Below are 81,097 nucleotides of genomic sequence, written 5' to 3' on the forward strand. Positions count from 1 at the left end.
ACTGAGCGATTCTCATGGGGACACGAGCAATTTCACGCCTCAGCTGAGCGATTCTCATGGGGACACGAGCAATTTCACACCTCAACTGAGCAATTCTCATGGGGACACGAGCAAATTCCACACCTCAACTGAGCGATTCTCATGGGGACACGAGCAATTTCCACACCTCAACTGAGCGATTCTCATGGGGACACGAGCAATTTCACGCCTCAGCTGAGCGATTCTCATGGGGACACGAGCAATTTCACGCCTCGCCTGAGCAATTTTTCGTGAGGCTTGAGCATTCTTACCCCTCTTCTAAGCAGTTATCAGGGTTACCCAAGTAACTTTATCCTTCGTTAAGCTAGTATTTTGGAAGGCTCAAGCTTTTACTGTAATCTATTCCTATTAAGTGGCTTCAATCACCCATTTATCATAAAAGAATATAATATTGCCCTTATTTTGAAATATCAACGTTTAATTTTTGGAATTTTCTATTTTATTGAAATCCTTTGTATTATAATTACATTAAGGATTAGTAATGCTTTGTATAAGTAGACAGGAACGGAGGTTGCGCCTATGATGAAGTCAGTCCGGAACAAACTTGTCACATTAGCCATTATCGTCATATTGATTCCTACAACTTTAGTTGGTATGGTAAATTACTTTGTGGCAAAAAGTGAAATTGATGAGGTAGGTAGACAAAGTCTAAAGAATGGGACATTGGGGATACTCGAATTAATAGCTCAATTAGATGAGCAAGTTCAACAAGGAAAGCTAACATTAGAGGAAGCTCAGGAGCATGCTAGGACACAAATAGTTGGCACGAAAACAGAAGATAATAAAAGATCTATTGATAACCCTATAAAATATGGTGAAAATTTCTATTTTTATGCATTCAAAGCTGATGGGACAGTAGAAAGCCACCCATCCCTTGAAGGACAAAATATCTCAGATTTACAAACAACAGATGGTCGTTATTTTGTACGTGAAATGATTGATGAGGCTAAGGCAGGTGGAGGGTATGTCCGTTACGACTGGGCATTGCCATCAAATCCTGAAGTAGTTGCTCCTAAAATTACTTATGTAGCCACGGACAAGCATTGGGGATGGATTATTGCTGCAGGTACTTATGAAATGGATTTTAATGCAGGTACTAAAAATGTCCTTTACTACACAGTTGTTATGACTATCCTTGCAACAATCATTGGCGTTGCCCTATATTGGTTCTTCTCTGGTAGGATGACTTCATACATACGCCGAATTATGGTGATGACATCTGATATTGCTAAAGGGAAACTAACAGGCGAGGATATTCCTATAACTACGAAAGATGAATTAGGGATACTCGCTAGTAATGTAAATAATATGAAATATAGCTTAAATGAAATGGTGAATAACACGAAAGATAGCGCAGGCAAAATGAGGATTTCCTCGGAAATGCTTAGCGCCATTACAGAAGAAACAACTGCTTCTGCAGATGAAATCCATCAGGCTATTACTGAAATATCTAATGGAGCTGTTATTCAGGCGGAAGAAGCTGAAATGGCCATTAGCAAGGTTGAAAAATTGTCTTCCCTTATTTCCAATGCAACTGAAAAATATGCTGAAATTACTGAGGATATGAATAATATAAATAACTCACAGGAAAATGGTAGACAAAAGGTCGAAGTATTACAGCAAAATTCGCATGAATTTACACAAGTCATTGAAGAACTGCGATCAAATTTCTCGAGCTTAACAGGACAAATGGAGGAAATTCATCATGTTGTACAAACGATTACCTCCATCTCTGAACAGACAAATCTTTTAGCCTTAAATGCGAGTATAGAAGCAGCACGAGCAGGTGAACATGGAAAAGGTTTTGCAGTTGTAGCAGAAGAAGTTCGCAATTTATCTGAGGATACAAATGAGGCTACTAATCGTGTTAGGAATTTATTAAAACGTATCGAAATCGATACTGCTAGTTCAGACTCTAAGATGATGCACACACTTCAGCTTTCACAGGGACAGGCCACATCAATAAGTGAGGTGAAAAATGCATTTACATTGTTAGCTGATTCCATCCATGGCATAACAGCACATCTTGTGTCCCTTGATCAGGGTATGAGTGAAATGGCTGAAAATCGTTTAATTGTCATTAATGCGATTAATGAGATAGCAAGTGTGGCCACTGAATCCGCAGCGGCTACTGAGCAAATCAATGCCTCCATTGATGAACAGAAATCAGCGGTCACTTCTATTATGCATTCCTCAGTCGAACTCCACACAGAAGCAGAACGTATGCACGAATTAGTAGATCGTTTTACATGATATTAAAATCCCCTACAGTCTAAGCTATAGGGGATTTTATCATTACATTTTTATATTTAGAGAATTACAGTTTATTAATTACACCATGTAAAGTTTCTTTTAATTCTGCATCATGGTCAGAAAGTTCTACAAGGTTTCCTAAACGTTCACGCAATACAGGGCGTTCAATTACTAGCTTTTCATCAAGTACTTGTACTAGTAACTCAATAATAAGACGATCGCGAACATTTAATGCTTCTTCTAAACGTTCTGGTGTAATTTTTGCATTTGAATTTGCAGCTTTTGCCATTTTTAAAACCCCTTTTATAATTTATATTCATGCACATCTATTTTAGCATACCGCTAAATTAATTTGAAAACATTCTTTTAAGTATATATACCAAAACTTTACAAAACTGAATACAGATATTTACGTTAAAATGTTATATTTAAATCATAATTGCCAGATGATAGACCATATGATTATGTTATATCGTCTCTTATAATGATTGGAGGAATTAGATGGATCAAAACAACTCAACCTATCAACAACTAATTAAGGCTGTTCCAAAGTCTTTACAGCTGTTTCTTAATGTTTGCCTCGTACTTCTTGCGCTCATTTTAGCATTCCTGCTTTTTAAAGAATTAGTCGAATTTCTTAAAATTATCATTTTCTCTAATGATAAAGGCGACTATAAGCTTTTCCTCGCAAATATTCTTCTATTCTTTTTATATTTTGAATTCATCACAATGATTGTTAAATATTTTAAAGAGGACTATCATTTTCCCCTACGCTACTTTATATATATTGGTATTACAGCCATGATTCGATTAATTATCGTTGAGCATGATCACCCCATCAATACCTTAATTTATTCACTTATTATTTTAATATTAATTATAAGCTATTTTATTATTAACATTACACCACTGGAACGACCTGTACGTTCTCCACTCTTTATGAAAAAGGAAAGGTAGTTCGCATAGGGATGCCAATCTATGGCTTCCCTAAAATGCTGTCATACACATTGGTTTATCATAGACATAGAAGAGTTGATGTAATTTCTGAAGATATTGTTCATTACTAATCTTTACCTTACTAAGCATAAATAGTTCTTGTACTGTAACAACCCCCATAGCTAGAGAGGAAAGCTCTCCAATATCTATTATCATTTCCACGTCATAGTTATGATTATCTTCTATTGTAATATTACCATCAATTACTTTCATAACGATTTGCTGATTATTTTCTGGGAGTAAAGAATCCTCTACAGTAAGCTTAAATGTTAAAGTTTGATGATTGAAATTATGTGTTTTTAACTCCTCGAAAAAGCTTCTAACATTGATAATTCGATACATCAGGCCAACTCCTGAAACATTGCTTGCATGATAGACACTTGGGATTAAATGATTCGTTCCATTTCTTACATCTCCTAAAAAGAAATGAACATTTTCTTCTTGGGTATTCCATTCAATACGAGCAACCTGATCGGCTTGGCTATTTAAAAACGTGCTAAGCTCTAATAATGCCTCAGGTGTTTCATAAATCCATTCTTTAATAACTAGATTGTTAAGTAAGAAATTAGTATCGCTTTGTTTAGTAAAGGAAAATACCAAATAACCTTGAATGGTATCTCCTTTTTCAACAGCAATCACATAATTTTGTGGATTTTTAAATATTGATGAGAGCTCTGATTCTGTTTTCAAAAACATACCATGCCTTTTCACTGTAACTCTTTTATAGCAATCTGCTAATTTATGCTGATCCTGCACCGTTAAATATTTAAGATGCTTTTTTGTTGGACCTTTCGGAAAGCTGGAAGGTTCTACTAAATATTGATGTACTTTAGGTCCATAGCCAAAGCCCATTTTTTTATAAAAATCGGGTCTAAAAGGATATAATGCTACAAAGTGTACTTGTTTTTCCAAAAACATTTTAAAAAAGTGATCTATTAATTCCTTGGCTATCTTCTCTTTTTTACGAAGTAAATCGACCGAAACTAGACCAACCCCTCCAACTGGAATCATTTTAGAGAAGAAGTTCATTTCAAAATCATGAAGTCTCATACCACCAACTAGTTTGTTTTCTTCCCATAATCCATAATAGTGAATAGCTGCATCATTGTTTTGATTGTGCATAAAAAGTGCCTTTAACTGCTCTTTTGTTGGTTGTGAGCCATCCAGACTACCCGGATAAGCACCAATCACAATGTCGACAAAATGTAAAAATTCTTCTTCATTCCGTAATTTATCTACCTCTCGCATATTCATCCTCCTGTTCATTTATAATTACACTCTAAAAAATATTGCTCATAATCATATTTTTCACATTAATTTTAACTTCCGATAATAACATATATTACCACGAGTTAAAATAATACTGTATGATGACAGTAAGATAATTAAAGCTGGACATCTAGCCAGGATCATTATTCTTGAAGTCAACTATACATCCTGATAATTCACCTTCCCGAAAAAGTATTTATGCCCTGTTGGAGTAACAATAAATAATTTATTGAAGGGAGACACTAAGAATGAATTTAATTGATGCCTATATTCATGAAGTTACCAAAAGGATAAGCAAAATGAAACGAGATGATGTTCGTCTGAAGCTAAAATCCACCATTGAAGAAATGTTACCTGAAGATTATTCCGAAGCAGATGTAAAAGAAGCACTTATAAAGTTAGGAAATCCTATAGACGTTGCAGCTGGTTACAGGGATTCACCACGCTTTTTAATAGGCCCGCAAATATTTGACACGTATATTCAGACAATAAAATTAATCATCCCTTGGGCCGTACTTATTACTGTAATCGTTCATGTGGTTGAAAATATTGTACTCTACAATGGGGAAGATGCCCTTTTATCTATGGTGATTAATGCTATTTCTATCACTATTGCTAATGTAATTACAGTGATATTACACGTACTGTTTTGGATTACGGTTTCTTTTATTATAATTGAACGCTCAGGTAGTGATATTCCAATACCTTTTATAAAAAAACAAAAGCCTTGGACCCCAGATGATTTATCAAACACTAAAGTTATTCCAAAAGATAAAACTATTTCACTTCCTGATATTATTTTTAGCCTAATAGGTATTATTGTTTTTTCATTTGTCTATTTTAATGCAAATCACCTTTTAGGAATCTACTCTTCGCATGATAGAGGTGGATTGAAATTTGTTATGCCTATATTCAACCAAAATGTATTACTGTCTTTTGCACCTATCGTTTTGATATCTATAGCTTTGAGTATAGCTTTAGCATTATTTAAATTAAAAGCGGGTCAATGGACTTTTCTAATTGCTGTCCTAAATGCCGTCCTTCAATGTATAGGAACCATTGTCTTTATTCTTATGGTTAATCGACCAGATTTCATACACAGTGCAGCTATACCTTATATTGCTGCAATTACAGAAACGACCTCTGCTAAGGTTTTGTTTGCTATAGACCGCATATTACTAGTAACCATTGCTATTGCCATCATAGCCAATGCATATGATATTTATAGTGGCTTTAAAAAGGCAAGAATTCAACAGGATTAAACCGGCTTCTGGCTGCTACCCAAACAAGCATATAAGCATATACCTATTTACTTTTGAGAGCGGGCTTTTTTAAGTACGCTCTTTTCATTTTTACCTTAAATGCCCTCATAAACATTCAAGACTTAATACCTAGTAAAATACTCCTTCAAAACACTAAAATACCATTATTCTCTAATGTTTTGTATAATAATGTAGTTGAGAGTTTTTAAATACACATACATTAATCTTCCGCAACAGTATATTCAGAATAAGGGGAAATAGTTATGACCATTCTTCTTGTAGATGATAATCAAGTAAATCTATTTGTAATTGAAAAAATATTAAAAAATGCAGGTTATGATAACTGTGTTTCTTTAGCATCTGCTTATGAGCTTTTTGACTATTTACAACTTGATGTCAAAAATCCAACAGGAAATTCTGTAGATTTAATTTTGTTAGATATTATGATGCCTGAGATAGATGGTATTGAAGCCTGTAAACGTATTAAGCAAAGCGAGAGATTCAAAGACATTCAAATTATCTTTGTCACCGCTCTAGAAGATAAAAACAAACTTGCTGAAGCCTTAGATATCGGCGGGGTAGATTATATTACAAAGCCGATAAATAAAATAGAGCTTCTTGCTAGAATTCGTGTTGCCCTACGATTGAAGGCTGAATTAGATTGGCATACACAGCAGGAAAAGAAAATACAATACGAACTAGATTTGGCAACGCATGTCCAAAGAAATCTTCTGAGCCCGCCATTAAATAAGAATAATATTCAAATAGTAGTATCCTACCTACCCTCCTCTAATTTAGCAGGGGATATGTATTATTGGCACAAAATAAATGATCATCGCTATGCTGTCATTTTACTAGATATGATGGGGCACGGGATTTCAGCAGCACTTGTCTGCATGTTTATCTCTTCTGTTCTTCGAGAAGCTGTCAAACAATTGATAGAGCCTGAATTAGTCATAAAAGAATTAAACCGCTATATGACACTTTTAAGAAATGGTAATGAGGACAACCTATATTACTTTACAGCGATTTATTTAGTAATTGATACAGAACAAAAAACAGTCGAATATGTAAATGCTGGCCATCCTTCTGGCTACGCCCTTATAGATGAAAAGACGCTTGTTCCTTTAAATCAAGGAAGCTGTGCAGTTGGCTTTTTTGATGAAATTGAAGTAAAGACGCAACGAATACAATATGAGCAGGATATACAAATTATTCTCTTTACTGATGGTGTATTAGAGGCGATGGGACCTTGCGAAATAGAGTCCGATAAACATTTGCAAACGTTAACATCTACGAAATGGGACTATACACAATGTCTGATTGATCATTTATTGTCTAAAGAGAAACAAGACAATCAGCCTGATGATATGTGTGTATTAATGATTCAAGCACATGCATAAAAATATAATCCACCCATCTTCCTTCTTACCAAGAAAGATGGGCGGATTTTTTAGTTGATCTTTTGATATATTCTTTCATTGCCTATAATTTCTTTATATTTTTCCATAATATCATCGAAGCGCAGTGTTTCCTTATCACCTAAACATAAAAAACCTTTTTCACTAAGACTTTCATAAAACAAATGATGAACCTTGCTTTGTAGCATCTGTGAAAAATAGATTAAAACATTTCTGCACAAAATAATATGGAATTCATTAAACGATTGATCCGTTACTAAATTATGCTGTGCAAAAATAATATTTTTTAAAAGTGAAGGATGGAAATACGCGTACTGATAATCTGTTTTATAGTATTCAGAAAATGCAGCATTACCACCAGCAAGCAAATAGTTTTTAGTATATGCTTGCATTTTGTGTATGGGGAAAGCCCCTTTTTTTGCTTTTTCTAATACTTGTTCATTTATATCTGTTGCGTAAATAACGGCTTTATCAATGAGTTGCTCTTCCTTTAGTAAAATTGCCATGGAGTATACTTCCTCACCCGTTGCACATCCTGCATGCCATATTCGTATTTCAGGATAGTCACGTAAATACGGAATAACCTCCTGACGAAAGGCTTTAAAGAAACTTGGGTTACGGAACATCTCAGTGACATTGATGGAAAAATCATTTAATAGCTGCTCTAAAAACTGTTGATCGTGTATAACTTTTTCAAGCACTCTAGAAATTGTTGGGATATTATTGATTCTCATTCTATTAAAGATTCTACGTGTTATAGAAGAACGATTATATTGTCGGAAATCAAAGCCTGATAAACGATAAACTGCCTCCAATAATAAATCTATTTCTAAACTTGTATGCTTATTTACTTGTAGCTTTTGCTCCAAGGGTTGAAATTGATCCATGCTTATGAGCTCCCTTTTGAAACTAACCATACTCTTAATACGGATACAAGCTGATCTAAATTAAGTGGCTTACTTATATAATCTGAAGCTCCTACCTCTAATGATTTATCACGATCATTTTTCATGGCCTTCGCCGTTAAAGCAATAATCGGTAAATCCTTCAGCTTCATCTGTTGTCTAATAATAGACATCGTTTCGTAGCCATCCATATTTGGCATCATAATATCCATAAGAATAAGATCTACTTCCTGAGTAGCTTGCATGGTATCTAAGCACTCTATCCCATCTTTGGCAACTAAGATATTCATGCCTCTTTTTTCAAGCGCTGTTTTTAATGCATAGATATTACGGTAATCATCATCCACAATTAAAACAGTTTTCCCTTGAAATACCTCTACCTCTGCGATTTCTGTGGCTTCAGGTAACTCATTTGCAGCCTCATGTACCTCTGTTGCAGCTCCTACCTCATGAATAGCCAATTCAAGGCATTGCTCCTCCTGGATTCCATTAGGCAGGCTTGGAATTATCAGTGTGAAGCTACTACCATGCCCCTCTTCACTTTGTAAAGAAACCCAGCCGCCAAGTAGTTTGGCAAATTCTTTACAAATTGATAGACCAAGACCTGTACCGCCATATTTCCGTACAGTTGCCCCATCTGCCTGCTGGAACGACTCAAATATTAGTTGATGCTTGTCCTTTGGAATACCTATACCAGTATCTGAAACTGTAATCTCTAACCAATCAGCACTAACATTCTGCATATTATTTGTCAACTGCTCCTCTGTTAACTGTTGGATATCCAGTGTTACGGAACCTCGCTCAGTAAATTTGAAAGCATTGGATAATAAATTTTTTAGGATTTGCTGAAATCTCTTTTCATCGGTATAGAAAACATCTACTACATTTTCTGCTTTTGAAATATGGAACTGTAAATGCTTTTTCATTGCCACAGGTGCAAATGTCTGCTCGATTTGTACCGGAATCTCACTCATATTTACTTCGTCAAACATTATGTCCAGCTTTCCTGCCTCTACTTTTGATAAATCTAAAATATCATTTATGAGCACAAGTAAATCCTCACCGGAGGAATGGATAACCTTCGCAAACTCAGCTTCCTCTTCCGTTAAGTTATTTTGGCTATTTTCTGCCAGCATTTCAGATAATATTAAGATACTATTTAGTGGTGTTCGCAATTCATGTGACATATTGGCTAAGAACTCTGATTTATAATTGGAATTGAGTAACAGCTGTTCCGCACTTTTCTCTAACTCCTTTTTCGCTTTTGATAGCTCTCTCGATTTGGACTCTGCCTCCTTTGTTCTTTCTTCCAACTGTTCATTAATCATCGTCAGCTCTTCTGTTTGCATTTGTAATTCTTCAGATTGTGTCTGTAGCTCTTCTGATTGTACTTGTAATTCCTCTGTCATCGCTCTGGATTCATTTAGCAAGCGTACAATTTCCATACGTCCTACGACACTATTTACTGTTAAGCCAAACGTTTCGGCCACTTGTTTGACTAATTCCAGTTGAAGCTTACTGAAGTCTGTCATAGTGGCAAGTTCCACCACTGCTATTACATCCTCCTCAAATATAATGGGTATTAGAAGAATACTTTTAGGTGGTACTTCTCCTAAGCCTGTACCGATTAAACGAAATTCATCTGGAATATCCTTGTAGATTAAAATCCTTTTTTCCAAGGCACATTGCCCAATTAAGCCCTGCCCAAGTTTAAAGCTATCCTTTCCTACACTAGTGCTTGTATCAGCAAAGGCTGCTTTTTTTACAAATTGACTATCATCTTCTGTAGTTTCACGAACATAAAATGCGCCAAGGGAAGATTGTGTCTTTTGTGCCATTTCAGACAGAAAGGTTTCAGCTAATTTTGTTATGACAGAGATGCCTTGATATTTGGTTACAATGTCTGCAATATTTGACTGTAGCCATTCTCTTTTTTCAATCGAATCTAATAGCTCATTTGTGGCATCAGCAAGGGTATTTATTTCATCATTTGTTTTCACATAAATTCTGCCCTTTTGATTGCTTTTAGAAGCTGCAATTTCTTTAATCGTTTCAGTAACCTCTGTTATTGTTTTCACAATTGAGCGAGAAATTCCACTAGCGATTACAATAGCGATCCCAGAAACAAGTACCAATAGCCCAAATAAAGCACTCGTTATATTGCTATTTCGCTTGTCTAACTGATTTGCCTTAGTTTGAGTAAACGCATTTTCAGCTAATCTAAAAGCAGCAAATTGCTTACGCATAGTTTCCATATCTTTACGACCAACATCGACCTTGAAAAATTCCTTTAATGCAGCAGTGTTATTTTCCTTTTTCATCAACAGTGTTGGATTACCAGTCGTTGCAATCCAATGCTCTATCGTTACTTCTATTTCCTTAAGCTTCTCTTGTTGCTTTGGTTTATTATCTAAGAGCTGATGGAGATCATTAAAATCAATTTTCCAGTTCTCAGCAGCACTATTATAAGGCTCTAAGTAGCTCTCATCCCCAGTAATGATAAATCCCCGTTGACTTGATTCCATATCCAAAATGTATTTTTCTATTCGATTGGTTAGCTCCTGAACTTGAGAATCGTATTTTATAATAAAATTTCTTTCTTTTTGTAAAGCAGTAATTTGATTATTTAAGATGATTACTGATGCAAGTAAACAAAGTATGATAACGATATAACCTAATGTAATTTTAGTTCGTATACCTAGCTTTAATTTATTGAGCATTTGTTTTCCTACCTTTACCTGTCATATTAATCTATTAACAGTATAATTGTATTATTAAAAATAACAAAGATTCCCCTCTTTTTTGCTCCTTCTTCATATAATGTTATCATGTTGGACAAAAGGGGTTTGTAGTATATGGGAAATTCTTTATCATAAAAATGATGTGAATTTTGCTTTGCACTATTAATAAATCGTGTCGTCCTTCATATACATTCTATATTAAAGTATTTTGAACGAAGGAGAGAATCTATGTGGACATTTTCGTAAAACCTGGTGATTCACTTTGGCGTTATAGCGAAGTGTTTAAAATCCCCCTCCAATTAATTATAGATTCGAATCGAAATATAAACCCTCAATTTTTAAGGGTTGGACAGCGCATTCGAATTCCGGGTTATATTACTACCGACTATCAAATAAGGCAGGGAGATTCTTTTTGGCAAATTGCCCAAAACAGAAATATTCCTCTAGCAGCCCTTTTACTTGCTAATCCTGATCTTAACCCAAATGCCCTTCAAATAGGCCAAACCATTCGTATTCCTCAACAAATTACTTGGAGGATAGTCAATGGACAGCCAAGTTACACCTATAGCATCATGATGAATGATTTAAATAAGCTCCTTGATGCCTATCCATTTCTACAAAGCTCAGCAATCGGCTATTCTGTGCTAGGACATGAAATTCCAGAGATTCTAATTGGTAAAGGAATAAAGCGAATTCATTATAACGGCTCCTTCCATGCAAATGAATGGATTACAACTCCCATTATTTTAACATTTCTAAATGATTACCTACTTGCGCTCACCAATCAATATACTATTCGAGGGATCTCCACATTCCCACTTTACCAGCAAACATCCCTTTCCATAGTTCCGATGGTCAATCCTGATGGCGTCAACTTAGTCATACAGGGACCACCAGAAGACGAAGCACTAAGAAATCAATTAATCAATTGGAACAATGGGAGCAACAATTTCTCTGATTGGAAAGCCAATATACATGGCATTGATTTAAATGACCAGTTCCCTGCAAAATGGGAGCTAGAAAGTGCTCGTAATCCCAAAACGCCTGGACCAAGGGATTATGGTGGGGAACGGCCATTGTCAGAGCCAGAGGCCGTTGCTATGGCTGATTTAACAAGGAAACGAGATTTTGCAAGAGTTCTTGCGTTTCATACACAGGGAAGAGTAATTTATTGGGGCTTTGAAAACTTGGAGCCACCAGAGTCTAAAATACTGGTTAACGAATTTAGTCGGGTTAGTGGCTATGAGCCGATCAATTCAGCTGGAAGCTATGCAGGCTATAAGGATTGGTTTATTCAGGATTGGCGCAGACCTGGGTTTACTGTTGAGTTGGGGAGCGGTACTAACCCTCTACCAATTAGCCAATTTGACGACATTTATGAAGAAGCATTAGGAATTTTTCTTGCTGCACTGTATATGTAAAGCTTTGAATTATGGCAAATTCCCTGCAATTTTGCCATAATTCAAAGCGGTACCTTCTACAATTATGGACTTCATTGAACATGCTAATTATAGAGAAGTGGATGGCAGCTCATATGTAGGACCAAGTTAAATGATCAATACTAGCCACCTTTAGCGAGGTTTATTCGATATATTAGAGGAATCTGGTACGATTATTAAATCAAGTGGGCTCAGTAGTTGGAAGCGATCCACATGGACTATAGTGAATAAAATCAGTGCTTTCTCGGTATGTACCTCTTAATTAAGATTTTAGAGGGAATTATAGTAAGCAATCATTTTTAAAAAATTTCGTACCAAAAAAGGCTGCATGAGAACACAACATTATCTACCGCAAGACGAATTATAAGTTTAAAAAGATCGCTTCCTACATATTTTTCATATGGGAGAAACGATCTTATGTTATTTTCATCCAACGTTCATCCGTATCTACTTAACCATTTTTACATTACAAAAAAGGTTGTAGAAAGTCATTTAAAGCTTTTTAACATGTATAAAAGAAGAAACTCTGGATGTTTCATTTTTTATAAAACATCCATTATTCTAGGTTCCTCTCATTAATTTAATGATGTGATTTTGGTTAAAATTCTGATGCTTTTGGATATGTGCTACGTTTACCTGTTATATACAGATACTGTTGATAAGCAACTTTGGCGACACTAGCATCTGACCAATCGTTGTAGAAAAAGGCAAATCCTCCAGATTTATACTCTTCTCTTACAGTTTGATTGTTTGGACCCAAAATATTGACATATAAAGAATAAGATTTTGTTACTGTAGGGAATCCCTCGTGTTGAACATAAAAGCCCCTACCAATATCCACTTGTTCAGCCTTTACAAATATAGTTAAGTCTGTCCCTAAATATCCTTGAACTAATGCAATACCAACACCACCTAGAGCGGCTAGAACAGATCCATATGTAAACCCTTTCCAAAAAGCAAGAACTGCTGCAGTTACCACTGCAAATGCAGTACCTTTAGTAAATTCCATTTTCTTTACAGTTTTTGTATCACTCCAAACTACCCCACGCATTGTATCAATAGTTTTACCACTGACAATGTTAGTACTATTTTTATACCAAGTTCCATATACCCCTGTTGCTTGTTGAATGTCTCCATAGTAATTTCTTGATGAATTACTATTTAGAGGCATTATTGAATTTCCCTCTATACTATAATTAAGATTATTAAAATTTATTTCTTCTCCTTCAATTGGTTCTTCTTTAATGCTATATTTTTCAACATGCTTAGTATCTTCTTCTGTTAATTCAGATATAAAATCTTCGGCATTGTAGATAGTTTTATTTCCGTCCTCGTCTAAAATAGTAAAGCTCTTATTTATATAATCAATTTCCGCAATGTCTGTCATTCCTTCTGCATTAATTTCCACTGAAAGAGAAGATTTAGTTTCTGATAAAAGCTTAACACTAACAGGTTCATTGTCTATAACTAGATTAATTGTATTTTGAGAACTTTCAAAATTTGTTGCCGCGTTAGCTGGCCCAATAGAACTTAGAATAGTAAAGCTTAACAATAGGCTAGATAAAAAAAGACTCGTTTTTTTCATCATTTTCTCCACCCCTTTTTTAAAATTTACTTCCAACAATAATCCAAACGTCTGCTTGTACTTTATTCAAATGTATTTCACCCCCTTTATTTACTTATTATAGGAGGTTTTATTAGTTTCATAACGAATTATTACATATCGAATATTTTATTATTATAGGGGGTTACTTTGATATGATGATAAATACAGGCAAATTATTTAAGACCATTAGGAAAAATCGAGCACTTACACAAGTAGAAGTGGCTAGAAATTTAATCTCTCAAAGTACTTATTCTAAATTTGAAAGTGGAAGCCAAGATGTAAGTAGTGAAATTTTTTTAGAGTTACTAAACCGATTGAATATTTCAGTTGATGAGTTCCAATATATTTCAAACAATTATAATTATGGAGTTAAAAATAACCTGATAAAAGATTTTTTTACGCTAAATTACAATAATATTAGAAAAATAAAAATATTAGAGAAGAAAATTAACAGTTTTTTAGAAAATCAATACGACATTGAATTAGATGATATCAAACGCATTTGTAAAGCATTCATTCAAATGAATGATAATAATTTAGAAACTGCTCAACAAATTGTCGAACCTATATGGCAACGTATTTCACTGTACGAACAATGGTATGTAAATGACCTAAAAATTATTAATTCTATTCTTTTTTTGTTCCCTATAGATAGTGTAGAAGATTTTACCAAAAACGTATTATCAAGATTAAGTGAATATAATCATTATCCAGAAGCAAAAGAATTAGAATCTGCGTTTACAGTGAATCTTTCATTGTTACTAATAAAAGGAGGGAAGTTTTCAGAAGCATTAGAAATTATAGAACATAGTCTTCTAGTTGAGAAAAAAAGACTGCATTACACTATATTAGCACTCTATTATACTAGAAAAGCAATTTGTAAATATTCCTTAGAAATGGATAAACCATCATTTTATTTGGAAAAAGCAGCTAACCTAGTATCAATTTATGATGATTTAGAATATTGGGATTGCATTTATAAAGAATACATGTACTACACGTCATAATCTTAATTATAAATAATAACCTATAGAGATGATCGATTTTTACGCTTTAAATTTTATAATCATCTCTCAAGCTATGGGAGGAATAAGGTAAAGGAACAAAAATTTTATTATTTGAAATTGAGGGGGAGAAATTAATTTATGACGAAGCGTTACCTATATTTAATGAGTGGAATACAAACTTTTTTAGGTATCTATTTATTTGTTTTAAGTATGAAGTATGCATTTGTTGAAAGTGTAATGTCACAATGTTTCTTTGTAATTATCGTGGGTTTGTTTATGATTTTTTCTATATCCCGACAAGGGAATGAAAGTAATCTTTTAATAAAAAAAAGTAATCTTTTATTATTTGGTTATCCTATCATTCTAGTTATCAGCAGTATATTAATTTTTACGTCTATTCCTGCTTATACTTATCAAGAAGCAACTCAAATTATAGAGAATCAAACAGGTAATAAAACAAACAAACCCAAAGATTATAAAGCTTCAAATGGACTTTATTATATATATACGAATGAAGGCACATATATATTTAATCCTTGGGATGGCAATTTCGCACTTTTAGATTGAGATGTTACTCAAAAGTTTTGGCATTCCTCAAAATCCCTTTAAAACTAATACGGTGATAGATTATGATATATTCAGTTTTGGAATTTACCACTATTTAAGAGATATAAAAATTTGTTTAAATACTTTCTTCTATGATATATCCCCTATCTCCTACTTTAACTTTACTTCTGCCTTATCTTCTCATGGGTAGACAGGTTTTATCCATTAAATAATATTTGCCATTAATAGATTTTGATAGGCGATTTTAGTAACTTTTTTATAATACACAGAATCCTAGTATTAGTGACCCCCCTCCTGTTTTTTAACATTCAATATTTAAATCGAAGCCTGATACATGCCTAACTGGACCATATCTCAAATCCACTTTAGGTGATTTTTCGAATAAAGTCTCAACTATGTGTGGCTTTTCATCATCACAAATAACATTGTCATAAGTTAATATCTATAAAGCGTTCTAGGTAGCATTTCAACAAATTCTTGAGTATTTTATTGGGGCTTTGAAAACTTGGAGCCACCAGAGTTTAAAATACTGGTTAACGAGTTTAGTCGGGTTAGTGGCTATGAACCGATCAATTCAGCTGGAAGCTATGCAGGCTATAAGGATTGGTTTATTCAGGATTGGTGCAGACCTGTCTTTACTGTTGAGCTGAGAAGCGGTACTAATCCTCTACCAATCAGCCAATTTGACGACATTTATGAAGAAGCATTAGGAATTTTTCTTGCTGTACTGTATATGTAAAGCTGGGAATTAATTAAAGAGAATGAAGAAAAACATCACTAATTATAAATTCATAATTAACAATCCCCACATTAAGGGGATTTTTTTATACTCAAAAATTACTTTGACAGGTAGAGTAATATTTGCTAATATTACTCTGACAGATAGAGCAATATATTGAAGTAGGTGACGTATGGTTCGAAGTGATATCATCCGCGGACACTTGGATTCCATTATTTTAAGGCTCATTTTAGAGAAAGATCGTTATGGCTATGAAATTTCTCAGGAAATAAGTCTCCGCACAAATAATCGTTTTCAAATTAAAGAAGCAACTTTATACGCCGTTTTTCAACGTCTTGAGAAAAAGGAAATTATTGAAGCCTACTTTGGAGATGTCTCCCACGGTGGCAAACGAAAATATTACCGAATTACCCCATTAGGAAAAGCTTATTTAAATGAGCTAGTGAAAGAATGGTCGGAAGTAAAGGAAATTATCGACTTATTTATGGAGGACTTAGAATGAAAAAAATTAAAAATCATATTGATGAGCTTTTTAAGGACTTTCCTCGTACCCATGAAACGGAAATGGTCAAACAGGAAATCATTCAAAATCTTGAAGAAAAAGTATTCTACTTAATGGATCAAGGCAAAGAGGAAGAGGATGCCATTAACAAAGCCATCGTGGAATTCGGGGATATTGAGGATTTAAAACAAGAATTAGATGTGAAGGAGCCCGAAAAGAGAAACATGTCAAGATTAAATTTGGAATTTTCTCTATGGGGTAGCGGCTTAATTATTGCATTTTTTATCTTTATGAACATTTACTATACACCCCATACTATCTGGGCGATTTATCCTATTTTCGCTATTTTATGGTGGCCACTCGCAATGTACTTTGTTTGGTCACGTAAGAAATGGAGTGAATAAAACATGAAAAATTTAATTAATTTTTCCATTGCAGGTAGTTTAATGACCATGATATTTTTAGGAATCGTCAATTATACAACATCACCACAGACAGCATGGTTTATTTATCCATGTTTATTACTTTTGCTATGGCCTATTACTTTATTTTTTATGCTAAAAAAAATGTATAAACCATATTCACTTATTTGCAGTGCTATGATAATTGCATTTCTTATCATTGAAAATTATTTATATTCACCTGAGCATTTTTGGTTTATCTATGCGGTTTATCCAATCATCTGGTGGCCAATTCTTATGTACTTGGATGAAAAAGCAAAAACATTAAAAATTGCACTAATAGGCTGTGCAACTACCATCATTTACTATTCCTTATTAAATATTATTTTATCTCACCTATATCCTTGGGCGATCTATCCAGCATTTTTAGTCATGTGGTGGCCCTTAGCTTTATACCATGTTCAAAGAAAAACATTTGTAGCATTCTCTGTTACCGCTACAGTACTTATCAGCATCTTTTTCATTACAGTAAATGTCGTCTCCTCACCAGGAGTAATATGGGCAATCTACCCAATTTTCGTAGTCTTGTGGTGGCCTCTAAGCATGTACTTTTATGTTTATAAAAGAAGAATGTACAATTCAACAACCCTTCCTAAAAGAATCTAAACAGAGATGAAAGAATAATTTATTGGAGCGTGAAGATTTATTGATAATCCTGATGGCGATAGTATAGGTAATGTTATTCAGTATAATCATGGACTATATACATCCCTAAAGACTTTATTACAGGTGGTAGTAAATAATCTACTTCTGACTATATTGGAGGAATGGATGCACAATACATTTATAAAATAAAATATTAAAAAATAAGAGTACGTTTTGAATTAGTTATTTTCAAACAGTACTCTTTAAATTTGTCCTCTGCTTGCTACTATTTTAACCTTTTCTGCTTACCCATACCCTTCATGATCTTTACGTCTTATAAACGATATTCTCCTACACCAAAAGTCACTTTATAAATATATTCACAATTAATTAGTAATCATTATTTTTATAAGTAAATAAAGGATATTATAGGAAATCGTCTAATATTAATTAAAATTACTTCCTTTAAAACTCAATAGATAACCAAAAAAATTTTGCTGCAAATATTTAACTTAGGATCATTAATAAATAGAATCTATAAAAAATATTTCGTAAGTCGGAGGAAACGTTGAAAAAATTAGAACAGAAAGTACTTCGTTATATAATTTTTATTTTTGCAATGATTTATTTTAATTTTAGTTATTTTTTAGAGAATGAACTGAATATAGACAGAAAATTTAATAGAATGCCTAATTTTAAAGAGGCATTACCTACAGCTTCTTTGTACCTTGTAATAGCACTTTTAATGACTTTATATGCCCGTAAGTTACGTATCTTGGAATCTAAAGTTATTTACCTTATGATCCTTTGTTTCATAATTATTTTCTTTTTAATATATGGTTACTTTGAATATAAAGTAACTTACAAAGCATTAGGTAGTTGGTACTTTCATATGATTATTTGTATTCTCTTCTTCATCTGTAATTTCGTTTACATTTTTTTAGAAACTTTTTTTACAAAACAACAAATAAAAGATTAAAGCTTAAGTAAACACTTCAGAAGATATGTAGCACATATTATATACTTGCTATATAATTTAGCTATTAAATATTTTAACAGGCTGTGATACTATGTCAGAAAAAGACCAATTACCTTATGTAGAAGTCATTATGCGAGAAATGCTGGAAATACAGCAAAAATCGAAAATGTTTGTCAACCTCCTATCTGAAGGGGAATCATTATCTCAAAATCAACTAATTCTTTTACTCCAGTTAAAAATAAATGAGGGTATGAAAGCAACCGAAATTGCTGATTTCTTTAGTGTGACTCCTGGTGCAGTTACATCAATGTGCGATAAGCTAGAAAAATTAGAATTAGTACAGCGCATTAGAGAAAATGGAGACCGACGTGTTGTAAAAATAGTTTTAACATTTAATGGTGAAACCAAGGTTCAAAATTTATTTTTGAAGTTCTCCCAAGAAAAACTTACGGATATGGCTAAGGTTTTGAGTGAAGTTAATCAACTAATGAAAAAAATTTTTTAGGATTTCATAAAATGAAGTCCTTTTTTTATTGCCCAGAAAATATCTAAGGTAATTCATGAATTTCTCATTATCTCATTGGTTCATTATTCACTTGCACAACGTATTTATATCATATAAACTACTAAAAATTATTGTTATTTATATCTTTCTTAATATAAATACCATTAGAAATATTCTGATTTAATTTAAGATAAATATTATAATGGAATGTAAGAGGTGAGTTCAATGCGTTTAGAAGTGAATCAAAAATTAGATTTAAAACTAGCTATGACAAAACAATTGAGACAAGCAATAGAGCTTTTACAAATGCCTTCAGATGAGCTCGAAACATTTCTTATAGAACAATCACTTTCAAATCCCTTAATTGAAGTGAAAGATGGCTTTCACTTTAAGGAAGGTTATCATACAAACAAATATATGAATCTACCCGAAAACAATGCGGAGTACAGGATATCAAATGTAGATCACCTTTTAAGTGAAATTCGTTTAACTTATCATTCATCTGAAGATTATCAGCTTCTTCAACAACTTATTCTGAATTTAAATGAATTTGGTTATTTACCAAATGCGACTCAGTTATTTTCGCAGTCACAATATAATCACGCTCTACAGCTTCTGAAAAATTTAGATTATGTAGGCGTGGGAGCTACAAATTTAAAGCATTGTTTACTGTTACAACTAGAAGCTTTCTATCCTGATGAATTATTTGCGAAAGAAATTATCCAACATCACTTAGAAAAATTAGCGGATCGTAAATGGAATGATATAAAAAAATGTTTACAGATAGATGAAGAAGAACTGAAATATACTATAAATATTATAAAATCATTAAACCCAAAGCCTTTTAAACCCGATTATTCTAGTATGTCTGAAGTTATTCGTCCAGATATAATAATTGACATTAAAGATGATTTCATTACTTACGCTTTAAGTAACTGGTTCTCTCCTTCTATTACTATGACAAAAATAGAGTCGATGTACTTATCCGCAGAAGAACAAAAACAAATGAATAAGTGGGAGAAGGATTACAACTGGTTATCTCAATCTCTTGTACAACGAAGAGAGACAATGATTGCTATAATGGAGTATCTAATACGAGAACAATTGGAAGCCCTAAAAAAAGGACTACACTTTATAAAACCAATGACTCTTAAGGATATATCCGTAGCTATTGATCGTCATGAATCTACTGTTAGTAGAGCAACGATGAACAAATATATTCAGGCACCTTGGGGAACTTTCTTAATGAAGAATTTATTTTCATCTAAGGTAACGACTTATTCTGGGGAAGATATCTCTAAGGAAAAAATAAAAACACAAATTCTTGAACTTGTGAAAAATGAAAATAAGAAAAAGCCATTATCCGACAACAAAATACTGGAACTCGTTTGCAGTCAAGAAGAAGTTGAGTTATCTAGAAGAACTATCGCTAAATACCGAGATGAATTAAATATCCCCTCATCCTCTAAACGAAAAGAATTATAGAACACAATGAAAGGTGAAGAGAACCGCTAAGCTCTTCTTCACCTTTTGATATATTTAAAGGGGGATTTTTTTAATGATAGTCATTATTTTTTCGTTAAATTTTCCATCTGCTTGTAATTTACATCTTTCTGAAACCACATTTTTATTGCCTTGTGATTTTGCATAACTAGCATGGTCATACCATTTTGTATACGGGCACCTAAATTTTTAGCTTGCTTAAGAAATGCTGTATATTGAGGATTATAAATGACATCCGAAACAATCGCATTTTCTTTTAGCTGTACAATATTTAGAGGCATGGCATCCGTATGTGGCCACATACCTATAGGGGTAGTTTGAACGATAACGTCATATTTAAGTGTTTGCTGTTCAGCTTCTTCATAAGATAAGACCCTAACATTCGGCCTATCTATCGTATTCTTTACCTTATCTACAGTTCGGTTTGTTATATCAATTTCAACATCTTCAAATTGCAGGAGCTCAAAGTAGATGGATTTAGCTACTCCTCCAAATCCTATCAAAAGAATTTTCATTCCATTCAAATTTGATAGGCTAAACTCTTGTAAAAGTCCTGCTAACCACGCTTGACCATCAAAATTATATCCAATAAGCTTTCCATTCACTGCTTGAATAATATTAACAACACCTGTATTTTTAGCAGTAATATCTAATTCATCTATATACGGCAGTACTTTCTCCTTATAGGGAATTGTAACAATTAATCCACCTTCATGACTGGATTTTAAATGCATCATAAAATTTTTTAATTCATCATCCTCCACTTCAAATTTTTGAAACGAGGCTTGAATATTATTCTCTTTATAGGTTTCATTTTGCAATAAAGGCGAAAGCGAGTGCTCTAAGGGGTTTCCCAAAATACCATAGACTTGAATAAGTATCACCCTCTCTATTGTTATTGATTCCAAATAACTAGCTTTAACTCTGTCATTTCTTCTATAGCATATTTTACACCCTCGCGACAGTTACCACTTTCTTTCACACCTCCATACGGCATATGGTCTACTCTAAATGTTGGAATATCATTAATAACTACTCCACCTACTTCTAATAGATGCATGGCTTTTGAAGCGTTTTTAATATCATTTGTAAATATACCAGCTTGTAATCCAAACCTAGAATCATTTATTGCATCAATAGCTTCTTGAACAGCACTAATTTTATTTACTGTCACGATTGGCGCAAAGACCTCTTGGCATGATACTTTTGATGTCGAAGGTACTTCAGCTAAAATAGTAGGCTTTAAAATATTTGCTTCTACTTGGCCCCCACTAATTAATTTTGCTCCGTCTGCTATTGCCTCATCAATCCAGCTTAGGGCTCGATGATTGTCCTCTAAACTAATTAGCGTCGAAATATCTGTTGTTATATTCAGCGGATCGCCCAATATCAATTTCTCAGCTTTTTCTTTAAACTTTTGCAAAAATTCTTCTGCTACACTTTCATGCACATAAATTCGTTGTAATGAAATGCAAATTTGTCCTTGATTTGAAAATGCCCCAACCACACATTTATCAGTTATTACATCAATATCCGTAAGTTGATCGATGATTAATCCTGCATTCGATCCTAGTTCTAGGGAGACTTTCTTCAGTCCAGCACGTTGTTTTATACCTAATCCAACACCTGGACTTCCCGTAAACGTAACCATCTTTACTTTTTCACTTTCTACCAATACATCTCCAACTGTTCTTCCACTTCCAGTTATCAAATTAAATGCGCCTTTAGGTAAATCTGTTTGACTTAATAATTCCGCTAAAAATATGGATGATAACGGTGTTTGGGAAGCTGGTTTTAGAACAACTGTATTACCTGCTGCAATTGCTGGACCTAATTTATGTGCGACTAAATTCATCGGGAAATTAAAAGGCGTAATAGCTGCCACCACTCCTAATGGTTCACGAATTGTTAATCCGATTTTATTCACGCCATTTTTGGCAGCATCGATTGGTAGAACTTCACCGTAAATTCGTTTTGCCTCTTCTGCCGCGAATTTATAGGTTTCTATTGTTCGTTCTACTTCGCCTATTGCAAATTTCAAAGGCTTCGCAGATTCTAATGAAATAATCTCTGCAGCTTTTTCTTTATTAGCAATTAACAGATTTACCAACTGTTCTAATATATTTGAGCGCTCATACGCTGTTAGATTTCTCATTACTTTAAATGCTTCCTGCGCTGCATCGATTGCCTCTTCCACCTGCTCAGTTGAAGCCTGGGCGATATTTGCAATCGTTTGTTGTGAATAAGGTGACTTTAATTCGCTATATATTTCACTTTCTCTCCATTGTCCATCAATATATAAATTTTTTCTCATCGTGATAAAACACCTCCATCGACTGGGATTAAAATACCTGTAACATAATCAGATGCTTTGGTAGCCAAAAACATTGCCGTCCCTACAATATCTTGAGGATCACCCCATTTTTTAGATGGAATCCGATCCTCAAATTCTTTTTTACGTACTGGATCCTGTAAAATATCGGAATTCATATCTGTTAAAATATACCCTGGGGCAATGGCATTTACTTGAATCCCATATTGAGCCCATTCATTAGATAATGATTTTGTTAATTGTAGTACTGCTCCCTTACTTGCTGAATAAGGTGAAGAATTGTACGCCCCAACAATGGATACGATGGAGCTTAGATTAATTATTTTACCTTGTCCAAATTTCTTCATTTCGACTGCAGCTAATCGACTTAATTCAAATAAAGATAGGACATTTAAGTTAAATATTTTTTGCCATGTATCTAATGGTACATCCACCGCTGGACTACGTTTAATAATGCCCGCGCAGTTGATAAGAACATCTACTTTTCCATCTAATAGCTCTAAAGCTTGTTTAAAATATAGTTTTATTTTCTCGACTTCCATTAAGTCACACTTAATATAGCCAACATTTAAAGAGTTCAGTGACGCTACTTTATCAGAAATATCTAGAACGACAATTTCAGCTCCAGCCTGCTTAAAGGCCTGAACAAATTCGTAGCCAATTCCTTGAGCACCACCGGTTACAATTATTTTTTTTCCTTTTAGATTAAAAAGTTCAGTGATGTCTGTCATGTTAATGAACCCCTTTACCAATACTTAAATTAGCTACTTCCATAAATATTTCAGACAATGATGGGTGTGGTTGAATCATCTCAGCCATTTCATACACGGTACCTTCCAGACTCATATATGCCGACCCTTGTCCAATTAATTCTGTTACATATGGACCTACCATACACATACCATAAATTTCACCATATTTAGAATCTGTAAATACTTTGACAAAGCCATCTTTTTTTCCTAATGTCTGAGCTTTTCCATTTCCAAAAAGATTATATTTAGTAACTGTGTAATCAACACCCTTACTTTTCAAGTCATTTTCTGATTGGCCAATACTTGCAATTTGTAAATTTGTATAAATGCACCTTGGCACAATAGAATAATCCATTTTCTTTTGATTGCCTAAAATATTCTCAATAACAGTTAACCCTTCTGCACTTGCAACGTGAGCAAGCTGGTATCCACCTATTACATCTCCGACAGCATAAATACTTGAAATATTTGTTTGTAAATAGTCATTAACTTTAATAAATGCTCCATTATATGCTAGATCTATGTGCTTGGTCGCAGAATCGTTAGGTGTCCGCCCTACTGCGATAAGTAGCTCTTCTGAAGAAATGACATCTTTCTCGCCCGATTTCTTCTCAACCACTAGCATCTTACATCCATTTTCTTCATTTACACTTGTCACAAGGTGGTTTGTTAAAATATTAATTCCTTTGTCGTGAAGCTTTTTGTGTAAAGCTTTTGAGGCTTCCTCATCCTCCATAGCAATAATTCTGTTGCTATATTCAATAATAGTCACTTTCGATCCTAAACTGCTAAATACATCTGCTAGCTCTACGCCTATTACCCCACCACCAACAATCGTCATAGATTTCGGTAATGTTTTAAGATCAAAAATTGTATCTGTTGTATGATATTGCACATTCTCTAAGCCTTCTACTTTCGGAATAAGTGGACGGCTTCCTGTTGCAATAATAATATTTTTTGTTGAAAGAGTAGTCTTTTCATTATTTGAAATGACTTCAACCTCTTGAGAATTTTTTATTAATCCTAATCCATTAAATACTTCTATTTTTCTAGCCTTTAATAAAGATTGGATACCCATTCTTAAATTATTAAGGACAGAATTTTTGTAGGAAACCATACCCTCCATCGAAAATTCTACGCCTTTTACTAAAATCCCACGTTGCTTTCCTTGCTCAATTTCTTCTAGTATTTCTGCATTTTTTAGATAGGTTTTTGATGGGATACAGCCTTGATTCAGGCAAGTTCCACCAAGCTGCCCAGCCTCTATAAGCGCAACCCTTAGTCCCTCACTAGCCCCCCTCAATGCAGCAACATATCCCCCGGGACCTCCACCAATTATGATTACATCAAATGTTGTCATATCCTCACCTCAACTTAAACAAGCATTCTAAATGGATTTTCTAGATTTTCTTTCAAGTCCGTCATAAACTGAGCAGCCGGCGCTCCGTCAATTACCCGATGATCAAACGATAGTGATAATTGCATCATTGAATTTATAACTACCTCATCATTTTTTACAATTGGCTTTTCTACAATTCTTCCTACACCTAAAATTGCTGACTGTGGCTGATTAATAATTGGTGTAAATGAATCAACAGCATACATACCTAGATTACTAATCGTAAAAGTACCATTTTCAAAATACTCTGGACTTAATTTTCCATTCTTTATGTTTGCAACTATTTCCTTACTTCTTTTTACAATCTCCGCTAAGCCTATTTGATCTGTATTTTCAATTACCGGTACTACTAAACCTTCATCTAGGGAAACAGCAAATCCAATATTGACCTCTTCATAAAAATAAATTTCGTTATTCTGTAATGAAATATTTAATGCTTTGTTTTTAGATAATGTATGTGCAACTGCTTTAACAATTAAATCGTTATAGGATAATCGATATCCTGTTTCTTTCTCAATGACAGGTAGTAATTGTTTACGCAGAATTACACATTCCGTCATATTGATCTCTGTTGTCAATGTTACATGTGGTGCAGTGTAATAGCTTTCGCTCATTCGCTCTGCAATGACTTTTCTCATGCCTTTTAACGGTACTTTTTTCAGCTGTGAAGATTCTCTCTCTTGTGTTGATGTTGTCTTAGTAACAGCAGACAAGACATCCTTTTTCGTTATTTTACCGTGCTGTCCTGAGCCAATTAAATCTTTATCATCTATCTTTAGCTCCTGAACCATCTTTTGTGCCAATGGTGTGATTTTAGAAGTATCTTGTTGTAAGTAATTTTCAACATCCTGTTTTTGTACGCGACTGTTCGGACCTGTTCCAGGTACAAGGGAAAGGTCAACCCCATTGTCTTTTGCAAGCTTGTTGGCAGCAGGTGTTTTTCGCACTTTTTCTTGCTCATTGACTTCTTCCAATTTATTATCTTTAGATTCTGAGAAGTTTTCAGTTTGCTCTATTGCCTCATTTTCTTCACCCATATAGGCAATAATTTCATGTACTTTTACTGTGCTACCTGCATCATATAATTTTTTTAATAGATGTCCTGAAGATTCAGCTTCTACTTCTAGAACAATTTTATCTGTTTGAATTTCAGCAATGGGATCGCCTTCCTCGATAAATTCACCATCATTTACTAGCCAACTAACAATGATGCCCTCCTCCATCGTTGCTCCTAATTTGGGCATTACCACTTCTCTTGCCATTTTAGTTCACCTCTATTTGTTCATTAATTCCAAACATTTTTGATAAATATCTGATACTTGAGGGATTGCAGCCTTTTCAAGTTTAGGGTTGTACGGTATTGGTGCCTCTACTCCACCTAATCGTAAAATCGGTGCATCTAAGTAATCAAAGGCATCACTCTCTGCGATTAAACTAACAATTTCTGTACCAAATCCGCCTCTTTTCACTGCCTCATATACGACTAGTACTCTTCCAGTTTTCTTTACAGATTCCAAAATCGCTTTTTCATCTAACGGAACAAGTGTCCGTGGGTCAATTACCTCCACATCAATTCCCTCTTGTTCTAGCTGTTGTGCAGCCTCTACCGCATGATTTACCATCATACCTGTGGCAATAATAGTAATGTCCTTCCCCTCTCGTTTAATATCTGCCACACCAAGAGGAATTTCATAAGATTCTTCAGGAACATCTCCTTTTTGGTTATAAAGCATCTTATGCTCATAGAATAGAACTGGATTGTCATCTTTGATTGCAGCTTTTAGTAAGCCCTTAGCATCGTATGCATTAGAAGGTTGTACAACTTTTAAGCCTGGTATATGTGTCATCCAAGCTTCTAAGCTCTGTGAATGTTGTGCTGCAAATCCTGCACCGGAGCCAGCTGGTAATCTAACTACCATTGGAACTTTTGCTTTTCCTCCAAACATATAACGCATTTTGGCCGCTTGGTTTACAATATTATCCATAGCAATTACAACAAAATCCGAAAATTGAATTTCTAAAATTGGACGCATTCCTGTCATTGCTGAACCAACCGCACAGCCACTAATTGCTGCTTCTGAAATAGGAGTAATGCGAACTCGTTCAGGTCCAAATTCATCAATCATTCCACTTGTGACACCAAATGCACCACCATATACTCCGATGTCTTCCCCCATAATAAATACATCATTATCTTCACGCATTACTTGAGTCATTGCTTCTTTAATAGCTTCTGAATAACTAATTTCTCTCATCTTGATTTCTCCTTTTCCCTAGGCGTAAATATCTGTCATTAAAGTATCTAAACTTGGATCATCACTATTTTCAGCATATTCAACCGCTTCTTCCATCTGGTTTTGAGCTTTTTCGTTTAACTCTATGAATTCGTTTTCATTTATGACATTATTTAAAATTAGAATTTCCTTAAAAGCTTCGATTGGATCCTTTGCTTTCTTCCACTCCTTCTCCTCTTCGCGTGTTCTATATTTTCGAGCATCACTTCTTGAATGCCCTTCCCATCGATAAGTTTCTGCTTCAATTAAAGTAGGACCCTTCCCCTGTTTCGCACGTTCAACTGCATCTTGTGTTGCTTTAATAACCTCTAAAATGTTATTACCATTAATGGTTTCGCTTGGGATTCCGTAGCTTGATCCTCTGACAGCAATGGACTCTATATTTGTCATTTCTTTAATAGAGCCTGACATTCCATATAAATTATTTTCACAGAAGAAAATTACTGGAAGCTTCCATATTGAAGCAAGATTCAAAGATTCGTGGAACGCCCCTTCATTTGTTGCACCATCTCCAAAGAAGCAAAGTACTACATAGCCTAATTCCTTCATTTTAGATGTTAAAGCTGCGCCGACACCAAGTGGTAGACCAGCCGCTACAATGCCATTTGCGCCTAGATTACCAATTGTCATATCAGCAATATGCATTGAACCCCCTTTACCCTTGCAATGACCTGTTACCTTTCCAAGTAGCTCTGCGACCATCTTTTTAACATCTGTTCCTTTAGCAATACTGTGTCCATGACCACGATGTGTGCTTGTAATCTTATCTTCATTATTTAGTGGGAAACAAGCACCTACTGCTGTGGCTTCTTGACCAATACATAGATGCATAGTTCCATGAATTTTACCTTGTTGATATAGTTGTTTCAGTGTCTCTTCGAACTTTCTGATGAGAATCATGTCATACAACATTTTCTTTAAATCCTGATTGTCTAAGCCTAATTCTTGAAATAATAATTCATTTGACATATTTAGAACCTCCTAAAAATATTTACATTAATTATTAATGCAAAAAGCATGCCAACTTTTATTGATGCAAAAACCCAGTATTTTCTCATCGAACTGGAGAAAAAATGATGTATAATTGTGCCCAAGTGATGAATTATTACATCACGTCTACTTAAGGGGGAGTATGAATGTTTTACAATCAATTAAAAATACTTGGGGTTATAGAGTGGGATCAAAATAGAGATGTTCTAGTATGTAATGAAACTGCCAAGACTTATGAAAAATTTTTTGATGATATAAAAAAACAAGTTTCTAATGGTTATACGTATTTTTGTATGTTGAATTCGAACTTGGAAATAAATGTTTTAAACAATGTTGAGGATTTTTCTAAGCTAACAATTTTTTTATTACCTCTAACAGAATCCGTTAGCTTAAATCAAGAAATTGATAAATTGGATAATTTAAAAAAAGAACTTGATGAAGTTATTAATTCATCATTCGACGGCATTGTTATTTCTGATGCCAAAGGGAAGATTATGTATCAGAATCCTGCTTATGAAAGAATTACAGAGCTTTCAACTGAATTTTGTATAGGAAAAAACCTACAATCCTTAGTAGACAAAGGAATTATTGATGTTTCTGCATCATTGAAGGCTATCAAGGGGAATCGTGCTATTACAATAAGTCAGAAGATTAAAACAGGGAAAAGTGTTTTAGTTTCAGCCGTTCCAATTAGAAACAAGCAAGGGGAAATCATAAAAATTGTGAATAATGTTCGTGACCTAACCCAACTAAATAATTTAGAGACAGAAATTCAACAATTAGAAATTAAAAATCAAAGAATCCATGAAGAGCTGCAACAATTAAAAGGGATTAGTGATCCGAAATATTCAATTATTGCACATTCTACACAAATGAAAGATGTCATCGACCGGGCTTTAAGAGTTGCTCAAATTGATTCAGGCGTACTAATTCAAGGGCCATCTGGTGTAGGAAAAGAAAAAATAGTTGATTTAATACACCGAAATAGTATTCGCAAGGATGGACCATTGATTAAAATTAATTGTGGAGCAATCCCTGAATCTCTTCTTGAATCAGAATTATTTGGATATGAATCAGGTTCTTTTACTGGTGCCACAAAAAAAGGCAAGGCTGGATTATTTGAGGCCGCTAATAATGGGACAATCTTTTTAGATGAAATTGGAGAAATGCCACTCCAGCTTCAAGTAAAACTCTTACGAATACTTCAAGAACGGGAAGTTGTGCGCATAGGCGGTACAACACCCATTCAAGTAGACGTCCGTGTAATTGCAGCAACAAACAGGAATTTATCGGATATGATTGAAGAGACGAAATTTAGAGAGGATTTATACTATCGACTTAATATTATCCCAATTAAAATTCCACCGCTTGAGCAAAGAGTAGAGGATATCATTCCTCTTATTTATCATTTTACGAATAATTTAAATATTAAATATGGATTAAACCGTTCTTTTTCATCTGAAGTGCTTGAAACGTTTGCCAACTATAAATGGCCAGGGAATGTCAGAGAGTTACAGAACATCGTAGAGCGAGTTGTTTTAATGAGTCAACATTCAGAGATTACGATGGATGATTTACAAAGAGAATTAAACTTAAATAGCGATAGTATTCAAGTATCAAATAGCAATACATTAATTACTCATCATTTACCGTTAAAGGATCAAGTTGAATCGTTTGAGGAAAGTATTATTCGAGAAGCAATTAAAATTTATCCTAGTATAAGAAAAGCAGCAATTGCATTAAAAATAGATCAATCCACACTTGTAAGAAAACTACAAAAGTATAAAATAGAGAACCATTCATAATAAAAAATGACCTCCTACCTTTGAATAGTGGAGGTCATCTTTATTTCATTTTAATATCATTACTTACTAGATAGTAACTCTGGTAAAAATAATGTTAGTTGAGGCACAAATGTAATGACGCCCAGTAATATTAGTAACGCAACTAAAATAGGCGTTAAATGTTTAAAGGTTTCTTCAAAACGTATATTTGCCACTTTTGCGCCAATAAACAGATTTAATCCTAATGGTGGTGTTAATAAGCCTAACGTCAGGTTAAAGCATACAATCATTCCAAAATGTAATGGATCTACTCCTAAAGGTATAACGATTGGTAATAGTAATGGTACAAATATTAATAACGCTGCAACAGTTTCAATAAACATTCCTACAACTAATAAGAAAAGGTTAATTAACACTAAAACGATAATCGGATTTGTTGTAAAGTCTGAAATACCATTAGCTATATATTGTGGTACTTGCTCTAATGTTAAAATTTTACCGAAGAACGTTGCGGTACCAACGAAAATCATGACAGAACCAGATGTAACGGCAGCTTTTAAAAATACATCCATTAAATCACTGAATCGTAATTCTTTATAAATGAATATACTTACGATTAAGCTATAAACAACAGCTACTACCGCTGCTTCCGTAGGCGTTACAATACCACCATAAATCCCACCTAAAATAATAATAGGGGCTAATAATCCGAACTTTGCTTCATTTAATGATCGCCAAAAACCTATTTTTTCTTCCTCTGGTTGTTGGTCCACATAGCCTTCTTTTTTACATACAATATAGTTAATGATGATTAATATTACTGCAATTAATAAACCCGGGACAATACCAGCGATAAATAAGTCACTAATTGATACCCCTGCCATGATCCCGTAGAAAATAAAGACAATACTTGGTGGTATGATAGGACCGAGGGCACCTGCACTTGCTGTTAATGCTGCGGCGTATGGTTTCTTATAACCACTGTTAATCATGTGTGGTATCATAATTCCGCCGATACTAGCGACCGTTGCTGCACCTGATCCAGAGATTGCTGCAAAAATCAAACTTGCAAGTATTGTAATTAAACCTAAGCTTCCTGTCCAGGAGCCCACCATTGATTTGAAGAAATCAATAAGTCTTCTAGAAATCCCCCCTGTACTCATTAATTCACCTGCTAAGATGAAAAATGGTACAGCTAATAATGAGAACGAATCATTCGATGTAAATGTCGCTTGAATGAGAAATGAAATAGGTATTGTTCCTTCAATTAAAACAACAGTTAACGCAGAAATAGCTAAAGCAATTGCAATTGGGATATTTATTAATAGACATAGAATAAATACAATTGTGAGAATTCCAATGGCCCCTAACATTATTTCTCACCCTCTTTTCTCTTTACAAAAATATCTAATATCTCCACTACAAAAATTCTTATAGCCATTAAAAAATACCCAATTGGAATCCCTAAATAGACTACCCCCATTGGTAAATTAAGTGCTGCTGAAGTTGCGTTTTGTTTATATAAATTAAATGCATATTGAAAGCCTAGATACGAAATATATAAACTGAACAGCATCCATATAAAACTACCTATCAAGTTGACATATGGCCGAATTTTTTTGGGGATAATCATATTCAATGCTTCTACTCTAATATGTGCTTTCGTAATGACAGCATAGCTTGCACTAATAAAAACAAACCAAACAAACAAATATCTTGATAGTTCTTCTGCCCAAACAATTGAGGAGTTAAAAACATATCTTGAAACCACAGCTGCAAACATGACTAATGTCATAATTAATAGAATTGCAAAGCTAGCATAAGCTTCAATTGGTTTCTTCATAGGCTTCTCCATTGCTTGTCCCCTCCCTTTGTGCCCTTGTAATTTTAATATGTTTCATTACAAGGGCAATATGTTGAATTTTTATTTCTCAGGAAATTATTTCAATTCCCCTAGTAATTTAATAGCTAAATCATAATTTTCCTGACCAATTGCATCCATGTTGTCTTTGGCAACATTTGATGTTGCTTCTTTAAATTTCTTTCTCTCTTCTTCAGATAATTCAACTACATCTACACCTTTATCTTTTAAGCCTTCGATGGCATCTTTTTCAGCTTTCGTTACAAGGTCTATTGCGTAATTTGTATATGAAGCTACTGATTCATCTAACGTTTTTTTCATATCTTCACTTAAACCATCATAGAAATCCTTATTTACTAGCACACCATGTAATAATAAAATGTGATTTGTCGCTGTAAAATGGTTATTTACTTCATAAAAGCGATCTCCGTAAATTAAAGGTGTTGTTGTAGATACACCATCGATTGTACCTTGCTGTAACCCTGTAAACACTTCACTATAAGCCATTGGTGTAGGGTTTGCTTTCATTGACTTCAAAGTACTTAAATGTAAATTTGCAGATGAGCTTCTAATCTTCAAACCCTTTAAATCTGCTGGTTCCTTAACAGATGTTTTACCATTTAAAATGCTATAGTAACCTAAATCAATGAATCCAAGCAGATACATATTTGATTTATCAGCAACTTCTTTCTTTAATAAATCACCATATTCCCCCTCTAGGAAAGTGTAAAATTGTTCACGGCTATCAAATAAAAATGGTACATCGAAAATATTAAAAGCATTTGCACCAATTGAATTCGCAATACCGTATGCCGATGTTGTTGACAGTTGAATTGTACCGTTTTGTAATAATTCCGCTGTTGTTTCATCAGAAGTTGTTAAAGTACCACCATTATAAATTTCGACGTTTACATCACCATTGCTTTTCTCTTCAATGGTATCTTTAAAATTCTCGTATCCTAAATTTAAAAAGTTATTTGCATCAACTTGGTTTGCCATTTTTATCGTAATTGCTTTACCATTTGATCCTGATTCTTTTCCACTGTTGCTTGAACAAGCTGCTAAAAATATTAACGACAACGCCATCATTGATAACATTAATTTTTTTAGTATATTTTTATTTTTCATAGTATAAGCCTCCTACTTTTCACAAAATTAGTTCAATTGATTTGAAAATAATTGTCCATTTCTACAGGATTAAAAATTCATTTTAGATTGTCCACCGTCTACATTAATGGTTGCACCAACAATCCAAGAAGCTTTTTCAGACGATAAATAAGCGACTACATCTGCAATTTCTTCTGGTTTACCAAAGCGACCCGCTGGAATATCATTCTTTACAAATTCTTCAATTTTATAAGGATTTTCTCTTGTTAACCTTCCCCAAACGCCACTTTCATGATAAACACTACCAGGTGCAATGCTATTAACTCTTATACCGTATTTAATGACTTCGCTTGATAACGCTTTCGTGAAACTAATTAATGCTGCTTTTGCATTATTGTAGGTTGCCTTGCCTCCACTTTCCCTACCATAAATAGAAGAAATGTTAATAATATTGCCTCTTCCTTGTTTTTTCATATGTTTAAGGACCAACTTGCTAAGATGTACGATTGAAAAATAATTTAATTCAAATGCTTCATAGAAATTCTCCATGGGCGTTTCTAATATACTAGAGCCATTACTTCCCCCTGCATTATTTATCAATATATCGATATGATCATGATCTAATATGTATTTTTCGATTAGACCTTCACGCTCATAATTATTCGTAATATCAGATTGATAGGTTGTAACATTTTTTAACTGCAGTTTGGCTTCATTCAAATGCTCTATAGAACGGCCAACAATTGAAACACTCGCATTTTCTTCTATAAACCTTTTAGCTATTTCTAGTCCAATACCCTTTGAACCACCAATAATCAATACATTTTTTCTAGCTAGATTCAACTCCATATAATTGCTCACTTTCTTAGGATTATCGTTTATGGTTTACTAATTCAAAGCGGTTATCATTTCTTATACCACTCAACTTTTATCTTCCTAAAAACCCACCATCTACTGGTAAGAGGACACCATTGATATAGTCTGATTTATCAGAGCATAAAAATTGTAAAGCACCAGCTAATTCATTTGGTTCGCCAAAGCGTCCAGCAGGTATACGGCTAATTAGTGATTGATATCTTGACTCATCTTCAAGAATAAATTGGTTTAATGCTGTATTATAATATCCTGGAGCAATTGCATTTACGTTAATATTATCTTTAGCCCACTCATTAGCTAAAGACTTTGTCAATTGGGAAACCGCTCCTTTACTTGCAGAATAAGCTGATGCATTATAACCACCCTGTACAGCTAATACGGATGCAATATTGACTATTTTCCCAGCGCCCCTTTTCAACATTTCATGATATGCTAGTCTACTTAGTTCGAATATTGCAGTGACATTAACATCAATGATTTTTTGGAAGTCCTCAATCTGTAAATCAATCGCTGGCATCGGTTTATGGATTCCGGCATTATTTACAAGAATATCTAACTCCCCGCCTAATAGTTGGACTGCTACATGGAATACTTCAGGAATTTTCTCTAAGTTCGATAGATCTGCTTGTACCCCGTATACTGAAAATCCTTCATTCTGCATATCTTGAGCAATCTTCTCTACATCATTGGAGTAATCAATAATACAAACCTCTACACCATATTCACAAAGCCCCTTTACCATTGCTAACCCAAGACCTTGAACGCCACCTGTAAGTATTGCTTTTTTACCTTGTAAACTTTGCATAGACTCCACCCTTTACTGAATTCGCTTTCATTAATTTGTACTCTTTTCCATCAGCTCAATAATATATCCATCTGGATCATACATATAAATAGCTTTTGATCCCTTATTTGCACCTAATGTAATTTCTACAATTTTTTTAGATCTAAATTGAACTCCAGACAATTTTAGACGCTCGTACATTTCTTCTATTCCTTCAACCTTTAGACAAATATGTCCCGATCCATAATCACATGGACGAACATTCCCTGGATATCTTTCCATGCCTACATACTCAAGTAACTCTATTTCATTCCCTCCTGGAATTCTAATAAATGCAATTTTGACCTCTTGTAAATTGACAAGTTCAACTATGTCTGAAATATATTCATTACTTGAAATTTGTCTCGAGATTAATTCCAAACCTAACTTATTAACATAAAAATCTAAAGAAATCTCTAAATCCTTTACCGTTATTCCACTATGGATAAAACCTGTGACTTTCCCCTTCACATTTATCCCCCCTTTCTGCTTCACTTTTATATCATGCAAAAACCGTGCCAATTTTAAACCGTGATGAATAGTTAGCATATTTAGATTAATAACACCAGATGACCCATAAAAATATTTGCAAAAAATCATCACTTGATGATTTTTAACATCATTTCATTTTAAGGCTTCCTAACTTTTATTTCCTAGAAAATATATGAGGACTCATTTAGCGCATATTTAGGCAAATTATTAGTTCTTGACAAAATGAAGCTACATATATTTTAATTAATATATATTTCAATTATTAAAATATAAAATAATTAAAATAAAATGAGGTGAATATTTTTGATTCAAAAACTACGCACTGTAACCCTTACAAATGGCAATATTAAAGATTTAGCTACAGACTGTGAGCAATTAAATATTCGAGGAGCTGTTGCTTTACAACAAGAAATACGGCTAAAAAAGATCTCTGCACATGGTCATAGTTCTTTTCATTCCTGTGTAGTAGCGCAAATTTTCAACAGTACAGGATCATGCAGATTAAAAGATTATTGTGAAATTAATGAAATTACGAGTGCTGGTAGCTTTAAGTTGAACAATGGAAAAGTAATAAAATTAAATAGCACTGGAAAGTTAACCATTGAACAAAGTTTAGAAGCCGAATCTGTAGATGTAATTGGTATTGTGAAAGCAGCAAAAATAAATGCTAAAAGTTTCGCTTTAAAATTGTCTGGGGAAAGTGAGATTAGAAATCTGAGTGCTGATGATATTTGGGTAGAAAAGGATAAGATTAGTATTCTTCCATTATTAAAGAAAAAATTAAATTGTAATTATGTAAAAGGGAAAAATGTACGTCTGTCGTATACGCACGCAGAAATAGTGGATGGGGAAGTTGTAAACGTAGGGAATAATTGCAGAATAAAAACACTTTATTATACGGAAAGTTATTCAATTGCTCCGAATTCAAAAGTACAACAAATTATACGGAGGGAAAAAGAATGACATTCATAAAAATCATTCAAAGCTTTTTTTGCTCATTAGCCCTCCTTGTATTAGTAATACTCTATGCAGGCTTGATTTTAAGTGCATTATTGTCAATATTAGCTGGCATTTTACGAACAGTTGGTCTTGAACAAATTAAGATGAGCTTGTGGAGTGGCGTTGACCTTCCAGTCGTTTTTAGTATTCCTCTAGCCCTTGTCGTAGCTCTACTACTTTTCTTTTGTTCGATGTATGTCAAACGCTCTATCCAATTCTGTTTATCGAAGCTTAAATTTTAAAATAAAGATGCCCATCTTTTGTTTGATAATAAAAGATGGGCTCATGTTGTTGAAATACTATTATGTCAATGAAATCAAGGTGATAAATAAAAAAGTATAGCCCTTTTTCAAAAGCGAGGGGTTGATCTCCGTTCCGACTGAGTGCTTTCCTGGGGGCGTCCGATGAGCCGCTTCACTCACGTTGTTCGCTCCAGGGTCTCATCCGTGACGCTGAATCCCCGAGGAGTCACTAAGTCTACACTCCAATCAACCTTTGCTCATCGTATTTTTTTCTGGCAATCACACAAATATATAGTGATAAATTTGAAGTCTTAGCCATCACTATATTGTGCAAAAATGGAGCTTTGATAACATTTTTCTATGCGAAAACAGAGGAGTACTTTATGTAAAGTTACAAAGTAGTTTTACGCATAAAATGTAGGTTAACAGCTGTAGAATTGTACCACTATTCTATCCATCTAATGATGGTGAGTAACATGCTTTTACTTTACTTTTGGGGAAAAAAATATTTAAAGTTCTACACTATTGCTGATTGGAGTGCAAGGCTACTCGACTCCCGTGGGATAGCGAGACAGACGAGAAACTGAGGCCAACACGATGTTGGTCACGAAGGCGTAGTCACAGGACGTGACGCACTTAGCCTTCGTTCCTCCAGCGCAGGAAGCGGCTCGTCGCTCGCCCACAGGAAGCCTTGCTCTGCGCGAAAGCGAAGCGTCAGCGACAAAGCGAGTAGCCTGGAACGGAAATCACCTTCATTTTGACTAAATATTCACAAAGAGTTCTTGACTATTTGATTTTTCAACACTATGTAAAAAAGCTGATTCAATTATGAATCAGCTTTTTTAGCACATATCTCTATATCAATTTACTTTCTTTCAGTAAATCATAGATGATCGTGTCTTTCGTTTTATGAATACCAAATTTACCTATTTGTTTCAAGATAAATGGAGCATCTACATCTGTTAATTTTTTACCATCCAGTAAGCGAGCAGTTGAAGATAATAAAGTACGAATGTCAAAAGTAGATGCAAATACTTCAGGAACGCCTCGATCAATATTTAATAATTGATAAACTGCTTCCATCGCCGTTCTTACTGAATATTCTGTTGTGAAAACAGTGTCTCTTGCTGTTTCACTAAAGTTCCCAATGAAAGCTAAGTTAGCAGATCCTTTAGGGACAACTAAAGGACGATCTCCTAATGCTCTAGGCATGAAGTAAGATGTTATATAAGGCATGTAGCACGGAATAGTATTACATGAATTTTGAGCTAAATCTGGTATTTCATCTACAGGTACACCCATATGGTACAACCACTCTTGTGCTATCTCAATGCCAGTACATTCAGTGATACTCTTTTTTATAAAATCACCTGGTTTATTAGATAGTAGACCATAAATCCAAACGACTAATTGGTCTTTTGGTTGATTTATAAAATGCGGTTGTCTGTTCAATGTATAGCTCAGCATCCAATTAGAATCTGTAGCCGTTACAATACCGCCTGTAACTACCTTCCCTGCGTATGGATCTCTTTTACTGATTTGTTCAATATAGGGAGCAACTCGATCATCCAATGTAGTAAGTGTTGCTGAAACAAACCAACTTTCTTCCGGAAGATTACCGCAGAATTTTTCTGGTTTACCAAATTCAGAATCCTGAGAAGCGATGTTTTTCCAAAGTGACCAGCTTCCGCCCAAATCATTGCTTAGAGGAGCTGGCGTATTATTGTCACCATAAGTTGTACTCTCCGTGATACTACCATTTGTAACAAACACTAATTCATTTTCTGTTAGCTCTATATTTCTCTTCTCACCATTCTGTTTTAACACCAAAGTATGAGCTACTTTTTTATCGCCTACTCGATCGACCAAAACATTCTCTACAACCGTATTATATTGGAAATCAACATGATGGCTTTCCAAATATTTAATCATAGGAAGCACTAAAGATTCATACTGGTTATACTTTGTAAATTTTAAAGCAGATAAATCAGGCAGCCCCCCTATATGATGAATAAAACGCATAATATAACGACGCATTTCCATTGCAGAATGCCATTTTTCAAAAGCAAACATTGTAGACCAATATAGCCAGAAGTTCGAATCAAAGAACTCTTCAGAGAAAACATCTGTAATTTTTTTATCATCTAATTTCTCTTCAGGAGTAAAGAATAATTTAATCATTTCCTCTGAGGATTTATCAGATAAGGTAAACTTCCCATCATCCTCAAGTCTTTGACCCCTATTTTCAATTAATCTACATTTTGAATAGTTAGGGTCCTCTTTATTTAACCAATAAAATTCATCTAATACAGAAGCGTTTTCTATTTCTAATGATGGGATGGAGCGAAATAAATCCCATAGGCATTCAAAATGATCTTCCATTTCTCGACCACCGCGAATAATAAAGCCTCTTGTCGGATTTAAAATACCATCAAGGCTACCACCTGAGATATCTAGTTCTTCGAGAATATGAATATTCTCTCCCTTCATTTGACCATCACGAATTAAAAAACATGCGGCTGACAGTGAAGCTAGACCCGATCCAACAAGATATGCTGATTTCTTATCAACACCTACTGGTTTTTTAGGACGTGCGAAAGCCTCATAATTACCATTACTGTAATACATAATACCGCCTCCATAAACTATTATTGCAATATAGTATATCACCATTTTACATTGTAATGGTAAAAAGAGAGAGAAATTAACAAAAAATTCAATTTTGAAGATAACTCAGGATATACATATACCCTATTATTGGACATAACAATTCATTGCATTTTTATAAATTATTCTTTATATCAAAGTGATTATGCAAAGCCTGAATATTAGATTACCCTTCTAACGGATAACCTTTAGAGCACTTGGATTGATAGCATGATTTCCTTTTATAATACTAACCATAAAGCTGTTAAAGTAGACAATCTTTTCAGAATAGCCTTGTATAATTATTATATTAAGAAAACAAAAAGATGATTCAACAGTCAAACTTTATTTTTTGTCCTTCCCCTTTAATTACCATAATTAAATGAATAAGCAGATGAATATAGAGGCCCATTATAGAGCTTCTAGACCATCTGCTTTTGTTGGAGGCACTTTTAGAAAGATGAGGGAAGTTAGTAGCCAAGTGTTCTTCTTCTCTACACTTCCCCTTTTTTACGTGCTGCCATTTCATCTTTCATTTCTTCTTTTAATCCTTCAATTGACTTTTGACGTCGCTTATTCTTTTCTTTAATCATTTCACTTTGCATAGGATCTGCAAATTCCAAACTAATTTCCGCTTCATGAAGTTTTTCTTCAGTGTTCTTAATGATATCACTAATTCGTTCAACGTTATTGGATCTATCATCTGGTTTCGAGTGTCTTGAATTAGCCAAGGTAACCTCCTTAAAATTTTGACGTAACATTAGTTTGGATTTTTTTTATGTTTATATGTGCACTATTTTGAAAAGTGTGGTTGCCACATGAAGAAACTCTAGAAGTAATCAGGTACTAAAGCGAATACCTAATAAAAAGGGAAAATCCACCTTTGAAGACGCTTTGTTTGGCACGAAAACCTGAACAATTAACTGATGAAGAACGTGGATTGGTTTAAACGGTATCAATTCCATCTTTGTAGTGCCGTTTCTAAAATCGCAAAAACATTGATAACACGATGAAAAAGCATTGCTAGATACCATTATTTCACCGCTATCAAATGGCAAGATGGAAGGCACGAATAATAAAATTAAAATCACCAAAAGACGTGGTTTTGGCTATCGAAATGAAGACCGTTTATTTCTTCGTTTACGTTTAGAAATAGGTCGCTGATTTTGTCACCCATGACTTTTGGTGAAGGACCAATTTATTGGTATAATTAATAAAATTAAGCAAATCGAAGGTGCTAATTTTAATTTAAAATGGTATCAATTAGGAAGTTAAAAAGGAGAAAATATATTGAAAAATTCACATAATTCTAAACATTTGACTGAACGCGAGATTACAGATTTATTAAGGGGGCCTCAAAAATGTTTGTAGGAAATTTCCGACAAGGTAGAAGTTACAGAAAGAGCTGCTTTGAGAGACTCTTTAGAGAAAGCGGTGGGGGTGTTTAAGAAGGAAAATGATTTTAAGAATGTTGAGCTTCTTAGTAATTTATTGTGTAACTTTGATGATATAACTTTTTTTGTAGAATTTGCAGATGAAAATTCTATTGTTTATTCTTTTGAATGGATTACAAATTCTGCTTATTATAGTATGAAGGATAGTATATTTTTTACATTACAGAAATAATAAAAATTAAATCAGAACCACCAGTCTAATGAACTGCGCCCCAATTGTTAGACACACCATCTAACAATTGGAGGTGCAGTTTTTTGTCTAAATTTACTGCAAAAGAAAAACTACAAGCTGTTCAACGCTATTTGAATGGTAATGAAAGCTATAAAGATATTGGGCAATCAATTGGTGTAAACAAGAAATCGATAATTATATGGGTGAAACAATATGAACATAACTTACTAACCTCCACCGGCTAATAAGATACTTGAACTAAAAGTCCAGATTATAAGAGCAAATAGAAATGATGTTAATGCTATTCCTTCGTTTTGTTTGGAGAAATGCTTTAAAAACCGGAACATAAAAAAAAATGCAATTACAGGCATTAAAAATAGTGCAGAGAATAAAACTATTGCCTCCATATTCCTAGTCCTCCTTAAATATCAATAGCAATGCTCTAATTGAGCAAATACTCTTCAAATTACCATCAACAAAATAAAAAAACAGAATCCACCTTTTTAGTTAAAATGAAAGCTCTAACCCAATCAATCCACCAAAAAAGCGTATCTGTCTGTTGAATAGATTAACACATCACCAACAAAACTTCCATATTATAGATTCTTTCTACACAGCAACATATATCGTGATTTTTGTATTTTAAAATCTCTTTTAGAGTTTATTGATAAAACGGCTTCACTTCGTACCCATTTTTCTCCAGATGATAACGAACGCTTTTCTCAATTAAGAAGTGACCTGAACCAACAACAACAAAGTATGTACCTTTTTTCTCTTTAAGTACATTCATGATTTTCTTTGCCATTTGTTCATCACGTAAACCAAATAGCATTTCATTGTATTCTGATGATTCTCCTTCCATCGCTTGGAAGCTTTTCGCGAAGGCTTCAACGTCCCCTTGCTTCCAGCTTGTAAACCACTCTTGAAGCATTTCGGATTGATTTTCTTCAGATGGCGTGAGTATGCTATCCAACACAGCAACTAAAGATTGTTCCTGTGCTCCTGGCGATAATGCGTCAAACATATCAACCTGTGCTTTAGTACCTTCTAATTCAATCACTGGCTTTTGCTTCAGCTGCGCATTCAATAAAAAGTATATATCAATACCATGCATCGCCATTTCTTGTGGCGTCATACCAAAGGAATCATCCATTGCCAGCAATGATAACGTGTTTGAAAGCATCCAAGGCTTTTGCAATGTCAGTTCTTCCATAGGGAGATCATAAAGTGCTGCAACTTTCTCTAGCTTTGCATAAGTTTCTGGCGCAATAGCATCTTTTAATGTTAAGCCATCTGTATACATTGCCTTTTCTGAATAGTATTCAAGCCCTTTTGTATCCAGAATATTTGCCTCTACTAATAGCGCATCCGCTTCATCAAACGCTGTCACTAGTTTTTTATTGAATGGATATAAATCTGGTGTACCTAGATGAATGGAGCCCAGTAAATACACAAGCGTATCCTCATCCTCCACTATCCAGGCTACTCCCTTCGCCCCTTGCTCAGCAAGTTCATATGTATTTTTTATAAATCGAACAGCAAGTAGAACAGCCTGTTGCGTCGTAGCCTTTTTCTCTAACTGCAGTCCATTTTTAGAACCTTGTAGTATGTTATGCTCTTTCATAAATTGAACAGCATCAGTGCCAACAGGTAAATCATAACGTGCCACGATATTATACAAGCGATTCACAATATCACCGCGTGTGTTATCGTTCTTCACACCCACTGGCTTATACTGTTTATTTTCCGCTAAGCCCAGAGAGGCAATTTTCTTTTCTGTTAATGCCAGCAGTTCATTTACCTTCTCCACCGAGATTTCTTGAAGGAAGCCCTTATAATACCAATCAGTTGGATAAATCCCGTATTTTTCACCCTCGTTTAATGTTTCAATAGCCCAATCACTAATCGATGGTACTAGGGGTGGTGACTGCTCCTCTGCATGTACTGCTGGCATAAGCGCAGTCAGCATCAATGAAGTGCCAAGCAACGCAGCACTCGTACGTTTCATTATCTTTTTCATCATATCTTTTCTCTCCCTTTTTCATATTTGCTAAAGCAACATTTGAGATTATACCATATAAAACCCATCTATTTTATACTTAATGTGTAAATGTTTACTATTTTGTTTTAGACCTTAAAGTTATGTAGATATACTTAATATAAAGATGATGCAAATAAATCTCACTATATTAATTTCTATTACTAACCGCAGCTATGTTAGTAGATTCTCATTTTTAATATGAAACGCATAATAAATCTAAATAAGACGATGACAAACTATTCATGTCATCATCTTATCTTTTAAATCTAGCTTTAAAGTTTATTGAATAAAGTTTGAATCTAAAGATGGCATGTATGTAGCTCCTGATGATCGAGTTTCTAACTGGTAAAAATTAGAGATGATAGAGATGATTCCAATAGCTCTTACATCAGTGTATAAAGTCAAAGAGGCTGTCTAGGAAGTCCTTTTAAGAGTAAATACACCAATATAAATAGCCCAAGAATGGTCGTTTTACAGCATTCTTGGGCTATACCTCTTTTCACAGTCAACGAAATTTTGTTGTCTGTTTTTTATTTCTATCAAAAAAATGCATAATTCTATTAAATTCTTCTTCTCTTCGATAAACCTAGTATAAATTCTCTATCTATTGCATATTCTATTAAATAGAAAAGTAAAGGAGGACACTGTAGTGAGTAATTTAGAAAATGATAATCCTAAAACGATTACGTCTCTTTCTACATCTCTCCTAAAAAATATTAAAACGATTAAAAGCTCACTAGGTAATAGTAATGATATTATTATCCGTGAATTTTTTATTGGTAAACCAATAGAGGTACCCATAGCTATTATTTATACGGATGGCCTAGCTGATAATATCTCGATTACAGACTTTATATTAGAATCTATTATTTCTGACTTTGAGGTGACATCTGAAACTACTTTGCAAGAAATTGGGGATCGATTAAAAACATATTGCTTAACTGTGGGGAGTATAAAAAATGTATCCGATTTCCCCTCATTGTTTAACGCTATTTTGGGCGGAGAAACCATTTTACTATTAGATGGACTTGCTCTAGGCATTTCCACAAGTACAAGAAGCTCCAAAGATAGAGCTATAACAGAACCAGCAACAGAAGCTGTTATAAGAGGTCCTAGAGAGTCCTTTACAGAGACATTACGAACCAATACAGCTTTAATACGACGCAAAATAAAAAGTCCTAATCTTTGGATAAAATCAAGAGTTATTGGTGAAGTGACTCAAACAGAAATAGCTGTTATGTATATAAATGGTATAGCTAATGAAAAAATAGTACAGGAAGTACTTAAACGACTAGATCGAATTGATATCGACGGTATTTTAGAAAGTGGATACATCGAACAATTAATTCAAGATTCAAAGTTTACTTTATTTCCTACTGTATATAATTCAGAACGTCCAGATGTTATAGCAGGAGAATTACTAGAAGGAAAGATTGCTATTATAGTAGATGGAACACCATTTGTTTTAATTGTACCTGCATTATTCAATTCTTTTTTACAATCGGCAGAAGATTATTATCAGAACGCATTTGTCAGTTCATTTATCCGTCTTATAAGATTTTTAGGCATTAGCCTTGCATTAGTTGCTCCATCTCTTTATATTTCTCTAACGACTTTTCATCAGGAAATGATTCCAACCCCTTTACTTATCAGTATATATGCACAACGAGAAGGTGTTCCATTTCCCGCTTTTATAGAGGCCTTAATAATGGAAATTGCGTTTGAAGTTTTAAGGGAGGCGGGTTTAAGAATGCCAAGAATGATTGGACCCGCAATTTCTATAGTAGGAACGCTCATTATTGGTCAAGCAGCTGTAGAGGCAGGAATTGTTTCTGCTGCAATGGTCATTATTGTTGCTTTGACAGCCATATGTAGTTTTCTTTTCCCAGCCTATGGTCTATCCAATTCTATTCGTATTTTACGTTTCCCATTAATGGTGTTAGCAGCTATGTTTGGACTATTTGGCGTATTTGTAGGACTTATGCTTTTGATTATCCATTTATGTAGTTTGCGTTCCTTTGGTGTTCCATATATGAGCCCATTTGCACCATTAATACCAAAAGATCAAAAAGATGCTTTAATTATTTTTCCGCGTGGCTTCTTACTTACACGTCCACGATTGATTAGTCAGATTAATAACGTTAGAGGGCGCAAAAATCGGTAATAACTAACTGTTAAATGAGGTTACCTTATGAAGAAGAACATAATCATTATGTCATTGATCATTCTAATTTTGATTCTAAGTGGTTGTTGGAGTAAACGTGAATTAAATGAATTAGCACTTGTTGCAGCACTTGGTATTGATTTAATTGATGACGAATATGCTATTTCTGCACAAGTAATTGATCCTAGTCAAGTTTCTTCAAAACAATCTGCAAGTGGACATGCTCCAGTTGTCACCTATCATGCTAAAGGAAAAACTGTATTTGAAGCTGTTAGAAAAATATTAGCTTTGTCCCCTAGAAAACTATACTTTGCACATTTACAATTAGTAGTTATCGGAGAAGAACTGGCAGAAAATGGTTTACGAGATACCACTGATTTTTTAGCAAGAGATCAAGAGATACGAAATGATTTTACGGTTATAGTATCTCAGAAAGCAACTGCAAAAGATGTTTTAAATGTATTAACACCAATAGAAAAAATTCCTGCTAATAAAATGTTAAACTCCTTAAAAAGTATGCAAGATGCATGGGGTTCCACTTTAGTAGTTGATATTGAAGATTTAGTCACAGATTTAGGGGTAAACAACCAGTATTTTGTTCTATCGGCAATTGAAGTTCTAGGGGATAAAAGCTTAGGGATTGACCAAACAAATGTAGAAAGAATTGAAACGCCAGTAAAACTGAAGTTTACGGGACTTGCTATTTTTAAAGAGGATAAATTATTAGGTTATCTTGATGAATATGAAAGTAAGAGTTTAAATTACTTAAATAATAAAATTAAATCAACGATTGAAATTATTGGTTGTCCTTCGAAAGGAGAATTATCGACCGAGATTACTCAATCTAAAACTAAAACAACAGGAGTAATTAGGGACGGCAAGCCTACAATTAATATTAGTATTAATGTTGTTCAAAATGTTGCCGAGGTAAATTGTGATATGGATCTAACAGAAATGGAAACGATGGATTGGATTAATAAACAAACTGCTGAACACATAAAGAAAAATATTAATCAATTGCTAAAAATTCTTCAAAAAAATTATCAAGCAGATGTACTTGATTTTGGGGAGGCTATTCATCGTGCTGACCCTACGGAATGGAAAAAGATTAAAGACGACTGGCAAACCATTTATCCTGAGGTAGAAGTAAATGTTAGGGTTAATGTCAATACACAGGGTTTAGGGACTATGCAAAACTCAAAATTAAAGGAGTAAAAATTGATTATGTTTATCACTTTAGGCATTTTCATAATTTCTGTTGCCATAATTTTAATTGAACTTCCTAAATTAAAAATAGGCAGTAAAAAGTTAACTTGGGCATTCTTTATTTTATTAGTCATGGGAACAGCCTTAAACATTGCTATAAGTTTAAATGTCTTAATTGCCAGTCCGTTAGACGCAATTATGTATATTTTTCAACCAGTCAGCGACATTCTAAAAGAAACATTGTTAAATAAAAATAACTTATAAGAGGCATTTATTATGGAAAAACAATTGATAAGCTCCCGTCAATTCACAATAATTGTTATTCTTTATACGGTTGGAACAGGAATATTAATTATACCAGCAAGTATAGCTTCAGAAGTACAGCAAGATGCTTGGATTGTAGCAACTATAGGGACTCTTTTAAGCTTACTTTTAATAAAGCTATATATCATTTTATCAAATAAAATGGCGAACCTTTCTCTTGTTGAAGTATCTGAAAAGTTTTTAGGAAGCTTTGTCGGAAAATTTATTTCCCTCTGTTTTGTAGTGTTAACACTTTTATCTTCAGGGGAGTTATTATATTTCATCGGTAATTTCTTACAAACAGAAGTAATGCCTGAAACACCGCCAGTAGTATTTGCCATACTTTTCAACTTTATTATTCTATTTGCTGCATATCAGGGTATAGAAGTTTTTGCACGCACATTAGAAATATTATTTCCAATTTTTTTGTTCATATTTATAATTTTTTTGTTCTTCGTTTCACCACAAATTGATATTAAAAATATACAGCCAGTTTTTGAAGTATCCATTCCGCCACTAATATATAGTGTTTTACATTTCATGGGTTTGTTTTCGTTTCCATTGATTGTATTATTAATGATTTTTCCTTCTAATATTAATAACCTTCAATCTGGCAAAAAAGGCTTTTACATGGGTACAATAGTCGGCGGCTTTATTATAACAGCTTTTATTGCGTTATCGATTTTAGTATTAGGTGTAACCAATACATCTTTAAGAACATTTCCGAGTTATACATTAGCTCAAAAAATTTCTGTCGGAAACTTTTTACAACGTATTGAGATTATAATGGCTTTTATGTGGATGGTCACAATATTTGTAAGGGCCTTTATGTATTTTTATGCTTCTTTAATCGGTATAAGTCAAATACTTAAACTAAAGGATCATAGACCTTTAATTCTACCACTTGGAATGCTTGCTATAGCTCTTTCTCAAATTGTTCATGCAAATATCATTCATTCCGATAAATACAATCAGCAGACTTGGCCACTTTTTATAGCTATGTTCTCTATTTTTTTACCAATAATATTGCTATTCGTAGCTAAGTTCAGAAGATTAAAGGACAAAGACGTTGATAGGGATGTTAAGAATGTTTAAAATCATGATATTAAAAAATCTACAAAACCTCCAAAATGGGGGTTTTCATTTTGCTAAGTATGAGACTTTTATAAAAAGATTTGATCATTTACTAATAGTGGTGTGCTACCATTGCTTCCTATTGTAGCATATTGAAAAACACCGTAATTTTAAAATAACCCCACAGTCATTTTGCTAAAGCCTCATTTAATTTAATAAGGAAATTTTAAGAACCAACTTTCTAGTCCCAATCCATATAAAAACTCACCTTTAGCTTTTCTTGCCCACAATCTGGACAATCTAGGACGTCACTTTGATTAATATCGACTAAAGGCTTTGTTGGCATTCGAGTACTACATCGAGGACAAGTACAAGTGTTCGTGTAAGATTGGGTTCCTGACTTCATATGTAAATATACTTTATTTAATAGGTAACAACACTTATGACAAACATATAGACCATTGTAGCATTCAAAAGACGTTTCCTTGTCATTAATAAACTCTCTAATGTATTGCCGACCTTCTTCTTCCTCATACCATTCTAAAATCGAGCTCAAGTCCATATACCTAAATCCAATTCCTAAAAAAACATTTTGATTGTAAGAGCAATGTTCGCAATTTAAAATACAAGCTTCTCCCATAAATCTCAAATACCTCTCTTGTCCATTTCAGATGGAAAACAATACAGTTAAATTTTAATATATGTATCCATGTTTAAAAGGTGTAATTCCATAAAACGGACCTTTTGACCCTGGATTTCAACATAGTATTTCAATACTACTGGCTTTGATAAACAAGCAAAAAGAAAGAGCTTGTTTTAAAAAGATTAATCAAAACACGCTCGCACTATATTTTATAGAATCATTTTTTCATAAAAGCACTCTTTAATAGAGAAACATGTCGAACAAACCTCAGCCGATTTTCCATAGCTTTTGGGACAGCCCATCTATCCTTTAACTGATAGAAAACCTGTTCAATTTTGCCTCAGTACCAAGCATGACAGTATTAAGCTCATTCCCTCGGCTATCTCGTCCCCTTCTGAAATAGAGGCTACGTAAAAAATTCTTACTGTTCACACGAGCAATCACTTGACTGCGACTTTTCGGCAAATTGCAGCATTGCGCTAAGTCACTAATCCAATCAGCGATTTCTTGATGTGGAAGTAACTCTTTGTCAATCATCGTATCCACGATGTTGACCAACCGCTCATCATCCTCATCACTAAAAATGTGTCTTCCATTATGGAGCTTGCTAGAAATAGCGACAAGAACCTCCCTCAGCATTGCGACGCTATTCTCATCACATTGTACCAGCTCGACAAAAACATCTGCACCGTGAGACGCACTGTGAGCCCAGCCTCCTACAGAAAGGTAGCCCCGCAGATCCTTCTCTTCTTTATAATAACGGAGCATTGTATACATTAATTGCTCAATTTCTTCTTGATTTAAAAATGGATTCTGCCTGTGGCATTGCACAATCAAAGCGATAGGCAATGCAGAAAACGTCCTTGTAAAAACTGACTGATCATCCTCGCTGCCAATATTAAAGAACAAATGGTTCTCATCAGTCAAAACAGTTAAAAGGCTACGCAACTCCTCTTCATTGAATCTGTTCTCTTCCTTAATCCACATATAAAACATCGGATAAATCAGGTTATCTCGTAATTCTGGCTGAGGATCACCGATATATTGAAGTAACAAAGGTAAGAAATCTTGATGCTGCTCACCTTCTCGTAACTGATACTCATCCTTCTCAATTCTTTGCAAATCCAGCATCAATTTGGTTCTCGTATCCTCAGATATTCTTCCTGTTTTAGACATAAAAACACCCCTTTAGAAAATCATATCTAAAGGGGTAAAACGGTGCAACTTTATTTAAAACAGTATATCTCTTTTATAAACATTAATCTTTTCAACTAAGTTTTAGATTTTTATAAAAAAGTTTCTTCAATTAAATGAGCCCTATTCAACCAAGCCTCGTCAAAAATAATTACCCTTCATCAAATCCTAAATTAATCGGCTCTAATGGCAAGTTTTCTTGACCAAGCATATTTGTTGATGTAACAGATAAATCTACTTCTTCAAACTTAAATCCATCAGTCCACACTTTACCTGTTCCTGTTAATAGAACACCGAAGTGAATAGAAGCGCTTTCTTTTGGTACATCTAATACAATCGAATGCAGGTTCCAGTCCGTTGTACCCTGAATCGGTCGATTATCCATATTATCAAACTGAATCACATCACCTGTACTATTATCTACTCGACACCACACTCCACATTTTACAACTTTGTCTGTTTTTAAGAAACAAGATACTTTTATACGTTTTCCTAACCAATTTTCTGCTGAAAAACTTTGCATCATTGTCCCGAATTGACCTTCACCTACATCTGTCTTCGAAGACAGTAAACCTGATTTCATACCCGTATGAAATACTTGTCCATCGGCTTTCATTTCATAAAAAGTTGGGTGTGAACCACTTAAAATCCAGCCTTTGATTGTTGTTAAATCATTCATATTTTTTTCCTCCGTCCCTTGAAGTGTTCGCATGATTTTGCGATATTTGCCTGGTGGCATTTTATATAGCTCTTTAAAAGAACGTGTGAATGCTTCTTGTGATTGATAACGTAACTCAAACGCAATTTGAAGTATCGATTCATCTGAATATAATAAATACATTGCTGCTGTTGCCAGTCTTCGTTTTCGAATATATTCACTTATTGTCAATCCAGTTTCTTGTTTGAAAATACGTGATAAATGAAATTTTGAATAACCAATATGTGATGCATAATCATCTAACTGCCAATCATCTAATAAACACTCTTCTAAAGAACAAATTACATCTTGAGTTACTTCGCTATACATTTTGCTCACCTCACTACCTAATTTTAGAGGATTCTACAAAATTTTTTTTGATATTGATTGCTATTTTACTACTCTTTCTATAATTGCATGAATATTACAGTAAGTGCAATTCGGATTGTTTCACTAGGTAACAACTTTCCTACTTTATTCAAACTTCTAATTATTCATTATATAGCTTCTGTCGTCATTAATTTAATTAGCTGTTTATAGTAAGTATGGTTTTCTTGAAGCTCCTCATGTTTTCCAGAGCCCGTAATCAGACCATCCTCAAACATTAGAATTTGATCCGCGTGTGTAATTGTCGATAAGCGATGAGCAATAATAACCGTTGTACGTTCTTTCATTACACGCTCGAATGCCTTTTGTACTTCTCTCTCTGAGTCGTTATCAAGGTTAGATGTTGCTTCATCCAATAATAATATCGCTGGATTTCGGAGTAATGCACGTGCTATCGCTATCCGCTGCCTTTGCCCACCTGATAATTTAATTCCTCCCTCCCCTACTTCTGTATCTAATCCTTTTTCAAATTGTTGGACAAAATGCCATGCATAAGCGTTTTTTAATGCACTTATAATATCTGCTTCTAAAACGTCATTTTTTCCATAAGCTACATTATCTCGAATTGTTCCATTCATGAGTGGTGCTTCTTGCGATACATAGCCAAATAGACTGCGCCACTGCTTTAAATCGATACTTTCAATAGGCTGGTTTCCAAATCGAATAGTACCATCTGTTACATCATAAAATTGTTCTATTAATGAAAACATTGTGGTCTTTCCTCCCCCACTGGCACTAACCAATGCGGTTGTTTTTCCTGCTGGAATCGTAAAGGAAATACCTTTTAAAATAGGGTTATCATTGTATTGAAACGCAACATCTTCAAAAACAATCGACTCATTGGGAGAAGAAATAACATTCATCCCATGCCCTTCGATTGGTTCGTTCAGAATTTCTTGTAATCGTTCCGTTGCCCCCATTGCTTTTTGAAGTGCAGTGAAAAATGTTGCCATTTGCGTAAATGGCATAATAATTTGCACAAGGTAAATCATAATCGCTACAAGTTCACCTGCTGAAATCGCACCTGTTGCTACTTTTGCGCCACCATACCCAAATAATAATATGAGCACAACCATGATAATGAACGTCATAATCGGTGATAAAACCGCTAATATTTTTGCTTCCTTCAACCCAAATCGATACAATTGATGAATTTTTTCTTCCCCATTTTGCTGCTCAAAATCTTCTGTTTGCGAAGCTTTCACGAGTCGAATATTCGTTAATACACGTCCCAAATGTCCAGTAAAACTAGCAAGTTCGTCTTGATTTTCTTTCGCGATTTTATGAATACGTTGTCCAAGAGGCAATGTCAATAAAATTGCTACTGGAACCGCAATTAGCATCAGTAGTGTCATTTTCCAATCAATGATAATTAATATTATTACTGCACCAACAATAGCAAATAAACCAGAAATAAAACTAATTAAATGATCTGTAATAAGCTCCTTAATAACATTGGAATCTTGCGTAATTCTGCTCATTGTTTCACCAGATTCATGTGCATCAAAGTAAGGAATTCTTAACCGTAAAACATGTGCCCATACCGTATTACGCAAATTAGCCACAATTCTTTCCCCAAGTTTACGCATCATATAAAACGTTACTCCACTCAGTACAGCTTGGGAAATTAGAAATGCACCTACTAATAATATTGCCTGCAATGAAAAGCCAATCGTTGAAAAATCATTGATCATTCTCATCGTAACTAAGGGAACAGCCAAACCGATAAGTGTTTCAACAATACTTAGTAAAAGAGTACCTATCATGAGTTTCTTCGACAATCGATTACTATTAACAAGCTGCCAAATTCCTCTTACAGAATTATTCATCATCCACCCCTCCATACACCCCAAGTCTTTCAGCCTGCGAAATAAACCACTCTTCCTCTTCCTTTGTAAAGGGTGTAGGAAATAACCATTCATTTAGTTGAATATCCTCATATTCCTTTAATACTTCTACTAACTCCTCTACTATATCTTGTGGAATTAGTGAGATTAACTGCTCGATTAACGATTTCAAATATTCGTCTTGAATCGGTTGAATGTATGCCCGCTTCAACTGATTTGCTAAATCTATGTATTTTTGATTTAATTCAATAATATTCATTCCGAAAAAGTCATATAGGCGCTCTACCAACTCATCAGGTAATATACTTCGCCAATAGTCCTTTTGTTCATCCTCTTTTAATAAGTTAAAAATCACCGTTAAAAAATTTGATGTATCGATTACTTCACTTTGTTTTCCTATTTCAATCGCCTGATCCAAGCTCGCAATAACACGATCAATTTGGTTTCGCTTCTTCTCTAGTTGTAGTTTTTGAAACATTAATGATTCTATTAGCTGCTGTTCCCCATTCCGTAAAAGATCTTCAATCTCCTCCAATGAGTAATCTAAATATTTAATTGTTACGATTTTTTGAATTGCTTCAATACTATCGTCATTGTAATAACGATGTCCCGAATCTGAAATAAAACATGGTTCTAGCAAACCCTTTTCACTATAAAATCGTAAAGCTCGTACCGTTAGCCCTGTCTTCTTCGCAAATTGACCTATTGAATACATATTTTCATCTCCCTTTCCTTCAGTATAAAATCTACCGTTACGTTAGATGCAACTGCTTTAATTCACTTAACAAAAAAAGAACACAACCTATCGTGTTCTTTAATAAATGAAAGTCTTATATGATTAATACGATGATTTTTATTTCTGTGAAATTCACTTACTTGGATTCGGCTCTCCATAACTAATGTAAGTACGCTAAAGTTTAACTGAAATTAAGTTTATATTCTTCTTTATATTTATCTTTAAATACAAGTGCTCTTAAAAAATTCAGTTCAACTTGAGGATTCACTTCTAAATTAACATCTAATTTACTTATAGAAGTACTAAATAATTCTTCATATATTTTAGATTTATTATATACAATCCCTTCTATATTTAAATATACAGACTTCGCCAAATTTTCCTTACTTGCCTGCAAATTCGCGTTATTAAAAGCCCCTATGTTTTCCAAATCCCATACATCAAATTCACTATCTCCTGCATTAAATTTGTACCTACTAAATTTAATTTTTCATAGTTATATCCCCTATATTCTGATTATAAAAGTAAATCAGCGCTCTACTTTTAAAATCGTTCGATAACTCTTTTCATGAAACCTTCAGCTGCTTTACTCAAATATTTGTCGTTACGATAGAAGATATCAAGTTCTCTAGTTGGTGCATTTTCAATTGGTATTGATCGAATACCTAGCGATTGGAAGTTTTCGATAAGTTGGCTAGGTTGAATAGTGGCACCAATATCTTTTTGAACGAGTTGAAATAATGATGTAGCCGAGCCTGTTTCCATAACACTATTAATCGTTATTCCTTGTCTATCACACCATTTATCGATTAAGTCACGACCACATTTTCCTTGAGGATACATGACAAGTGGTATATCTATTAACTCTTCAGGTTTAATGCTCTTCCTCTGAGATAAGTCATGATTTTCATTCACAAATAGACTGTACCTCTCCGTATAGAATGGAATACGCTCTAAATGAGGTTCTGCTTCTACCTTTAAACCAATGCCAATATCAACTTCATTGCCTAGCACTTTTGATAAACTTTCTATTGTCGGAAACACTTGCACTTTCGTGTTCGGAAATTCCTTGCGAAAATCAATTAAAATTTCGGTTAAGCGATAATCAAGATCCGAAGGCAGTATTGCAATACGCAAATGCCCCATGTTTAAATCTATCAGATCGGAGATAGCCTTCTTAGCATTTTCTAGACCCTGAATAACCTGTAGAGCATAGTGCTCAAGTAACTCACCAGCTTCCGTTTTCACTGTTTTTTTGCCAATTCGATCAAATAAAGGTGCCCCAATTTCCCCTTCTAGAACACGTATCTGCTGACTTAACGTCGGTTGAGAAATCCCCAATTTAAACGCAGCTTCAGAAAAATGTAACTCTTTACATAGCATAAGGAAGTAATTTAATTGTCTAATCTCCATTTCAACTTCTCCTTTTCTATAGTCAAAACCTATTGTTTATATAGAAAAAATAGTATTGAACTATTATACATCGAATTTTACAATGAACGTATTAAGAAGGAAAGGAACTTTGGTTGGATATTGTTGTGAGAAATTATCAGAAAAGGAGTTTACAAATATGAAGAACAGATATATTGAATTGATGGAAAAGAGGCGTTCAATTTACGCCCTAGGAAAAAATGTAGAACAGACTAAAGAAATACTTCAAGACACTATTATGGAGGCAATAAAGCATAGTCCAACTGCTTTTAACTCACAAACTTCACGAGCAGTGATTTTATTTAACGATCACCATGATAAATTATGGGACCTAGTTGAAGAAAAGTTACGCTCAATTGTTCCAGCAGAGAACTTTGCCCGAACAGAAGAAAAAATAGAATCTTTCCGTGCAGGCTTCGCGTCCATTTTATTTTTTGAAGACCAGGACGTCATTCAACAGTATCAAAATCAATTCTCTCTATACGCAGATCAGTTCCCTATTTGGTCTGAACAAGCAACTGGAATTGCGCAGCATTCTGTATGGATGGCATTAGCTCAAGAAAAAATAGGTGCATCCCTACAACACTACAATCCACTTATCGATCAAAATGTGAAAGATGAATGGGGAATTCCGGATCATTGGAAATTAACTGCACAAATGCCATTTGGAAGTATCGAAGCAGTGCCAAGTGAAAAAGAATTTTTGGCAAATGAAGAGCGCTTTAAAGTGTTTCGCTAATATATCTAATAAAGTAAAACTTTAATCCGTGGTAGTTTTCCTTATCTCCCACCTAACTTCTTTGCCTACAGCTAATTTTTGAGGTGGGGGTATTACTGCCCGATTATGCGGGATAAAAGGATTGGAGTCTTCGAAAAATGTCTAAAAAATCAAAAGCTTATTTCTCTGCAACCATGTATGCACTCATCATTGGCTTTTCATTTATGTTCGTAAAACTGAGCCTTGTTTCCTCTTCACCGCTTGATACACTGGCACACCGCTTTTCTATAGCTTTTATCATCGCTACTGCTATTATTGTCTTGAAAAGGATTCGCTTAAATGTGACAAAGAAGGACGTATGGCGGATTCTTCCGTTAGCTTTGGTTTATCCTACTTTGTTTTTCACATTTCAAACGTTCGGCCTAGTCTACGCCTCTTCTTCAGAGGCTGGTATTATTCTAGCTACTGTACCAATTTTCACACTGATTTTAGCAGCAATATATTTGAAAGAACATACAGTACCATTACAAAAGGTGTCAGTGTTATTATCGGTCTCAGGTGTCATTTTCATTTTTGTTATGAATGGAGCAGATACAGGTTCACAAAGTATAAAAGGAATTGTCCTTATGTTACTGTCAGCCCTTACTGGTGCTTACAATACCGTTTTAGCACGTAAACTTGTGCAACATTACTCATTTTTCACGATAACTTACGTGATGACGTTCTTTGGCTTCATCTTTTTTAACATTGTAGCTATTGGTAATCATATGATAACGAAAACGATGCATCAATTCATCGAACCATTTTCAAGCGGAACGTTTATCATCGCTATTGTTTATCTTGGAGCGCTTTCATCTTTAGGAACTTCCTTTTTCTCCAATTATGCACTTTCGCAAATTGAAGCGTCAAAAATGAGTGTCTTTAATAATTTAGCTACATTAATTACGATTATTGCTGGCGTCCTTTTCTTAAACGAAACGATTCAATCCTATCATATTTTCGGTACCATCATTATTCTCCTAGGTGTTTTAGGATCAAACTATAACACTAAGCAAAAAAGTGAAAGAGCCTATGCTATTCCTAGACAAGCAAATGAGGAATAACTAAAAGTCCGAAGATACCGTACATTTATCTATGTAAGAAAAGCGTAAGCACCCTTAAGTGCACTATGTTTTTTGCCAATTACGGCGTGTTTTGGACGAAACATTATATACACTATTACCGCTTTCTTTAGAGGATCAGTATGTGAATATGTCACATGCTGATCCTCTATTTTCGGTATTGTAATACGAGTTCCTATATAAGATATTATTTTCATAGTATTATGAATATATATGATGCGAGATGTGAAACTCCACTCGAAAAGCTAATTTCAGATATAGGAGTATGGAAGGGAGGAACAATCGATGGATCGCATTCAATATTTGTCCCAGTTTAACCTACTGCGTTCACTCTCTACTGAAGATTTGATCAAAATGGACGAATTGACTTCGATCACAACTTTTCCAAAGCATACGTTCATTCAAACACCTGAAACGTTCACTGAAGAGTTGTACTTTGTGAAGGAGGGAAAAGTGCGCCTCTATCAACTAAATAATGAGGGGAAGCAGTTCACTTTGGATATCTTGAGCGAGGGGAACATCTTTGGAGAGATAGGTGATATTTCATTGGGTACACGGGGACTGTTTATTGAAACGATCGAAGAAAGTGACATTTGTGTAATGGACAAAGAGCGTTTCGAGAGCTACCTCATTCGATGCCCACGATTCATGATGAATATGATTAAAGCCATAAGTGAACGGTTATCATACATGAGCAGCCTCGTTCAAAATCTAGCCATTGGAAAATTGCATGATAAAATCATTCATGTTCTGGTGGAACTTTCAGAGCGGTTCGGAGTTTGGGACGAAGGTAACGATTACTGCCGAATCGACATGCTCATTTCCCATCAGGAGATTGCTCACTTGGTAGGAGCTTCAAGAGAAGCCGTATCCGTGGCTCTAAAAGAACTTTCGGAGACTGGTATAATCCGTACTGGATTCCGTACAGTTGCCGTTTGCCGTACCATTCTTGCGTCAGCGCAAAATTTGCTCAAAAGATAGCAACTTGTAAACTAAATTACATCTTTTCACTTCGTCCACCTCGTATCATTGAGAAGAGTTAAAATGATATGACGAAATGGAGAGATCTTGATGAAAAATGCACCTCTTTCACCCTTACACCTTGAATTGGATAACGCCACTACACAGATGGAACAGATGCTCACTCCAGAAACGGTGACAATGTTTGAACAATCGATCCTTCAATTGAAAGCATCAGGTCTCACTACTGGCCTGAAGGTTGGAACAAAAGCTCCCGATTTTTCGCTGAAAGATCAGAACGGTACAAACGTTACCTTGTTTGATTATACAGCACACGGCCCTGTTATCCTGTTGTTTTATCGCGGAGTTTGGTGTCCGTTTTGCAATATTACTCTACGCGCTTATCAGCAAGCATCAGGACTATTTGAAGCGTCAGGAGCTCGGATACTTGCGATAAGTCCGCAATCCCCCGACTACTCAACTACTATGCAAACGAATAACAGTATCACCTTTCCAGTTTTAAGCGATACTGGTAACGAAGTTGCATCCCAATACAACATCGTATTTGAGCTTTCCGAATCGATACGCAACGTTTATCAGTCCCTTGGTATTTCGCTTGACGATTATAATGGCGATTCCTCTTGGAAGCTTCCATTTCCAACAACTTATGTCATTGATCGCGCGAACATCATTCGTCTAGCCTATGTCGAAGCTGACTATAAACGGAGGCTGGAGCCTTCGCAAGTATTGGACGTGCTGGCCTCATTATAAGGTTTTGTCATCATGATGGAGACTTCTCCTGCAATTTAATGTACAATATTCCGACTCCGAATTCTATTGTAAATCGGAAGAGAGCTTGTAAGACAGTACACGAATAGAGTTATCAACCTGACATGGATGTTTTCCATAACAGCATGTGAGTCTCATATTTCATAACTGTTTCCTCCTTACTACATGACAATAACGATCAAGGTTGATCTTCTCCTTGATCGTTATTTATCCCACATCAACATACAGTAATTTATCTGTATTAATAGCGAGGCAAGTACAAGATGCCCACCTCAAGACTTGAGAAAACGATAAGGATAGGTGGGCGATCAACTGGCCGTATTAGCCTGATAAGTGAAAATTAACAATCAGTGGAGAATTGGAAAACCCCACTGATTGTAGTTTCACTTTATTGTTTTTGTACCAATTCAATAATTTGATCTGCCATGTGTTCTGCTTGATTGATAACAGAGATTGGATCTGCTGCGAAGAAGTACTTCCCATCGAATGTAATCACTTTGTTATTTTTCACGACATCCAAACTATCCCATGTGAAAGTCGTTTCATATTCTTGACCATAATCTAAAATACCCACATAATCACCTACATAGTCACCTATAATTTCCCATGAAATACGTTGCTTCTGCCAATCTCCGTTGCTATCTTCAATTAGCTTTTGAATAGATGCTGGTGGTGTAAGTTTTAATAAATCATACATCGCTTCACCGCCTGAGTTACCACTTGGAATCACCGCAATTTCTTTCTCTGCTAACGTAAAGAGTGAGAATGTTATGCCTTCTGGGATTACGGCTTTAATTTTTTCTTCAGCTACCTTTGCACGGGTTGTGTAATCTGCTATAAACTTCTTCGCATCCTCTTGGTGATTTAACATTTCACCAATTGCTGTAATTTCTGCCTCCACACTGTCGTAGCTAGCCGTACTGAACACAATAGTCGGTGCAATTTTTTCATATTGCTCAACATTTTTTTCAGCAAACGTAATAATCAAATCTGGTTTTAGACTAGTAGCTGTTTCTAAAGATACAGCATCCTCATTTCCAAGATCTACAATGTCCTGCCCTTGATAGTAATCTTTTAAAAATTCACCATAACCAATGACCTTTGTTGTTGAAGCAACTGGTACAACACCTACAGCTAATACGTGACCTAAATCCCAATCCACAATTACACGTTGTGGGTCTATTGGTACTTCTACTTCACGCCCTATCGAATCTGTTACAATACGTGTTGTTTCAGTCATTGTAGATTCCTTGTCATTATTTGTACCTTTTTGTTCTTGAGATGTATCATCATTTTTGCTGCCACAAGCCGCCATTATTAGCAGTAGACTCATTACCAACATTACTAATCCGGAATTTTTTATGTACTTATTCATTATCCTTCTCCTTTAAAGCTTATTGTATTTCATTATATTGAAAATGATAATCATTTTCAATAGTTTGTTTTAGAATATTATGGAACTATACATCGTTTTAACAACTGCCATCAAAAACGAAACGAAACAGGCTTTGCATTAATGGTAGCAAATCTCCAAAAATATACGGTCATTGTCAAGGAAATAGAATACCCAAGAAAAAGAGAAATCGAATGACATCGATTTCTCTTTTTCTTAGATATGAGCTAGTTATGTAACAGCCTCTTAATTTATCTCAATTAAAATGTGCAACCTTTTAACTTATTTCTTTGGCAATTACGCCAAGGACGAAATTTATTTCCTTATGTTATTCATTTTGAACTTGTGGTTTTTATTCCGTTTGCTGTGACATTCCGTAGTATACTTTTATCACAACAAACTAAAGGAGTAAATAAATGCTTGATTCTAATCCTAATTGGCTGGCACATTGCACAGAAATAAAAGATTTAGCCAAATCATTATTTCAAAAAGCAACGATACATCTTGATAGTGCTGCTCTCTTATTGATTACGGATGGCCAAACCACTCTATCCATTAATGGGCACAATGAGCATATTGTATTTGGGCATTTAATTGCCCTTGAAAGTGGTGCAGTTATCCAACTTACAAATAAAAACCGACTTGATTTTTCAGGCTATATAATTAGATTTGTGCTGTATGATACAGAAATGAAATCGACCTGTAATTTTTCTATCGAAACAATGGATGGTTACTACATTCAACGAGTGCCTGAAACGGTCATCGCAGATATTCGCATATCGCTTGCTAAAAACATAGACCATCTACATATCACCATTCAACAATTTATTTTATACAGCTTGTTGAAGGAATTACAACAAGAGAGGCCAACAGAAGAATACACACTTGAACAAAAAATTGAACATACTGTTATTTATATGCAAAAAAAATATTATCAAATGATGACAAGAGATGAACTAGCAGCTATCGCTGGATATAGCCCATGGTATTATTCGAGAAAGTTTATTGAGTTATATGATAAAACACCGATAGCTTATTTAATTAGTTATCGTATTTTTCGCGCACAAGAAATACTATTAACAACAAATGATTTATCACAAAATATCGCAAAAAAAGTTGGCTTTGATGATGTGCAACACTTTAGTCGACAGTTTAAACGCATCGTTGGTCGCCCACCTAAGCAATTCAAAAAGACTGTTGGTGAATATCGTGTTTGCTTTCTCTCACCTGCACACGCAGAAATTGCGATTGCATTAGGTGTTGTACCTAATTGTGTTACTGTGACTAGCTCCCTAACTCCAAAGTATCAAAAGATTCTTTTTCATGAAGTTGGTGCAACCATTTTAGAAATGCCTCAATATGTGATTCAACAAGACATAATTGTACAACAACAACCCGATTTAATTATCAGTGTCGACCTAACGGAAGAGACAAAACAACATTTCCAAACGATCGCCCCCGTTATAACTGGACTACCTTATGATTTAAATTCACTCATTCGTTATTTTGGTGAATTGTTTTATAAAGAGAATGAGGCTACACAAATCATTCACGAGCTTACGGCACAGGTAGATGTTCTAAAAAATAAAATACAACATCAGATTGTAAAGGATGCTACTGTACTTTACTTACGTGTAGAGGAATTGGGTTATCGCTATCTTGGTGAATCTTCTAGTGACTCGGCTATTCTTTTATATCAGGAGCTTGGCTTACAAATGCCTGAAATATTGCGCGCAAATGAAAATAGTTTCAACATATGTTCCTTACAACAATTAGTGGCAGCCAATCCTACTTATTTGTTTATTGAAAAACGCATAATGGATTATTATACCGCCGACATTAGCTTAGCTACTTTACAAAAAAGTGAGCAGTGGGCAAATTTAGATGCTGTGAAAAATAAGCGTGTTTTTTATGTAGATACGGGTTTATGGATTAACAATTGCAGTGTGTTTGGCAAAAGGAAAATTATGCAACAGATTGAACAATCGATTATAGATAGCGATTGCCCTATAACACAATAATCCAATTTTTAAGGCACTTTACGCTATAGTAGGCACTCTCATTACCTGTTATTATTTGATAGTGATAATCATTATCAAATAGTGAGGAGCTATAATCAATGAAAAAAACGATGCAATATATACTTTTTATGTTAGTTGCTTTAACATTAGTTGCTTGCTCAAGCACTAACAAAGAAAGCGGAAATGAGGCAAAGGATCAAGAAGAAAAAAGCGAGTCTACAACGCATGTTGTAAAAGATGCCTACGGGGATGTCACGATCCCTAATGAACCTAAAAATATGTTAGTCCTTAGTTCTAACTATGCTGAAAATTTAATTGAAATCGGTGTAACGCCTCAAATGGTGACAGTCGTTGAAGAAATTGAACCTGAATATCGCTTCAAATTATTCAATGACAATAATGTTAAAATAATTCCGACTGTGCAATATGAGGATAATTTAGAAGTTATCCTGGAAGCAGCACCAGATGTCATTATTGCTCAAGGTGCAGCGATTGATGCTAAAAAATACGAGGCTTTAAGTAAAATTGCCCCTACTGTTGCTGTTGAGGCAGGCGTTGCAATTGATGAATATGTTCCTGTGCTTGGTGAACTGTTCAATAAAGAGAAAGAAGCTGAACTTGCTCTCAAGAAGTTTAGAGAGAAAATCGAAGAAACCAAAGAAAAACTACAGAATGCTATAGGTGACGAAAAAATTCTCGTATTACGTGTAGAACAAAATCAATATCGTGTGCTAGGCACTGAAAAGGGTAGCCCTGGAAGTGATATGCTATACACGCAACTTGGATTAAATATTCCAACTATGTTGAAAGATAATAATGATTGGTTCACGCCCATTTCCTTAGAAGTTTTACCTGAAATTGACGCAGATCATATTTTTGTCGAACAACGTCAAATGCAAAATTATAGTAGTGAACAATCCATGAAAGATTTAGAGAATAGCTCGATGTGGCAAGGTATGGATGCTGTGAAAGCAGGCAATGTTTACCCATTAAAAACAGCAGATTACGTTGTAGGTGAAGGTTTAGTTGGCTCTCCACTATTCCTTGATTATTTAGTTGAAAGGTTGGTGCCTTAAATGGAACAAGAGATTTATGATGTAATTATTATCGGTGGTGGCCCAGCTGGCATGTATGCAGCCTTTTACAGTGGCATGCGTGAAATGAAAACAAAAATTATCGAAGTAAAACATGAATTAGGTGGGTTTATGCGCACCTACCCAGAGAAACTAGTTTGGGATGTCGGTGGCATTGAACCTGTTCGCTGTGAAGATATTATTCACTCCTTAATCAAGCAAGCTATGACATTTAATCCTACAATCATATTTGGTCAAGAGGTTGTTGGCATGGAAAAACGCGATGATGGCATTTTCGTCTTAACAGCTAAAACAGGCGAGAAACATTATACAAAAACGATTATTTTAGCTACAGGACGCGGTATTACACGCATTCAGAAATTAACGATTGAAGGCGCTGACCGTTATGAACTAAACAACCTTCACTATACGGTAACGAACATCAATAAGTTTAAAGATAAACGTGTACTCATTTCTGGTGGAGGCGACTCAGCTGTAGATTGGGCTATTGAAATGGCTCCTATCGCCAAAGAAGTATATGTCGTTCATAGACGAAATGACTTTAGTGCCTTTGAATCGTCTGTAACACGCATGAAGTCTATCGCAACAACCTATGTGCCTTATACGGTTTCTCGTTTACATGGTAATGGCAATAAAGTCGAACATGTCACATTACAGCATGTTGATACAAATGATACGACAAAAATTGAAGTAGACGAGGTGCTTGTTAATCACGGGTTTGACCGACACTTTGGTGGAGCTATTATGGATTGGGGCTTAGCCTCTGAAGAATGGGGCATTTCCGTTACACCAAAAATGTGCACAAGCATGCCAGGCATCTTTGGCGCAGGCGATATTGTAACGAATGAAGGGAAAATAAGACTGATTGCAGGCGCATTTAACGATGCTGTCCTCGCTGTAAATAGCGCCAAATTATACATTGACCCTACAGAATCAAAAATGGCGGGCGTTTCTTCTCACAATGACCGCTTCGCTGAAAAAAATGAAGCGTTACAACAAAAGAATAAAGCTGTAACTATTACCTAAAGGATATCGAATATAGAAACGAAACCATTAATACAGCAACGATTGTACTGAATTAATGGTTTCCTCTAACTGTCACAATATCTTATATTTTATGACAAACATAATTATAAATTGTGACAGTATTACTTATAACTCACAACAGTCTTAGACAGCTTTTCATGCTTATGCTTGTAATGCCTCAATTGTTTGCGCCACTTGCACTTCTGTTAAATTGTGACGCACGATGTATCGGTTGCGCGCATGCTTTGTACATTCGATTGTACAGCCACCTAAATGCTTTGCTTCATTTTCTTCAGATGCGATGATTTGCTTGTTACATTCAGGGTTTGCACAGTTAATGTAACGTTCACAAGGTTCGCCGTCATAGTGATCACGACCGATAATCACATGCTCTACTTGATTGATTGGCACCGTTAAACGCTCATCAAATACGTACATTTGACCGTCCCATAATTGGCCTTTCGCAACAGGGTCTTTTCCATATGTTGCAACACCGCCGTGTAATTGACCAACATTGCCAAAGCCTTCACGTTTCATCCAGCCCGAAAACTTCTCACAACGAATCCCGCCCGTGCAGTATGTTAAAACATTTTTCCCTTCGAATAGCTCACGGTTTGCACGAACCCATTCCGGTGTATCGCGGAAGTTTTGTACATCTGGTCGAATCGCGCCACGAAAATGGCCGACATCGTATTCATACGTGTTTCGCACATCTAATACTACTGTATTTTCATCTTGCATTTCAGCAAAGAATTGTTCTGGTGACAAGTAGCGACCAGTTAATTCATGTGGGTTTACGTCTTCTTCTAAGCCTAAGTTTACTAACTCAGGACGTGGGCGTACGTGCATTTTTTTGAATGCATGCCCATTTGCCGCGTCAATTTTGAAGACAATGCCTTCAAATAATGGGTCTGCTTGCATGTTTGCCATGTATTGCTCTGTTTGCTCCATCGTACCTGAAACTGTACCGTTAATGCCCTCATTGGCTACTAAAATACGACCTTTTAAACCGATTTCTTTACACATTGCTAAGTGCGTTGCTGAAAACGCAGCTGGATCTTCAATCTTCGTGTAATGGTAATATAATAAAATTTGATAATTCATTGTTTCCACCTATCATTTCATATATTTGCAGGATATACCTGATAGTGTCTTTTACGACCTATTAAACATAAATGATAATTATTTAATATGCTATCGGTAATTAGGCTGAAATAGGTATACAATATTGTTTTTAAAGAACTTGTGAAGTGGTCAGTGGATTTGAACTAACAAGAAATAGCTGATCCAGTTAATGAGATCAATAAAGTAAAGGACTGGTAAGTAAATAAATTAACCATCTCGTTTCAAATCCAACATTCAGAAGTTTTTAATCTTATTTGTTATGTTTTTCTACTACAGTACCAAATAGATATACCCCGACTATCGAACTTCCAAGCAACCCCTCTACGATTTTTAATGCTTCCACCCCTTGTTTTTTGGTATTTTTCCGTTACTCAAATCGCTCATCTCACTAACCTATTTGTTTGTATTCTCAAGTTTAGCGGATATAGATGTTTTTTGTGCACACTTCTCAACAAGAACACACGTTTGTATTATTCCTTTAGATTTTGTATAATAAAATAAAAATAAATCATAGAGGAGAAGTTTGGATGTATCGACAAGTGGATGATTTTTTAAAGGAATGGGCAGTGGCTGTGAAAGGGACATTGCAAGTATTACAAGCCGTAACAGATGACAAATTAGGATAAAGTATATTAGGTTTTCCCTTCACGCCTTCGCTTTCTTTTCCCCTCCATCCCCCTCTGTAATATAATAAGAAAACTAAACTAGAGGTAGGTGCGCACATGATTCAATTAACAAACCGCCAGGCACGGCAATTTATGTTGTTGAAACACGGACTTTTGGACGAATATAAATTTAGCGGGAAGCAGGGCGTATTGGACTTTGCTCGGCAGGTTGGCTGTATTCAATACGACCCCATCGATGTTTGCGGAAAAAACGCCGAATTGGTGTTACAGTCGCGAATCAAAGGATTTACTAAGGGAATGCTCGCCGATTTGCTGTATGAAGATAGAAGCCTTGTCGATTATCCCGACAAGAACCTGGCCATTATCCCTGTCGAGGACTGGCCGTATTTTGAGCGGTACAGGCAGGCTGCCCGACAACATGCCGAACGCTATCCCGAAATGGAAGCGTTGACAGCGCAAGTACGGACTCATATCCAAAATCACGGTGCACTAAGTTCGGATGATTTAAAATTGGATGGAAATTTCTCTTGGCAATCGGCCATCCACTGGAGCAGTGGAAACAATTCATCTCGATCAGTGCTGGAACAGATGTATTCGACGGGTGAGTTGATTATCCATCACAAAAAAGGAACGCGTAAATATTACGATATAGCCAAGAAGTACATACAGCCTAATCTGCTGAGTGCATCAGAGCCGCTGGAAGATGAGCTTGAGCATCATAAGTGGCGGGTACTACGTCGAATCGGCTCGGTTGGTCTCTTATGGAATCGTGCGTCAGATGCATGGTTGAATATATGGGGGCTGAAAGTAGCACAGCGCAAAGAGGTTTTTCACCAGCTATTACACGAAGCTCGCATTGTTGCTGTTGCCGTGGAGCAAACAAAGGATTTACTGTACTGCCTCACGGAGGATTTACCACTTATTGAAGCCGTTCTGCAAAATAAGGAGCCGAAATTGCGTTGCGAGCTTATTGCCCCACTAGATAATTTCATATGGGACAGAAAACTTATCAACGAATTGTTTGACTTTGATTACACCTGGGAGTTTTACACGCCTGCAATCAAACGAAAATTCGGCTATTATGTGTTACCTCTATTATATGGAGAGAGCTTCATTGGACGAGCCGAGATTATCGCGGACAGAAAAACCGGAACACTTGTTGTTAAAAACATCTGGTACGAGAACGGTGTGAATCAAACAACACAATTGCGAACAGCTTTGAACAGTTGTTTCCAAAAGTTTGCGAAATTCAACGGGTGTGAGACAATTTCGGCAGAGTCTATGAACTGATATTTCCTGTATTTGTATAGAGATAATAAAGTTGTTTACTTTTGAAGTAAAATAACAAGAGCCTTACTACAGTTCGTGTGTAGTAAAGCTCTTTCAAGTTGTTAAAAAATTATTAGATACAATTTTTACTACTCCAAAAATGAATAATAAAGTTGTGCCCCTTACCCTATATTTCAAATTGATAATCACATTCTACTTTACATACACGTAATGCCAATGACTATACCAACCCTTTTTTCACGTTCTTGAGCGATTTGGTGAGTAGCATTCGCTTACCAAGCAATAATATCTCGAGTGTTTCGGTGCAACTTTTTTACAACAGGTATAACTTTCTTTTAAACGGTATATCTTTTTTATAAACAGTACATCTTTATTTCAAATCTACAACAACATGTAGCTTTGGAATAAAGATTGATTAAAAAATATCCCTCAATCCTTATCTAATAGCAACTTCAAAAACTCCATTTTGAAAAAAGATTGATCAAAATGGAGTTACTCTTTTTAGATAAGTATGAGATTTTTATAAAAAAGTTTGATCATTTTCCAGTTATGTTGTTCAACAATTGCGCCCGTTTATTGAAAATCATTTATATTTCTTTAGAATTTAACGTTATATCCTTACAGCTTCTAATTTCATCATTGCACCAAAATATTGTGAAGCAGTGGTAAAGGCAATAAATGCACAAAGCGTAGGCAGGACAGCCCTCATTTCGAAGGAATGGTTCAAACGCTTCGGGCGGGATACTTTCGACTAAATGGTGGACATGGAAGGCAATATCATTCTTTTGTAACTTCACTTCTAAATCTAAAGGCAAAAGTAATTGATTCATGTTATAATCTTTAAACATAAGGATCCTTCTTTCTGTATAATTTTGTTGTGGTGACTTAATTTTATCAGAAGTGGTCCTTACTTTTTTATGAAAAAAAATTTAAAGCCGGTGAATTTTACTGATCGTAAAATTTCACCGGCTTTTTAGTTTAGAGATGGGTTTTGTCCCAGCCTCATCTATTAATTAGCTTTGAAGTTGTATAAAGGTTTAATTACTTGTCCTACCCGTAATCACTCACTATAATTATTTTCGTAATATTCGGGGTGTTCGAATTTCACTTGGTTTTTAATGGCTTTTGTAAAATCTTTATATTCTTCAGAACTCACAATATCACTCTTAGCATTTGCATTTAATGGATCTTCAGAACTCACAGTATTACTTCTACTATCTACACTATCTACACCATCTACATCATCTACATTTAATGGAATAGTGGTATTAGTTCCGCCCGCTAGTATTGACCCATCTGGTTGGTTAAGAGTACTAAATATATAATATTTACCTTCTTCAGGTAAGATATCATTTTCAAAGATTACTTGTATTGATCCGTCCTCACTTATTCCACCTGCTTTTTGTAATGGAATAGGTTGGTCTTTTTTGAGTTCACCCTTAAGGTTATCTATTACTGTAATAGAGTAGTTTGTATGTGGAGTCGATATTGTTTTAGATCCAGTCTCAGTTTCAATTGTTGTAGGGAACTTATATTCTGTTCCTTCTATTTTTTCCACATATCCTACAAAAACATTATCTGCACTTCCCACAAATTGATTAAGATCGTTTACATCAAATGCATAACTTGCATGAACATAGCCTACATCGACTGCTGTATCTTTATTATCGTTACAGCCAAACATTAGAAGTAAAGCACCTGCAGAAATGCTTCCAATAAGATAACGCTTACTAAATAATTTCATTCCAATCACCTCAATTATCAATATTTATCATATGCTGCATCGTAAGACGCTTTATCGTTAAAAGTTAAAGACACCTTTGTACTAGTAATAGGGTCCATTACATCACCAGTTAGATTTTCGTCTAGACCAAGTGCGTGTCCCAACTCATGAGTAGCCACATGTTGTTTCTTTGTAGAGTCATAACCATTCATGTAATAATTATTAAACGCTATTGTGTTGGTCGACCCATAAGTTGTAGTTCCTGGGTAGTTATTTCTTTGAGAGTAATCATATATATGTACATCTGCTATTGTCGTTGCAGAATCCTCTCGAATGACACCAGATTTGTAGGCATTCCATGTTTTTGCTCCCGCTCTAACATAGGACGCATAAGCAGATTCGTGGCTCCAATCTAAGTGTTTTCCAGAGTCCACCATGTCCATGCCAAGTATTTTGACTGATACAATTGCAGCATCAGCTTCTTGGATTTTCGAAATAGTAAAAATACCAGATGTTGCTAAAACCGTTACCGCAATACTTGGAAGCAATAATTTTTTTAATTTTCCCAATTTAATTCCCTCACTTCATACTTAATCATTCTTTCCTTAGCCATTTGAGCCACATTAAAAATCAACCTCATTTAATCTTTAGTACATTAATCACCACCCTTATTACAATTAAGTAAAATTATAGAAAAATATTACTAAAACTTATAATAGTTAATAATTTAGGAAATTTAAATAATATTTTACAATATTAAACGATTTTAGTTAGCCCGTAGTCAAACAAAGTATTAGCAATGAAACATAATATTGTGAGTGTGCATTGATTCATAATAAAATTGAAGGGAGAAATAGAATGTGAAGAATTTGTTAAACAGCACGAATGAATTTCATAATTCTAAGCCCTTGTCGCCTCGGCTTTACAAACCTTATACCCTGATGATGCACCAACAGCTCTTTTTGCACAAACTGACGACCTTTAATTAATCTTTAGATTTTAGTGTACGTTTACCACACAAATCAACTTCTTTATTTTTCATTCAATTCGCTAACGTAAAGGACTAAAATTACCCTTAAAGTAATTTAATGGTATAATTGAGTTAATTTCATAATTCTAATCCCTTCGGTTCAAGGGCTTTAAACAATAAAAAAGGGCAACTCCCCAATTCGGTATAATTCAAGTGATCAAACCAAAATTATCCAATAGGGAATGCCCTATGACTATTGTAAAGCAAATGTGCGTGTTGTCATTCCATACAATGTCCGTCATCGGACAGGGAGAAAAGCAAAGCTGCATTTTGACCTGGTGACGTTTATTTACTGTTGGATTGGAATAAAGTTTGATTAAAAAATATCCCTCAATCCTTATCTAATAGCAACTTCAAAAACTCCATTTTGAAAAAAGATTGATCAAAATGGAGTTACTTTTTTTAGATAAGTATGAGATTTTTATAAAAAAGTTTGATCATTTTTCAGCTATGTTGTTCCACAATTGCGCCCGACTGTTGAATATCGGTATTGAACTAAAGCACCCGTTAGCTTAATAAGGCTTCTCTTTATTTTTTTAATATCTTCGCTTCGACTTAATACAAAAACACCTCAGTTTACTATCAAAGATTATTTTTATTACTTATAAAGGAAATTTGTTCAGCTGATATAATAAAATCAATTAAATCCATCGTTTTATTTTGTAGCAAGACATGAAATTCATAATTGTCATTTACTTTATATATTTCCTCATACAGCCACCATGAATCTTCTAACAAATCATCCTGTTTGATAATATTAAAATTTTCAAATATGACTTCATCTATATTTGTATTTGTATAACCCGCTTTATTATCAAGGAGTAATTTTAAGGATTTATCATTCTTAATTGATTTTATAATTTTGCAATCATGGAAGCTAAAACCCCCATCAATTTCTATATCTAGTAATGTTGAGTTTTCTTTTATATATCTTTTGTAATCTTCAATTACTGTGGTTACAATTCCGTCATTTTCCTCGCAAAATTGAGTTACAGCATTTATTACATTACGAGTTGCCTTATCTAAAGTAAACACCCTTATATCTGCAATCTGTTTTACTATTGTTTCTGGTAATTGCTTTTTTAAATACATAAGATTATGTATAAAAATATCATGAAATTGTTCTATTCCCTTTTCTTTATTAAAGGGTTCATAGCTATTATTATCATTATCTCTGATTGCTGTATCGTTAGATTTTAATATTTCTTCTTGTACAGTAAGTCAACTATTTAATTCAATGTGGTAAAGCTGTTGAAAATATTCTTCTGAAAATGTTTCAGCTTGCTTTTCTTCCTCTAAATGCAGATGGATATTATTTTTATGACACAATTCATGCCATTCTTTAGTAAAATATTTCATTTTATTACCCTCGTCTCTCTAAGTAGATAATTTTTAATTAACCTGCCACGTTAGTTGAAGAAAGTAATGCATCCAAAGCGTCCTTTGGAAACATTTCGTTGAGATTCTATTTATATGTTACTCCCATTCAGAACAAGTGGATCGAACAGTCTTCTTTAAAATTATTTTTCGCAGCGTCTCAGAGCATTATTTTCTAATAAAAACAGCGACAAACACTGATTTAACAGTGCTTGTCGCTGTTTAAAATGTTACCAAGCTTTTGTTTGGGGATATTTCTTTTCTTAATGTTGTGAATCCATATAAATCTGGCTAGACCCCTTATTCAATAATCTGACCCGTTTACAGAATACTGACTTTTTATAAAAACCCTTTAGTCTAAGCATCCAAAGGGGTAAAACGGTGCAACTTTTTTACAAACGGTATAACTTTATTTTAAACGGTACATCTTTTTTATAAACGGTACGACTTTATTTCAAATCAACACAACATTATTAAAAGACAAACAACCTTACTCCACAGTCACCGATTTAGCCAAGTTACGTGGTTTATCGACATCGCAACGGCGGTGTAGTGCTGCATAGTAGCTAATTAATTGTAATGGCACTACAGAAACAAGTGGTGTTAGTAATTCGTGGACATGTGGAATTACTAAGCGATCACCTTCTTCATCAACGCCAGCCATTGCGATAATGCATGGATATGCTCCACGGGCAGCTACTTCTTTCACATTACCACGAATATTTAGCGCTACAGCTTCCTGAGTAACAAGAGCGAATACTGGTGTACCTTCTTCGATTAAGGCAATTGTTCCGTGCTTAAGTTCTCCACCAGCGAAACCTTCTGCCTGGATGTAAGAAATTTCTTTTAGCTTTAGGGCACCTTCGAGGCTTACATAGAAATCGATGTTACGACCTATGAAGAATGCGTTACGTGCAATTTTTAAATAGTCTTCTGCGATATCTTCTAAAACATCTTTAGAATCGATAATTGTTTGGATACCGTTTGCGGCAATTGCAAGCTCCTGTTTTAAATCGAATTCTAAGCCTTTGCCGTTTGCCTTAGCTGTTACATAGGCTGCTAAAGCAAGAACAGCTACTTGTGCTACATACGCTTTTGTTGAGGCTACCGCAATTTCTGGACCTGCATGTAATAACAATGTATGATCTGCTTCACGTGATAGTGTGGAGCCAGGTACATTTGTAATCGTTAATGTTGGATAGCCAAGCTCTTTAATTTTCACAAGCACTTGACGGCTGTCTGCTGTTTCACCTGATTGTGTAATAAAGATAAACAATGGTTTCTCAGATAATAGAGGCATATTGTAGCCAAATTCACTAGAAATATGAACTTCTACTGGGATACCCGCCATTTTTTCGAAATATTGTTTACCGATGAGACCTGCATGATAGCTTGTGCCCGCCGCAATAATATATAAACGATCTGCTGCTCTTAATGCTTCTAAAATCTCCGCGTCGATTGTTAATTCGCCATTTTCACCTTCGTAAGCTTGAATAATTTTACGAATAACAGTTGGCTGCTCATCCATTTCTTTTAGCATGTAGTGAGGATAAGTACCTTTTTCAATGTCGCTCATATCAAGCTCCGCAGTATATGGTGCACGTTCTACTACAGAACCATCTAATTTTGTAATTTCCACACTAGCCTTGTGTACAATAACAACCTCTTTGTCATGTAACTCCACATATTGATCTGTAACTTGTAGCATAGCCATAGCATCCGAAGCAACAACATTGAAGCCTTCACCAACTCCGACTAAAAGTGGTGATTTATTTTTCGCTACAAAGATTGTATCTGCCGCTTCTGCATCTAAAAGTGCAAGTGCATATGAACCATGTAATAGAGATAAAGTTTTACGGAAAGCGTCTGCTGTGGTAAGACCTTCTTTCACAAATAACTCTACTAATTGCACGATTACCTCTGTATCTGTATCAGATTTCATCGGAATGCCTTTTAAATATGTTTTTTGTAATAAATGATAGTTTTCAATAACTCCATTGTGCACAAGTGTAAATCGTCCTGATGCACTTTGATGAGGGTGAGCATTTAAACGATTTGGCACACCATGCGTTGCCCAACGTGTATGACCAATCCCAATTTTCGCTGCAATTTCTTCGTCCACTGCCTCACGTAAGTCAGCAATACGTCCTTTTTCTTTAAAAACCGTTACGCCTGCTTCATTACGTACTGCAATACCTGCTGAGTCATAGCCACGATATTCTAATTTCTCTAAACCTTTTAATAAGATTTCCTTTGCATCTGATTCACCAATATAACCTACAATTCCACACATAAAATTTATTTCCTCCGATATCGTCAATTTAACGCAATGACAAATCAGACCTCAGCCTATCGAATTTTTGTGAATGTAAAAGTAATGCTTCTTTTTCTAAGAAAAAAAGCATACTACTACATGCATCTCACCACTACTTACTCAGCCGACTGATAAGTAGTCAATCGATACGTAAAGTTTCTCTAATTTATTCTTTGCTTTAACTATACCTTCTCCATTTTCTGTACATTCAATCACTCGAATGCTTTCAAAATGAAAAATGACAATCGGGTATGTCGATTGGGAGGCATCCGCCGAATTTTCGATAAACCTCCACCTCGTCTGCTGAAGATTTCTTCGTCCAATTTCCTCAGCTCAGGCGCTATAATTGTTTTCCGATTTTACGCTCTCTTTCCTCCTTCTGCGCTCGTTAAAGGATAAGGTCGGACCTTATCTTCAACTTCTCCATCATACTCAATCATATGCTATCCGTCAAATTATCGTTATAAAATATACCTACATTCACCCTTTTTTATTGACAATAATGAGACAAATATTAAAGAATATCCGCGTACTCAATAATTTGCCTGTGACTTAGAGCAAACTGTTTGGTTCTAGTAATATTACGAAACTCGTGACTGTTCAGATTATGTCAATTAGCATATTCTATGGTGGATTTTTGACTTATGCATTGGCGGTTTAGTAGGGTTTCTATCAGGTGGTAGATACAAGACATATCTTAGAGGATGGATTGAAATTTTAATTAGCGCGGGTGGAGTATTAGTGTCGGTATAGGACTAGTTTTTTAAAAGGGAAGATCAAGTTAAGGCATTATTCATATCTCCTTAATTTGATCTTCCATCTCTTTTTATCGTCCTTTATTTTCAAGTAATTTCACAATTTCTCGGTTAAATGCTGGCAAGTCATCTGGTGTACGGCTTGTGACTAATTGCTTTTGGCACACAAATACCTCTTCATCATGGAATTTGGCACCTGCATTTTCTAAGTCTACACGAATCGATTTATAGCCAGTGGCATCTCGGCCATTTAAAGTCTTAGCCGTAATGAGTAACTGAGGTCCATGACAAATAGCAAAGGTCGGTTTCATATTTTCCATAAAGTCCTTTACAAAGGCAACCACACGATCGTCTGCGCGTAATATATCTGGAGAAAATCCACCAGGGATAAACAGTGCATCATATTCAGTGGCCTTCACCTCATCAATTCCCTTATCAATCTGTACTTTCTTACCATGCTTTCCCTGTACTTCTTTTCCAGACCTCATTTCAATCGTTACTAGTTCATGACCTGCCGCTTCTAACGCTGCTTTAGGACTTGTATATTCTATATCTTCGAACATATCAGTAATGACAGTAGCAATTTTAGCCATATTAATCAAACACTCCTTGTTATTGTGACTATGTACTACTATTCCCAATCCCATTCCTTTCAAACATTCTATATCATTACGCCTATTCATCATAGAAAAAACTCAATCTCCTATTAAAGGAAATCGAGTTTGACTATTTCTTATTCACTTAGACCCATTTCAGCGCGGACGACATCAGCAATGCGCTCTACATAACGTGTACAGTCTATCTCTGTTGCAGCTTCCACCATTACCCGTACAAGTGGCTCTGTACCAGAAGGACGGACTAACACACGGCCGTTGCCTGCCATATCCGCTTCAACCTCAGCAATAGCTGCTGCAACCTTAGAATTCTCTGTAACAGCATGCTTATCAGTTACACGTACATTTACTAAACGCTGTGGGTAAATCTTCATTTCGGATGCTAACTCAGAAAGTTTTTTCCCAGTTGCTTTCATAATATTTACTAGCTGAATACCTGTTAGTAAGCCGTCACCCGTTGTATTATAGTCAAGGAAAACAATATGACCTGATTGCTCGCCGCCTAAGTTATATTCATGGGCGCGCATTTCTTCTACAACATATCGATCACCAACTGCTGTTTGAACACTTTTCATACCATTGCTTTCTACAGCTTTGTAGAAGCCCATATTACTCATTACTGTTGATACGATTGTTTGTTTTTTCAAGCGTCCCACTGCATTTAAATGCTTACCAATGATAAACATAATTTGGTCACCATCAACAATTTTTCCGTTTTCATCTACAGCAATTAAACGATCACCATCACCATCGAATGCTAGACCAACATCTGCATCTTTTTCAGTGACAAATTTAGCTAGTCCTTCTGGATGTGTAGATCCTACACCATCATTAATATTTAGACCCGTTGGTGAAGCACCCATTGTTGAAATATCCGCTTCCAAATCCGCAAATAAATGTGTAGCTAAGGAAGATGTAGCACCATGTGCACAGTCTAGTGCTACATGGATGCCATCAAACTCTTCATCTACTGTTTGTTTTAAGTATTGAATATATTTTTGTCCACCCTCAAAGTAGTCACTTACAGAGCCTAAATCTGCCCCTATTGGACGTGGCAATGTATCTTCTAGTGCATCAAGTAATGCTTCGATTTCATTTTCTTGTGCATCTGTCAGCTTAAAACCATCCGGACCGAAAAATTTAATGCCATTATCTGCAACTGGGTTATGTGAAGCTGAAATCATGACGCCTGCGTTTGCACTCAGAATTCTAGTTAGGTAAGCCACACCTGGAGTTGAAATAACTCCAAGACGCATCACCTCTACACCGATTGATAAAAGGCCAGCCACAAGTGCTCCTTCTAGCATTTCACCTGAGATACGTGTGTCACGACCAATTAAAACCTTGGGACGATCTGTTGCATCCTTTGTTAAAATATAGCCCCCTACTCGGCCAAGTTTAAATGCAAATTCAGGTGTTAACTCACTATTCGCGACACCACGGACGCCATCTGTTCCAAAATATTTACCCATTTTGATTATTCTCTCCTTCAATGCATGCCAGTGATCAGCTCATCTATGCTGACAAAAAGATCACCCATCTGCTTACTTTTGGAAAAGTCAATTTTTGTTCATTCACTGGTAACTATTAATTACATTTCTATGCATAGTATCTGAAATAGGCAAATCACTCAATTTCAAATAATAAACATAGAGTATTTCGATTTAGCTTGAGTATCTATTAACGTTCGTGCTTTTTCATACTCGAGAAAGAATACTCTACTGATAGAGAATGAATCTCTACTGAATCAAAATAAAATTATAGTCAGTTATTGTTTAAGAATCAATATCTTCTGTTTTCTCAGTAGGAGTATTTTCATCAGAAGAAGTGGTATTTGATTCCTCTGTAGGAGGCGGAGGAGTAGACGTTGTCGGTGTTGTTTTCTCCTGCTCAACCTTTGTAATATCTGCCTTTATTTTAATTTTTGAGTCAGATATTTTTGTCACGCCCTCTGGTAATTTTACATCATATTCATACGTCTTAGATTCTGTAATTTTTGACAAATCCACTTCCACTGGAATTTCTGTTAAACCATCTATAATGGATTTTCTACCATACACCTTCACCATTTTTGGATTAAGAGCTAATTCATTAATGGTCACTTCATCTGGCGTTTGTCCAATCTCCTTCATAACAACAGGTAGTTCCTTACTATACTCCGCTATATCAACTTTTACTTTTACAGTCTCTGGTTCTATCGTCACGTCTAATTTATTTAAATCACGATCTAATACTTTAACAGCTGCTACCTGGGAAAATGGTTCCTTTAATCCTTGCTCGCCTGTTACAGTAGCTTTGACATAACTGATGCTTTCAATTGCACTTTTAGCACCGGTTACATATACTGTTGCGGGCTTTGCAGTCATCCCTTTTAATATATAGCCTTCTTCAATTAAACGATTGTTCATCTCAGGGTCAACTCTAAATTCCTGCGTGACCTTTTCTTCAATATTTACATTTACCATTGCTGGGTCTAAAGTAACTTGTAATTTATTGGAAATATTTTCATACTGTAGCCTAACATTATGCTTTCCTATTAGCAAATTACTTAAATCCACAAATACTGAGAAATCTTTTGCTGCCTTTGCCTGTAAAACAAGTTGCATTGGACCTTTTATTGTCACATCCACAGTTTTCGGCAGTCCTGTTACAATAAGATTCTCATTGTCATAAAAAACGTCAACAGGCACATCGCGAATGACATCTGTTTGCTCATTGGAGGTTGTTTTATTTGAAGAGGTTAGCTCCGTACGAACAGAAAAAAATAGCAAACAGGCAAGAAATAGTGCGATGATTCGTAACACCCATGGGCTATCCATCATTTTATCCATTCTTTTTCCCCCTCCAAGTCAACTTAGAGGCTGCATTTGATTCTTGTGCTGTTCCAAACCACATGTTACGTAACAGTGTTTCGAATTCCTCTAGAGAAAGATTTCGGTGTAGGTTGCCATTTAGTGTAATACTAATAGCACCAGTTTCTTCTGATACAACAATCGTTATCGCATCTGTCACTTCACTTAAGCCAAGTGCAGCACGGTGGCGTGTCCCAAGTTCCTTTGAAATAAACGGACTTTCAGAGAGTGGTAAGTAACAAGCTGCTGCAGTTACTTTATCCTTCTGCATAATAACGGCTCCATCATGAAGTGGTGTATTAGGTATGAAAATGTTAATAAGTAATTCAGAAGAGATTTCAGCATTAAGACCTATGCCGGTCTCAATATATTCATTTAAACCCGTTTCCTTTTCAATAGAAATTAACGCCCCTATACGACGTTTAGCCATATAACTAACAGATTTCTTCATGGCTTCGATAAGCCGTGTTTGCTCTTCCTCAACCTGGCTAGTAGAGCGTTGGAATAACTTCCCTCGACCAATTTGTTCAAGACCTCGTCTGATTTCAGGTTGGAAAATAATAATGATCGCTAAGAAACCAAACTCGATGACTTGATTGAGCATCCAGCCTAACGTTTCTAACCCTAAAAAGTCCGTAATGATGCGTGCAATAATTATTACGAAAATCCCTTTTAATAATTGGACAGCCTTCGTACCTTTAATGAGGGTTAAAATTTTATAAACAACGTACCAAACAAGCAGTACATCTAAGAAGTTAATAACAATATTCACAGGTGTTAAATCAGCAAAATGTTCGATAATTTGCACGTGGCATCCCCCACTTTTCATTGCGAATCCATACACATTTAAGTATAGCACATTCTTATCAAATGTAACTTTTTTCAAATGAAAAGTCTACTCATAAGAGTAGACCTTTCAGCCTCTCACGTGCACTATCTTTTAGGACGTATAGAGTGTTATTTAGTTTCTTCTTTCTCCTCGAATGTCAAAGCGGTTTTTACTGAATTTTTGATTGTATACCATAACCATTCGAATGCTTCGTCAATTTCCTCAATTTTACCTGACACAACTGCCGAAGAAGCCATATACTGCCCGTTAATAACAGTGACATTGCCATCAACTTCACCCTCAACAATTAAATCACCATTTTTAACAACAATATCGCCTTTCACCACTTCTCCCTCAGGTACTATGACTGTCTGACCATCAACAACTAAGTTTGGCTGTTTTGTTACTGAGAAATGTTGATCATCCATGAAATTACCAATTAAAGTTGCACTCATGAATAAGCAAAACACTGCTGCTGCCACAAATAATGGATGCCGGCGAATCCATTTTTGCATGCCTACACGACTTTTGGGTTTCGGTAAACGAGCCATCACAGATTCTTCAAAATGCGGAGGTGCTGTAATATGGGAAGCACTCTTCACAAAGGCGATTGTTTCACTCAATTCTTGCATCAATTGTTTACAATCACTACATGAATGCAAATGTTGTTTTAACTCTTGCTCATGCTCACGACTAATGTCACCGTCTAAATAATCATGCATATAGTCTATAATATGCTCTGGACAAGTATTCATGACGCTCCCCCTCCTACAGATTGTTTAATTGCTTACGTAATGCTTCACGTCCGCGGTGAATTCTCGTTTTCACCGTTCCAAGAGGCATATCTAAAATCTCGCTAATTTCTTGCAACGATAACTCTTCAATATATTTCAATACTATAACTGAACGATATTTATCTGGCAAACGTCCAATTTCATATTGAATGCGATCCTGTAGCTCCATTTGCTCTATTTGTTCCTCTGGTAGCTGGTCATCTGCTGCGATTTGTGAATACATATCAAGCCCTTCTGTACCAGCTACTTCAGCATCTAAATAATAATCTGGCTTTTTTTTCCGAATACGATCTATGCAGAGGTTAGTCGCTATGCGATAAAGCCACGTCGAAAATTTCCGTTTCTGATCAAAAGTATGCAAATTCATGTAGGCACGAACAAATGCTTCTTGAGCAATATCCTCAGATTCTTGTTTATTTCCTAACATCCTATAGCATACTTGGTACAGTTTGTGCTGATAGAGACTCACAATATCGGCAAATGCGTTTTGATCGCCTTTAAGCACTTGTTTTATTCTCTTATTTACTAACGCATCCATTGTATTGACTTCTCCACCTTTACAACTGTCTTATACTATACGAGGTTCTGATAAGAAAAGTTTCAATTTATTTTTAATTATAGCAAAAGATTTTGTTCATTGCGGTGAAAGGCAATTATTTGTTAATTTTCTTTAAACTAGTGTTTCTCCGAATAAAGAACCCATTAATGCAACAGCAACATTAGCCGTTGTATTTTTTTCATCTAAAATCGGATTTACTTCAACAAATTCAGCAGATGTCAACATACCCGATTCTTGTAACATTTCCATAGCTAAATGACTTTCACGATACGTAATTCCCCCTGGAACAGGTGTCCCTACTCCTGGCGTATAAAGTGGATCCAGACCATCTAAATCAAGTGATAAGTGCAAGCCATCAACATTTCGTTCTTTTAAATAGCTAAGAGCATCTTCCATTACACGCGTCATACCAAGACGATCAATTTCATGCATTGTATATACCTTAATGCCTTGTTGACGAATAAGTTCACGTTCACCTGGGTCTACAGATCGTGCTCCAATAATGATAACATTCTCAGGTTTAATTTTTGGCGCAAAGTCACGAATTCTGACTAAGCGATCATGACCAAGTCCGATGCTTACAGCCAAAGGCATACCATGTATATTGCCAGAAGGTGTTGTCTCAGGTGTATTTAAATCAGCATGTGCATCATACCAAATAACACCTAGGTTTTTGTAATGCTCTCCAAGCCCAGCTAGTGTCCCAATAGCAATACTGTGATCTCCACCAAATACTAGCGGGAACTTTTTCTGCTCTAATACTTCGTGTACATTATTTGCTAAAGCTGTACTAACATCAATTACTTCCTCTAAATTGAGTAGTTTCTCATCTACAATAGCATTTTTAAGTGTTTGACTAACACGGATATCCCCTAGATCCTGTACCTTATGACCAATCGCCTCTAAGCGTTCCACAACTCCTGCGTAACGGATCGCACTTGGCCCCATGTCTACGCCTCTACGTGCTTGCCCATAATCAGTTGGAACTCCAATAATAGAAATATTAAGTTTATTCATCTTTTCATACCCCTTTCTAGTTGTAAGACTATTGTAAATCCTATATCTACCTTGGCTCAACCTAACATGTTCCTGCATATTTATGCAACATTCATAAACATAAAAAAATCTCCTACTGTTTTCAGTAAGAGATTAGTATCTGTAGTTAATGTAACACTTTTTAAATATTTTATACTAAGAAAAGTGAGCCATGAAGGACTCGAACCTTCGACCCTCTGATTAAAAGTCAGATGCTCTACCAACTGAGCTAATGGCTCATAAAAAGAAAAATGGCTGGGGTACTAGGATTCGAACCTAGGCATGACGGAATCAAAATCCGTTGCCTTACCGCTTGGCTATACCCCA

The 81,097-nt window shown here is 35.1% G+C and carries 71 protein-coding genes, 2 tRNA genes and 4 pseudogenes; 31 read left to right on the top strand and 46 right to left on the bottom strand.

Annotation, left to right across the window (positions count from 1 at the left end):
* Positions 1-558: 558 nt before the first annotated feature.
* The gene (locus AC1RNS_RS14395; RefSeq protein WP_492993598.1) at positions 559-2,292 is read left to right on the top strand and encodes a methyl-accepting chemotaxis protein; all 1,734 of its coding nucleotides are present in this window, start codon (positions 559-561) and stop codon (positions 2,290-2,292) included.
* Positions 2,293-2,356: 64 nt separating this feature from the next.
* Here the strand turns inward: AC1RNS_RS14395 and AC1RNS_RS14400 are convergent, their stop codons facing one another.
* Positions 2,357-2,581: a hypothetical protein gene (locus AC1RNS_RS14400; protein WP_054771635.1), complete on the bottom strand. Its 225-nt coding sequence runs from the start codon at positions 2,579-2,581 to the stop codon at positions 2,357-2,359.
* A 212-nt stretch (positions 2,582-2,793) separates the two neighbouring features.
* Here AC1RNS_RS14400 and psiE point away from each other — a divergent pair, with 212 nt between their 5' ends.
* The gene (gene psiE, locus AC1RNS_RS14405; RefSeq protein WP_492993599.1) at positions 2,794-3,249 is read left to right on the top strand and encodes a phosphate-starvation-inducible protein PsiE; all 456 of its coding nucleotides are present in this window, start codon (positions 2,794-2,796) and stop codon (positions 3,247-3,249) included.
* A gap of 30 nt (positions 3,250-3,279) precedes the next feature.
* Here the strand turns inward: psiE and AC1RNS_RS14410 are convergent, their stop codons facing one another.
* Entirely contained in the window at positions 3,280-4,536 is a 1,257-nt protein-coding gene (locus AC1RNS_RS14410; RefSeq protein WP_492993600.1) for a GNAT family N-acetyltransferase, read from the bottom strand.
* A gap of 269 nt (positions 4,537-4,805) precedes the next feature.
* On the opposite strand from AC1RNS_RS14410, the gene AC1RNS_RS14415 reads away from it, so the two are divergent.
* On the top strand, positions 4,806-5,819 hold the full coding sequence (locus AC1RNS_RS14415) for an HAAS signaling domain-containing protein (RefSeq protein WP_492993601.1): 1,014 nt from the start codon (positions 4,806-4,808) through the stop codon (positions 5,817-5,819).
* Between the two features lie 263 nt (positions 5,820-6,082).
* The gene (locus tag AC1RNS_RS14420) at positions 6,083-7,222 is read left to right on the top strand and encodes a SpoIIE family protein phosphatase (protein ID WP_492993602.1); all 1,140 of its coding nucleotides are present in this window, start codon (positions 6,083-6,085) and stop codon (positions 7,220-7,222) included.
* A gap of 50 nt (positions 7,223-7,272) precedes the next feature.
* On the opposite strand, the gene AC1RNS_RS14425 is transcribed toward AC1RNS_RS14420, so the two are convergent.
* Positions 7,273-8,127: a CheR family methyltransferase gene (locus AC1RNS_RS14425; protein WP_492993603.1), complete on the bottom strand. Its 855-nt coding sequence runs from the start codon at positions 8,125-8,127 to the stop codon at positions 7,273-7,275.
* A gap of 2 nt (positions 8,128-8,129) precedes the next feature.
* On the bottom strand, positions 8,130-10,865 hold the full coding sequence (locus AC1RNS_RS14430; RefSeq protein ID WP_492993605.1) for an ATP-binding protein: 2,736 nt from the start codon (positions 10,863-10,865) through the stop codon (positions 8,130-8,132).
* A gap of 251 nt (positions 10,866-11,116) precedes the next feature.
* Between AC1RNS_RS14430 and AC1RNS_RS14435 the strand changes: the two genes are divergently transcribed.
* Positions 11,117-12,307 carry a M14 family metallopeptidase gene (locus AC1RNS_RS14435; protein ID WP_492993606.1) on the top strand — a complete coding sequence of 397 codons (1,191 nt, stop codon included), beginning with the start codon at positions 11,117-11,119 and terminating at the stop codon, positions 12,305-12,307.
* A 616-nt stretch (positions 12,308-12,923) separates the two neighbouring features.
* Here the strand turns inward: AC1RNS_RS14435 and AC1RNS_RS14440 are convergent.
* Complete coding sequence (locus AC1RNS_RS14440) at positions 12,924-13,913, bottom strand: hypothetical protein (protein ID WP_492993608.1); 990 nt, start codon at positions 13,911-13,913, stop codon at positions 12,924-12,926.
* 170 nt (positions 13,914-14,083) lie between these two features.
* Here AC1RNS_RS14440 and AC1RNS_RS14445 point away from each other — a divergent pair, with 170 nt between their 5' ends.
* From AC1RNS_RS14445 to rpoN, 9 genes and pseudogenes are all read left to right on the top strand, one after another.
* Positions 14,084-14,938: a helix-turn-helix domain-containing protein gene (locus AC1RNS_RS14445; protein ID WP_492993610.1), complete on the top strand. Its 855-nt coding sequence runs from the start codon at positions 14,084-14,086 to the stop codon at positions 14,936-14,938.
* A 138-nt stretch (positions 14,939-15,076) separates the two neighbouring features.
* Positions 15,077-15,505 (top strand): hypothetical protein, encoded by a 429-nt coding sequence (locus AC1RNS_RS14450; protein WP_492993611.1) that lies wholly within the window; start codon positions 15,077-15,079, stop codon positions 15,503-15,505.
* 481 nt (positions 15,506-15,986) lie between these two features.
* Positions 15,987-16,244: pseudogene (locus AC1RNS_RS14455) on the top strand (peptidase M14); the annotation flags it as partial.
* 172 nt (positions 16,245-16,416) lie between these two features.
* Positions 16,417-16,746, top strand: coding sequence for a PadR family transcriptional regulator (locus AC1RNS_RS14460; protein WP_492993613.1), 330 nt, complete (start codon positions 16,417-16,419; stop codon positions 16,744-16,746).
* Complete coding sequence (locus AC1RNS_RS14465; RefSeq protein WP_492993615.1) at positions 16,743-17,150, top strand: permease prefix domain 1-containing protein; 408 nt, start codon at positions 16,743-16,745, stop codon at positions 17,148-17,150. The genes AC1RNS_RS14460 and AC1RNS_RS14465 overlap by 4 nt, the downstream gene beginning before the upstream one ends.
* Before the next feature lie 3 nt (positions 17,151-17,153).
* A complete protein-coding gene (locus tag AC1RNS_RS14470; RefSeq protein ID WP_492993616.1) occupies positions 17,154-17,813 on the top strand; it encodes a hypothetical protein in 660 nt (219 codons plus the stop codon).
* 547 nt (positions 17,814-18,360) lie between these two features.
* Positions 18,361-18,771: a hypothetical protein gene (locus tag AC1RNS_RS14475; RefSeq protein WP_492993618.1), complete on the top strand. Its 411-nt coding sequence runs from the start codon at positions 18,361-18,363 to the stop codon at positions 18,769-18,771.
* A 91-nt stretch (positions 18,772-18,862) separates the two neighbouring features.
* Entirely contained in the window at positions 18,863-19,276 is a 414-nt protein-coding gene (locus AC1RNS_RS14480; protein ID WP_492993619.1) for a MarR family transcriptional regulator, read from the top strand.
* Between the two features lie 225 nt (positions 19,277-19,501).
* Positions 19,502-20,761: an RNA polymerase factor sigma-54 gene (gene rpoN / locus AC1RNS_RS14485; RefSeq protein WP_492993621.1), complete on the top strand. Its 1,260-nt coding sequence runs from the start codon at positions 19,502-19,504 to the stop codon at positions 20,759-20,761.
* Positions 20,762-20,844: 83 nt separating this feature from the next.
* Here rpoN and aroE read toward each other — a convergent pair whose 3' ends face one another.
* From aroE to AC1RNS_RS14520, 7 genes are read right to left on the bottom strand one after another with little or no spacing between them, the layout of a single operon-like run.
* Positions 20,845-21,663: a shikimate dehydrogenase gene (aroE, locus tag AC1RNS_RS14490; protein WP_492993622.1), complete on the bottom strand. Its 819-nt coding sequence runs from the start codon at positions 21,661-21,663 to the stop codon at positions 20,845-20,847.
* An 11-nt stretch (positions 21,664-21,674) separates the two neighbouring features.
* Positions 21,675-23,093, bottom strand: a complete 1,419-nt coding sequence (locus tag AC1RNS_RS14495) for an aldehyde dehydrogenase family protein (RefSeq protein WP_492993623.1) — start codon at positions 23,091-23,093, stop codon at positions 21,675-21,677.
* Positions 23,090-23,842, bottom strand: a complete 753-nt coding sequence (locus tag AC1RNS_RS14500) for an SDR family NAD(P)-dependent oxidoreductase (RefSeq protein ID WP_492993624.1) — start codon at positions 23,840-23,842, stop codon at positions 23,090-23,092. The genes AC1RNS_RS14495 and AC1RNS_RS14500 overlap by 4 nt, the downstream gene beginning before the upstream one ends.
* Before the next feature lies 1 nt (position 23,843).
* Positions 23,844-25,223 carry a dihydrolipoyl dehydrogenase gene (gene lpdA / locus AC1RNS_RS14505; RefSeq protein ID WP_492993626.1) on the bottom strand — a complete coding sequence of 460 codons (1,380 nt, stop codon included), beginning with the start codon at positions 25,221-25,223 and terminating at the stop codon, positions 23,844-23,846.
* Positions 25,224-25,237: 14 nt separating this feature from the next.
* On the bottom strand, positions 25,238-26,524 hold the full coding sequence (locus AC1RNS_RS14510; protein WP_492993627.1) for a dihydrolipoamide acetyltransferase family protein: 1,287 nt from the start codon (positions 26,522-26,524) through the stop codon (positions 25,238-25,240).
* A 12-nt stretch (positions 26,525-26,536) separates the two neighbouring features.
* Positions 26,537-27,517, bottom strand: a complete 981-nt coding sequence (locus tag AC1RNS_RS14515) for an alpha-ketoacid dehydrogenase subunit beta (protein ID WP_492993629.1) — start codon at positions 27,515-27,517, stop codon at positions 26,537-26,539.
* Positions 27,518-27,535: 18 nt separating this feature from the next.
* Positions 27,536-28,525, bottom strand: coding sequence for a thiamine pyrophosphate-dependent dehydrogenase E1 component subunit alpha (locus AC1RNS_RS14520; RefSeq protein WP_492993631.1), 990 nt, complete (start codon positions 28,523-28,525; stop codon positions 27,536-27,538).
* Positions 28,526-28,692: 167 nt separating this feature from the next.
* Here AC1RNS_RS14520 and AC1RNS_RS14525 point away from each other — a divergent pair, with 167 nt between their 5' ends.
* A complete protein-coding gene (locus AC1RNS_RS14525; RefSeq protein WP_492993632.1) occupies positions 28,693-30,351 on the top strand; it encodes a sigma-54 interaction domain-containing protein in 1,659 nt (552 codons plus the stop codon).
* Positions 30,352-30,410: 59 nt separating this feature from the next.
* Here the strand turns inward: AC1RNS_RS14525 and AC1RNS_RS14530 are convergent, their stop codons facing one another.
* The 6 genes from AC1RNS_RS14530 to AC1RNS_RS14555 form a co-directional block, all read right to left on the bottom strand.
* Positions 30,411-31,703, bottom strand: coding sequence for a TRAP transporter large permease (locus tag AC1RNS_RS14530; RefSeq protein WP_492993633.1), 1,293 nt, complete (start codon positions 31,701-31,703; stop codon positions 30,411-30,413).
* Entirely contained in the window at positions 31,703-32,185 is a 483-nt protein-coding gene (locus tag AC1RNS_RS14535; RefSeq protein ID WP_492993635.1) for a TRAP transporter small permease, read from the bottom strand. The genes AC1RNS_RS14530 and AC1RNS_RS14535 overlap by 1 nt, the downstream gene beginning before the upstream one ends.
* A gap of 84 nt (positions 32,186-32,269) precedes the next feature.
* On the bottom strand, positions 32,270-33,319 hold the full coding sequence (locus tag AC1RNS_RS14540; protein WP_492993636.1) for a TRAP transporter substrate-binding protein: 1,050 nt from the start codon (positions 33,317-33,319) through the stop codon (positions 32,270-32,272).
* 69 nt (positions 33,320-33,388) lie between these two features.
* A complete protein-coding gene (locus tag AC1RNS_RS14545; RefSeq protein WP_492993638.1) occupies positions 33,389-34,147 on the bottom strand; it encodes an SDR family NAD(P)-dependent oxidoreductase in 759 nt (252 codons plus the stop codon).
* 79 nt (positions 34,148-34,226) lie between these two features.
* The gene (locus AC1RNS_RS14550) at positions 34,227-34,979 is read right to left on the bottom strand and encodes an SDR family NAD(P)-dependent oxidoreductase (protein ID WP_492993640.1); all 753 of its coding nucleotides are present in this window, start codon (positions 34,977-34,979) and stop codon (positions 34,227-34,229) included.
* Positions 34,980-35,009: 30 nt separating this feature from the next.
* A complete protein-coding gene (locus AC1RNS_RS14555) occupies positions 35,010-35,468 on the bottom strand; it encodes a VOC family protein (RefSeq protein WP_427548295.1) in 459 nt (152 codons plus the stop codon).
* 324 nt (positions 35,469-35,792) lie between these two features.
* Here AC1RNS_RS14555 and AC1RNS_RS14560 point away from each other — a divergent pair, with 324 nt between their 5' ends.
* Positions 35,793-36,452: a hypothetical protein gene (locus tag AC1RNS_RS14560; protein ID WP_492993641.1), complete on the top strand. Its 660-nt coding sequence runs from the start codon at positions 35,793-35,795 to the stop codon at positions 36,450-36,452.
* Positions 36,449-36,730: a hypothetical protein gene (locus AC1RNS_RS14565; protein ID WP_492993643.1), complete on the top strand. Its 282-nt coding sequence runs from the start codon at positions 36,449-36,451 to the stop codon at positions 36,728-36,730. The genes AC1RNS_RS14560 and AC1RNS_RS14565 overlap by 4 nt, the downstream gene beginning before the upstream one ends.
* Positions 36,731-37,585: 855 nt before the next feature.
* Here the strand turns inward: AC1RNS_RS14565 and AC1RNS_RS14570 are convergent.
* Together AC1RNS_RS14570 and tlp are read right to left on the bottom strand one after the other, a co-directional pair.
* Positions 37,586-39,358, bottom strand: coding sequence for an oleate hydratase (locus AC1RNS_RS14570; RefSeq protein ID WP_492993644.1), 1,773 nt, complete (start codon positions 39,356-39,358; stop codon positions 37,586-37,588).
* A gap of 512 nt (positions 39,359-39,870) precedes the next feature.
* Positions 39,871-40,107 carry a small acid-soluble spore protein Tlp gene (gene tlp / locus AC1RNS_RS14575; protein ID WP_492993645.1) on the bottom strand — a complete coding sequence of 79 codons (237 nt, stop codon included), beginning with the start codon at positions 40,105-40,107 and terminating at the stop codon, positions 39,871-39,873.
* Positions 40,108-40,317: 210 nt separating this feature from the next.
* Here tlp and AC1RNS_RS14580 point away from each other — a divergent pair.
* Positions 40,318-40,540, top strand: a pseudogene (locus AC1RNS_RS14580) (transposase); the annotation flags it as partial.
* A 545-nt stretch (positions 40,541-41,085) separates the two neighbouring features.
* Positions 41,086-41,247 (top strand): transposase, encoded by a 162-nt coding sequence (locus AC1RNS_RS14585; RefSeq protein WP_492993646.1) that lies wholly within the window; start codon positions 41,086-41,088, stop codon positions 41,245-41,247.
* Here the strand turns inward: AC1RNS_RS14585 and AC1RNS_RS14590 are convergent.
* Together AC1RNS_RS14590 and AC1RNS_RS14595 are read right to left on the bottom strand one after the other, a co-directional pair.
* A complete protein-coding gene (locus AC1RNS_RS14590) occupies positions 41,230-41,409 on the bottom strand; it encodes a TcpD family membrane protein (RefSeq protein ID WP_283870015.1) in 180 nt (59 codons plus the stop codon). The two genes, AC1RNS_RS14585 and AC1RNS_RS14590, sit on opposite strands and share 18 nt — an antisense overlap.
* Positions 41,410-41,663: 254 nt before the next feature.
* Entirely contained in the window at positions 41,664-43,025 is a 1,362-nt protein-coding gene (locus tag AC1RNS_RS14595; RefSeq protein ID WP_492993648.1) for a TraB/GumN family protein, read from the bottom strand.
* A 667-nt stretch (positions 43,026-43,692) separates the two neighbouring features.
* Between AC1RNS_RS14595 and AC1RNS_RS14600 the strand changes: the two genes are divergently transcribed.
* Genes AC1RNS_RS14600 through AC1RNS_RS14615 form a run of 4 tightly spaced genes read left to right on the top strand, consistent with a single transcriptional unit; the run spans position 43,693 to position 47,811 of the window.
* Positions 43,693-45,207: a spore germination protein gene (locus AC1RNS_RS14600; protein WP_492993650.1), complete on the top strand. Its 1,515-nt coding sequence runs from the start codon at positions 43,693-43,695 to the stop codon at positions 45,205-45,207.
* Positions 45,208-45,234: 27 nt separating this feature from the next.
* Positions 45,235-46,422 carry a Ger(x)C family spore germination protein gene (locus AC1RNS_RS14605; RefSeq protein WP_492993652.1) on the top strand — a complete coding sequence of 396 codons (1,188 nt, stop codon included), beginning with the start codon at positions 45,235-45,237 and terminating at the stop codon, positions 46,420-46,422.
* A gap of 9 nt (positions 46,423-46,431) precedes the next feature.
* Positions 46,432-46,677 (top strand): hypothetical protein, encoded by a 246-nt coding sequence (locus tag AC1RNS_RS14610; RefSeq protein WP_492993653.1) that lies wholly within the window; start codon positions 46,432-46,434, stop codon positions 46,675-46,677.
* 12 nt (positions 46,678-46,689) lie between these two features.
* Complete coding sequence (locus AC1RNS_RS14615; protein ID WP_492993654.1) at positions 46,690-47,811, top strand: GerAB/ArcD/ProY family transporter; 1,122 nt, start codon at positions 46,690-46,692, stop codon at positions 47,809-47,811.
* Between the two features lie 931 nt (positions 47,812-48,742).
* Here AC1RNS_RS14615 and AC1RNS_RS14620 read toward each other — a convergent pair.
* The 6 genes from AC1RNS_RS14620 to AC1RNS_RS14645 all read right to left on the bottom strand — a co-directional run bounded on the left by AC1RNS_RS14620 (position 48,743) and on the right by AC1RNS_RS14645 (position 54,707).
* Positions 48,743-49,564 (bottom strand): DUF2785 domain-containing protein, encoded by an 822-nt coding sequence (locus tag AC1RNS_RS14620; RefSeq protein ID WP_492993693.1) that lies wholly within the window; start codon positions 49,562-49,564, stop codon positions 48,743-48,745.
* A gap of 214 nt (positions 49,565-49,778) precedes the next feature.
* Complete coding sequence (locus AC1RNS_RS14625; protein ID WP_492993656.1) at positions 49,779-50,654, bottom strand: helix-turn-helix transcriptional regulator; 876 nt, start codon at positions 50,652-50,654, stop codon at positions 49,779-49,781.
* A gap of 167 nt (positions 50,655-50,821) precedes the next feature.
* Positions 50,822-52,540, bottom strand: a complete 1,719-nt coding sequence (locus tag AC1RNS_RS14630) for an ABC transporter ATP-binding protein (RefSeq protein ID WP_492993657.1) — start codon at positions 52,538-52,540, stop codon at positions 50,822-50,824.
* Positions 52,533-53,273, bottom strand: a complete 741-nt coding sequence (locus tag AC1RNS_RS14635) for a MerR family transcriptional regulator (RefSeq protein ID WP_492993659.1) — start codon at positions 53,271-53,273, stop codon at positions 52,533-52,535. The genes AC1RNS_RS14630 and AC1RNS_RS14635 overlap by 8 nt, the downstream gene beginning before the upstream one ends.
* A gap of 202 nt (positions 53,274-53,475) precedes the next feature.
* Positions 53,476-53,724, bottom strand: a complete 249-nt coding sequence (locus AC1RNS_RS14640; RefSeq protein ID WP_492993661.1) for a hypothetical protein — start codon at positions 53,722-53,724, stop codon at positions 53,476-53,478.
* 113 nt (positions 53,725-53,837) lie between these two features.
* Positions 53,838-54,707, bottom strand: coding sequence for a LysR substrate-binding domain-containing protein (locus tag AC1RNS_RS14645; RefSeq protein WP_492993663.1), 870 nt, complete (start codon positions 54,705-54,707; stop codon positions 53,838-53,840).
* Between the two features lie 157 nt (positions 54,708-54,864).
* Here AC1RNS_RS14645 and AC1RNS_RS14650 point away from each other — a divergent pair, with 157 nt between their 5' ends.
* The 4 genes from AC1RNS_RS14650 to AC1RNS_RS14665 all read left to right on the top strand — a co-directional run bounded on the left by AC1RNS_RS14650 (position 54,865) and on the right by AC1RNS_RS14665 (position 58,295).
* Entirely contained in the window at positions 54,865-55,464 is a 600-nt protein-coding gene (locus tag AC1RNS_RS14650; protein WP_492993664.1) for a nitroreductase family protein, read from the top strand.
* Positions 55,465-55,601: 137 nt separating this feature from the next.
* Entirely contained in the window at positions 55,602-56,546 is a 945-nt protein-coding gene (locus tag AC1RNS_RS14655) for a DMT family transporter (RefSeq protein WP_492993666.1), read from the top strand.
* A 303-nt stretch (positions 56,547-56,849) separates the two neighbouring features.
* A complete protein-coding gene (locus AC1RNS_RS14660; RefSeq protein WP_492993668.1) occupies positions 56,850-57,545 on the top strand; it encodes a Crp/Fnr family transcriptional regulator in 696 nt (231 codons plus the stop codon).
* Positions 57,546-57,635: 90 nt separating this feature from the next.
* Positions 57,636-58,295: a peroxiredoxin-like family protein gene (locus AC1RNS_RS14665; RefSeq protein WP_492993669.1), complete on the top strand. Its 660-nt coding sequence runs from the start codon at positions 57,636-57,638 to the stop codon at positions 58,293-58,295.
* A 406-nt stretch (positions 58,296-58,701) separates the two neighbouring features.
* Here AC1RNS_RS14665 and AC1RNS_RS14670 read toward each other — a convergent pair whose 3' ends face one another.
* Complete coding sequence (locus tag AC1RNS_RS14670; RefSeq protein WP_492993670.1) at positions 58,702-59,688, bottom strand: ABC transporter substrate-binding protein; 987 nt, start codon at positions 59,686-59,688, stop codon at positions 58,702-58,704.
* Between the two features lie 434 nt (positions 59,689-60,122).
* Here AC1RNS_RS14670 and AC1RNS_RS14675 point away from each other — a divergent pair, with 434 nt between their 5' ends.
* The 3 genes from AC1RNS_RS14675 to AC1RNS_RS14685 all read left to right on the top strand — a co-directional run bounded on the left by AC1RNS_RS14675 (position 60,123) and on the right by AC1RNS_RS14685 (position 63,847).
* A complete protein-coding gene (locus AC1RNS_RS14675) occupies positions 60,123-61,727 on the top strand; it encodes an AraC family transcriptional regulator (protein ID WP_492993672.1) in 1,605 nt (534 codons plus the stop codon).
* Positions 61,728-61,825: 98 nt separating this feature from the next.
* Positions 61,826-62,803, top strand: coding sequence for an ABC transporter substrate-binding protein (locus AC1RNS_RS14680; RefSeq protein WP_492993673.1), 978 nt, complete (start codon positions 61,826-61,828; stop codon positions 62,801-62,803).
* Positions 62,804-63,847, top strand: coding sequence for an NAD(P)/FAD-dependent oxidoreductase (locus AC1RNS_RS14685; protein ID WP_492993675.1), 1,044 nt, complete (start codon positions 62,804-62,806; stop codon positions 63,845-63,847).
* 162 nt (positions 63,848-64,009) lie between these two features.
* Here AC1RNS_RS14685 and trhO read toward each other — a convergent pair whose 3' ends face one another.
* Together trhO and AC1RNS_RS14695 are read right to left on the bottom strand one after the other, a co-directional pair.
* Positions 64,010-64,951, bottom strand: a complete 942-nt coding sequence (trhO, locus tag AC1RNS_RS14690) for an oxygen-dependent tRNA uridine(34) hydroxylase TrhO (protein WP_492993676.1) — start codon at positions 64,949-64,951, stop codon at positions 64,010-64,012.
* Positions 64,952-65,240: 289 nt separating this feature from the next.
* A pseudogene (locus AC1RNS_RS14695) lies at positions 65,241-65,356 on the bottom strand (aminoglycoside nucleotidyltransferase ANT(9)); the annotation flags it as partial.
* A 338-nt stretch (positions 65,357-65,694) separates the two neighbouring features.
* Between AC1RNS_RS14695 and AC1RNS_RS14700 the strand changes: the two are divergent.
* A complete protein-coding gene (locus AC1RNS_RS14700) occupies positions 65,695-66,888 on the top strand; it encodes a winged helix-turn-helix domain-containing protein (RefSeq protein ID WP_492993677.1) in 1,194 nt (397 codons plus the stop codon).
* 689 nt (positions 66,889-67,577) lie between these two features.
* Here the strand turns inward: AC1RNS_RS14700 and AC1RNS_RS14705 are convergent.
* The 15 genes and pseudogenes from AC1RNS_RS14705 to AC1RNS_RS14775 all read right to left on the bottom strand — a co-directional run.
* A pseudogene (locus tag AC1RNS_RS14705) lies at positions 67,578-67,736 on the bottom strand (IS5/IS1182 family transposase); the annotation flags it as partial.
* A gap of 212 nt (positions 67,737-67,948) precedes the next feature.
* On the bottom strand, positions 67,949-68,632 hold the full coding sequence (locus AC1RNS_RS14710) for a cell surface protein (RefSeq protein WP_492993678.1): 684 nt from the start codon (positions 68,630-68,632) through the stop codon (positions 67,949-67,951).
* Between the two features lie 17 nt (positions 68,633-68,649).
* Positions 68,650-69,180, bottom strand: a complete 531-nt coding sequence (locus tag AC1RNS_RS14715; RefSeq protein ID WP_492993680.1) for a snapalysin family zinc-dependent metalloprotease — start codon at positions 69,178-69,180, stop codon at positions 68,650-68,652.
* Between the two features lie 1,043 nt (positions 69,181-70,223).
* Positions 70,224-70,733, bottom strand: a complete 510-nt coding sequence (locus AC1RNS_RS14720; RefSeq protein WP_492993681.1) for a DUF4085 family protein — start codon at positions 70,731-70,733, stop codon at positions 70,224-70,226.
* A 129-nt stretch (positions 70,734-70,862) separates the two neighbouring features.
* Positions 70,863-71,000 carry a hypothetical protein gene (locus AC1RNS_RS14725; protein WP_492993682.1) on the bottom strand — a complete coding sequence of 46 codons (138 nt, stop codon included), beginning with the start codon at positions 70,998-71,000 and terminating at the stop codon, positions 70,863-70,865.
* A gap of 508 nt (positions 71,001-71,508) precedes the next feature.
* Positions 71,509-73,311 carry a glutamine--fructose-6-phosphate transaminase (isomerizing) gene (gene glmS, locus AC1RNS_RS14730; RefSeq protein ID WP_492993683.1) on the bottom strand — a complete coding sequence of 601 codons (1,803 nt, stop codon included), beginning with the start codon at positions 73,309-73,311 and terminating at the stop codon, positions 71,509-71,511.
* Positions 73,312-74,158: 847 nt separating this feature from the next.
* On the bottom strand, positions 74,159-74,680 hold the full coding sequence (locus AC1RNS_RS14735) for a type 1 glutamine amidotransferase domain-containing protein (RefSeq protein ID WP_492993685.1): 522 nt from the start codon (positions 74,678-74,680) through the stop codon (positions 74,159-74,161).
* Between the two features lie 140 nt (positions 74,681-74,820).
* The gene (glmM, locus tag AC1RNS_RS14740; RefSeq protein WP_492993686.1) at positions 74,821-76,173 is read right to left on the bottom strand and encodes a phosphoglucosamine mutase; all 1,353 of its coding nucleotides are present in this window, start codon (positions 76,171-76,173) and stop codon (positions 74,821-74,823) included.
* Positions 76,174-76,476: 303 nt separating this feature from the next.
* Positions 76,477-77,532 carry a CdaR family protein gene (locus AC1RNS_RS14745; RefSeq protein ID WP_492993687.1) on the bottom strand — a complete coding sequence of 352 codons (1,056 nt, stop codon included), beginning with the start codon at positions 77,530-77,532 and terminating at the stop codon, positions 76,477-76,479.
* Entirely contained in the window at positions 77,525-78,361 is an 837-nt protein-coding gene (gene cdaA / locus AC1RNS_RS14750; RefSeq protein ID WP_492993689.1) for a diadenylate cyclase CdaA, read from the bottom strand. Before cdaA ends, AC1RNS_RS14745 begins: the two co-directional genes overlap by 8 nt.
* A 149-nt stretch (positions 78,362-78,510) precedes the next feature.
* Positions 78,511-79,137, bottom strand: coding sequence for a zf-HC2 domain-containing protein (locus AC1RNS_RS14755; protein WP_492993690.1), 627 nt, complete (start codon positions 79,135-79,137; stop codon positions 78,511-78,513).
* Positions 79,138-79,150: 13 nt separating this feature from the next.
* A complete protein-coding gene (gene sigW, locus AC1RNS_RS14760; protein ID WP_054771242.1) occupies positions 79,151-79,714 on the bottom strand; it encodes an RNA polymerase sigma factor SigW in 564 nt (187 codons plus the stop codon).
* 132 nt (positions 79,715-79,846) lie between these two features.
* Positions 79,847-80,752, bottom strand: a complete 906-nt coding sequence (gene rocF / locus AC1RNS_RS14765) for an arginase (RefSeq protein ID WP_492993691.1) — start codon at positions 80,750-80,752, stop codon at positions 79,847-79,849.
* A 184-nt stretch (positions 80,753-80,936) separates the two neighbouring features.
* Positions 80,937-81,009 (bottom strand) — tRNA-Lys (locus AC1RNS_RS14770).
* A 13-nt stretch (positions 81,010-81,022) separates the two neighbouring features.
* A tRNA-Gln gene (locus AC1RNS_RS14775) sits at positions 81,023-81,097 on the bottom strand.

It is taken from the genome of Lysinibacillus sp. GW821-FHT14F06 (assembly GCF_058803665.1).

Bases quoted from the DNA above. Each gene is read 5' to 3' on its own strand.
- AC1RNS_RS14650 (WP_492993664.1), top strand. From the start codon at position 54,865: ATGAAGAACAGATATATTGAATTGATGGAAAAGAGGCGTTCAATTTAC.
- AC1RNS_RS14495 (WP_492993623.1), bottom strand. From the start codon at position 23,093: ATGAGAAAAAATTTATATATTGATGGACAATGGAGAGAAAGTGAAATA.
- AC1RNS_RS14470 (WP_492993616.1), top strand. From the start codon at position 17,154: ATGAAAAATTTAATTAATTTTTCCATTGCAGGTAGTTTAATGACCATG.
- AC1RNS_RS14500 (WP_492993624.1), bottom strand. From the start codon at position 23,842: ATGACAGACATCACTGAACTTTTTAATCTAAAAGGAAAAAAAATAATT.
- AC1RNS_RS14450 (WP_492993611.1), top strand. From the start codon at position 15,077: ATGACGAAGCGTTACCTATATTTAATGAGTGGAATACAAACTTTTTTA.
- AC1RNS_RS14645 (WP_492993663.1), bottom strand. From the start codon at position 54,707: ATGGAGATTAGACAATTAAATTACTTCCTTATGCTATGTAAAGAGTTA.
- AC1RNS_RS14550 (WP_492993640.1), bottom strand. From the start codon at position 34,979: ATGCAAAGTTTACAAGGTAAAAAAGCAATACTTACAGGTGGCGTTCAA.
- AC1RNS_RS14615 (WP_492993654.1), top strand. From the start codon at position 46,690: ATGGAAAAACAATTGATAAGCTCCCGTCAATTCACAATAATTGTTATT.
- glmS (WP_492993683.1), bottom strand. From the start codon at position 73,311: ATGTGTGGAATTGTAGGTTATATTGGTGAATCAGATGCAAAGGAAATC.
- AC1RNS_RS14625 (WP_492993656.1), bottom strand. From the start codon at position 50,654: ATGTATAGCGAAGTAACTCAAGATGTAATTTGTTCTTTAGAAGAGTGT.
- AC1RNS_RS14630 (WP_492993657.1), bottom strand. From the start codon at position 52,540: ATGAATAATTCTGTAAGAGGAATTTGGCAGCTTGTTAATAGTAATCGA.
- AC1RNS_RS14545 (WP_492993638.1), bottom strand. From the start codon at position 34,147: ATGGAGTTGAATCTAGCTAGAAAAAATGTATTGATTATTGGTGGTTCA.
- AC1RNS_RS14735 (WP_492993685.1), bottom strand. From the start codon at position 74,680: ATGGCTAAAATTGCTACTGTCATTACTGATATGTTCGAAGATATAGAA.
- AC1RNS_RS14590 (WP_283870015.1), bottom strand. From the start codon at position 41,409: ATGGAGGCAATAGTTTTATTCTCTGCACTATTTTTAATGCCTGTAATT.
- AC1RNS_RS14395 (WP_492993598.1), top strand. From the start codon at position 559: ATGATGAAGTCAGTCCGGAACAAACTTGTCACATTAGCCATTATCGTC.
- AC1RNS_RS14755 (WP_492993690.1), bottom strand. From the start codon at position 79,137: ATGAATACTTGTCCAGAGCATATTATAGACTATATGCATGATTATTTA.
- psiE (WP_492993599.1), top strand. From the start codon at position 2,794: ATGGATCAAAACAACTCAACCTATCAACAACTAATTAAGGCTGTTCCA.
- AC1RNS_RS14675 (WP_492993672.1), top strand. From the start codon at position 60,123: ATGCTTGATTCTAATCCTAATTGGCTGGCACATTGCACAGAAATAAAA.
- AC1RNS_RS14510 (WP_492993627.1), bottom strand. From the start codon at position 26,524: ATGGCAAGAGAAGTGGTAATGCCCAAATTAGGAGCAACGATGGAGGAG.
- glmM (WP_492993686.1), bottom strand. From the start codon at position 76,173: ATGGGTAAATATTTTGGAACAGATGGCGTCCGTGGTGTCGCGAATAGT.
- AC1RNS_RS14670 (WP_492993670.1), bottom strand. From the start codon at position 59,688: ATGAATAAGTACATAAAAAATTCCGGATTAGTAATGTTGGTAATGAGT.
- AC1RNS_RS14540 (WP_492993636.1), bottom strand. From the start codon at position 33,319: ATGAAAAATAAAAATATACTAAAAAAATTAATGTTATCAATGATGGCG.
- AC1RNS_RS14710 (WP_492993678.1), bottom strand. From the start codon at position 68,632: ATGAAATTATTTAGTAAGCGTTATCTTATTGGAAGCATTTCTGCAGGT.
- rocF (WP_492993691.1), bottom strand. From the start codon at position 80,752: ATGAATAAACTTAATATTTCTATTATTGGAGTTCCAACTGATTATGGG.
- AC1RNS_RS14430 (WP_492993605.1), bottom strand. From the start codon at position 10,865: ATGCTCAATAAATTAAAGCTAGGTATACGAACTAAAATTACATTAGGT.
- AC1RNS_RS14745 (WP_492993687.1), bottom strand. From the start codon at position 77,532: ATGGATAAAATGATGGATAGCCCATGGGTGTTACGAATCATCGCACTA.
- AC1RNS_RS14720 (WP_492993681.1), bottom strand. From the start codon at position 70,733: ATGTATTTAAAAAAGCAATTACCAGAAACAATAGTAAAACAGATTGCA.
- AC1RNS_RS14420 (WP_492993602.1), top strand. From the start codon at position 6,083: ATGACCATTCTTCTTGTAGATGATAATCAAGTAAATCTATTTGTAATT.
- AC1RNS_RS14520 (WP_492993631.1), bottom strand. From the start codon at position 28,525: ATGTCAAATGAATTATTATTTCAAGAATTAGGCTTAGACAATCAGGAT.
- AC1RNS_RS14535 (WP_492993635.1), bottom strand. From the start codon at position 32,185: ATGGAGAAGCCTATGAAGAAACCAATTGAAGCTTATGCTAGCTTTGCA.
- AC1RNS_RS14425 (WP_492993603.1), bottom strand. From the start codon at position 8,127: ATGGATCAATTTCAACCCTTGGAGCAAAAGCTACAAGTAAATAAGCAT.
- AC1RNS_RS14610 (WP_492993653.1), top strand. From the start codon at position 46,432: ATGTTTATCACTTTAGGCATTTTCATAATTTCTGTTGCCATAATTTTA.
- AC1RNS_RS14465 (WP_492993615.1), top strand. From the start codon at position 16,743: ATGAAAAAAATTAAAAATCATATTGATGAGCTTTTTAAGGACTTTCCT.
- AC1RNS_RS14400 (WP_054771635.1), bottom strand. From the start codon at position 2,581: ATGGCAAAAGCTGCAAATTCAAATGCAAAAATTACACCAGAACGTTTA.
- AC1RNS_RS14665 (WP_492993669.1), top strand. From the start codon at position 57,636: ATGAAAAATGCACCTCTTTCACCCTTACACCTTGAATTGGATAACGCC.
- AC1RNS_RS14445 (WP_492993610.1), top strand. From the start codon at position 14,084: ATGATGATAAATACAGGCAAATTATTTAAGACCATTAGGAAAAATCGA.
- AC1RNS_RS14605 (WP_492993652.1), top strand. From the start codon at position 45,235: ATGAAGAAGAACATAATCATTATGTCATTGATCATTCTAATTTTGATT.
- AC1RNS_RS14415 (WP_492993601.1), top strand. From the start codon at position 4,806: ATGAATTTAATTGATGCCTATATTCATGAAGTTACCAAAAGGATAAGC.
- AC1RNS_RS14655 (WP_492993666.1), top strand. From the start codon at position 55,602: ATGTCTAAAAAATCAAAAGCTTATTTCTCTGCAACCATGTATGCACTC.
- AC1RNS_RS14725 (WP_492993682.1), bottom strand. From the start codon at position 71,000: ATGAAATATTTTACTAAAGAATGGCATGAATTGTGTCATAAAAATAAT.
- AC1RNS_RS14570 (WP_492993644.1), bottom strand. From the start codon at position 39,358: ATGTATTACAGTAATGGTAATTATGAGGCTTTCGCACGTCCTAAAAAA.
- AC1RNS_RS14525 (WP_492993632.1), top strand. From the start codon at position 28,693: ATGTTTTACAATCAATTAAAAATACTTGGGGTTATAGAGTGGGATCAA.
- AC1RNS_RS14620 (WP_492993693.1), bottom strand. From the start codon at position 49,564: ATGCTGGATTTGCAAAGAATTGAGAAGGATGAGTATCAGTTACGAGAA.
- AC1RNS_RS14530 (WP_492993633.1), bottom strand. From the start codon at position 31,703: ATGTTAGGGGCCATTGGAATTCTCACAATTGTATTTATTCTATGTCTA.
- AC1RNS_RS14635 (WP_492993659.1), bottom strand. From the start codon at position 53,273: ATGTATTCAATAGGTCAATTTGCGAAGAAGACAGGGCTAACGGTACGA.
- AC1RNS_RS14460 (WP_492993613.1), top strand. From the start codon at position 16,417: ATGGTTCGAAGTGATATCATCCGCGGACACTTGGATTCCATTATTTTA.
- AC1RNS_RS14515 (WP_492993629.1), bottom strand. From the start codon at position 27,517: ATGAGAGAAATTAGTTATTCAGAAGCTATTAAAGAAGCAATGACTCAA.
- AC1RNS_RS14565 (WP_492993643.1), top strand. From the start codon at position 36,449: ATGACATTCATAAAAATCATTCAAAGCTTTTTTTGCTCATTAGCCCTC.
- AC1RNS_RS14680 (WP_492993673.1), top strand. From the start codon at position 61,826: ATGAAAAAAACGATGCAATATATACTTTTTATGTTAGTTGCTTTAACA.
- lpdA (WP_492993626.1), bottom strand. From the start codon at position 25,223: ATGACAACATTTGATGTAATCATAATTGGTGGAGGTCCCGGGGGATAT.
- sigW (WP_054771242.1), bottom strand. From the start codon at position 79,714: ATGGATGCGTTAGTAAATAAGAGAATAAAACAAGTGCTTAAAGGCGAT.
- trhO (WP_492993676.1), bottom strand. From the start codon at position 64,951: ATGAATTATCAAATTTTATTATATTACCATTACACGAAGATTGAAGAT.
- AC1RNS_RS14685 (WP_492993675.1), top strand. From the start codon at position 62,804: ATGGAACAAGAGATTTATGATGTAATTATTATCGGTGGTGGCCCAGCT.
- AC1RNS_RS14700 (WP_492993677.1), top strand. From the start codon at position 65,695: ATGATTCAATTAACAAACCGCCAGGCACGGCAATTTATGTTGTTGAAA.
- AC1RNS_RS14660 (WP_492993668.1), top strand. From the start codon at position 56,850: ATGGATCGCATTCAATATTTGTCCCAGTTTAACCTACTGCGTTCACTC.
- AC1RNS_RS14410 (WP_492993600.1), bottom strand. From the start codon at position 4,536: ATGCGAGAGGTAGATAAATTACGGAATGAAGAAGAATTTTTACATTTT.
- AC1RNS_RS14480 (WP_492993619.1), top strand. From the start codon at position 18,863: ATGTCAGAAAAAGACCAATTACCTTATGTAGAAGTCATTATGCGAGAA.
- AC1RNS_RS14440 (WP_492993608.1), bottom strand. From the start codon at position 13,913: ATGATGAAAAAAACGAGTCTTTTTTTATCTAGCCTATTGTTAAGCTTT.
- rpoN (WP_492993621.1), top strand. From the start codon at position 19,502: ATGCGTTTAGAAGTGAATCAAAAATTAGATTTAAAACTAGCTATGACA.
- AC1RNS_RS14595 (WP_492993648.1), bottom strand. From the start codon at position 43,025: ATGATGAAAAAGATAATGAAACGTACGAGTGCTGCGTTGCTTGGCACT.